Origin of the sequence: Bacillus sp. BML-BC051 (genome assembly GCF_019656175.1) — a bacterium.
In the GTDB taxonomy this organism is placed as follows: domain Bacteria; phylum Bacillota; class Bacilli; order Bacillales; family Bacillaceae_G; genus Bacillus_A; species Bacillus_A mobilis.
Window position 1 is genome coordinate 1 of the sequence record NZ_BPLI01000044.1, and the last position, 115,343, is coordinate 115,343.

Here is a 115,343-nt window from a genome sequence, read left to right on the forward strand (position 1 = left end):
ACTATTCGGGGTTCAGTTCACACAATGAAAACGTCTCTTTTCATTTTATATTTTTTTAAAATGTTAATTCATAATGGAAATAACGATTATCTCTCAAATAACCATTTTCAGCGTATAATCGCTGTGCTGATAAATTATCAATCTCTGTTTGTAATTTTACACCTTTTGCACCATTTTCTAAGGCAAATTCTTTAGCAGCTTCTAGTAATTTTTTACCTGTTCCTGCTCCGCGCTTAGTGGCCTGTACAAACAGATCATTTAATATCCATAATTCTTTCATCGAAATGGAAGAAAATGATGGATATAATTGTGTGAATCCAATATATTCACCGTCTTCAACTGCCACGAAAATAATGGATTCTTTTCTCTCGATTCGATTTCGTAAAAATACTTTTGCTCCTTCTATATCGGAATCTTGTCTATAAAACATACGATAATTATTAAAAATTGATGCTAGTCCATCTAAATCTGCAATTGTTGCCTCATATATTCTCATTTTACTCCATTCCCCTTCCAATACTGTCTCATTATATCCGTTGCCCATTTAGGCTGTACAATTTCTTCTTTCGGCATAAACTCTTTCATTATCGGCTTTATATCCAATATAGGGGTGCCATCAATAGCATCTAACCCCTCAACCATAATTGATTTACCTTCTCTTTTGATCACCTTTACAATTGTGGCTCCTATGCGATTCGGACGATTTTTCCCGCGCTGTGCAAAAATGCCTACTTTAGGATAATCTTGATTATTTCTAGGATGTCTAGCAAAATATTGAATTTGTTCATCAGTTACTTTATGAAAATAAAAAACAACTTCAATATGAGAAAAATTTTCAATCCCTTGTATACTTTCTTCTGTATACATTTCAGTTAAAGTAATATAGGATCTTACTTCTCCCCACTCATCGTCTTTTATTTCCTTTCTTTCATTATGTACAAATGCGATTGGCTGAACTGAAAACATACGCATTCCCCCTTGAATGTAACCACTTACATTATAAAGTATTTTCAGAATGTTTTCCACAAACACGAACTAGGTTACATAATATAATTATACTCTATTTTGTAAAGCAAAATTAACTGCTTCAACTGCATGTATATGAGTTGTGTCGAATATCGGAACTGATACGTCTTCCTGCTTTATTAATAATCCTATTTCTGTACAACCTAATATGATTCCTTGTGCCCCCTCTTGTACTAGCTCTTCTATAACTCTTTTATAATACTCCCTAGATGGAGATGTTATCTTTCCTAAACATAATTCTGTATATATTACTTCGTTTACCTTATCTCTATCCTTTTTTGATGGAACCATTACTTTTATATGATTTTCCTCTATGCGTAATTTATAAAAGTCTTGCTCCATTGTATATTTAGTTCCAAGTAAACCAACCTTTTGAATATCTTTCTTTTTAATTTCTTTTGCAGTTGCATCAGCGATATGTAAGACTGGAATATGAATATTCTCCTTTATTTTCTCAATTACTTTATGCATTGTATTTGTGCAAATAATTATAAAATCGGCTCCTCCCTTTTGTAACGAATATGCTGCATTTCCTAATAATTCTCCTGCTCCATTCCAATCTCCGTTAGACTGGAATCGTTCAATCTCTTCAAAGTCCACACTATTAATCATACATTTTGCTGAATGTAACCCTCCTAATCTCTCTTTTATTTCTCCATTTATGATTCGATAATATTCAGAAGTTGATTCCCAACTCATACCACCAATTAAACCTATTGTTTTCATTACTAACACCTACCTTTGACTATTTTCTTTAGCTAATCATAACATTTTATTATGTATATTATACACAATAAAACAAGACTTTACGTTTATAATATAAAGTCTTGTTTTAACTATTTCCAAGGAAATTTTATAAGAATATTCTGAAATTATTTTTCTAATGTTTTTATAGAATCTTCATATTGATAATGGAAACACTCTCGATACAACTGTTTAATTTCATCATATGATGGCACACGTGGATTATTTGCTGGACTTCCACTTTCAATTGCATCTGATGCCATTTTAGAAATAGCCTTTTCAAATTCAACTTCACCAATTCCGTATTCTTTTAAGTTTGGAATTCGGAGATCAAAACAAAGTTTTTTTATTTCCCTCAGCGTGTAGTCTGCTACTTCTTCATCACGATAGGAATACAAATCTTTATTTAAACAACGTCCAATTTTCGCTAGTCTTTTTACTGCACTAACTTTTGTATATTCTAAAACTGTAGGTAATAGTATTGCATTTGATATACCATGTGGTACATGAAATAACGCCCCTACTGGTCTGGACATTCCATGAACTAGCGTAACAGATGCATTTGAAAATGCGATTCCAGCTTGTAAGGACGCAATCATCATCGCTTCTCTTGCCTCCATATTCTCTCCATCTTCATATGCAATACGTAAATATTTCATAATACTTTCAATTGCGGAAAGTGCAAGTACATCGGTAAGTGATTGTGAAACTTTAGAAATATATGCTTCGACTGCATGACATAATGCATCTATCCCTGTTGCTGCTGTAATATGCGGTGGTACCGAACGTGTTAGAATTGGGTCAATAATCGCTACTTGCGGGGTGAAATTTGGATGCTTCATCATCATTTTTACATCTGTTCGTTTATTCGTAATTACTGCTACACTTGTTACTTCCGATCCAGTACCAGAAGTTGTTGGGATTGCAATTAGTGGTAGCGGATCATTGTCTATTTCCATATCTTTTTGGACATAATCTTCCACTTCTCCACCATTTGTATATAACACCGCAACTGCTTTCGCTGCATCTATACAACTTCCACCACCAATACCGATAATAAAATCACACTTTCCTTCTTTACAAAGTGTTAACGCTTCTAACACGTGTATATTTGTAGGCTCAGCATTTACTTTATTATATGTAATAACAGTTATACCTTTCGTATTTAGTTGTTGTATACACCTCTCAACATATCCTAAATCCTCCATAATTGTATCCGTAACTATAAACGCTCTTTTCCCCAACTTCTTAGATTGTTCCCCCAGCTTTTCAAGCGAATTTCTTCCATATAATACAGACTTCGGCATACGGAACTCAGTAACTTCTTGCAAGTACTCCACCCCTTCTTACCCTAATTAATGTTTTAGTTTATAAAATATCGGCTTAATAAATTCCTGTTACAGTATAGAATGCAATAACTAAAAACACAGCAACCGTTTTCAAAACTGTAATAGCAAAAATATCTTTATATGACTGTTTATGTGTTAAACCTGTCACTGTAAGAATAGTAATAATAGCCCCGTTATGCGGTAATGTATCCATTCCTCCTGATGCCATTGACACAATACGATGCATCACTTCTAATGGAATATCAAATTGATTGGCCGCTGCAATAAACTTATCTCCCATCGCACTTAAAACAATTCCCATTCCTCCTGATGCAGAGCCTGTAATACCTGCTAAAATATTCGTCGTGACCGCTCCATTCACTAGAGGATTTGTGAATGTGGCAGAAATACCATCTCTCATAATTGCGAAGCCTGGAAGTGCCGCGATGACACCACCGAATCCAAACTCAGCTCCTGTATTCATCGTTGCAAGTAGCGCTCCACCAATACTTGTATTCAATCCAGCTTGAAATCCTGTTACTACTCGTTTCCAATATAATAATAACGTAGTTACTATACCTATAATAAGTGCCAATTCTACTGACCAAATTCCAACTACTGCACTTAATTCTACTTTTCCAAATGTTTTCATACCAATTGTAGAAAAATCAAAACCATTTGGGTACCACTTCGGTATCATAATAGTAAACACCTTATTCATTACACCTACTAAAATAAGTGGTATAAAAGCAATCACTTGCTGAATTCTTGTAATTTCAATACTTTTAAGTAACGGCATATCTTTTTGTTCTACTTGCAAAGAAGCTGCCGTTTCAGTATCCCCATCGTTAAAACCAAAATACCCTTCTCCTGCTGACTTCGCCTTCTTACGTCTACTCTCTAAGTATAGTAAACCTAACGTAAGTACAAAAATTGCCCCTACAATACCAAGTATCGGCGCAGCATAAATGTCCGTTTTAAAAAATGTTGTAGGTATTACGTTTTGAATTTGTGGTGATCCAGGTAGCGCATCCATTGTAAACGTGACTGCTCCAAGTACAATCGTTCCAGGGATTAAACGCTTCGGGATATTCGCTTGTCGAAACAGCTTAGCTGCGAACGGATATACAGCAAACACTACTACGTACACACTAACACCACTATACGTTAAGATCGCACCCATTAATACAATCGCTAAAATCGTACGTTTTTCACCAACTAACTCTATAATTGTCTTTGCAATCGAGTCTGCAATTCCTGACATTTCAACTACTTTCCCAAATATTGCCCCAAGTAAAAATACAGGGAAATATAGTTTAATAAAACCTACCATTTTCTCCATAAAGATATTCGAAAAGAAAGGTAATACAAAACTAGGCTCTGTCAAAAATACCGCAAATAATGCAAATATCGGTGCAAATAAAATAACAGAAAACCCTCTATATGCTACAAACATTAGTAAACTAAGTGCTAATAATATAATAACTAGCTCCAATTATACCCCTCCTTTAGACTGAAAATTCTAACTTTTGTAGATAAACTTCTACTAATCTTTTGATTCTGACACCCCTCCTCTTATTCATACAAATTTTTCATGCTAAAAATGTCTAATTATAAGTATTCGATTACATATGAAAAATCCCTTTAAACATAAACGATTTCATCGTCATACGTTATAAAGGGATTTTTAGTCTCTATATTTACTACTTTACCAAACTATTTTCTAAACAAAAATGATGTAGTTCTTTTACATCCTTTACTATATAAGTCGCACCAACTTCAGTCAATTCTGTTTTACTACCATAACCATATAAAACGCCAATTGAAGCAATTCCATTATGATTTGCACCTATTATATCGTGCTTTCTATCTCCAATCATAACAATGTCTTCTTTACTAAATTCTTCATTTGTTTGTAAAATATGAGCAATGATCTCTTCTTTCGTTATTCTTGTACCATCTAAATTACTTCCAATGATACCTTCAAAATAATCCGTTAATTGAAAATGATCTAGTACTTGTTTTGCAAATACAGTAGGTTTTGAAGTTGCTATTAATAAACGATTGCCCGAACTTTTTAATTGTTGTAAAAGATCCGGAATACCTTCATATACATTGTTTTCAAACAATCCACTCTGCTTTAAATACTCACGAAAATAAAAAACCGCTCGTTCAACTTCTCCTTCCCCCATATTATATCTCTCTATGAATGATTGCTGAATCGGCGGTCCAATAAATGAATCTAACTCTCTTTTATGTAATTCTTCAATTCCAACCTTTTTTAATGCATACAGTACTGAATTAATAATTCCTTCTTTCGGATCAGTCAATGTTCCATCTAGATCAAATAGAAATGTTGTATACAAATTTAATCCCCCGCTCCTTTTTACTTTCCATATTATATGGAAGACTTTTTCATGCCCATCTTTTACTATACTATCATTATTTATCTTTTCAAAAAATTATTTCTTCTATGTCATATACTTTCAGTTACAAAGTGTAATACATATGATAAAGTAAAAAAGTTACAATTATTTTAATAGAATCTGATGAATTAGTCCTCTATAAAAATAGTAGGTGGGATAACAAATGACTATACAAACAGAGCAAGATATAATTCGCTTAATAGAAAACGACGAATGGATGATGAACGTATTACAATTAGCAAAATCACTAGAGCTACCAGATTGGTGGATTTGCGCCGGATTTGTTCGCTCTAAAATTTGGGATACTTTACATAACTATGAAGCTAAAACAGCTATGCCTGATGTTGATGTGATTTATTATGATAGTCTACATAAAGATGAGATATACGAACAATCATTAGAAACGAAATTAAAGAATATTGATGCTACGATCCCTTGGTCGGTAAAAAATCAAGCTCGTATGCATGTAGTGAATAATATGCCACCGTATTCTTCTTCTGTTGATGCTATTTCTAAATTTCCTGAAACAGCAACCGCTTTAGGAGTTACACTTGATGAATTAAACAACGTCATATTAACGGCTCCATGCGGTATTGAAGATGTTCTTTCCTTACAAGTGAGACCAACAGATCATTTTCTTGAATCAAAAGAACGACTGCATATGTACAATACTAGAGTTACTAAAAAGAATTGGCAAAACAAATGGCCTAATATTACAATCACATATCCAGAAATTTAGAAAGGGTGCTTCCCATTTATAGAAGCACCCTTTTCTTTATTTCAAAAAATGTATGACTGTTTCTGCAAATCTATCTGCTTCCTCATAATGTGGTGAATGACCACTCTCTTCAAAAGCGATGTACTTGCCGTTTCGAGCATCTTTATTAAATATTTCAATTTGTTTTTCACACGTTACTGCATCGTATTTTCCTACAATTAATAACATTGGATTTTGTATTTCTTTTATTTTTTGTAATAATGAAGTATGAAATGCTCCTTCTAATTTTAATCTATCAAAATGAATTTTGGAGCGATTTGAAAATACTTCCCACTCTTCATCACTATATAAACTCTCTTCTGTCACATCTTCCTTATAATTGTAAATCTCCATTCTTTTTTCTTCTAGTTCATCACTTAGTCTTATATACGCTTCTAACAACTCTTCTGAAGTAGCATTGCTAGATGAATAAGCAAAGGACTCTTCTGCTACTTCTTCTTTTCCATATTTTTTTAATAGATTCCCTGTCTTTTGTAACAAGGCTCTACTTGTTAATGCAAAATCGAAAGTTGGCCCCTCAAATATTATTTTCTCTATTGAACTTGGATATATCGACGCATATAACAATGCTACATATCCACCGAAAGAATGTCCAATTACAGACCACTTCTCAATTTGTAATACTTTTTTTAGTTCCTCACAGTCTTCAATCAAATCATTTAATCCAAAAGCTTCGTCCTCAGTAATTTCTTCTGAGCGACAAACACCTCTTTGATCTATCATAATTACATATAAAGAATCTTTTAAACATTCCGCTTGATGAAATGAAAAATCATAGCAACTTTCTCCTGGCCCACCATGCAAGTATAAGACCGGTTTATTTTTAGGATTTCCATGCGTTTCAACGTATAGCTTTTTCCCTCTAATGTTCATGTATTTCCCTGCTTCTATTAAATCCGCCATAAAAACCGCCACCTTTTTACTGAATATTATAACATTTAACCTTAAATAATCCCTATTACATTTAAAAAGACGATGATGATTGCTAGCGGTGCTACAAATCGAAGTAAGAAAGCCCAACAAATAAATACTTTCTTCCCATAATTTCCACCTACAAAAAACTCTGCTTCTAGCACCTTCTTTTCCATTTTGAATGAAACGAAAATACTAATGAATAGTGCTCCAAGTGGCATTAATATATTACTAGATAAGAAGTCTACTGCATCAAAAATATTCTTTCCGAAAATCGTAATATCACTCCATACTCCAAATGATAACGCTGATGGTATACCTACTAAGAAAATGCCGAAACCGATCATCCATGATAATTTCGTTCTCTTTTCTTGTTCACCATTTGCTAATGCTGACACAACTGTCTCTAGTAGCGAAAATGCCGATGTTAATGTCGCAAATGTAAAGAGTGCAAGAAATACTGTTAAGAAAAATCCACCGAATGGAATTTGACTAAATACAGATGGTAATACGATAAATAGTAATCCAGGCCCTTCTGTTGGTTCCATTCCTAATGAAAATACGGCTGGAAAAATAGCAAGACCCGCAAATAATGAAACAAATAAATTCAATCCAACAATTGTTATTGCTGATTTTGGTAAACTTTCTTTTTTATTTAAATAGGAACTATACGTTACCATAATCGAAATCCCAATACTAATCGCAAAAAATGATTGTCCCATCGCGAACAAAATACTTTCTGAAGTAATCTTTGAGAAGTCTGGTTGTAAGAAAAATTTCACACCTTGTATTGCATTATCAAGTGTTAATGAACGCATAATAAGAGCAACAAATAAAACGAACAATGCTGGCAACATATATTTACTTGCTTTTTCAATTCCATTTTGTACCCCCTTTGATACAACCCAAATCGTAATAAACATAAAAGCGAAATGTCCCATAATCGCCCAAGCGGGATTTCCAATTGTTTCAGTAAATAATGCTCCATAATTTTGTCCCGGAGTAATAAGTTGTCCCGTTACTCCTCTAAATAAATAAATTAACACCCATCCACCTACAACACTATAAAACGAAAGTAGTATAAAACATGTTCCAACGCCAAGGCGTCCAATCCAGTGCCATCCTGTATTAGGTGCGATACTTTTAAATGCGCCAACTGCTTGTTTCTGCGTACTGCGTCCAATCATAAATTCAGCTATAAGTAGTGGTAGTCCAATTAATACAGTAAATAAAATAAAGATTAAAAAGAATGCTCCTCCCCCACTCTTCCCAGCGATATAAGGAAACTTCCATATTGCGCCTAGTCCAATTGCAGATCCTGCTGCAGCCATTATAAACCCTAATTTCGAAGTCCATTGCTCCGTCTGTTTCATCTTATTTTCCTCCTAATTACATCTTTTTATATAAATAATTAAATTCTATAAACCAATCCGAATAAACCCTCCATTTCTATTTCCATAAAATAAAAAAATGGCCTAGCGTCTCTATATAAAGAGACGCTAAGCCATTTACTTAACGCGGTACCACCCTTATTGATTCCATTATGAATCCACCTTAGTAGTAATCGTTTGATTACAAACCTAATATCGAAGGTTAACCGTTAAGATTTACTAAGAATGTGATTCCGTTCCACCTTACTGCTCCTAGGCGAGTTCAGGATGTCATTTGGCTATGTCACACCAACCCATAGCTCTCTGTACAAATATACGACCTTACTACTCCTATTCAACACAATTAAATATTTAGAATATATTTTCTTTTGAAATTAATATGAAGTATATCGGTTATATTAGTAACTGTCAAGGGGTATATTAAAATTTGTTGAGAAACCTTTTTTATTTTTCGCTATCCATCATCATCATCACCGTGATCATCAGTACCTTTTTCTGGATTATCTTCATCTTGTTGTTGTGATGACTCTTTTTGTTGAATAGCGTTATTTACCGCTGTAGTAGACATGACTCCACCTGTTATTGGATGTACTCCATCTACACTATATTTTATTTCAGTGTACGTTTCGATTTCATCAAAATCACTAAAGCATCCTAACCATAAAGAAACATCGTTTTTCATTTTTTATCTCCTCAAACCTTCTGGTAAATACATAATGCCATTTTTTATTCTATTTTCAGCCCACTCATTAAGCCCTTTAAAAAACTTTCATAGTCAGAAGTAGAATCAATAATCTTTAACATTTAATTATGTATTTTTGTCGAGCCTCTTCTTCCATGACGACCAGGTGGATTTACAAATTCAACATCTTTAGTCAGAGACCTCATTTCTTTAATATCATCCCTACTAATTCCCCACCGCTTAAATTTAGGAGTTCTTGCTACAAGATGCCACTCATGGTATCCTCCTGAGCGTCTAATCCTATCTTCTATTTTACTTCTCAACTGAGGATTATTCTACATTTCCTCAAATTCTTTTACTGTTAGATTATCAAACCATTTATTAAACTCATTGTTTCTTACTGATGGAATTTTCACATCACTTAAACGCTTACTATTCCCACTAGTACTCTTACTACCTTCACCCGTACCCTTATTTAAAAACAAAAGCGATAATTGGGTTACCAATTATCGCTTACTAATTCAAATCATTTGATGTACTATAAAGTAACAATTATTTTATTATCTATGATAGTTCTAAAATTGGTGTAATTTCTCATCATGTTATTACCATATGCACTAACTGCTTCATTACTACACACCATACTTTCATAGTTATCTTTAAATTCTTTTTTTATTGACTCTTCCAAACTGGCATAGTATCTTTTGATAGCTTCCTCTGCCAATTCACGCGACCCGTGCGTTAATATAAAATTAATATCTATCATATAACCCTTTTGAGGATAAAAACCCTTTTCAACAACCTCTTTTACAAAGTTATTTAAATCATTTGTGCACTTTTCTAAAATTAGCATAAATACACTATTTAACCAATTAGTGAATTCATTAACTGTCCGCTCCCACTCTTCCTCATTTGCTATGTTCCAATATAACTGATCGCTTGGTACATTGCACTGACGTGTATTAATATGAAATATTTTATCTTTAGATTTTAAAGGAAGAATTGCACATTCACCATAAAATACTACATTTTTATCAGATATATTATTCCAACTTGTATAAAGGAGTACCTTATAAATGAAATTTTTATCTTTTTTACTCATCCAATGACCTGACTTAGAATATTTCCAACCATTATCTAAATACTTTTCAGATATTAGATTACATATATATTCAAATGCTTTATTCACTTTCATATTACATCTCCAATTCAAACTACCTAAGATTCATATATTTTAAACTCAATCCTTAAATCTTGAGTATTCTCCCTAAAATTCTCCAATAATTTGCAACAACGTACAAATTTGATTTCTGTAATATCTCATAAAAACGAACTCTTTTTTCTTCATTCTGTAAAACTTCCACTAACGTCTCATCTAATGGACAAATTTCTAGTAAACTCATTGAACTACACTCTTTATTTAAAATAACTTCGCCACCTTACTTAAAGTAAGATGGCGAATGTTAAATCCGTTATTTTTGAATATTGATAACTGGTACTTCATTTGTATTATTAGTTCTATTTACTAGATTTAGGTAGAAATGTGATACTGTAGTAGTATAATATGGCGTAATCCAAAGATATGGAAGATTTAGTGTAAATATTCCCACCAATGAACCTAAAATAAACCACCCAATGAAACTTAACCAAGTGATAAATAAATCTAACTTATGTCCTTTCATCATCATTTTACTTTTTTTAATTGCTTCACTTGCTGTACATTCTGGATTCTCTAACATAATGTAGTAAGCCATAGAATAAGAGAAAAATTTAATAATACCTGGAACAATGAACAAAAGACTCCATAAGCTAATAAATATTGTTTGTAAGATACCTAATTTCATAGCTCTAAATATATTATTTGAATTGAAACCAGCAAATAAATCACCTATTGTGGTAGATTCATTTTTCGCTAAACGTAATGTGATTGTATAATAGCCGTAACTCATAACACTTTGTACAACAATATAAAGAATAAAAATAATAGCCCATACAATAATTTGAGATTAAATCAATCCAAAATTAATTTGAGGTTCGCCATATGAATAATATACAAAGTTCTCAGGTCCTATAATATCTATAAACAAACCCAAAATTAGAAATACTACTATACCAATGATATACATACTTGCTACGGGGATGAGATAATTAAGAAACGTTGAACCTACCCCTAATCCCCATCGGCCTTTCAATGAGGCTAATGCTTCCCTTTTTAAATTGCTAATCATCTTTTTTCCACCTTTCAAATTCTGTATTATGCATAGTGTGGCTTTAATGAATAATTAATGAGTTTAGTAAAATTCAAATTTCTACTAAACTCATTAATATTTACTCCTTATGCGAAATAATTTCGCCATCTTACGCAAAGTAAGATGGCGAATGTTAAATCCAATTATTTTTTAACGTTCATAGCTTTAATTTTTTCTACATTCTCTTTTGCTTGTTTCGTTATTTCTCCATTAATAGCTTTTTCATATTTATCACGAGTTAAAAATTCAAAACATTTATACGCATTATTCGTATCAGTTGCAGACATATATCCTGCACCTTTATTAAACATTTTTAGAGCTACCGTATTCATCCACTCTTTTGCATCTGCTTCTGGATATCCTAGTTCCATAGAGTGGTAAGTTAATTCAATTGCTGAAGCTAAATCTTCAATCGTATCTTTATTCCCGCTTACCTTTGCAGCTTCAAATGTACTCAAATACTCAATTGCCGCTTTTACCCCATCTTTAATTCCTAATTCTTCAATACCTGGTGTTTTATATAAAATTTGATAGTTGTTTAACGCTGATTTATATTGCGTTGTTTCTAACTGTTTTGCTTCTTTAATTACAAGACTAGCAACATTAGAAAATCCTGTTTTGTCAACCACACCTCGAGAAGCTGCTTGACCATAATAATGTAAAGCATTATAAAGGTTCGTTTGTCCTTCTTTATTTGCTTCATCACCTGCTAACTGAATAAGTTGAATTCCCTCCATTTTTTTGGATGCGTTATCAATCATATTCATACCACTAATTTGGCCAATCGTTTTATCAATATCCTTTAACTGTGCAAGTAATGTGTATGATGGTAATAATGTTTTACTTACTTCACTTTGCCATCCTGTCGTTCCATTTATTTTATTCCATTCATTTTCTGTATCTGTCCATAATTTATTCGCATAATTAACCATTTCTTCTCTTGAACGTTCCAATGGGTGCTTTGTACGAATTGCATTTGCAATATTTAATACCGCTGTATAATATTCTCCATTATTTGCAGCATCGTTTGCTTTTCTTTCAAACATTAGCGGCATTAATAACTTATGAGATTCATCTTGAACAGATTTTTCTACTCTTGCCGTATTGGCTAATAAATTTGCTTTATTTATAGCATCTTCCACTGTAAAATTAGGATCTTTTATTTGTCCACGAAGTCCCTCTACAGCCGCACTAAATTGCTGTTCTAATTTTTCTTTTTGTTCTCCTGTTGCCCCGTCAACATACTGATTTGCTAATAGCAAAGCATTTTCATAATGTGGATTTGCTGGATTTAAATATGTTTCTATTTGATCGATTTCTTGACTAAATGGTTCAGATTTTACTTGTGCTTTTTGAGTACTTGAATCGATATTATTTGTTTTCTCGTTATTTTTGGCACCTTCAGTCTTAGCATCTTTTTGGATTTTCTCAGTTGTTGTACTTGTTGCCTCATTTTCTTCTGTAACTGCTTTTCCTTCATTACTGCTAGTATTTTCTTTTACAGGGCTTGCTTTTTCTTTTGTTTCAGTTGCAGACTGCACTACTGATGTTTGGATATTAAGGTTCTGTAATTCTTCTTGTAATAGCTGGTTGAAAATATCTTCTACACCTTGATTCGCTTTTTCTACTAATGTAGGATCTACACTTTCAAATACTGATGTAACTAAATAAAATTTACTTAATGCTTGTTCTAAAGATGCTACATCCCCTGTATTTGACCACTCTCTTTTTTCTTCTGTTGCTGTTTGATAAACTTTTTCTGCTACAGATTTAATATAATCTTTCTTATTTTCACTCAAGTATCTTTGTAATTCTTCTTGTGTAGTAACCGATTCATTTAATACATTCATTTGGTTACGTAAATAGAATAATGCTCTCTCATTTGAATATTCACCACTTGTAAGAATTTGTTCTACATTATCTAATGCTAACTTATGTTCAGCTATCGATTTTGATTTTGATGGTGTATTCAATTGGCTAACGAGCGTCCAGTCTTCTTTTTTGCTATAGTAGTTTGTTAAATTATTTAATGCATTTTCATCCAGTTCTTTTTGACTCGTATAAAAATCATTAAAGAAAACAGATGAATAGTATTTTCCATTTCCAGCGTACCACTCAACTAAAATATCACCCGTTTTTGGTGATACTGTAATTGTTGGGTGTGTTGGTTCTGGATCCGGTTTTGGTTTTGGATTTGGGTTTGGCTCTGGATTTGGGCCCGGGTTCGGGTTCGGGTTCGGGTTCGGACTCGGATTTGGCTCTGGATTTGGACCCGGGTTCGGACTCGGATTCGGTTCTGGGTTTGGACCCGGGTTTGGGTTTGGCTCTGGATTTGTATCTGGTTTTTTCCCATCTCCTTCTAGCCCATTAAGTTGTTGTTTATTATCATTCACTTTTCCCTGTTCAGGTAAATTCCCCGTCGGTTCTGCCACAGGTCCAACCATATTAGTTGGTAAATCTAGTTTTTGTGGAGTTGGTGCATCTGATAATTTGATTTGTGGATCTTTCTTTTCCACCGATACTTCATCAGGTTTATACGTTACTGGCGTAATTGGTGATTTATTATTTCCAATTAAGTCTGCTAAATTAATAGTTGGTTTTTCGCCGGGTTTTTCATCTTTTTTTGCAGGATCAGCGACTAAATTCGGGAACATAGACTGTAAATCGCCCCCTGTAATACGATCATCTTTTTTCTCTTCTGTATTACTTGCTAGTTTTACTTGTTCTTTTCCTGCTGTCTTAAAGCCTTTGTCATACACAAGATATCCTGACGTCCCAAATAAAGCTACTGACATTACTGATATAGCGACTTTTTTCCCTAAGTTATTATTGTTTTCCTCCATGTCCTTTTCCCCTTTTCCTATCTTTATTGAATCCAACCGTTTGTTTTCATTTCTGTTAGTTTTTCTTGCGCAGCTTTCACTTCGGATTCATTTTCATTTGCTTGCACTGTTTTTCTTAAGAAACGACTTGCTTCCTCGTATTTTTTCTGTTTAATTTTAAACATCCCGAATGCAAAATTCACATGTGGATTTTCATCGTTTTGTGAGTATGCTTCTGTGAAAAGCTTCTCTGCTTCATTCCCTTGTCCCACTTTATCGTATAAAATCCCGATATTTACAAGCGTATTTATGTCGCGTGTTCCACTGCTGACAACTCTATTGTAAGCTTCTAACGCTTGCTGATATGCAGCAGTACTCTTTGCACCATCTCGCGTTTCATAAAATTGACCCGCTTCGTAATACACAATTCCTAGTTGATTTAACAACTCAATATTTTTCATATCTTTTTGAATCGCTACTTGTAAAATGTGAGATGCTTGTTGATAATTCATTTCTTTCTTTGCACTATCAATTAGATTTGTTTTATTCCAAAGCACATATAAATTTGAAAGTTCAATTGTATATATGGCATTCTTTGAATCTTGCATAATAGCTTGTTTAAAGAAAGATTCTGCTTTGTCTAACTGTACCGTTGCGGTTGATAATTGACCTTTTAAATAAGAAACAATTGCCTTATCCTCATTTGTCTTCGTGCTCATTTTGACAATAACATCTTCCGCTTTTTCAAATTCTTTCATTTTCATATGACTTACAGCTAAATCTCGCATCGCATCTTTTTTGTATGGTTCAATTCCTTTTGCATTATTCGCTAACGCTTGTTCAAAATTTTGCACTGCTTCTTGATATTTTCCAATTCGGAAATTAGCTGAAGCTAATAGATAAGCAGCTTCATTATTTTCTTTATCGATTTCTCTATCTTTTATTAGTTTTGTAATATAATCGATTGCAATTTTATTTTTTCCTTCAGCAACGTAAATCGTTGCTAATTGGAGATAAGCCTCGTCTTTCCCCTTCACAGCAATTGCATGTCCAACAGCTTCTTCAGCTTTTGTATATTTTTTATCATCATAAGCTTGTCGTGCTTGTTCCATAAACTTTTGATATTTAGCGTTTGTTGTGTAGAAATAAAATAACGTTGAACCACCTATAACAACCACTACAGTTGAACCAATAATCAAAATTCGCTTTTTATTCTTTTTCCACCATGTAGAAAAAGCCGACGGTTCGCTTTGTTCATGCGTTATTGTGAGTGGTTGATTTGATGCTTTTGCATTTAAAATTTCATCATCCACATCATATTCCACTTGTTTTTTCGTTTGTTTTCGGCTCTGTAGAATGCTATTTGGCACTGTAATTGTAGCTGCTACTTCTTGCTGCGACTGTGTTCCTTGCTCTTCTTTTATCTCTTCAATAATGCTTTCAATTTCCTGTTTTAACGCATGATCAATGTTTGGAAATTGTACGATTCGTGAATAGACGAAACAAGCAAATGCTGCATTGTTTTCTCGTTCCAATTCAGTAGCTAGTTCCAAATAATTTTGTAGTACCATTTTTTGATTTATTTCAGGCTCTTGACTCTCCATAGTTTGAATGATATATGCGAGTTCTTTTTGTAGAGCTGTTGATGGATTGAGTGAATTGAAAATTATTTTATATTCATATAATGCCGCTTGTTTAAATCCTCTCTCTTCTAATAATCTTGCAATTTCCAAACATTTCGATACAAAAAGAGAGTGTTCTTCTGCTGACTGCCTTTCCGCATCAATTTTTATTATTTCTCTTGCACCCTTAAATACATCGTACCATTGCGCAAAGCTTGGACATTCTGCGAAAGAGTTACTACTCCATGCCCGCTGAAATAGTTTTGCAATTTCCCCGTTCCATTGATTATGTAATACTTGTTGAAGTAAAGCATATCTTTCACATTCTGTCTGCATTTCTTCCGTTTTAAAGTAACTTGCATCCGTCCATTTTTCATTTCGAACTTCTTCACTACACCAACTTAATATTTCTCCTAATAAAATGGCACCTGCAAATCGATCGGCTTCTTTTTGCCATACCCCGCTTTTTAAATACATTGGTGCATAGCCCGCTGAACCTGCTGGCAATAGCATAGGCCTTTTCGTTTTTGGTCCATACATTTGCTCAACATCAACAAGTTCGATATAGTGTTGTCCTTCAATTGGATTTTCACTCAAGAAAGGTATGAGTACGTTGCTAGACGATAAATCATTATGAGCAACTTCATTTTCTTCCATCATTTTAAGTGTTGTAAGAAATGCTTCTGCAATAAAGAAACATTGTTCTTTTGATAACATTCGTTGCTCTTGTAAAATATCAGCCCAAGTTGGACCTTCAATCCAAGGCATTACAATACTGTTAGCAAGATCTTCTGATTTTTCGATTGCAGATATATGTTCTTCTTTAGTAACGATATAGCGTGAACATACTTTAAGACCCGCAATAGAAGAAAGTGGTTTCAAAAATGCTAGTTGATGTTTTTCCTCACGATAGCGTTCCTTAAAAACTTTTAATGCAATTCGTTCCATACCATTTTCATGTTGTAGTTGATAGACTGTTCCTTGTCTACCTTCTTGCCCATATGGCATTTCAATCCCAACTACTGCTGGATGTTTCTCAAACCGATAAACATCTTTATTAAGACTAATTTCTTCTCCTACTTCCGGTCGGAATCCCATTTTATCCCCTTACTCTCATATGACAATTTTTCATACAAAAGACCAGGAACAATAGCTCCCGGTCTTTTGCAATTGTTCTATTCTTAGTATGTGTTATCTGTACTACGGAATTTCTCAGCAATACGTTTTAGGTCTCTCGAAATTCCTTCTAAAATAGGAATGTATTGTTGCATTTTTTGTTTAGAATTTTCAAATTCCCCTCTGAATTTCGCTTGTGTTGACCCAGCCCATTGTCCATCTAAGCTTTTAATATCGCCTTCAAGTCTATTAACTTGACTTTGTGCTTCCGCAGCTGCGTTATTAAAGTTATTAGAAATTCTTTCAAGGTCTTCTGGTCTAATTTTAATTTCTGTCATTTTATTAATTTCCCCTTTCAAATCATAAATGATACAACAATTAGATTATAAACTATATTCATACAATTTTAAAAGAGTTAAATTGCAAAAAAATTCTATTTTATAGTAATTTAACCCTATTTTAATATTATTTCACTTTTAATTCAGACCATTTCACACTAATTTTGTCTGTCATCGTGCGAAGTAAATGTAATGGTGTATATGCACATTTTATTTTTATTGGCTTTCTACGTATGCAATATCCATCCCCACTTAATAATTCTTGATCGATTTCAGCATGTGGAAGTTTCATATTAAAGAAATACACATCGTTATTGTGAGTCGTTCCTAATAAATAACCAATACTTCTCTTTCTAATTTCCGCAAACCATTTTTCATGTGAAAAGTTATTTACACTAGATGTTGTAGCCGCCGTTAAAAAATGAATCCCTTTATTTTTACAATTTTGAACTATTAGTTCCATTTTATTTTTCGCCTCATAATCATTAGATAATACAGTTAACATTTGATCAATATCATCAATTGCAATGATTATTTTCTTATATGGAAACTCCACTGTTACCTTTGGATCTATAGAAGGTACTACTGCTTCTCTATTATTTATTAGCTCTAACAATTCATCTAACATTTCTTTTAATTGCATATCATCTGTAACTTTCTTCTTCACATGAGGTAAATCTCCAAGAGCTAATATGCCAGTAGGTCTTTCACCAAGGTCTACTAAGTATAGCTCAACCTTTTCTGGAGAGTATTGGTATGTAGTAGTGAAAAGAAGTGTTTGTAATAATGATGTTTTCCCACCTTCTATTCTTCCACCGATAAATATATGATTCATTTCGTCCAATGAAAAATTTTGCAAACGGATATCGTCTGTTTCAACTCCTGCAGAAATTTGAGTTGGTTCTAATTGCTCAACTAAATCTTCTACAAATATTTCTTTAGGAACCATTGGAATCTCTTTTGCTTTTTCACCATTCCATTCACTGCCCATTTTTTGAATAATCGTTTTTAATTGCTGTGAGTATTCTAATTCACTTTCACCTATAAACGGCAGTGCTGCTTGGAACAATTCAGGTGGTTGTCCTTTCATTAACCCACGGCCAGTAGGAACTTCAATTAACGGGAAATTCGGTCTACCAACTAAACTAGGATATTCAGCTCTATCTTGCAATTCAAATGTAATTGCCATCGGTATATTATTACGAACACGATCAAACATATCAATTGTTTGATTAAGCGAGAAATAGAAGTACACGCCATATGTGCTTGATTCGCGTAATAACATTTCTAATACTTCATTCTCTTTTTCGAATTCATTTTTAAATCTTATATAACCATCTACCATTACAACGATAGCAGGAATTCTCTTTCCAACCATTCGATTATACATAGAGAATGACTTTGCACCGATATTAGAAAAACTCTCTTTTCTATCCGTGATTTCCTTCTTCAAAAATCCGAATAGACGTTTCATTTTTTCATTTTCGCCTTCTTGTACAATCCCACCTATATGAGGTAAATCTCTAAAATCTAAGAACATACGACCAAAATCAATAACATAAAAATTCACTTCTTCTGGTGTATGAGATACAGCTAAGGACATAATAATGGTTTGCAACATCGTCGTTTTCCCTGTACCTGGCATACCATATATATTTAAATGCCCTTCTTGTAAATCTAACTTCAGAGGAAATTGTGCTTGATTTGCAACATCATCAATTAATCCTACCGTTACTTGTAAATATTCTTTCGGTTTATTCCACTCACCAATTGTCCAATCTTCCATAGCATAAAATTCTTTTAACAATAATTTTTCCGGTAATGGATCCAGCCAAGGTCCTGATAATGCTTTAATATTTTCTTTTTCTGATACGCTCTGTACATATTGAATAAAAGCTTGTAATTGCTTTGGACTATTTGTCATTGGTTTTGGACGCTTTTTCACTTTTATTCTTTCACCCGAAAGCTTAACTTCTGTAAAGTCAACAATATCAAGAACTTTCTCTTCATCTGGATTATAAGGTGCTCCGCTCCATGCAGATTGGAATAATTCCAATACTTCATTGCTACCAACTTGGAGATACCCTCGTCCTGGTACATTGATTTTAGATGCATCTGGAATCTTTAGCATTTCACGACTATCCGCATCATCTTGTACACGTAAACAAATTCGAAAACGCGAGTTACTCCAAATCTTGTCATTTACAACCCCTGAAGGTTTTTGAGTTGCCAATAATAAGTGCACCCCTAAAGTTCTTCCTATTGCAGCGACACTAATTAGCTCGTCCATAAATTCTGGTTGTTCCTTTTTCATTTGAGCAAACTCATCAATAACAATAAATAAATGTGGTAAAGGTTCTTTTTCACGCCAGCTTGTTTCATAATATTCATCTAGATGCTGGACATTTCCAGCCTGAATGAATAACTTTTGTCTACGCTCTAATTCTGCCTTTAATGAAATTCTGGCACGCTCAATTAAGTTTGGATCTTCTAGGTTCGTAATAGATGCAATAATATGCGGTAATCCCGCAAATGTGTTTGACATTCCGCCACCCTTATAATCGATAAGCATAAATGCCATCTCATGAGGATGATAGGTTGCTGCTAACGCTGCTATTATAGACTGAATAACTTCACTTTTTCCTGATCCAGTTGTACCAGCCATTAGACCGTGCGGACCATGCCCTTTTTTCTCTATTTTATCGTGAATATTTAGAAAAACAGGTTTACTTCCCTCTCTTACACCAATTGGAACCGGTAATGAAGTCGGATATCGATTTTCTTTCCATCTCTCGAGCACTTGTAACTCTTCCATGTTTTTAGCTTGAAACAAGTCTAAAAATGTTAATACTTTCGGAATGTTGGCTGCTGTAGAACTTTTCATTCGAATTGGAGCAATGCTTCGCGCTCCTAGTTCACATCGTTCGAATGAAAGTCGATCTACTTTAAAACTTGCACGCGTTGTCCCACTGTTTTCAGCTGAACTTGAAAAAGTTTCTACTAACTCACCATTTTCTCCATTTAAACTTATAATAAGATCACATTCCATAGGTAAGCGTTCCCTTTGTTCCGCAAAAATAAATGTAGAAGCTCCTACACTTTCACCTTCTCTAAGTAACATTGGAGTTAAAGGATCATCCTCTAAAAATTCTCTCGCCGATAAGAAAAAGACATACATTGGAATTAAAGGAACTTTTGCATCCGCTTGCGCAGAAGAATTATAGATTCTGCGCATGTTAAGTGGGGTAAAGAGTACTTCAGCTAGCTTCTGCGCATCTTGTTGATTTTCAGATAAAAAACGCATACTTCTCTGTTCATCCCATACGTGAGGAAGCCACCTCATCCAATCCCACTGTTTTTTCTCCTTCTCATGATAAAAGGCTGCTATTTTCACTTCATTTGGTGCATGATGTGTCATAATTTGCGTCGTTACAATTCGAATAAAGTTTAGTCTATCTTCTTTATTTCCGACTACACCAATTACATCGTTTTTTTTCAAAGAAATTGAAATGTGTCCATTAGGTATCGTATTGAAATCCCTTTTCACATTTTGTGCTTCTGTAACTAATGGATTTTCTTCATAACCTTTCTGTTCAGGTACCTTCAATTCTACAAGAAATGGTCTTTCTCCTGTTCCAATACGAATATCTAAAAAGTCCGGACTTTCAGGTGTACGCTCCCATAAATTACTTTCTCGGTTTTCAATTCTTTGTACACTTTTTAATGGGCTTGGATTTTGTGTAATTAAATATTTTGCTTGTTCAACCTTTAACGTATCTAATTCCACTCGATGCTTTTGAATTTGCTCTAAGTATCTTGTTTGTAATTGTTCAACCATTTGACGATGTTCTTTCTTTTTACGGAAATGCCCCATCGTTGTAATTACATATGATCCCAACATTGGAATACTTGAAACCATCATTAATGGCATATAACTTGAATTCATCTTCATAAATTTCATCATTACAAAATATAATATCAATGTTAAAATCGTCATCATTGCTGGCAGTAACATTGTTTCAATTGAAAACTTCGGCTCCTCCGGTATATTCGGCGGATCATGAATAATAACATCCCCTGTTGGTATATCTACTTTCACACGCGGAGAGCGTTGAAAATACGGTGATTTTTGCACAAAACATTTCTCCTTCCCCACTTAAAAACTATTACTCAATGATTTTCCATACATAATCTTCTTCATTAGAAGGTATATCTGATTTAATAGGTTCGGTATGAGCTTCTTCTGCAGGTAGCATTTCAAAAGAAGAAATAATTGCTCCTTTTTTATGCAACATTACATATTGCCCATCCCAAACATCACTATCTCTCAAAGTTTCATCATCCCGAATAGAATGCCATTCTTCTTTATCTTTTGTCACTCTAATTTCATAGATATCGCTTAACGCTTCATCTATTTTTTCATGATGTAAAATCGCTTCAATAATTTGTACTACTTTTACATCATTAGGAATCGCAATATCTATTTCTTCATTTGATTGCTTTATGTACGTCACAATAATCTCTTCCACGTTTATTCACCTTTTCCTATCGTGTTGTTACCAAGAAATATCTAAGTATGAAATATCATCGCTTGTCGGCGAGCACTGCGCCCTCTCAATTTCTGTTAAGACTTCCTCAAAGTTATATTGCATAAGCGACATAAGTCCGTCTGAATGAATAACTATCCGGTTTACTTCTTCTTTGGATAATATCTTTGAAAAAACCTCCAATTCGCCACCAATAATGCCACGCTGTGTAGACCATCTTTTCTCTATATTTCTCTCAAACTTCATTACATTCAAACAATCCTTCTTCTCTTGAAACAATTGTACAAATGAATCACCATGTGTAACCATCGTTACTTGTACTTTGTCTTGATTTGGAATGAGTTCTATTTTTCCACCAATAAACATAGCTTCACTACCTTGTTTTCGCTTTTCTTCCAATACATCGCGAAGTAACCACGGTGTTTCTTCTGGCAATCGAAATGCCCTTATTTCCTCTGACGCTTCTTCTTTCCACTTTTCCAACTCTTCATTTAATAGAATAGAAATATCCTGTTCCGTTTCCGGAAATGTTTCAAATAAGTTTAATAATTTCATACCAAGAAATTTCGCAGCGATTTCACCATGAAAAGACATCCCTACACCATCACATAACACAAATGTGAAATTAGTTCCATTATCTTGAAATACTAAAAAATCTTGTCCACTTTCATTTAAATCCTGTGTTTCTTTAGCTCTTACATAGCTATATTGATAAGTAAAATGTTTGCTTTTCTTTTCTTGCAATACCGTTTCTTTCTCTTGCGACAGGATATATTTCACTATACTTCTCCCTCCTATCGAACCGGCGTCGCAGCGGACATTTGAAATCCAAGTGACACTAAATCGGCATTTGTACCAGGAAACATCATCACCGCACCATCTGCAATATGAAAACCATGTTCAGTCATCATCTCACGATAGCTTTGAGGGATAGGCGATGAAAGTCTTTGCAACTTTGCGCCATACTCATCTGTAATCTCTGTATTTGGCATAATCCCTTGCCACTTCTTTATGTTAGTAATTTCGTCCTGCATAATTTCATCTGAAATAAAAATATTTTCAATTAGCACATTTCCATCAGGTACAGACATATCCATAATTCTTCGCACAATTAATTCTGGATCTTCACCAGTTGAAGCGCCGTCTGTCATATGACAGACCACAGGAGCTGGTCCATCTTGTAAATTTGGTAATTCCTTTTGCAATAACTTCTCCACTACAGAGAAAGCTTTTGCTGTATCAGTTAAGCGATGCGTTTGGATTTTTTCTAGTGGGCGCAGTCTTGCTACTTCGTCTATTGTTTTCACCCCACCCAATAGATCAAAAACATGATCGCTATAGGCTAAAATAGATAACTTATACCTTGGAAGCAAGCGACTACCTTTTGTTGAACGAAATACCATTTGGCGAATCGCTAAAGATAGAGCATCCGTTACAATATCAATTCTTCTTTTTTCTTCTCCGCCTGCATCCATCATTTGATTCATTGATGCGCTTACATCCAGAAGATAGATTATATAAGCTGGTGTTTGTTGTGTTGCTTGAGTTTGATATAACATGTTTCATACCCTTCCATACATTATTATATGAACTATTTTTATATTCATATTTTATTATAACTTATGAATTTTCTATTTCTCAATTCATTATAAAATTTTCTTGATATAATTTACATATTTTCACACAAAAAAACCATTATTCTTCCCTTTAAGTTATGTTGAAATGCACAAAACCCTTCTATTATTATAGAAGGGTTTTAATATTATGGTATAAGACGTGTACAATCTCTCGGAAAAGCACTTGCCTCTCGTATGTTTGTTAATTCTAAAAGCTTATACACAATCCTTTCTAATCCTATCCCAAAACCACCATGCGGGGGGCAACCGTATCGAAATGTATTTAAATAAGATTGAAATTTATCTGGATGTAATCCTTTTTCTTTAAAAGAAGCAAGTAACATTTCATAATCATGAATTCGCTGTGCCCCTGATGTTATTTCTAATCCCTTATATAATAAGTCGAACGAATCAGTAATAGATGAATTCTCTTTATTCGGCATCGTATACATCGGCCTAGCTCCTTTCGGATAATGTGTAATGAAAACTAACTCACTCTTATATGTTTCCTTCACATATTTTCCTAGTAACTTTTCACCTTCTGTATCTAAATCCCCAATTGGCGATTCTTTCAGGTACTTATTTTTCAAAACTTCTTGCGCCTCTAACAATGTAATTTTCGGTATTTCTGTAATTGCAGGTACTTCTATTTGTAATAGTTGTAGTTCTTTTTCACAGTTTTTTGCTACTTGTTGAAACATATATCGTAAAACATCCGTTTCTAATTGCATCACTTCATAAAAATCATGAATAAATCCAAGTTCTACGTCTAACGATATATATTCATTCAAATGACGGGAAGAATTATGATGTTCCGCTCTGTAAACAGGGGCAACTTCAAAAACACGTTCTAACCCTCCAGCTACCATCATTTGTTTATAAAACTGTGGTGATTGTGCTAAATAAGCTTCTTTTTGAAAGTATGGAAGTTTAAAAACATTTGCTCCTCCCTCTGCCCCTTGCGAAACAATTTTCGGAGTAAATATACGTGTGAAATCGTTCTCTACAAGAAATTCACTAAAGCTCTGAACGAGTGTAGATTTCACTTTAAATATCGCCTCGGTTCGCTCATGTCTTAATGATAATACCCGCTCATTTAGTAGTTGATCTAAGCCAACTTGCAATTTCTTTTTATTTATTTCAAATGGAAGTGGTTCTGCGCCATTTAATATTTTCACTTCGTGAGCAAGCACTTCAATTCCTAATTCTGTTTTCGAAGTCTCTACTATTTGACCAACTACTTGAACGACACTTTCCACATCTACCTTATATCCAGCTAACTCATTTTCTAATACACATTGCATAACTCCTGAGCGATCCCTTATTAATAAAAAACTAACATTACCTAGATGACGAATCTTTTTTACCCATCCTTGAAGTAATACAACCTTTCCACTTTGCTTTTTACATTCTTTTGTGAGTGAACGCTTCATTATTGACTCCATTATTTTTCCCTCCAGTAATTTTATATTTATTTACGTTATTGTTGTTGTCATCGTCATCATCCACGATCACTCACCTCCTTTCAAAGAATACAAAAATCCGCCCCTATAAATAGGGACGGATTTTTCCGCGGTACCACCCAAATTGTCATAATGACCATCTTAGCCCTGATAACGGTAGGTACCGTTTGCTTTTACTAATTATCACGTTCAAAGCAACACTCACAGGTGTCTTTCCATCATGCGGTATCGCAATCTTCTCAGCAACCGATTGCTCTCTGTAGACCTTTGCATCATGTACTTTTCCTGATCATCACTTTTTATATTTACAGAGTATTCTATCTCTTTGTTTTATAAAATGCAAGTCTTTTTAAATATATTTTCATTTTTTCGTATCCAATTTCGTACAATCTCCTCTAAAGCTATTCCACGTGAGCCTTTTAATAATACGATGTCCTTTTTCGTTATAACTTTTAATACTTCCTCTGCTATCTTGGCTTTACTATTAAATGACTGTACTTTTCCTGAATCATATTTCTTTCTCGCTTCTTCCGCTACAATTTCAGCTAACTCTCCATAAGTGAATACATATTGAATGCTCTCTTGATTTAACATTTTACCAATTTCTCTATGATATGTTTCAGCATTCTTCCCTAACTCCAACATATCCCCAATTACTATGATTTTTTTCTTATAAGCATTTAATGTCTGAAACGTTTCAATTGCAGCCTTCATTGAAGAGGGACTAGCATTCCACGCATCGTTAATAATTGTAAAACCTGTTTTAGCAGTTAAAAATTGAAAGCGCATATGAGTAATATTTACTTGCCGCAATGCTTTTTGTATTTTTTCTACAGGAACATTATAATATTGACCTATAGCGATCCCGACAATCGTATTTAAAATGTTATGTTTTCCATGTAAGGGAACATCGTACTGGATATTTGAATCATTTAATTTAAAATGAATACCATATTCATCTAATTGCACGTTTGTTGGAAAGAAGTCATTTGTATACTTTTCACCAAATGCCTTACAATTTATACTCGATAGATTCTTATTTTTCAAAAGCAATGGTTCATCACCATTATACAAACATAATCCTTCATCTTTTAATCCATCAATAATTTCTAATTTAGCCTTCGCAATCTCTTCTCTTGATCCAAGCGTTTCTAAATGTGATTGTCCAATCATGGTAATGATCGCTACATCTGGCTGTGCTATTTTTGATAAGTTTCTAATTTGTCCTTTTTCACTCATCCCCATTTCAAGTATTAAAAACTCTGTATCTCGTTTCATCTCTAAAATTGTTAATGGTAAACCGATTTGACTATTAAAATTGCCCTTTGTTTTATGCACACGATACGTTGTACTTAAAATTGTGTTTATTATATCTTTTACTGTTGTCTTGCCATTACTACCAGTGATTCCGATTACGTTTACATTTAGCTCTTTTCGATAAAACTGTGCCAATTGTTGCAAAGCAAACAAAGTATCATCTACAAATATAATGGGAATCCCTTTTGGCGGAGTACCGTAAGACTTTTTCCATAAGGAAGCGACAGCTCCATTATCCATTGCCTCTTTCACATAATCATGTCCATCTTTCATTCTAATAATTGGGACAAACAAATTCCCTTTCTTAATTTTCTTGGAGTCAATGCAGATACCTTGTATCTCTATATTGTGAAATGATTCTTGTAACCCTTCACCATCTACTACCTCTTCCAATTTATTTAATTGTATTTGAATCAAATTATCACCTCTTTCCATTTTATTACATAAAAATTGTATTTTTTTCGCATATTAATTAACAAATTTAAAGCGAGGTGTGTATATGAAAAAAACAATAAGTTTCTTTCTCCTTTTGTTATGCCTAATCGTAGTAAATGAAACGTACGCCTATTCTCCAAAAGCTTTACCAATCTCACAAAACTCTGATCAATGGCAAGTGAATATTGATGAACCGAAAAAAATAAGCAAAAAGACGCTTCAAGCTAAAAAAGATGAATTTCAAACATATCAATTTTCAGTAAAAAATGTTGGAAACAGTGAAGTATATAACGTACAAGTCGAAGTATTCCGCAATGAGCCAAAAACGAAAACGAAATATGAACTATTCTCCCTAAAGGAAAGTCGTTTAGCAAGTGGAAAAACTGGATTTAGACATGCGAATTTTCCAGTTGCTACAAAAGCAGATGTAGTTGATGTAATCATTACTTGGCAAGAACACCCTTTCCGTTCCATGAGAAACGGTCAAAAAGTTGAGTCAAGAAAATTTAAAGAGCATTTTGTTTTTAAAGATGAAAAAAATAACTAAAATACGGATAAATTCACACTACCACTCATTTAGCTACCTTTACTAGTACCAGTTCATAAGCAAATTAAAAAGTCGTGGCTTATAAATGCCACGACTTTTTATATTAATTCGTACTAATTCCTCTTGCTGCCCAAATACGATCGATATCAGCAGCATGTTGTCCGCCATATAAAAGAGCATCCGCTTGCTTAATTGCTTTTGCTCCATCACTGAATTTAGAGTTTGGTGTTAATGACCAGTGTGATTGTAAAATAATTTTTGTTGCTACATCACGTCCAAAGGCTTGTGCCATCTCATATTGACCTTGCGCCCAAATTTCACCATCATCGTGTACTTCATTCTTTATATCTTTTGGATACACTTTATTATTATCTAAACGGCGTAAGCACGTTGGATCTGAACTAGAATAAGCAGTCGCATCCCATTCTCCAACACATGCTTTTCCGTATCCTGTAGTTGATACTGCATCTTCATACGTAGCACCTAAAAAGTCGCCAAACCCTTCTCCCATCGCTCCGCCTTCTGCTGAGCTACCAAAACCAGGAACTTGGTTATCTTGAATCGAATGCCCATATTCATGTGCGATAATACCAGCATCTTCTGCATCATCTACTCCGCCAGTACCAAAAGTTAAAGCTTTCGTTGTCGGAGAATAAAATGAGTTATCCGCCGTCGTTCCATTCACATTCACTTTAATAGAGCGATTATTAATATTTTTAAATCCTAACCCTTGAATGTAACGCTGTAATGTATCGATATGATAATACGACATAACATCTTCAAAGCTATCATTTGCGCGTGTATAGTTAAATTGTAAATTTGTAGATTTTGTTTTTGCTTTTGAAGAAATCGTTACATACTCTCCAATTAAAAATCCTGTTCCATCTAAACCTTTTAACGTAACAGTCTTCAATTGGTTCGTTAGCGCTGTTGAATCCGCATCGTTATTATCTTTTAATCCCACTTTACTGCCGCTAGATACGACTGGGTTAGGTAAAAATACTTTTCCTGACCCTTCTGCTTTTCGGTTTATATCAACCTTTTTAATTAACTTTCCATTTTCGGCATCAATAAATGTTTCCCATGCACCAAATGGATTATTAGAATGGACTACAACTTTATATACTGGACGAGCAATTCCCTCTTCAACAATATATCCGAATTCTTTCTCTGTAGGAGCCCATAAGTTTTGTTCACTTGCTTCTCCAACATACGCCATTGATTTTTGTATTGCATCTTTTTCACTAATTTTTGTCGTTACTTCCTTCACACCTTTGACGGATTGATAATCAGAAACAGCAAGTACGCCCTTTCCCTCTCCGTTAAGAGTAACTGTAATTTGTTTTGAAAATACAGGTGCACCATTAACGACTTGCTGGAACCTAACATATGAAGCTACTGACGTTTCTGTTGTAGAAATATATTGCAAGTCTGAAAGGTCTGCTTTTAATCCATATTGCGCAGCATTTTCTTTTAAATATTCAGTTGCTTTTTTCTGCGGCGAATAAGCTTCTAGCTTTACTTGCTGCTGTTTTTCCAATGCCGAAACCGTAGAAATCGTCCCCATTACTAACGGCACAGTCATTGCCATTGCTACCATTTTTTTATTAAACATAGAACCACTCCCCCTAATAAAGTAGCTCAACCTTATCCCATTACCACTAGGCAATCATTCCCCACAAAATGGGGGGATAAAAATTGAATCTACGAGTAATTCTCTATAAACAATTCTATTACCTTTCCATTTAAGGTGAGTGAAATTTTCTCAATATTTATGTGTAAAATGAGAAAAATACTGTAGAAATATATTTCTACAGTATTTTATTTAGTCTGCTATAAAGAAAGACATTTGCTAGAGGTCCTATCGCATGGATTATGAGGAAATTCTAATCATACAAAAAGGAAGTTGGAATGATTCCAACTTCCTTTTTTCTTTAATGAGCCGCGCTTAATTTAATTCGAACTTTTGCTTCACCTAAAGATAGTTCATCGTCTTCCTTTGTTAAATGATCAAATGTAAATTGCTTAACGAGTAAGTTTTCTTCCAACAACTCTTTATGATTCGTTAACGTTCGCTTTAGTTCTTCCTCTGTATCAAGAATAACATCGACTCGTAAATTAACCGGTAAATTCAACTGCTTACGATATTCTTGAACTGCTCGAATGAATTCACGCGCTACTCCTTCTTGTAACAATTCTTCCGTTACATTCGTATCTAACATAACTGTATATTTTCCGTTAGTCGTATTAGAGAATCCTGATTTTGCAACTTTCTCTACTAATACATCTTCAGCTGTTACCACTACTTCTTCTCCTGGTGCAGCTTCGTAAACTGCTCTTTCTGTAGATACAAAGTGTTGTACTTCTTCTTTTGATAATTGTTTTAGCCAGCCATTTAATGCATTCACATTTTTACCAAACTTCGGCCCAGCTGTTTTAAAGTTCAGCTTTAATTGATAGGACGTATATTTCGTTTCATCGAGTTCAACATGGAACGCTTTGACATTTAGTTCATCCATGACGATATCACGATACGATTCCCAATCCATATCATTCTCATTATGTGCTAGTAATACAAGTTCCGCTAATGGCTGTTTTACTTTTAAAGAATGCTGATTACGATTACTTCTTCCAAGTTCAACAACTTGTAAAACTGCATCCATTTCTGCTTCTAATTTCGGCTGAAGTAGTGATTCATTCACAACTGGATAATCCTCTAAATGAACGCTACTTCCAGTTAAATTTAAATGAATATCTTCAGCGACAAACGGTGTAAATGGTGCGATTAATTTACTAATTGTCACAAGCACTTCATGAAGTGTCTCATACGCAGCTGCTTTTTCGGCATTCATACCAGATTCCCAGAAACGATTACGTGATCGTCTTACGTACCAGTTACTTACTTCATCTACAAGTGCCGCGATTTCACGAGCTGCATTCGTAAATTGATACTCATCAAGTGCTGTTCTCACTTTTTTCGTCGTGCTATGCAATCTTGATAATACCCATTCATCCAATTTCGTCCACTTTACATCATACGTTTCTTTCGGATTATACTCATCTAAATTTGCATATAAAACGTAGAAGCTATACACATTGACTAATGTATCCACAAATTTAGATTTTGCTTCTAGTACTGTTCTTTCAGAAAAACGCTTCGCATTCCACGGAGCACTGTCAACGAGTAGCGCCCATCTTAAAGCATCTGCACCAAACTGATTTACTAAGTCAACTGGATCTAGTGCATTTCCTTTACTTTTAGACATTTTCTGTCCTTCTTCATCTAATACATGCCCTAGTGATAGCACTCGTTTATACGGTACTTTTCCTGTATATAGTGCTGATACTGCTAATAAACTATAAAACCAGCCGCGCGTTTGATCAATACCTTCTGCAATTACATCTGCTGGAAACTGTTCTTCAAATAACTCTTTATTTTCAAATGGATAATGATATTGCGCAAATGGCATGGAACCACTATCAAACCAAACATCAATTACTTCTGGTGTACGATTCATTGTACTTCCGCATTTTTCGCAGCAAACTTGCACTTCATCTACATACGGCTTATGCAATTCTAAATCTTCTGGTGTTTCTTTCGTACTATGCTTTCTTAAATCAGCAATGCTTTTCGGTGCGAATTGATGATCGCAACTTTCACATTCCCATACATTTAATGGTGTTCCCCAATATCTATTTCGGCTAATATTCCAGTCCACCATATTTTCTAAAAACTTACCAAAACGTCCATGTTTCATATGGTCTGGATACCAAGTAACAGAATCGTTATTTTGTAAAAATGTATCTTTAATTGCAGTTGTTCGGATTAACCAACTCTCTCCTGCATAATAAAGAAGTGGTGAATCACAGCGCCAGCAATGCGGATAGCTATGTTCATACTTTTCTTTATGATATAGTAAGCCTTCCTTCGCTAAATAACGAACGATATCCACGTCACAATCTTTTACAAATTTCCCTTTCAAAAATGGTACAGCTTCTGTATACTCACCTTTCTCATCTACAACATGCAAGAATGACAATCCTTCACTTTGAACGACTCTATAATCGTCCTCCCCATATGCTGGAGCGATATGAACAAGTCCTGTACCACTATCTGCCGTGACAAAATCTGCTTCAATAACATGGTAGCCATTCGTAACTTCTTTCATTGGAAATGGTGCTGTATAAGATGTGTTTACTAATTCATCACCTTTATGAACAGATAATACTTCATAGTCTTCTTTTAATACATCTTGTACACGTTCTTTCGCAACAATGTATACATGACCTTCTTGTTTCGCTTTCACGTATTCCATATTTGGATTTACAGCGAGCGCAACATTTGCTGGAAGTGTCCAAGGTGTCGTTGTCCACCCTAAGAAATATTCATTTTCACTATCTTTCACTTTAAACTTAACTGTTGCACTTAAATCTTTTACTGTTTTATACCCTTGTGCAACCTCATGTGAACTTAGTGAAGTTTGACAACTTGGGCAATATGGTGAAACTCTATGCCCCTTATACAATAAGCCTTTTTCATGAATCGTTCCTAAAATATGCCATACACTTTCGATATATGGATTCTCTAACGTAACGTATGGATCATCCATATCTACCCAATAACCGATGCTTTCAGTGAATTCACGCCACTGCTTCTCATATGTGAATACACTTTCTTTACACTTCTGAATAAATGGCTCAATTCCATACTCTTCAATTTCATGTTTACCAGAAATACCAAGTTGCTTCTCAACACCTAATTCTACAGGTAAACCGTGTGTATCCCATCCCGCTTTTCTTAACACTTTATAACCAGCCATCGTTTTATATCTTGCTACTACATCTTTAATTGTTCGTCCAAGTGCATGACCTACATGCGGTAATCCATTCGCCGTTGGTGGTCCTTCATAAAACACAAAAGATTGTGCGCCTTCTCGATTCTGAATTGATTGCTCGAAAATACTTTGCTCGTTCCACTGCTTACGAATACGTGTTTCTCTCCCAACAGCTGACTCTTTTACATCTACTTTCTTCATCTACAATCACTCCTTTTGAATGTTTTAAAGCACACAAAAAACCCGTCCCTATGAAGTAGGGACGGGTTTAACCGCGTTACCACCCTAATTCTATTAGCTCTTCGCTAATAGCACTTAGCAACGTACTATCATACGTGTTCTTTGTAACGGTAGACATCCGTCCGGGCTTACTTATTTTCAGCCTCGGCTCCTCGGAGATGATTTTCAAATAACGTCTGAACACCGGCTTTCAGCAACATACCGGCTCTCTGGGGAACAGTACACTATTTTACTCTTTCTCGTCTTCAGATTTGTATACTTTGTTAAAAGCTATTTTATGCCATTGGGCAACAAATTGTCAACTAATTCGAAATATATTTTTATTTATACCCTTTTTCGCGATTCTTATACAATTACTTTTCAAATTCTCGCAATGCTGCTAAATTTTCATCATCCTCGATAAGTTCAGCAAAGAATCCGGATTCATCCTCACGAAGAACAATTTCAAGCTCTTCCTTCGCCTCTTCAATTCTGTTTAACTGCGCTAAATAACAAGCACGATCGTATCTTGCTAACTAATCACTCGCATCAATTGTTAATACTTCATTTGCTATTTTTTCTGCCTTTATCGTTTGTCCGGCACCATGATATGAAGATGCTAAAGAAAGAAGAATCGCTGTTTCATTTGGATGATGTATAGAAGCATTTTCTAATATATGAATCGCCTCTTCAAACCTTTCTTGACTTTGATACATTTCTCCTAAAGCAAGAAACGCTCTACTTACAAAAGGTGTTTGCTCCGTTAATTGTAAGGTAATCTTTTCTGCTTTTCTTTCTTCCCCTATTTTAAAGAATACTTGTGCTTGTAAAAGAAGCGTATCATAATCATCTGGTAACTCTCGAACCATTTGCTTCGTTACTTCCGAAGCATCCCGTAACATATCTTCTTCCTCACACTCTATGAATAGATTTACAAGTTGCTTTGCTACATCGTAATCCCATCTATTTTCTAACGATGTTTGCAATACATCTATCGCCTCTTTATACATCGCCACATTCTCGTAAAATAGTGCAAATCGCTGCGCTGCCATACTATTTTTCGGATTTAACTTTAACGAAATTTCATATAAATCAATGATTGTAGTAATAATTGAAATTTCTTTCGCACGGTTTTTCATACGATAAAAAGCTCTCGTAATTATGGATTTCTTCGGCTGTTCATTTTGTTGACGTTCAATCCATCTTTCCGTCACCGCAGATGCAGCATACATAAATACCATACTTCTTTCTGCCTTTTTCACCTTTAATGTATGAAGAAAATCTCGTATGTTAGACAATTTTTTATGTTGTTCTATCGATTTTACATATACATCAAATATACGTTCATTATTTGCATCTTTTTGTATCACTTTCATTGCAATCTCAATTGCTTTTTCATTTCTATTTTTCACTAACACTTTTGCATAATGATATAGAACTTCTGTATGCTCACCGTCTAATTGTAGCGCTTCTTCAATCCATGCCTGTTCTTTATCTATTTCATCCATCGCTCCATACACATATGCAATCGCATCTAATCGCCATATTTCAGGTACTTCGTCCGCTAATTGTTCTAGTTCAGTCAGCAATTCTTCCTGAAGATTCATTTCTACTGAAAGCTGTGCCAAATACTCCATGTTAATATGCAACGGCTCTTCTTTCATCGCCTGAACCATATGACTTTGTTCTTTAGAACGGTTTTCTTCTTTCTCGTATATTTCCGCAAGCTGTAAATGTACACCTACGAAATTCTCATCAAGCTCTAAACATGTTTCATACGCTTGTTTTGCTTCCGTCAATTGCCCTAATGCCATGAGTGTTTCACCAATTCGGTAATAAGGTAATGCCGTTTCCTTTTGTTCTATCGACTTATTATACCTTTTCATCGCTTGGCCGTACTGCCCAATAGATTCATATAAAATACCTGTATAACAACCGTATTCGCTTATTTCATTTCTTTCTTTTTGTAACGTTCTTAAGAATGCTATACCTCTTTGTACAAATACTGTTCCTTTAATTCTATTCACATATTCATCTAACGCACTTGCCACATTATATTCGCTCTGCTTTATACCACTCTCTAACTTAGACAAAGCTACTTTAAACCCTTCTTCATTTCCACCAAGTTCAACCTCAGCATCCCATAGAACCATTCCCGCATTCATAAGAAAATCTTGGCTCTTTTCAATTTGTTTTTCAATACCGAGAATATATTGTTTCGCTTCCTTGTACTGTTCTTTCGCCATATAAACTTGCGTAAGTCCAAAGTGAGAATAAACATCATCATGATTTTCTTCTAAAGCACGATTATACAATGTTTCTGCTTCTTCCAGACTATCATTTTGAAAATGATAGTCACCGAGTTTTACGTATAGAGGTGCCTTATCGTCACAATTCTCAATACCTTTTAATAAAATTTCTTTCGTACTTTCCTCATCCTTCAAATCAGACTCGTATATTTCCGAAAGTTTTGTATAGATGTAAGGTGCATTACTATCCAAATGAATCGCTATTTTAAGCCCTTTTATCGCTAAATGTAATTTCCCTAAATGATGCGCACATCTCGCGCGCTCATACCATACATGTGCCTCACTTTTATTCTCTCTTAATAGGTCATTAAAAATTTCATACGCTTCTTCATATCTTTCTAAATCTATTAATATTAACCCATGATTCGTTAAAGTGAATCTTTCTGGACTACGCTCTAAAGCAACTTGAGAAAACTGCAACGCCTTTTCAGATTGATCGATATACATGTATGATAAAGCGAGAAAACTCCAAGCAATCGGCTGATCTGCGTCTAATTGTAATGATGAACGAAAACTTGAAATCGCTTCTATATAACTTTCCTGTTCAAAAGCATATCTTCCGTTTATTAAATGATATAAAGCACGATTATTTTTCTTCTCAACACTTGTCAGCATTTGCCCGGCTTTTTCTAATTCTTGAAGGCGAATAAAGCACTGCGCACCATGCAATTTAACAAAATCCGAGTTCGGAAACTTCTCCATTAACTTTTCAATACAAGATATAATAAACTCATTATCTACTTCAACATCTAAATGCTTAACCGTATATAACCACGTATTCGGATTATCACTCGTCTCTTTTAAAAATTGTACTAAGTTATGAATCCCCTCTTGATCATGTTCATCTAAATGATCCGTAAGAGAAAAAACAGATTTAAAATAATGATTTTCTTCTTCATTTAAAAATGCTAGTTGCTCCTTCTTTTCTTTCGGAACAAACGTAATCGCTAAACAACCTGTGTAACGATATTTTTCTTGTAACTTACTATATTCCACAATAACTGGTTCTATAAAGTTCGGATCTTGAACATAAAAAACTTGTAACGTATCATCATATCCAGATAGCACTTGCACATGTGAAGCATGCTCAATATCTATACTTAATAAAACAGGAATCCCTTCATCCAGTAGTCTCTTATAATTTTCCTCATTCCCTTTAAAATAACGATATTCATAACCTAATTCTTCTAAATAAGAAACAGTATCTGAAAACTTCGAGCCTGTCATATCAAAAATAAATTCTGCTATTTCATCTTGTGTACGTTTTTCTCCCCATAATTGCAACATCATTTCTAAACTTGTCGGAACACAATAATTATCCTTTTGGACAATGGGAACTATCGGTAAGTGCACCTTTTTTCCATCTGGATTTTTTTCTAAATTATGATATAAAGATTCTTTTAAACTTTTTTCTTCTTTTAATAACTGTTGTAAATCTACAAGTTTATTCATTTTGTAAAGCGCTTCTGCACGTAAATGTACAAAGTAAGCTTTATACGCATGATAAGGAAGTTGATTATTTAAGTTATCTATTACCGCTAACATTTCTTCATACTTCCTTAAATCTAATAAATATTTTACCTTTTCAAAATGAAAATATGGTACTTGCGGGAACTTTACAATCGCATCATCAATTAGCTGTAATGCACGTTTTTGTTCTCCTTGATTCGCATATAACTGTGATAATAAATAGGTAGATAACTCTTCACAATCTTTATGCTGCATGCCAGCTATAAATTGCTCTTCTGCTTTCTCCCATTCACCTGTATGCATATAGACGTAGCCCCATTTATCAAAAACGGCACGTGCACTGTACTCCTCTGCCTTTCGCATATAGATTAGGGCTTCTTCATTTCGTTTCATTTCCAACAGACATCGTACTAACGTAAAATATGTTTTCGCTAAAAGATCAGCTTCTATTTCTTCTTTGTTTACTTCTTCTAATGATTCTTTTAACAACTGTTCTACTTCAAGTATTTTCCGCTCATCAATTAACTCATCACAATATAAAGAGAGCGTTCTCATATTTGGGAATTTTTTGTAGGCGTAGCGAATGAGGAATGAACTGTATTGGTGCATAAGTCCTTCATCAGTAAGACGTATTAATGTATCAAACTCCTTATGTGAAGGAACACTAGCAATCCAATTCTTCAAATAAGATAAAGTATTCTTTTCTTTTATATATGAAATTTCATTATTTATTTCCTGTAACCCATCTATAAATCTCTTGTCTTTCAAACAAGCATCTAACTGCTTAAAATCTAGCATGTATTCACCTCGAATATTTATTTGCACTGCTACTTGCTTAGATTTTACACATCATATTGTAGGTATTCAACTAAAATCTCCTATAATGGATAGTATTATTTAATATTATTCGAATTTATAACAAAATATAGTAAAAATGATTGTTTTTCTCTGTATTTTGTTTGATTATATGGAATAACGTAACATGAGGATCTTATCTATTGGAAGCTGGAATCCATACATGAAATTATATCGGCGATTTTCAAAATTTATCAGCGATTATACGGTGGATATCGACTTACCGACAAAAATGACAATCCTCAATAAATCGCTATCTTTCAACATTCTATGTCACCAAATGTAATTTTCATATTCGGAGCATATACTAAAGAAGAGTGCATTTGAAACACTTTAAAAAAGCGGAGCTCAGCTTCATATTGAGCTAGCGCATCATTATATGTTAATCCTCTAGTCATTAAACGCTCTATAAATTGCTGCCTATCACCTGGATTCCCTGCAATCCCCTCTTCTTTTAATGATTGATACAAACTTTGTTTATCATTATGCTGCATATTAGAATCTAAAAAATTCACTTTATCACTTACTCTGCATTGAATATTTTTCACACCTAGTTCACTTAAAAACATCGGTATTTTCATACCAATATTTCCATCTTTTCCGCTTCTCTGCATGTCACTTTCAAATAACTGCTGCAAAGTACCTAGTCTAATAATTTCCGATTGATTCTCTCCATTTAAAGAGTATGAAGACATATTTGATATCCAGTGTGGTTCAAAACAGATTATTTTTCCGCCCCTTTTAACTGAATGCATCATTTTTTGTAGCATCATTTTTGGTGAACTCATATGTAATAAGAAAGCATGACAAATTGCTATATCGTATGTATCGTTCAATCCAATCTCTGTAGCATCTCCCTCAAGAAATTCTGACTCAAACGGAAGTAAACAAAACAGATCTCTCGCTTCAGCTAGTAATGTTTCTCCACTGTCAATGCCTGTATACTTTGATCCTTCTGGAAGTAAAGGCATTAATACTAAGCCTAAATAACCATATCCACAACCATAATCAACGATATGTACTGGCTTAGTAATCCTCCAAACTGTATTTACTAAAAAGCTTACATAATCGTCGTTGTAATATAAATCTCTTGTATTTTTTAAGTATGTTAGTTTACTGTTCCAATCGTACGTTTCCAAGTTTAATGCCCCCTTTATATATATGACATTACAATTCTCCATTTAATAAGGACATTCCTACACTTGAAACAATTCTAGAAAAGTTTAAATTTAATAAAATTAAACTTCTGCTTTCACATTTTCTATAAAAATAAATAGGCATACATTATCTACTATGATACGTATACCTAATTATTTTACATCTCCTCAGGAGCATCCACCCCAAGTAAACGTAATCCCTCTTTTAATACAACTGTCACAGCATACACTAATGCCAGTCTGCTGTCTTTCTCTTCGCTCTCTTCTAATATACGAACATTACCGTAGTATTTATTAAACGATTGTGCTACATCTAATACGTATTTTGAAATGATTGATGGCTCATTTTTGTTGAAGGCTGCTTCGATTACTTGTGGGAATTTATTAAGTAATTTTACGACGCTCCAGCTATGATCATCTTTTAATGCAAACGTACACGTTTCAAATTCTACACTTTCTTTTCTTAAAATAGAGCAAGCACGTGCATGTGTGTACTGTACGTACGGACCTGTTTCCCCTTCAAATTTCAGCATATTTTCTAATGAGAATTCGATATTATGCATACGCTCGTTTTTTAAATCGTGGAAGATAACTGCACCAGCGCCGACTTGCTTTGCTACTTCTTCTTTCTGTTTTAAGTTTGGATTTTTCTCTTCAATATTTCGTTTTGCAAGGTCTATTGCTTCCTCAAGTACTTCTTCAAGTAAAATAACTCTTCCTTTACGTGTCGACATTTTCTTACCGTCTTTTAAAATGAACCCAAACGGTACATGTTCCATGCCATCAACCCAATTGTAGCCAATCTTTTTTAATACAGTGAAAAATTGATTGAAGTGTAAACTTTGTTCCGGGCCAACTACATAAAGTGCTTTATCAAATGCATATGTGTTTTGACGATATAACGCTGCCGTTAAGTCACGTGTTGCGTAAATCGTTGCACCATCGGATTTTCTAATTAAGCAAGGCGGCATTCCCTCTTCTTCTAAATTAACGACTAACGCGCCTTCTGACTCTTCAAGCAAATCATGTTCTTCTAAAATACCAATAAAATCTTCCATTAAGTTATTATAAAAAGCTTCTCCTTGAAAATTAGTAAATTCAACACCTAGAAGTTCATAAATACGAGAAAATTCTTTTAAGGATTCATGACGGAACCAATTCCAAAGCTCAACAGCTTCTTCATCACCTTCTTCTAATTTCTTAAACCAAGCACGCCCTTCTTCTTCTAGTTCTTCGTCGTCTTTTACCTCTTCATGGAATTGAACGTATAACTTAAATAATTCACGTATTGGATCCTCTTTAACTACTGCTTCATTTCCCCATTTTTTATAGGCGGTAATTAACTTTCCAAACTGTGTTCCCCAATCCCCAATATAATTAATTCCTACAACTTCATAACCACATTTTTCAGCAATATGTTTCAGTGAATTTCCAATCATTGTAGAACGTAAATGCCCCATTGAAAAAGGTTTCGCGATATTAGGAGAGGAATAATCGATAACTACCGTTTTTTCACAGCCAAAGTAATTTTGACCGTACTCTTCTTTCTCCGCTAAAACCGTTTTTAATACTGCATCACTTACAATTTCACGATTAAAAAAGACATTTACATAAGGACCAACGGCCTCTACTTTCGTAAAAAATGGATTACTTAACTTCTTCGCAACTTCCTTTGCGATAATAGCTGGTGATTTTTTATATTGCTTCGCAAGTGAAAAACATGGAAATGCTACATCTCCAAAATCATCTTGTTTCGGCGTTTCGATTAAATCTAAAATTTGGTTTTGCGTTAATTCATTCGTGAAAATATTAGATAAACTTTCCGCAAACTGCGTTTTATAATCCATACTACAACCTCCTTATTTTTTAAAACACAAAAAACTCGTCTCTAAAAAAGAGACGAGTTTAAACCCGTGGTACCACCCTTGTTGTTCATTACGAACCACTTTCCCGTTTATAACGAGGACAGGGTGCCTCGGCTTTCTCTACTATTCGTTCAAGAAGCATCTCCGAAGTGCGCTTCGTCTTTTTCTTCCGCACTAGGCTCACACCATCCCTAGCTCGCTTTCCTTCCAAAAAAGACTACTCTCTTCATCACAGACAGTATATTTAATTAATTATTGCTTATTATACATCTTTTCAAACAATTAGCAAGGCTCAATTACACCAAAGTGAAACTTAGCACTTTTTCTTTTGTATACGTGAAAATTATGTTTTTCAAATCTAGAACTACGGAAATGATCTTTCAGAACGACACGCTTTCTCGCCACACGCCTCGCTTCCGCAATTGTTTCATCAGTAATATCATGATACAAAGCGAAGTGTTTTAATCCTTTTATTCCATCTGATTCTATAACAGTTTCTTCAAACATTGGATCAAGGTAAACGACATCATAACTATTATCTTCACATTGTTTTAAAAATGCGTAATGCTCCGTTTGCTTCACATCGATTCGTTGCATTGCTTCATCGATTTCAGAAACGGATGAAGACCATGTTTTTAAACCATTTTCCATAATATAAGCCATATATTCATTGCCTTCAAGTCCCGTTACTTTTCCGCTTTCACCAACAATATAACTAGCTACAATACTATCTGATGCCATACCGAGCGTACAATCTAGCACTGTCATTCCACTCTCTAATTGCGTGGCTTGTACAAACGGATCGTGTTCTCCGCGCATTAACCTTTTCACACGAAACATCGCTGAGTTTGGATGAAAGAAAAACGACTCTTCCGTTCCTCTTGGATAAATTGCTAATCGGTTTTTCCCTACAACAAGTACATCTTGTTCATACTGCTCATGTAGTTTATATACTGGTATGTCATTACGTTTAACGAAAGAAACATTTAATTCTGCTGCTACCTTGTTTGCATAATCTGTCATTTCTTTGTTCGTTCTTCCTGCTGTTGTTACGATCATTTTTTCACCTCTATATAAAGAAAAGAGGGAGATTTACTCTCCCCCTTCTTTAGCAATTCTTTTCGAAAGCTTGTTCTAAGTTTGTAATAATTTCGTCCATAGTTGCACCTTCAATTTCATGACGGTGAATGAAGTGAACAACTTCTTTTCCTTTTAACAATGCCATAGATGGTGAAGATGGAGGAATTTCTCCGAAGTATTCACGCATTTTTGCAGTAGCATCTTTATCTTGGCCTGCGAATACAGTTACAAGATGATCAGGTTGTTTTTCAGCACGAACAACTGCTTGACCTGCTGATGGACGTGCTAAACCAGCTGCACAACCACAAACTGAGTTTACAACTACTAAAGTTGTACCTGCCGTGTTTTCCATAAATTCAGTTACAGCTTCTTCTGTAGTTAACTCTTCAAACCCAGAACGTACTAATTCTTGACGCATTGGGATTACCATTTGGCGCATGTATTCTTCATAAGCATTTGACATCTTGTAATCTCTCCTTCAACTTTCATTCCAAATTCATCATATCACGCTCTATTAATAGGTGCAAAAGAAAGATAACGATGATTTCATTTTTTTGTAGGGATTTCACAAACCCCTTCACGACAGTGTCCAACTGGAACAAGTTTTCTATTGTTAGCAATATAATCGTATACTTTACTTCCAAATCCGAGTACGATAGACAGTTTTATAAAAGGAACGGCAAACCAGTAAGATGGAACGGCCTTTGCTAATACATGTATGCTATGAATTCCGTCATACCACTTATTATTTTTTAAAATATACAATCTTTGTTCCATCTTACTTTGTAGTTCTTGAGAAAGTTCATACTTCTCAACTACATCTTCATCTCGAAATGAAACAAATTTCATCTTACCCTTTTTATCTAATTTTTTCGTACGTTCTGCAACCGCCGTACACATCGGACACCAGCTATCATAGAAAACAATCATATATTATTCCCCTTTACGAGACTCCGTCATTTGTTTCCATACAGAACCTTTTGCTTCTTCTCCGCCTTCAATACGCTCTAATGCTAGACGCGCTTGCATCGCTACTTCAAACTCTGAATCATCTTGCGCTGCTTTTAATGCCGGAATTGCACTTTCATCTCCAAGTTCAAATAAGAACATAGCTGCACGCCAGCGTACTAATTTACTTGGATCTTTCAGAGATTTAATCATAACGAACATCGCTGCTGGATCACCTACGTCAGATAAGCAATCGCCCGCTGTACGGCGAACACTTACTGAACGATCTAATAACGCTTTATATAATAACGGCAATACTCCATCACCTTTTACCATACCTAAATACGCTGTTGCTAAACGGCGGATTGAAACTTTTTCATCGTCTAACGCCATCTTCAGCACTGAAATATCTTCTTCCGTCGGATCCATTTGTTCTAATGCTGCAAAACGGTTTTTCCAGTCAGCATCTTTCATCATCTCTTCTGTTACTTTATATGGCTCACGCTTTTGAATCGTTACTTCAACAGCACCTGCTTGGTTTAATAATTCTTTAACTGTTTCATTTACACGTTCTTCTGAATAAGCAGCAACAATCTCTTCTACTACTTCTTTTCCGATTTCTTCAAAGTTACCGTAACGTGTACTTTGTTCCACCCATTTACGTTCTTTTACAACGTTTGGTGCAGACATTTGAACTTTCATAATTGATTCTTTAAAACGATCTGGTAAGCCAACACGTTCTTCCGATGTTCCATCTGTTAACTTTACTTGCATTGGAATTGTAAAGAACATTTGAACAAACACTTTCACTTCTCCAAAATGAGCAAGTTGTTGTTCTTCACTTTCTTCTACTACCTCTTCGCCGAAAACAGCACGAACTTGTTGTAATAAAACTTTCCAGTCATACTTCGCATTTCGCTCCACTGCTAAAAAGTCGGCTACATGATATACACCCTTAATGCCTTCAATTTTCAAAATTTCTTGCACTTGCATTGGTGCTTGTTCTTTATTTTCATTTGTATAATTATTACGCGCTCCTGATGGTAATACTTCATTCAAAATAACTTTCATTGTATTTGGACTTGGCGTAGGTTCAATTGCTTTAATCTTCACGTAAAAAACTCTCCTTTATTGCGTGTTCTTACATGTATTGTAACATGTTACCACTCTATCCTCCTACTCGGATGCTTTATTTTGCTGATTTCTTTCCACCATCATACTTTAATTTCCTCAAGTCCCATCTTATTATGATGCACCCTCCCGCCTTCTCTCCAAAAATGTAATGCTCTCAATCAGAACTTCCGTTATATATATTCTCTTTCCTTGATCATCCTCGTAATTCCTTGTATGAATACGTCCAGTAATTCCAACAAGAGACCCTTTCGTACAATATTCAGTTACATTCTCAGCCGATTTTCTCCAAACGACACAATTAATAAAGTCCACTTGTTGTTCACCTAAACTATTTCGAAAACCTCTATTCACCGCAACACATACTCGTGCATAAGCCACACTTTGCTTTGTGTAGTATAATTCTGGCTCCTTTGTCAATCTACCGATTAATACAACTCGATTCATCATAAGTTATACCACCTCACATATTTTTCTTCATTGTAAAGAAAAATGTTTGAAGGGTAAAAAGCGTAAAATAATATATTTTATAGTAAAAAATATTATTTTTATATCTTATATAAACAAAAAAGAAACCTTACATATTTAAAACATGTAAGGTTTCAAAATTTATACTTCACTGCAGGATATGTAATATCCACCGCGAGCCATCTTTATTTCAACGCTGTAAAATACACTTCCTAAATAAAAAGTAATCGGTTTAACTTTACTCTCAAATTTTAGTCTTTCATTACATTCAGCCGCATAGCCTTCTATTGCTGAAGTAATAACTTCTGATGATGGATACGTTAAAGCATTTTCTAGTTCTATGAAAAAACTTTTAGAAAATAGTTTTTTCATAATTCCTTTCTTCTCTTTCATCATATTCCATCCCCCTTCAATTTGAATCACCAACAACCATATTATACCATTACCAAAATTAACCTGCATTAACAGGCAGTATAATCCTCACTGATTAAAATTTCACTCTATCTTTGAAAATAAAAAAATCCTGCATTTTTCATGCAGGATTTTTTATTAGTCATTTTTCGTAAAGTAAGAAACGAAACGAAGAATTTCTAAGTATAACCAAACTAATGTAAGCATTAGTCCCATTGCAGTGTACCACTCCATATATTTCGGAGCTTGACTACGTACACCATTTTCGATTAAATCGAAATCTAGTAATAAGTTTAATGCAGCAACTACGATAACAACTGCACTAATAATAATGCCGATTGTACCACCTTGGTGAATGTACGGAACCGTTACACCAAACATGTTTAGTAGAAATACGACTAAGTACATAACCATAATTCCAAGTGTCGCTGCCATCACGCCTGTACGGAATTTATCCGTTACTTTTACTACGCGCGTTGCATATAACACTAACATTGCAAATAGAATTGAGATTGTTAGTAATACAGCATTTAAAACGATAGAATCGCCAAATTTCATTGTATAAACCGCTGAAATACTACCCAATACTACCCCTTCTACCGCCGCATAGATTGGTGCACCAAAAGGTGAAATACGCGGGAAGAACATAGACGCAAATGCGATGATTGCCGCAACGATTAAAGCACCAATTAATACTGGCATCTTCATCGTCCCCTGCATCATCTGTATGTATGAATAGACAGACGTTGCAAGTAGCAAGATAAGCATAATAAACGTTTTGCCTACTGTTCCGCCAATCGTCATCGCAGAAGCGCTTGCTCCCTCTTTACGGAATGCCTCTTTTTTCAACATTGGATTAGATGTTCTCATTTTTCCCCTCCTAAAATAGGTTCTACCAATAGTGTAAAGTTTTTCTCTTTACTTTTCAATATATGCAGCTTGTTTTTATTTTAATCCTTCAACGATGTCTGATAGTTCACTCCATCTTTCCATCGTTTTTTCTAGCTCTTCTTCTGTTTTCTGCTGTGCTTCAGATAATTCTTGTGCCTTTGTGAAGTCAGATCCAACTTTCGCAAGTTCTTCCCCAATTGACTCAATTTTCTCTTCTAGTTCGGCAATTGTATCTTCAATTGTTTCCCATTCACGCTGCTCATTGTATGAAAGTTTACGTTTACGTTGTTGTTTCGGAGCTTCTTCTACCACTTTTTTCTCTTTTTGAACTTCCGCCTTCTCAATAAGTTCTTTCGTCTTTTCCATTTCTAAAAAGTCCGTATAACTACCTAGGAATTCACGCACTTCGCCTCCGCCACTAAAGATGAACAATTCATCTACTACTTTATCTAAGAAGTAACGGTCATGCGATACAGTTAAAACGACACCTGGGAAATCTTCTAAATAATCTTCCAGTACTGTTAATGTTTGTGTATCTAGATCATTCGTAGGTTCATCAAGTAAAAGTACGTTTGGTTCTCCCATTAAAATACGTAATAAATATAAACGTCTTCTTTCACCACCAGATAGTTTACCAAGCGGTGTACCATGTGAATGCGTCGGGAATAAGAAACGTTCTAGCATTTGAGATGCACCAATTACTTTTCCATCTGTCGTATGAATAACTTCTGCAATCTCTTTAATGTATTCAATCATACGCTGATTTAAATTCATCTCTTCATTCTCTTGCGTATAGTAAGCAACTTTTACAGTTTGTCCTACTTCAACTTCACCACTATCAGGAGCTAACTTACCTGCAAGCATATTTAATAGAGAAGATTTTCCGCTTCCATTCGCTCCAATGATTCCGATACGATCTCCTGGTTTCACAATATGATTAAAGTTGTGTAATACCGTTTTATCACCGAATTTTTTCGTTACATCTTTTAACTCAAGTACTTTTTTGCCAAGGCGACTTCCGCTAAGCGCAATATCAACTGACTGTTTTGCAGCTGGTCCTTCTTGACCTTTTAACTCATCAAATCGTTGAATACGTGCTTTTTGCTTTGTCGAACGAGCTTTTGCACCGCGGCGGATCCATGCTAGTTCACGGCGATATAAGTTTTGACGTTTTGATTCTTGCGCAATTTCTTGTTCTTCACGAAGTGCTTTCGCTTCTAAAAACGTACTGTAATTCCCTTCATAACTATACAGTTTTCCATTATCTAATTCGAAAATACGATTCGTCACACGATCTAAGAAATAACGATCATGGGTTACAAGTAATACCGCACCTGTATATCTTGCTAAATATTCTTCTAACCATTCCACTGTTTCATGGTCAAGATGGTTCGTAGGCTCATCCAAAATTAATAAATCAGGTGTTTCAATAAAACATTGCGCCATTGCAATACGCTTTTTTTGTCCACCAGATAGGTTTCCAACAGTTGCTGTAAAATCAGTAATTCCTAATTTCGTTAATAACGATTTTGCATTCGCATTTGCTTCCCACGCACTCATTGCATCCATACGTTGCTGCACTGCAAATAATTGTTCCTGTACTTTTTCATTACTTGGATCTTTTTCGATATTTAATAACGATTGTTCATAATCACGAAGAAGACGAATTAAAGGTGTATCACCATGGAACACTTGCTCTAATACTGTTAGTTTTTCATCAAACTCTGGTTGCTGTGATAAATAACTAATTGTATACCCACGTGAATGCGTCATATCACCTGTATCAGGAGTTTCTAACCCTGCAATAATTTTTAATAATGTCGATTTACCAGTACCGTTTACACCAATAATTCCGACACGTTGTCCTTCTGTAATACTACATGATAATCCATCAAATAACGGTTTTTCTCCGTATGATTTCGATAAGTTTTCCACAGTTAACATTTTCATATTTGTGCATTCCACTCTTTCATAAATTGTTCAATAAACTGTTCCATATAACGATGACGAACTTCAGCCTCTTGTTTTGCTGCGTTCGTGTTCATTAAGTCTTTTAGTTTCAAAAGTTTTTCATAAAAATGATTTAAAGACGGATCGTTATTTTTTCTATATTCATCTTTCGTCATCACTTCACGCGGAGGAATAGTTGGATCATACATTAATCTCCCTTTCGCTCCACCATACGCAAATGTGCGAGCTATTCCAATTGCTCCAAGTGCGTCTAAGCGATCCGCATCTTGAACAAGCTTCCCTTCAAGTGACTCCACTTTACCGCCATAACCACCTTTATAAGACATATTGGCAATGATATGAAGAACATGTTTACTTTCCTCTTCTCCCACATGTAATTCTTCTAACCAATCAGAAACTTTTTTCATTCCTGCTTCTTCGCTTTCATTTAACTTCTCATCTGCCACATCGTGAAGTAATGCTGCCATTTCAATTATAAAACGATTTCCTCCTTCTTGCTCGGATAAAGAAATCGCCAGTTTATGTACGCGTTCAATATGATACCAATCATGCCCACTCGCATCTTTTTCTAAAATATGTTTTACAAAAGTAATTGTTTTTTGAATCTTTTCTTGTTTTGTCATTTTATCTTCACCCAGTTACTTATTGTAACACGCCCGCATTTTTTCATCACATATTTTCTTGTCCGCCCATACACTGAGTGGTAAGCATCATCATGAAGGAGGAATAAATATGTTCTATAATAATCAACCGCCTTATCCACAACAACCATTTTACCCTCAGCAACAGGACCAAAGATACACAGAGCAATATGAAGAACAAGAGCAACAATATGAACAAAATCCATACGAAACACCGCAAAATCAAGAGCAACAATATCAGCAAAATCCATATGTAGCACCACAAAATCAAGAACAACAATATCAGCAAAATCCATATGTAGCACCACAAAATCAAGAGCAACAATATCAACAAAATCCATATGCAGCACCACAAAATCAAGAGCAACAATATCAACAAAATTCATACGCAACTCAGCCGCAACAACCGCAATACCAACAACAAATGTACCAACCAAACTACGACGCGCGTGTCTCACCACCTAAACCACCAACAATTGATCCAACGCAACCACAAATCTTACCACCAGGACCAACATTTGATATTACACAGCCGCAAATCTTACCGCCTGGACCGATTACAGAACCAACACAACAACAAATTCAACAAGTTGTCGGTACACAGTTTTTACCTTTAAAGAAACCTGTACTAGATTTCGTAAAACCTTGGGTAGATTACGGTTTAAATGAAGCAAAACATACATCGCACAAACATGCTTTAACTGAAGTTGCTGCGATTATGTTTTTAGTTGGAAAAGGATTCAATCCGACGATTGCACATTATATTGTTGAATCTTGGGAGAAGAATGAGCAGTTTTAGGATTGTTTATTTGATAAAATATAAAAAACACAAAAGTGCCAAACCCCTTATACCACAAGGGTTTTGGCACTTTTTAATATCTAAAACAAATTTTATTGAAATAATTATTTTTATAGATTTTCATACTTTTTTATATAGTACGTGAACAAAATGTGAGCAAATATGTGAACATATACAGTACAAAATCACACCTTTGTATACACATTTTTAGAAACATCTTACGTTTATCAAACAATAACCGAAAGACGTACCCGCAACCTCATCATATAAATAATAGATATTAAAAAGAGGACACTATAAGCGCCCTCTTCCTTAGGTTTTAAATATGTTCTCCATGATCCATAAACACTTCAATTGCTTCGTTTTGTGGTATGTCTTTTACATTAGTAAGACCAAAAGTAAAAACAGCGGATAACATCATCATTAATACGATTGCTTTTTTCATTTTAGCGCCCTTCTTTCTATGCTCTTTTTGTCTGCATCTAAAGCTATGTGCAAATACTTGCTTGCTTTTCTGTGATTTTCTGAACCATAGAATATTTCACCTAAAAGAGAAGCATATTCTTTTACCCAATCATATAATTCTTCTTTTTCAAAATACGAAATACCTTCTATGACCACATTTTCTAATTCTTCTTGCCGTACATAGTTATGTACTGCTTTTAAAATTCGGAAATGATGACGATAACATAAGTCGCTAATCTTATAGCCATTCTCAATATATTCATTAGCGATATGACTATAACCTAACTTAAAATGTTCTCTTGCTAAAAGAAACATAGTTTTAGCGTTATTTTCTAATGAATCCTCTAAGTGTTTAATTGCTAACTCTGGCATGTTTTGACTTGCGTATAAAAGTCCTAAATTATGCTTAACTCGTTTAATAAGAAGTTCATCATTAGATTTTTGGAAGGTACCTAGTGCTGAAAGTAAATATTCCTCTGCACTTTCGAATTCATTTAGTCGTATGTGTGCCATCCCTAAAGTATTTAAGCATGCTGCAGTTTTTAATTCATACCCTGGACTAATTGAAAATACTTCATTCGCCTTTGTAGCAAATTGAACTGCTAGGATCGGTTTTAATACGTGATAGTAATGGACTGCAAGCCAATAATTAAATTCAGCTTTTTCAATTTCATCATGCATATACTCTAAAAACGTTTCAGCTTTTTCAAATTGCATTCTTGCTTCACTATGATTTGCTGTATTAATAGCGTAAATTGCTTTAAATAAATGATGATAGTACTCTAAAAATGTTTCTGTAGACTCTGGTAAAGGCTCGATTTTGTCCAGAATATCTTTTGTACTATCCATATCCCGAATTAGCAGGTTATACCGTGCATTCAATAAAGCGTAGTAGACTAATATTGTTTGGTCTTCCTTAATATTATTGATTTTATTTGCAATATCTTCTTTTATTTTCTGAGACTGTAATACACGTTGTGAAATCATAGCTTGATACCAGTCGTTTAATAATTTTGTGATTTCTTCTTTAGAAATAATGTCAACACTCATCTACTTCTACCCCCTTTTGTTAAATGTTACCATGACATACTTGTTTGCATAAACAAGTTTTTGAATATTCTAACTTGAAAAACTTATTTTTGAATATTCATGTTAACAAAATGGTCCCTTTTTAAACCTCAAAAAGAACACATATTCGTTTATAGTGAAGTTAAAAAAAACAAAAGTGAGGTATTACATCATGGAATATAACGGCTTTCCTGCAGTACGTGGAAGAGGTATGGTGAAATGGAATCCTTGTATTATCAAGACCTAAATTGTAAAAACCATAAAAAATATGGGTTTCTACATATTATATATGACTAATATGTAGAAACCTTTTTACTTCTTGCTAAACAAAAATCACCTTTTTTGGAATCAGTAAACACATTGAACTAAAAAAATGAGGGTTTATCTGTATTTTTTATACATTTATAAAAATTCCATACCTGTCTTATTATAAACAGACCGTTTTTTATGATAATGATGAGTTACTATTTACTGAAAATATTTTCTATTAGTCCATTTAATAAATGAACCGAATGAAAGGGTTACCATAACTTATAGGGAAATTGTTGACACACTTCTACATAGACTAATGTAGAGGTGCAAGCTGTTTCCTCATCCAAGGAATGAGTGTATTTTGTTTGGAGGTAATAATATGTTCGATAAACCAAATGAGCAAAAAAAATGGGAGGGAATTCAGGCTGCGGCCTTTAATCCTAATCTAGTGGGGCCAACACTTCCAGCTATTCCTCCCTTTACTTTCCCAACAGGTCCTGTAGGACCCACAGGTACTACGGTTTTAACAGGAGTTGGTGCTCCAACATGCGCCATTGGAGATTTAGGGGATATTTACATTGACCTATCCACAGGTATCACGTATTATAAGCTCTCTCAGCCAGTTCCTCCGATGGTCAGAGCTATTCCAGCTCCTACCGGAAACACAATCAACGCAAACCTATACGACAATTGATGCAGCTTTAGCTGTGGCTAATAACGGTGACAGACTATTGCTTGATGCTGAGACTTTTATAATTACATCCACTGTCACTGTTAATAAATCAGTAACAATTGAGGGGCAAGGAATAGGGGCAACTACCGTTATTACTACATTGAATACTGTAATCTCTATGTTTAATGTTACAGTATCCAATGTTATTTTCCGAAACATGTCTATCATCCAAAATTTCCCCTCTGTTTTAGGAGTTGAGTCTGTTATTTCAGTTAATAATTTGTCAGCAACAGGGATATATATCAATAGTTGTGAAATTTCAGTATGTGAACTCGGTATCGCTATTGTAGCAACTGAGTTTCAAATAACAAATTGCAACTTTACCTATGCACCTGCTGCTTCACCTAACAATGGGTATTTCTATATCATTATTTCCTCTACTTCAGGGCAAAGTATTATTGACAGTAATACCTTTGTCTCTGATTCAGGTAACACATGATGCAGATTTATTATCATCACTAATATAACTGTTAATTCTGGGACATTACAAGGGAATTTAATAGTAAGCAATAATAATCAAGATAATTCTTCTCCTTTTACATTGAGACATCTATTAGTAATTGAAGAATTTGTTGGTACAAATTTCGGGTTATTTCTTCTAAGCAATACAACAGTTAATGAAGGAAATGTACCTGTCTTACTGTTTAATGCTAATTTTAATATTTTTAAGTTTATTGAAGTTATTGGAAACAGTGTTCAAAATACCGCCGGAAAGGGAATTATCGGAATTGACTCGAGTTCTACCGGTCAAACACCTATTTTCAGTTCGAGTAATACAATTGCAAACCAATTTTTCACTGCAGGGTGGGCTTCTGCAACTGTACCAGCTAGTTTTATTGTGGGATATAATACAACAGTAATCTCAGAGGCACCTAATCTTCCATTAACTAATTGTTATTGGCTTATGTTGATCTGATAACGTATAGATATAATTTAGAAATGTAATATGTTACTATGACCCAAACGAGACCTCTCAAATATTTGAATAGCATTGTAGAACAAGAGTAACACTTTATTAAGAAACGTGTACATTCTATGTTAAGACTAAGGTCTTTTCGCATATATATCCATTCTTGGAGAAGTAAAAAGCACATATATGATAAAAAAGAACAGATTGATTTACGTGATTAGTTTGTTCAAAATCAAAAAGAATTAATTTATCAAATATTTAGGTTAACAGCATAACATACAATTTTACTAGAAATATATGTTCTATATTTTCTCTTTTCTTTGTACAGAGTTGGTATAAACTAGCTGATTCAATTGATCATCCTTCTGACCAGAAAAGCTAATATGATCAAAGGTATAGGGGAACTTGTGTGAAGTTTCCTATACCTTTAATTAAAAGAGTGATAAATGTTAAGTGTGTACGATAAAATTACATCTTTCTATTTACTTATATCCGTTGGTATACATCTGCGTATGCTACTTTTAATTGATTCCGTAATTGTTTGTTTTCTTCTTCTACTTTCCTAATTCTTCGCTTTAACGATTCTATAATTATATCTTTATTATTGTCAGTCTACTTTACATACACATAGGCTTCATTTGCAGTTACATAGTATGTTGTGCCTTTACTGTTGTGTACTTTGTATTGTGGTGAACCATTAACAGATACTTTAGCATCAATAGTAAATCCAAGTCCTTCATCTACCGTTCCTGCTACATCTTTATCAGACCAAGAAGCAGAGTCATAGAAACGAAGGTCGTCCACTTTAGAAACAACACGTTTTCCGACTACAGAACTTGAAGTATTAGTTTGTTCCCCTTCATATCGAATGTAAGAAGGGGTGTTATAAATCCATTTGTTTTTGAGACACTAGTTTTCGGACAAACGCAGTTGCAATCCACTTAAAATACCATTAATTAGTTCAGTTTCTTTTTCATTGGATTGAGTTAGCAATTTATCGATAACTTTCTAATCAGAATAAGCTAACAAAAATGAAGATATATAAGCTAATGCATTTACATATTCTGTAGCATCTTTACTATCATTATTTGCATGAGCAGTATATTGTACATTTGACAATACCATCACCCCTTACAATATTTGGGTTGTGTTGAGTTTGTTTCGTTTAATTGGGAGCATTCAAACCATACTCTAAATCTCTCATTATCTAAAATCCACGTATTGCCGACCTTTTTGGATTCAATAGCACCTGCTGCACATAGATTCTTTATATGACCAGGAGAAAGGCCGTTAATAAGATGAGCATCATTAACACCAATAACATTATCTAGCGCTGCATATGGTTTCAAATTAACATCTTCCCATTTAACACCATACATCCCTATACCCATTTCATTCATTTTTGTTTTATCTGTCATTCTCTCTAAATGATCCAATACAATAACATTAATTCCCATGTAACTGCATCAGATAAAACTCGTGTCTTTAACTCTGCTGTTAAATCATTTAATAATTCTAATTCCATATGTATCACCTCATAATAAATGCAACACGTTTGCGCTTATCTTTCCTTAACAACAAACAAGACGCCACCCAGATCACGGCAGCGCCTGCTCTAATTGCTATACACATGTTTGTTCTAAAAATAAAACATCCCTAATGGACACATCATAAGATTAGTAATCGTATTTTCTGTTCGTTAATTATTATGTTTATAGGCCTAGATTGTGCACATCTATATTCAGTGAGCGCATACCCTATTACATGAATACTACTTCAGGAGTGATTATATTATGAATCCTTTACCGATGAGGATTGTTGTAGCTCCAGCTTCTGCTTGGCAACATTTACCTCAATATCCTTCATATGATCAATATGGTATGCAACCTGGGCATATCCCCTTTACTCCTACAATTGCGCCTTCTCCTGTAATATACCAATATCATTATATTTTTCCAGCATTGTATTTCCAAGAGTTTCACGGTACATTTAACATCTAATCTAAATAGAAAAATATCCGTTATCTGTACCATTGATGAGTCAATTCATGTTATACCTAAAACAGTATTTAAATACGTTTAATGTGTAATTTCTATATAACAAAGAAAAAAGCACCCGTTTTGGATGCTACTCTTTAATTAATACTACTCTTGGTTTATTTCCTTCATATGGACCAATAACTCTAGTCTCTTCAAGACGATCAATAATCTTTTCTGCACTAATATAATCAACTCTAAATCTACATTGAATCCGAGTTACTTATGCAGCTTGTTAGCTTCTTCTATAATGTTTCCCTGCAATTTCATCACTTAAATGTGTTTCCGTCATATAAATTCTACCCCCCACACAAATAATAAAAAGCGCACGAATGGACGCTTTGATATAAATTATTAATTTGTACTTCAATTACGGTAAATGAAGTTTTATCCTTCTTCCAATCACCTAATATTGCTGCATCAATTTGTTTGCACTTTATTAAGTAACTGGAAGAAGAGCAAAAGCTCTCCTTAATAACGGTATCATTCAACCACTACCATCTGCTGGTTTCGGATTTTATGTGTCGTCATTACGAACCGTTTAGAATTTTAAAAACAACATAGCGAGTTGTGTTTTCCGCCACTTCCCACAATACAAATATAACACGTTAATTCCAAAATAACCGACACATTTCCTGCCAAAAAGCGGTCATAACTCTGCCAATAATATTAAATTCCCCATCACTACTGGAAATAAGTTGCGATGAAGAACTTCTCTATAATTCAGTGTTTCTTATGTTACAACTGCCTGTACACCTTTTGTTTAATGTTAATAAGATATACAGAAAGTACTTTTAATAGGAGATGATTTTATGTCCAGTTATAAATCAACATGTTATTAAAGAAAAAATACGATTACTACAGGACCTTTTCTAGTTCCAGTGAATGCTGCGGTTGGACAACCAAATAATAGGCTTGTAATTATCCTTAAGAATCCAACAAGACAATCGCTAGAAGCTGATGTGGTAATCGAGTTTTGTCCTCCTGTACAAATCTCAGTTGAAGGTACACCACTCCCCTTTATAACTACTGAGAATGAAAGACCTTTTCTCGAAGGGCTTGGTCTAACAATTATACCTCCAATGAGTTGTACTCGATTAGAATTTGATATTAGTTCTTTTGTAAACGGAATCCTTTATGTTAAATCTACAGGTGATTATTTAGTAGGAGAACGTCCATTACGTGGAAAACTTGAAATTGAAGTTGTTGGTGGATCAGGCCTTTCTAATCCTACAAATCCTGGTCTTTCCGTTGCAGATCCTTCTATGGTATTCCATTTTGCTGATTTCATAGTTTAAAAAATAGTAATAATTTAATCTATAAGTATCAGTTACACTGTCTAAGACACAAGTACAGTCCCCTACTAAATTTCATATCAATTACATTTCTCACATCGTTATTCTAAGTTTTGTAGCATCTATACTTTTCACTTTGAATATAAGATTAATGTTGGGACATCGTCATGAGAATATAATTCACTTGGTAAATCTAAATTCTCCTAACGATGTCCCAATTATTAATTAACCTCATAAAATTTGCTCTACTGACTTACCCATATCTTATATTGTGTGTAACTGCCCCCTTCTCTGAATCCCTTGGTATCATTGAATTTATAATACTTTCTTTTTTGAGTTACATAGTACACAATTTATGAGTAACTGTAAGGGTTACCACCACATTGCTATTAAGATATGAATATAAATTTTATCAATCCATGTTTTTCTTTTGCATATTGGCTAGTATAGAACAAAAAGGTTATCAAATGCTGAGTAAACTCTCAGCGGATGATAACCCTTTGAACTAACGTATCAATGATTTAATTAGATAACCTCACAAATATATTATTGAACCACTCCAAATACATTAATTTCAGCGGCACTTGTCCATGGATTGTTGTTTACCTCGCTTAATGCACGTAGTTTAATATAACGACCTGTCTTATTTGCAAAGCTGACCTCTTTCAAATTAGTATTGTTTGCAAAAGCACCTACGGATACAGCTGTTCCCCAATTCACTCCATCACCACTGACGTAAAACTCATAGTCCTTAATCGTTCCGTTTATTTGTCCGTCTTGTCTTGGCAGGTAGCTGAATTTGGAAAGGTCATAGGTCGCACCTAAATCAATTTGAATCTCGTGTGGCATTGGAGCTACAGGACTCCAATTGGTATGCCAAAATGTATCTTTGTTTCCATCAAAGGCATACGTACCTAAATTGTACCAATTATAGCTGTCTACATATTTTAAAGTCCAATTTGTTTGCGGAATCCAATTAGCTTCTTTTTTTGTGACTGCTACATTCATAGCAGAATTACTTGTACTTGTAGTTGTAATCGTTACTCCTGATTTTTCTCCCGTGTAGGTATTACTATTCGGATTAGTGTCTGGACCAAAGGTAGCAGCATGATTTTGATTCGTGTAATAAAATGGGTCTTGGTATTCACTGATTGATTGCTCTATATCAATGAAAGGATGCGGATCACTGGAATTATTATTCATAGATTCATCAATATGCCAAACCGCAATACCACCAGAATTTGTTGGTAAGCTCGCATCATACCCAACCTTTGCGCGATTCTCAACTAAAAAATACGTATTATCCTTTAAAGGAATCTTTAACACATTATAGTTATTTGGGATTGCATTTAGAGTAAAGTTATTAGTGGTATTTACTACAGTTGGTGTTACAAATCCCAGTTTTACCTTTGACCAAGCATCCATATGATCTGGGGTAGTTCCATACTCTTCCCCTTGAAGACTATTCCAAGCTCCATTCCCCATTATACTTAGACTACCTACACGGTTATTGTCACCATATAGATCTGGAAGACCAAAAGAATGCCCTAACTCATGAGCAGGTATACCAATTGTCGCCATATGACCATATTGTTTTTCACCCTGCGCTGTATACATGCCTGATACTGTAACACCATCGTGAATTGTATTAGGAGCATATGACTGATGCGCCCAAATGTTTGGAAGTGGCCCCCCACTAGCCTGTTCATTACCAGCAAGAAAACTTACAATGTAGAAGCCATCTTTAGAGTCAACGACTTGATCATTATTAGTATCAAGACTAGCAAAATTCACTTGAGAATCAGCTTTAGCCAGTGCATCTGTTATAACCGTACCCATACTTTTTCCCGATGTACTCGGATGAGCGTAATCTAATTTCACTTTAACCACTCCATCATTTTGAGTACCATATGTTTCAGGAGCTGGAGTTATCTGTACTTTTCCGTTACTTACTTCATTATAGTAATTCTTAACTGACTTTTGATTTGTAGAAAAGAATTTGTTACTCCAATCGTTATCGTTATATGCAATATCAACATCTGTAAACCCAATTAACAAAACAAGTAATTTTTTGTTTCCTAAAACTGGAGTGACAGTTCCATCAATATTTTTTGGTGATTCTTTTTGTAATTTATTCATGTGCTCCTGTTTTTTCTTTGCTTGAGGGTTGTAATTCTTTATCCATTTGTTCAAATTGTTCTCATTTACCGCCATCGAAGGCTTCTTATCAATTTTATATTTTTTCCCCGTCGATTTCAGTTCATCTGATGTAAGCTCCGCGTAATTCCAATACCCCTTCTGATCTTGTAAAAGTACGTCGCCATCCTTTGTACTTACCCAATGGAACCATTCATCTCCATGTAACGTGCCCTCAAAAGATTCGCCTGAAGGCTGCTTCATTTTGACAACTCCCTCGTATGCTGGTGCGGCAAAAGCATTCGTTTGAACATACAAAACACAAATCAAAGAAAAAACGGACATGAACAGGAATTTTAAAATTCTTTGCATAAACTTTCCCCCTTTTTCAATTGTGTGTGGAATATTCTGTTGATTGCCAGACTAGATTCATACATGGAATAGATCGACAGATACATTTGTATAACACTAACAGAATACCTTTAATTATAATTACAGGAAATTGAAAAAATGTTAATTTTTATTCAGATAAATATTTTCTCAAGATTATCGAACAGGAGTGATGATGATAGTTCTTCAGAGAACTAATATTTTTCTGCCTAAAATGGATCTTAACGTAACCTGCAAATCTTTTGCTGTGGTGATCCCGTCCCAATCAGACTAAGAATTTAAACTATCCTAAAAGAAAAAGCAATGATTAAATTTTAAACCTAGTCATTGCCTTATCCATTGCATCTTGATTTACACCTATATAACGTAACGTGACCTTCTCTGACGAGTGATTAAATATCTCCATGAGCAATGCTATGTTTTTTGTTTGCATATACATATGATACCCATATGTCTTTCTCAACGTATGTGTCCCTATTTCATCTAACCCAAACTCTGCCGCTGCTCCACTTAATATCTTATATGCCATGCTACGACCGATTGGACGATTCCTGCCTTGCCTACTTTGTAATAAATATTCATTGTCTTCTCTGTCTTCAATAAACCATTTAAGTTCTCTTTTTAACGCTGCAGTAATTTGTATTCGTTTCTGTTTCCCTGTTTTCTTTTCTCTCATAGATATAAATGCGAAATGATTTTGTTCACGCTGGAAAAGAAGTTGATTTTTTAAATGTATTTGAAACTGATAATAATACTAATCACTACTTTATACTTAGACAAACAATTGCTAAGTTACTAATAAACTTTAATCACTTTGATTCATTATTAAGTGAAGATGATAAAGATACGAACAGACAAAAGAAATGGCAAAAATATTTAGATAACCTTTTTGACAATGTGATTACTGGGAAACCTACTGATTCTACTTTTTAACCAAAAAATATAATACTAATAATTCGTTAAAAATGTAAACTCTTCAAGTTTACATTTTTATTTTTTTATTATAATTTCTCATCATTCTTAATTCATAATACAAAAATTAAAAGAAAAATGTACAAACTCCCAAAATTAATAAAGATTTTCCATCTATTAAATCGCCATTCATTTTTTGGGTTCTGATCTAGAAAAACAATATATTCTTGCTTATTTTTTCACATTCTCCCCCCTACCAATTGATTCATTTTTATTATATCATATCCAAAGAACGTATGTTCTTATTATATGAATGGAGTGAAATATTTTGTTTCAAGCACATCCCTATTACACAACACAACTCGAAGACTATATCCAGCACTTGTACCAATCCTTATCTATTATTGTTCCCGAGCAAATTGATATGATAGAGATTGCGAAAAAGTTAAACATTTGGCTGTACTTTGCTCCGTTTGGGAGTCATGCAATGGAAAGAAATCAAATAACTAACCTAGTTATTGATAATCGTATCTCTCAGCAAGAACAATGGGAGGATTTTGGCCATGAGACCTGTCACATCCTATTTCATTCTGGTAATCAATTATTAATGCATCAAATGTTTCTAGATTATCAAGAAGCAAAGGCTAAAAACTTCGCACAACAATTTTGTGTACCTACTTTTATGTTACGAAAGCTTCCTCCCCTACAGTTAAAAGCATATATAATCTCAGAAAAATTCAATGTAACAACACAGTTTGCTGAAAAAAGGCTTTTACATTATGAAAATCAATTATTAGCAAGTAAATTACAGAATCAAATATCATAATACTGTAATTTACAAAAATAACGATACAGGAGGTATTGAATATGAAAGGAAGTTTCCGTAAACGTGGAAATGCGTGGTCTTTTACGATAGATATCGGTATAGATCCAACCACAGGAAAACGACAGCAAAAAAGTAAGAGTGGATTTAGAACAAAAAAAGAAGCCCAAAATGCTGCTGCAACGATGATTACAGAGATAGAGAAAGGAATATATTTTGATGACAAACAATTAACTGTTTTAGATGTATGGGAAAAGTTAAAGCCTCTTCGTAAAGCTGAATTAAAAATTACATCTTATGAAAAAGACATGAGCTTAGTTAAGCTCTATATCCTTCCCCCATTTAGTTATAAAAAAATTAAAAGTATTAAGCCCGTAATGATTCAAAGCTACTATGCTGAACTTAAAGAAAAAGGACTATCAAATGGTACAATTAGCAATATCCACCGCTGCCTAAGATGCATTTTCAAACACGCTGTAGAATGGGAAATCATACATGATAATATAATGAATAAGGTTAAAAAACCACGTGAAGAACAAGGTGAGATGAAAACATGGTCCAGCGAAGAATGTAACCGATTCCTCCAGTATCTAAAAGAAAAAAATATTAAGTACCATATGTTCTTCTTACTTGCAATCTATACAGGTATGAGACGCGGAGAATTACTTGCACTAACATGGAAAGATATTGACTTTGATAATAAACGTATCCTGGTTAATAAATCACTTGTAAAAACAGAAAAAGGACTTTTTAAAGCTGCTATAAAAACTAAATCTTCAAATAGAAGCATTAGTATCTCTTCTTTTGTTATAGGGAAGTTACAATCCTACTACTCCTATAAAAAGAAAGAATTTTTCCGCTGGGGTATACACTTGAATGAAGAGGCCTATATTTTCACTGGCAATACGATACATTCGCCCTTACATATAGATGCTCCCCATCGCTTTTTGAATGATCATTATAAAAAAGCTGGTGTTCCCCGAATTCGTATACACGACTTACGACATACTCACGCTACACTCATGCTTCAGGCTGGAGAACACCCTAAAATCGTACAAGATCGCTTAGGACATTCATCTATTCAAATGACTTTAGACAAGTATAGCCACATCACACAGAACATGCAGCAACAAGCAGCGGAAAACTTCGAGAGCATAATAAAATCTAATGAAAACACCTGATAACAAATAAAAAGATTTAATGTGAGCAAAATGTGAGCATCGAGGAAATCCAACACTTATAAACCTTGATATAATAAGGTTTCCCATACTATATCGTTGAATCTTGGGAGAAGAATGAGCAGTTTTAAGGTTTTTCATTTCATTTTTAATAAAACATAAAAAGTGTCACAAATGCCTGTTTTACAAGCATTTGTGACACTTTTTGTTTGTTATGTTAAATATCATTTCAATACTGAGTTACTGCAGTTACCTTCTCTTTCTAGGACCAATAATTAATTTAATCGCCGTTCTTTCTTGATCATTAATAGTAACCTCTTGAAATGCTGGAACAAAGGCTAAGTCAATACCACTTGGTGCGACAAATCCTCTTGCAATCGCAATTGCTTTTATTGCTTGATTTAAAGAACCCGCCCCAATCGCTTGAATTTCTACATTTCCACTTGTTCTTAGTACACCTGCAATTGCACCTGCCACTGAATTTGGTTTTGATTTTGAAGATACTTTTAATATATTTTCCATGTAAGTTGCTCCCTCTATTATTTAATCGCTCTTTTGTTACCGTTTAAAATATTTCAACGTATCTTTTACTACTATTCACACCAAAAGCAAACAATGCTACATATGTACATTCATTCGATACTTTTCGTCTTCTTCCTGCCCCGCTACGTAAATAAAGGCAAACAACCATAAACTCTAATATACAAACGTTTTAAAAGATAGACATTTGCTTTAACGATCACATCATTGCAACTGAGACTACTGGTTTTATTTTTACATGTGAAAGCGAAATATGCGTTTCCGCTCCACTTCAATATCCTAAGATATTCCGCTTGTATTTTTATCAAATCATTAACCTTTTTTCTTCAAGAATTGTTACAGCTACTTTTATATTACTATATTTCATTATATTAGCACTTTATAATCCAAATCTATCACCTTTTATATAAGACAGGCATAAAATACTATGAGTATACACTTCATTCATAATAGGAGGTAATATATTGGGTTCGTACTATCATTCTTCAAGCTCCAATAAAAAATGTTCATGTAAATCTTCTTCTAGCTCATATAAAAAATGCTCATGCAATTCCTCTTCTAGTTCCTGTAAAAAAAACTCTCCGGCATACGGCACTTTTTGGCAAACAGAGTTTATAACTGTTCCTTTCGGAGATCCTTTTCCATTTAATCACGTTGGCCCTATAGCAGGAGGAGTTTCCTTACTAAATCCTACTACTATACAATTTAGTCAAGCTGGTGATTATAGAGTTTCTTTCATTTCAACGATTAACACTACTTTAAATCCTGTATTTCCACATATACCAGTCATGACTATATTTTTAAATAATAATCCACTTGCTAATAGTCAAGGTGACTTTGCTTTTCAAATGAATACTTCATCAAATAACGAATGCCTTCAACTTGCAGGCGAAACGATTGTTACAGTACCAGCTAATGCAACCCTTCAACTGAAAAATAATAGTGGTTTTAATCATCAAAGTATTATAACTTGTGATAATGGTATCAATGCAGTTGAATTAACAGTTATAAAACTAAGTTAATAATCATCTTCTCATTCAGATGCTATTTCAGCATCTTTTTTTATTGAAAAATGTTCTTTTGATTCCCATTATGCTTTTCTGTTCATCTAATAAACATGAAAAAAGTACCGAACTCTTCTACTACAAATGTTCGGTACTTTTTTATTAAAAATCTCTCATTCTTTCTTACTTCTCCACATAAACCGACTTAACGATTGTACGATTATATGGTTGTCCTTCTGTATTCATTCCTTTTATATCCATCGTAACGTTGTATACTCCTGGTTGCTTTATGTCCTTCAAAGCACCAGTAAATGTAGTATTATTAACATTTTGTAATTCATTATATTCAGAGACTAGTTTTCCTTCTTTATTAACTACTCTTACTGTTATGGAAAGATCCCCTTTCATTTCAGGTGCTACAGGTGATTTTTTCAGTTTATACTCAGATTTATTTGCTTTAACTTTTGTAGGCATTTGAAGAACAAATGGTGCGTCATTATTGTAATCGCTTACAACTAAAAATGCATCTTTCGACTGCTTCGCCATCATTTTCATTTTCCATTCTCCTACATCCATTATATCAAATTTAAATGTTCTAATAGTCGCACCACCAAAGAAAGATTCACCTTCACCAGTAGTTATAACACTATCCTTATTTGTATATATTTTTCCTTTTGGTGATATCATTTGTACTTCTACATCAGAAGAAGCAGTTAATATAGAAACGATACCTTCTGCCTTTTTATCAACGGCAACAGTTTGCTCTATCCACTGATTTTGTGGCAATTCTCCGCCTAAAATATTTTGATTTGAAGTTGTATTTAATTGTTCTATATTTTTAGTGCTGGATGCTACTAAAGCTGGTACAGCTACATTTGAAGTACGTAAATATGGTTCAATTCGCGCGAAAACAGCTGATCCTTTTCGTATATTATCATGATCGAATCTGGAATCTGTAAATAAATGCGTTCCATACGGTAACTTAGCACTCCACTCATTTACTAATCCATCATTTGAACCGTATGATGACAAATAGAACCCGCCCATAGATAAAGCAGAAAATACTGGTCCCGGTAGCCGTATAGTAACGGTTTAATTTAGCTGCTGGATTATTATCAATCGTTGAACGAAATTTTGCCATTTCCCCCATTTGTAATGAATACGTACCATCATCTTTTTGACCTAATATAGAGGCAAGCCATCCTGCCCACCAACTATATGATAAATCCGCCAAGTTTGATCCATGATGTGGCGTCGCAAGCGTAATAACATTTCCGACAAATCGATTTGCACCATATCCTACTAACGCAGCCTGTGTATCGATACCGCCTTTACTATGTGCTACAATATTAACTTTTTTACCGAAATGATTATATATTTCTTCTAATTTTTGTGCTAACAATTTTCCGTTGTCCCACTGACTAGCTGATCCTTTTCCAGCAGCATCATATAATTGTATAAATACTGTTTGATAGCCTGCTTTCAAAGCATAATCATACATATCATTTATATCGTGATACACTGTCTTTCCATACCAACTATCAGCATTCCCATTCCTTCCTTGTACAAAAAGAATTGGAGGTTTATTCTCATCATAATTTGCAGGTTTTTGACCTAAAAACCATTCTCCTGGTGTAAATACTTCTTTATCTGGAAATCCCGCTTTAATTTCTTTTACTTCCGCCGCTACCTTCGTACTAACAGCAATCGGAGTCATAATAAAAAATGCGAGAAGTAATAACATACACCTTTTCAAAATCCTCATTAACATTCCCCCTTTTTTGAAAGGCAGCACTATTTTTACTCTAGTTATTTCTTACTTATTTTATAGTTGAAAAAATAGTAACTGCCCTTTCTTATGAAACGTTATTCTCTCAACATGTATTCATTCCTTTTCCTATTAAGCTCATTAAAAATTTCTCAACATATTTCTAGCTAAAAAAGCTGCGTATAAAAGGTCTATATCCTAACCTTTTATACGCAGCTTCTTTTTTATAAATCAATGATATACTCATCATCATATTTATCGAATTGGAGCCCTGACCCTATTTTCGATTCCGTAACTTGATCTCTTAAAAACGGTGCAGCTTCCATTTTGCTAGTTGCAATTTCAATTCCATATTTTTTCGTTAAATGGGCTAATTCTATTAAAAACCACTCTCTTCGCAATGTAACTGGAATATCAAATGTTCTTCTTTTCATATATAATAGCACCTCTTTAATTTCATAACTTAATGAACATCATTACATGCACGTGTGAAAACTACCTTTCATCACTAACATCCAATGAAACATTATAGTATATGCATGTCCATTTTAAACGTGCTATTACAAAACAATATTTTAGTTTACATAATAATATTATGTAAGAGTAGAAGAGAAAGGTATATCCCTTCCCTTCTACTCTAGAAATTTAAATTAAGAACATCTTGGTACACCTAAAGCTAAGAATAAACCTGCTACTCCCGCAGTAATCGGTACTTTTAACGTAATAACATCGTCTACTTTCGTTACTAAAAAGAAAGCATTACTTTCTTGTAATATACAAGTTACCAATAATTGAAATTCCATTTAAACCCCCTCCTTCCAATCGATATATTATACTTTATGAATTCTCTTTAAAAATGTAATAGGAAATACATCTATTTTTCCTTATATATTAAATAAATGTTTATAAGTCTATTAAAAGTACTAATTTTCTAAATTTATATAAATCGTGTAATATCCAATAAGTTCCTATATAATCAATAGTGAAAATCTTACAAATGGAGGTATAAAAATGGCGATTTTGAGTAATATTGGTGCAGCTTTATTTTTTATTGCTTTTATTCTTTTAATTCTATGTATCATTTCATTCTTTAAGAAAAATGGAAAAGCAAAACAATACGGTCGTCCTGCCGTTATTCTTTTTATGATTTCAATTCTCTTAACAGGAATGGGCACTACAAAATCTGAACACCCAGTCATCGATTTTTTTGCTACTTTAAGTTTAATTTTATTTATTTTTTTCCTTGTTCTAGCAATCTTATCCGTAATTAAAAAGACAGGTGTAGCAAAAAAACAATTTATTATCACTGCTATTTTATTTGTCATTTTTGTTGCATTATCAAGTATTTCAGCTCCTTCTTCTGAAAAGACGACAGCAACAAATAAACAAGTCGCTTCTAATAATGCAGAGAAAAAAGATGATAAAAAGAAAGAAGCGGACGAGAAAACTCAAAAGCAAGAAGATGAGAAGCGTCTAGCCGATGAACAAGCTCGTAAGCAAGAGGATGAAAAAAGCCAAGCCGAAGAACAAGCTCGTAAACAACAAGAAGAGCAAAAACGTCTCGCTGATGAAGAGGCCCGTAAACAACAAGAAGAGCAAAAACGTCTCGCTGATGAACAGGCTCGTAAACAACAAGAAGAGCAAAAACGTCTCGCTGATGAACAAGCTCGTAAGCAACAAGAAGAGCAAAAACGCATAGCTGATGAGCAAGCTCGTAAACAACAAGAGGAACAGAAAAAAGCACAGCAAGCTCAAACACAACCTGCTTCCGGAACTACTAGTAATGCATACTACAAAAATTGTGCTGCAGTTAGAGCTGCTGGGAAAGCTCCATTATATAGAGACCAACCAGGTTATAGCTCTCACCTTGATCGTGATGGTGACGGGGTCGCATGTGAAAAATAGTAATAAAAAAGAAGCTTCTAGTAAGCTTCTTTTTTACTGTTACGTATAAAACTAAATTACTCCTCCATTCTTGTAAGCCATATAGCAATTCAAAATAGAATCTTATTTTTTAAAAACTTGTAATATTAGCCATTAACTGGAGCAATACTCCAATTTATAATTTCAAGATTTTTCACCTCCACTTTCCCTTTGACAAGAACATGTGGAATTAGGTGAAACATCCCGAATCTTCTACCCTTTTCATATTCCTCTCTGTAATATTCTTTGGTACAGGTATTTAATTGCTTTAATTCTCTATAGTCATTAAAGTTGATGATTTCTATTTCGCATTCTTTTAATTCTCTATTTGGTCCACCCAAATTATGCTTTGAGTACTTGTATATTGCCATACACTGACCCTTCAATGCGCTAATAGGAACTTTGTAAAACAGTTTATTTGTATGAAGGTTTATTCCTATTTCCAGTAATACTTTATAAATATCATAAGGATGCAATGGTAAAAAATGAACAACATCATTCCATAAACATTCTAGTTTTGGTATTTTACGTGTTAATAAGTTCTCCCTTTGAGGATGATCTTTATATTTTTGGATATACTCACCGTATAAATTTGGATATACACTTTTCAATTCATTTAATGGGATTAAATATTCTCCTTGTAGTTCTTCTGGTACCATATGATAAACATATTCCATAAAAACCTCCTATAAAGTGAAAGTTTAATCAGTGGGGGTTTTGTTCCCCCCACTGATTATTAGCCCTCACCAATCGGACGTTTACGGACAGCCCGACTCCCACCTAACTTCTTTGCTTCAACTGAATTTTGAGGTGGGAGTTTTACTGTCCGTTAACGCGGGATAATAGATATACTTCCTACCCAAAAACAATCTTAGATTGATAGAAAATACATTTGTAAACCATCTATATCATAATAATGCCCTTTTAATAATTTCCTAACTCAAAAAATCTTCGCTATCGGTTCTGTAATGTCCTCTGTTGAATAACAATCCTATTATTCTCAAAACTGACACACTAAAAGTGATTTCAATCACCACATTGTTTTTTATTTATCGCTATTCTTAATTTAGATATTACATTTAAACTTTATGGAGGCATTCATATGAAACATACATTTACTGAAACTTCAATTGTTGGTGAGATTGTTACACAATTTCCGAAAGCTAGTGATCTTTTTAAATCATATAGAATAGATTTTTGTTGTGGTGGTAATAAGCCGCTTATTGATGCAATTCATGAAAGAAATTTATCGGCTTCTGAAGTAATTACAGAGTTAAATACGCTTTATCATAATACGAAACGATTAAATGAATCTGAAATTGATTGGAAAAGTGCTTCTTATCGTGAATTGATTGATTATGTAATTCATAAGCATCATCGTTATTTACATGAAGAGTTACCGCAGTTAAGTCCATATGTGACGAAAGTATTACGCGTTCATGGAGCAAATCAGCCTCATTTAGCTCAAATTCATAAGCTATTTCATGAACTTAAAATGGAATTAGAACAGCATTTAATTAAAGAAGAAACGGAAGACTTCCCATTAATTTTAGAATTTGAACAAAATCCAAATGATGAAAATTATACAAAGTTACGTAAAGTAGTAGATGAACTAGAAAATGAGCACAATCATGCTGGAAATATTATAAAAGAACTTCGTAAAGTGACAAATGACTTTACTCCTCCAGAAGGCGCTTGCGGTACTTATCGACTTGTCTACCAACGTCTTGAAGCTCTAGAGTCTGATTTATTTGAGCATATTCATTTAGAAAATAATATTTTATTTCCACGTGCCATTACGAGAGCATAAAGTGAAACTTTAATGAGTGACGTTTTTGTTCATCCCACACTTAACTTCTTTGCTCCAGTCGAGTTTTGAGATGAAAGTTTTACTCCCCGGCAAATAGATTAATAAATAAGTCGCAGGACATGGGTAGCAATGCTCATGTCCCTCTTTTTCATTGTGTGAAAAATATTTATACTTCTCAACTCTCTACCCATATAAATATATAACCAAACTTCCTATTCTCTTTTCACATAAAACGAGAAATCATTATTTACCATATTGCCCTTAGTTACGGAAACAATTATACTAGATGTAATCGCGATAAATAATCTGAATATTCTCAGAATTAAAGATAGAATCTTTACTGCCCGCAATTAGACGGATACATTCTATTTTCCACTAAATAGATTAGAAAACGATAATAACATTAGGAGGATTACGATGCACCAGCTTGATTCATTACATCCCATTATAGAAAAAATAATCAACAATATTGAAAAGTTAATGGTCGGAAAACGAAAAGAAATGATCTTAGCTTTAACAGCTCTCTTAGCTGAAGGTCATGTACTATTAGAAGATGTTCCTGGCGTTGGGAAAACAATGTTAGTACGGGCTCTTTCTAAATCTATTGATGCTGATTACAAGCGGATTCAATTCACACCTGATTTACTGCCGTCAGATGTAACAGGTGTTTCTATTTATAATCCGAAAGAGCTCCAATTTGAGTTCAAGCCTGGACCAATCATGGGGAATTTTATACTGGCTGATGAAATTAATCGTACATCTCCAAAAACACAGTCTGCCTTACTTGAAAGTATGGAAGAAGGCAATATTACAATAGATGGCATAACAAGACCGTTACCAAAACCGTTCTTTGTAATGGCTACACAAAATCCGGTCGAATATGAGGGAACATATCCTTTACCAGAAGCACAGCTCGATCGTTTCTTGTTGAAACTAAAAATGGGATATCCTACACCAGAAGAAGAATTTGAAATTTTAAACCGGATGGAAAAAACGAATCCCCTCTCCCATTTACAAGCTATTACTACAATAGAAGAATTACTTTATTTACAACAAAGCGTACGGGAAGTAAGTATGGACAAGGCAATCAAGCATTACATTGTAAAGCTTGTTAGTCAAACTCGTTCTTATAGTTCTATACAACTTGGTGCAAGTCCGCGTGGCTCGATTGCTTTAATGAAAGCTTCACAAGCTTATGCTTTTATCCATGGAAGAAATTATGTTATTCCAGACGATATTAAATTTTTAGCTCCTTACGTATTGGCTCACAGACTCATTCTAAAAATGGAAGCAAAATTTGAAGGAATTACAGGAGAACAAGTTATCGCAAAAATCGTTGCACGAACTACCGTACCGACTCAAAGGAAGATAAACCTTTGATGGAACGAATACTACGATCACTCTATCATTTTACTAAGTTATCACTCATTCCGTTATGCCTAGTCTTAACATTTGTATACGCTATGCTTCAAGGAGGATTTGTAAGTTGGTTTTTGTTTTACAGTATGATTCCTATTGGCCTTTATTCACTATTACTCCCCTTCTATGCTTTACGGAACGCCGATGTAAAACGAATAACAAATCAAGACGAATATGTAGCAGGAGAACCATTTTTAAGTACGATTACAATAAAAAGAAGTTTCCCTTTTCCCTTAATTTATTTAATTATAGAAGATGAACTGCCATCACAATTTACAAATTGTAAACAAACGAATATGAATAAAGTAATACTCTTTCCAGGATTGAAACGAAATATTTCGTTTCAATATGCAATTGACACAATCCCTAGAGGAGAGCACTCTTTTTCAAGCGTACGTGTCAAAACTGGCGATTTATTCGGTATGATAGAGAAAGAAATAACTTTTTCAGTTCCAGATACATTTTTAGTCTATCCTCAGTATGTAGATATAACATATCGACAAATGGAAAATCATTTCGAACAAGGAGCACTTTCAGCAAATATAAATTTAGTAAAAGACTCTACCATTTCTGTCGGTGTGAGAGACTATAAACCTGGTGACCGCTTTTCATGGATTGATTGGAAAGCAACTGCACGAACAAACAACATTATGACGAAAGAGTTTGAACAACAGCGCAGCCATAATATTATGATATTCATGGACAGAACCCCATCCCCTCTATTTGAACCAATCGTCACATTTACTGCCTCTATTGTCAGGTCTGTCTTGAAGCAAAATTCACCAGCGTCATTCGTCTCTGTCGGAAAAGAACGAACTTTTTTCCCTTTAGACAATGGAGATAGTCAGTTACATCAAATCTTTTGTCATTTAGCGAAAGTACAAGCAGATAGTGTATTCCCGCTCTCCCGGAGTGTAGAAATGGAATTAAGAAAAATTTATGAGCCCGTCACGATTATACTCGTGACAAGTGATCTTTCTCCCGATATTCAAAAGGCGGCTGACTTTGCTGCTATAAAAAATAGAAAATTAATGGTGTTTGTCGTGAAAGAAAAAGCAAACCAACTCTCACATCGAGAACTCAGTATTCTAGAAACTCTACAAAAACGAAAAATATTTGTAAATGTGGTTTATGGAAACCAGTATACAACCGTATTTTTTGAGGTGAGCAAATGATAACATTACAGGCAAAAAAACAATTGGATATGACTAGATTTTTCATGCATGCATGCGCATTTCTACTTTTACTAGAATGGCTAAGGCCCCTTATAGGTATTACAAACGTAGGTAGATTAGATATTTTTGTAATATTTATAGGTATTTGCTTCACTCTCTCTTTTTTTCAAACAAGGTGGCAGATTCCAATAAAGATCGTCACAATTTTATTCATCATTCATTTCCTATATTATAAAAACACTTTTATAAATCCATCTTGGCTAATGAAATTTTTTACTGATATTTCTCGAAATTCCTCCTTGTTATTTCAGGGGAATTTACTAGATATCTCTCCAGTTTTTCCAACACTTTTATTTTTTTTATCCTTTTGGTTTTTGAGTGCTTTCATCTCTTTTTGGACGATTCATAAAAAACGTGGGTTGTTATTTCTTATATTGACTATTATTTATATCACCGTTTTTCATAACTTACATTTATACAATGCAAACTACGCTATTATTCGTACTGTTGTCATCGGCTTTTTTATGCTTAGTCTTCTTCGCATAGAACGAATAAAAGAGATGGAACACTTACAAAATTATGCTAGAGAAATCTCAAAATTACTTAGACCTCTTACAATATTTATTGTATTGTCAGCAACCATCGCATACTTTGCTCCAAAATTTGGCCCTCAATGGCCAAACCCAATGAATTTTTTAAAATTCAACACATACGAATCAAGTCAAAAGCAAGAAGTTTCTAAAATTGGGTATGGTTTAGATGATTCGAGATTAGGTGGTCCGTTTAAGGCGGATCCTACAATTGTATTCACAGCACAAACGCAAAACAAACAATATTGGAGAGTCGAAACGAAAGATTTTTATACCGGAAAAGGCTGGGAAGTTTCTGAAAATCAAAAAAAGATTTCTTTTAAAAATAAAAACGACATCGTGAGCTGGTACGAACAAAATACAAAAACGGAGACAACAAAGGCAACAATCAACATGCAAAAAAGTTATCCTCACCTTACCTATCCAGCAGGGTTAATATCTGTTGAGGCTTCTTCTAATATAGAATACAGCATTGACCCATTTACAGAAAAAATCTATACGATGGACGGAGACTCCTCTACTACTTTAAATTCATATAAAGTAACGTATGAGATCCCCGAGTTTTCCATAGAAAAATTGAAAGCTGTAAAGACAAATGAAGGCCAAGAAACAAATCCTTATTTCATGACAAAATACACGCAACTTCCCGAATCATTACCGCAGCGAGTAAAAGACTTAGCTGCTAATCTAACAAATGATAAAGACAACCGATATGATAAAGTATTAGCTATTGAAAATTACTTCACCGACCATTCTTTCGTATATGAAACAATGAATGTGTTGTTCCCTGCCAAAAACCAAGATTATGTTGATCAATTTCTTTTCGATACAAAAAGTGGCTACTGTAATAATTTCTCGACCTCTATGATCGTGTTACTTCGTTCTGCCGGGATTCCTGCTCGCTGGGTAAAAGGTTATACAGAAGGAACACTTGATAATACGCTTGTGGGTGCTGAAGGTGAGGATGTTTATAAAATCGCGAACGATAACGCACACTCTTGGGTCGAAGTATATTTCCCTGGATACGGATGGATTCCATTCGAACCAACAAAAGGATTTACGAATCCCTATAATTTTACAAATAATACGCCTGCTTCTACGATACAAAATAGCGAAGAAACTAATTCTCAAAATGCGCAAATACACCAAAGAAACAATGAAGCAAAGCTCAAAAGTTTAATAGAAGATACAGAAGAAGCTCCTACTAAAAAGATTTCAAATGCTAAAAATAGATTTTCTTGGTGGTACGTATTCCTCTCTTCGATACTAATTAGTATTATAGGATACACTCTCTTCGCTACTAGAATGAAATGGATTACATTTTTTATCATTCTTTTCTATAAATACCGAAAAGGTGATGCTGTTTATAGCAAAGCTTATGGCGCACTTTTGAAACAATTTGCTAGAATTGGCATGCCACGAGGGGAAAGTCAAACATTCCGAGAATACGCTCTCCATATCGATACACTTTACAACTCGGCTCATATGCAACAACTTACTTTCAGTTATGAGAACGCTATGTATCAAAAGGGACAGGCCGCAGCAGAATGGGAAAAATCCGTACACTTATGGGAAATCCTTATGAAAAAAGCAGCTTCTCCGCCTAAATCAAATGACTTCTATTCAGCGATTTAATCTTGATAATATGAGTTGAACGAAAACGCCTCAAAGAACTACATTGTTCTTTGAGGCGTTTTTTAATAATGTGAAACTCCTATTTTATTCTCCAAGTACCTTCTCAATCTCAACCTCTAAATCTCCCGGCTTTGTCTGCGGCGCAAAACGCCCTACTACTTTCCCGTCTTTTCCGATTAGAAACTTCGTAAAGTTCCATTTCACTGCTTTCATACCGAGTAAACCTGGTGCTTGTTCTGTCATATATGTATACAGAGGATGAGCTTTATCACCTTTCACATCAATCTTTGCAAACATCGGGAAATTCACACCATAGTTTAATTCACAAAAACTAGTAATATCCGCTTCTGTACCTGGTTCTTGTCCTCCGAATTGGTTACAAGGGAAACCGAGTATTTCAAGTCCTTGGTCTTTATATTTATCATATACTTCTTGTAATCCTTTATATTGTGGTGTAAAACCACACTTGCTAGCTACATTTACAATAAGAAGCGCTTTTCCTTCGTAATCTTTTAATGATTTATCTTCTCCTGTTATCGTTTTAGCTGAAAAATCATAAACTGTCATTGTCCTTACCCCTCTCTTCACTATCATTCTATGTTTATACTATACTACATTCATGAATATACAGCTCTTATTACGTACTTACACTCCAAAATGATAGCGCTTTATTTCCGTTTGAAAATTCGACACAAACTACTAGACTTTTATGTTGGAAAGTTTTACAATTAAATTGTGAACAAAATGTGACAGTTTATATTCCATTATAAAAGAAAAGGATGGTGTTCATTATGAAAACTGCACAACATGAAACGATTTCAAATCGCGAGTTTTATTTCGTACTATATATGATGTTATTGTATGTGATTGGCTGGGTAATCGATGTAAATGGTTTATTTTTAAGCTCCTACTTTAATTTAGCAGGAGAGATTATGCTTCCAATCGTAGGTGGCATAGTTGGACTGTTCGTTATGTCTATCAATAAAGAACAAGCAAAATAACAACACTTTAAAAAGGCAGAAGACGAAACTTTCGTTTTCTGCCTTTTTTCTATTTTAGCGTATAATAGAAACATGCAGTAAATAAGGAGTGGTAATGATGAAAAAAGTAGAGCAATTATCTTCTCACCTATATCTGATTGATGATTTCGATTTACAACATAATGAACGAACTGGTACGTACGTTTTATTAGGTGACGATATTACTTTAATTGAAACTTGTGCAGCCCCTTCTCTTCCGTATATTTTAGATGGCTTACAACAATTACATATTGATTTAAACGATGTAAAAAACATTATCGTTACACATGTTCATTTAGATCACGCCGGGGCTGCTGGTTTAATGATGGAAAAGTGCCCAAATGCTACTTTATATGTGCATTCTCGCGGTGCTCGTCATATGATTGATCCAACAAAACTTATTTTAGGCGCAAAAGCTGTATACAAAGAAGATTTCGATAAACTGTTTGATCCAATTCTTCCTATAGAAGAAGAACGTGTTCGTATTGTACAACATGGTGATACGTTAAAAATTGCCGCAGACCGTACACTTACATTTTACGATACACCGGGGCATGCTAAACACCATATTAGCATTCACGATTCATTAACAAACGGCATTTTTACTGGCGATACAATTGGAATTTATTATAGAGAACTTGCAGACCTTGGTGTAGAACTATATTTACCATCAACATCCCCTTCACAATTCCAACCAGATGCGATGATTGCTTCTAAAAATCATATTCAAAGTATGAATGTAGATACTATTTATTTCGGTCATTACGGTGCATCATCCAATGTTACAGAAGTATATAACCAACTTGAACATTGGTTACCTATTTTCGTTCATACTGGAAAAGAGGTCTTTGAACAATATAATGATTTTGACGAAGCGACTAAAGTCTTACAAACTGTATTAATGGATAAAATCTCTTCTCACCTTACAAAATCAAACGTCCCATCAGATCATTCCGTTTATAACATTTTACATCTAGATATAGAAATTAGCGCGATGGGCATTATAGATTATTTCACGAAGCAAGAAAAAGCAAACTCCACTATTAACTAACCGTAAAAGAAGAGATATACAACAGTGATTATTGTATATCTCTTCTTTTTTTGAATATATTTTGAGTAAAGGATGGTGGAATGCAATGCAAAAAGTAATGCTATACCTCTGCTTTACATTATTTATCGTCTTATTATTATTCGTCGGTGTGAAAATTCAATTTTATTTAGATACAGATGCGCAGGCAAACTTTAACGTGTATCCAAGATTATTCTACTTTACACTCTTCCCTCTTATAGTCGGCATTTTATTACGATTCCTTCAATCGATTAATCGCGAAACGAGTAAACAAAACTGGCGCTTTCAACCGGATAAATTTATCGCTATTACTGTGCCTACGCTATTCATTTCCTTTTCTCCAGCTCTACTCTTTTCACCAGTTGGTGCATACCTACCCTATTTAACTAATATTATTCTTATAAATACAACTTTTGTTACGATAATAAGTTTAATAGCTGGCTATTCTCTTTTAGATTGTTTTATACAAAAAGACAAAGAGAATAGTAAGGAATATAACTAAGGGATTTCCCACTTTCACTTTATTAAGCAAATCAAGATAATTCTGCCCTGACTTGTATGCAAAAGAACCTAATGTTCAATTTTTAAGTTTCGTTGGTTACGGTCGTTTATTTATAAGTGTGATATTACTTGTAAGAGTCGCTATTCATGCGGTAAGGAAATTTAAATAATAATAAAACGAGTATACAATCACATAGATTATATACTCGTTTTTTATTTTTTACATATTCAATATATACTAGGAAATTTATGCTAAACTAAAGAAAATCGTGTACTAAGTTAAGTGACACTTCAACTAAGGGAGAATTATTATGTATAGACTTTTTGGATTCTCATGTCTAATGTTTCTCGCAAGTATATGTTCTTTCTTTATCCTCAGAGGACCTAATGCAAATTTAACCTTAATTATTACGATTCTAGCTATACTTTCATTACTCGGTATTATTTTTGCAATCACATCAAAGAATTGGTTATTCGGAATAGTTGGTACGGCATTAAATGGCGTAATATTAGTAGTTGTATACTTCCTATTGCTAGCAAAAGGAATAGGTGGTTAATATATTTATATTTCAATAAGAAAAGCTCACAGCTTGGGCTATGAGCTTTTTTACTTATCTCACCTTTTCATCTACATACTCCATAAACTGCTCCGCATTAATAAATCTTTCTTTGTACGCCTCAGGTACTTCTTCTACTTTCATCCCACCAGTTGATTTTGTCTTTACTTGTACGATTTCATATGTCATTAAAGCTTCCACATAACGGTCAAACTCTTCTTGTTTTAATACCTCTTTACTAGATTTATGACCATTTAATTTATCAAAGTATGGTTGAAGCCCCATACTTACCTTCTTCATCTCTTCTCTTTTTCCTGGTGATAATTGATCATAATCAATATTACCGTTCGAATCCCCGTACGCAAGCTTTGCATTTGTTAATTTTTTTAGTTCTTTTGTAAATTCTTCATATTCCTTCGCACCCATTTCATCTTTCGCTTCTAATAATTTTGCATTAAAACGCATATATGCTTCTAACGTCATCGCTCCAGCATGTTTTTTTAAATTCTCAAACGATCCGTATATACCATCCGCCATAATAGATTGATACGCAAAACCAGTCGTTGGGAGTAAAAATGCTGCCGCAAGCACTCCTGCAATAAGACGCTTCTTCCTTTTGTTCCCCCCGCGCTTCATTTTAATCTGAACAATTACTTTCTCTTTTAAATCCGGCGGGGCGATAATCCCCTTCGCTTCTTCTTGTATAGATTCTCTAACTCTACAATCTAAACTCATTTCATATTCCCTACCTCTCCTAAAAAGATTTCTTCTACGTGCTCTTTTTGACGTAGTTTTTTTAATGCCGCGTGAATTCTAGATTTCACAGTACCAATTGGAATATGTAGTATTTGCGCTACTTCTTCTTGTGAATAATCGTGTAAGTATCTTAAGATAATAACTTGTTTCAATTTATACGGTAATTTATGTATGAGTTCGATTAGTTTTTGGTTTGATATTTTACTTACAACATCGTTAGAAAAATCAATTTGTACTGGTTTTCTTTGCTCTTCTGCTTTTTTTACAATACGTAGTCGCATCCACCTCTTTCTTCTGTAAGAATGAATTTGTTTAATCGCAAGTCCGATTAGCCAAGGATGAAATGGCTTCTCATTATCATATTTACGAAGCGATTCATATAGCTGTATATATATTTCTTGAACGACATCATCTACATCCGTTTTATCGCCTATTAAAAAATGTGCTGTTTTATATACTTCTTGAATTGTTTTATCATACAATTTGCCATACGCTTCTTTATTGCCTGATAAAATTAATTGGATTAAATTTGTATACAATGTTTCATCCTTCATGTACCTTCCCTCCTTTGTCTTACACTATATATTGGCAAGTAATTGATATTTCGTTCGATTTTTCAAAAGTTTTTTTATATAAATTAATATAATGTTTCAATCAGTTCATAAGCTTCACTTATAATCACACATAACTATTATATAATTTTCCAATTTCTAATGACGATTTAAAATGATTTATATAATCAAATTTAGGAGGAAATATGATGAAAGCTATCATTGTAACGTCGTTCGGTGGTCCTGAAGTGATGAAATATACAGATGTGGATGTGCCGACTATTTCAGAAGATCAAGTTTTGATTCGCGTTGTTGCTACTAGTGTAAATTTCGCCGATATTAAATCCCGTTATGGTAAACAAGGAAATGAAGCACTACCTTTTATACCAGGGATAGATGCCGCTGGTATTGTAGAACGTGTCGGTTCTCAAGTGAAAAATATTTATCCTGGACAACGTGTCATTGCTTTTCCTCAAAATGGATCTTACGCAGAATACGTTGTCGCAAACGAAAACCTTACTTTCGTTTTACCTGATAAAGTCGATTTTCAAACTGCAGCTGCTTGTCCGATTGTATCTTTTACAAGCTATAATTTACTCGCAAATGTTGCAAGGCTTGAACAAGGTGAGTCTGTACTCATTCATGCAGCGGCTGGTGGAATTGGTACGACAGCAATTCAACTTGCAAAACGATTAGGGGCTGGAACCATTATTGGTACTGTCGGGAGTGAAGTAAAAAGAAAAATGGCTTTAGATGCTGGAGCTGATTATGTTATTTGTCATCAAGATGAGAATTTTGTAGAGAAAGTCAATGAGCTGACAAATGGCGAAGGGGTCGATGTAATTTTAGATTCTATTTCTGGAACAGTTTCGGAAAGAAGTTTAAAATGTCTTGCTTATTACGGTCGCCTCGTTCATTTCGGTAATGCAAGCGGTGAAATTGGTAACTTTCAAACGAAAGATTTACACGCAAGTTGCCGCTCTATACTCGGTTTTAGCTTTGGTACTACACGAAAAACACGTCCTGAACTACTCCAAGAAACTGCAAATGAAGTTTTCCGTTATTTACGTGACGGCCGTCTGAAAATGAAAGCTGCGAAATCTTTTCCACTTCAAGATGCAGGGAAAGCACATGAATGGGTCGAAAGTAGAAAAAGTACAGGGAAAGTAATACTAACTGTTCAGTCCCCATCCTGAAATGAATACTTGAAACCGAGGTGTCATTCATGGGATCACGAATTATGCATGCTATTATCGCTAACAGGATTGCCGAAAAACTAAATATTCAAGATAAAACTTCTTTCATACTTGGAGGTGTAGCCCCCGATGCGGTTCATTCAGCAGAAGAAAAAGGCGCTTCACACTTTTACGCTGGCACAACGAAAAACTATACGCGAAGGATAGATTTCAATTCTTTTTTTCAAAAATATAAAGTTCATATGGATTCCCCTTTTCTTTTAGGTTATTACACCCATCTCATTGCCGATGACAATTGGCTAAGTGGCTTTTTTCTACCGTGGCTAAAAAATAGAATAGAAAATGACGCAACGATCGCACCTATGTATTATAACGATTTTAAATTGTTAAATGCAAAGTTACTTCATCATTACGATAACGAACAACGGCTCTTCTCTCTTCTCAATCAAGAGGCTCACATTGTGGATATTGAAGAGGTTTCTAAAGAAAACGTATTAGCTTTTCGGAAGTATCTTTTTGAAGATATGTTGTATCCGGAGCAACATTTGCATGAAGACTTACAAGTATTTACGTTTAATCAAATCATTGGTTATATTGAGACAGCTATTGAAAAAGGCGTATTTTATATTAATCAACTCTCTAATGAAAAATCCACTTCAAACATGTAATCCCCCTCAATATATTTGAGGGGGATTTTCACATAGCAATATTATTATTTGTTCTTTTCCATAACCGCAAAATAATTGCCTTCACTATCACCAAAGTTAAACACTTTACCAGAAGGCATAGTTACCATTTCCCCAACAGTAACATTTTTATTTTTTAAATCTGTATATAATTGATCAAGATTTTCTGAGAAGAACATTAAAGATGGTGTACCAAGATTCAATTCTGGGCTCATTTTAGAAATCACTTCTTTATTATGTAATATAATGCTCGTTTCTGCACCGCTTTTCGGAGCGATTTCAATCCATCTCATTCCTTGCTTATTATCTTCCTCTGCAACTACATGAAACCCTACCTTTTCTGTCCAAAAATTAACTGCCTCATCTTGATTGTTTACATATAACATAATTTGTCCGACTTTATGAATCATTGTTTTTCCCCCTAATGGTTTTTATGTTCTATGTAGGTTTCTACAGGTGCTATCGTTATTCCTTTTGAATTTATATGTACTTCTTTGCAAAATTTATCGACTGACTCATCCCATCCAATTCGTCAAAATAATCATTTCTTTCAATCATGTTATATCCGTCGAATCTAATTTCATCTAATACCTTGAAGAATATATCGAAATCCACTTCACCATTTCCTGCTGCTACTTCTATATACTTACTTGAACGATCACTTTTTACTTCTTTACAATCTTTAATATGAGTTTGTACTATATAATCTTTTAATAGTAATAAACCTTCTACTGGATTTTCATTTACATCACTTATTAAATTTGCTGGGTCAAAGTTAACCGCTAGTCCTTTTGAGTTTATCGTTTCTAAAAAACGTTTTAACACTATCGCTTTTTCAGATCCCGTCTCAATGGCGAAGACTCCTCCAAATTTGAAAGCTAAATCCCCTAGTTCAAAACAAATCCGTTCCATTTCACCATAAATCTTACCTTTTTCATCATCTGGAATTTTTCCAATATGAGCTGTTATTACTCCTGCTCCAAGCTCTAACCCTCTTTCAGTTACGTATTTAAATCGCTCTATTGTACTGTCAGCTTCTGTTCCTATAATTCCATTTTCTCCAAAGCTAATTGCTAATGACGGAATCTTTATTCCATTAAAGGATAAGCTTCTCTTTAAAGCACTCCACTCTACCATTGGAATATTAGCTAAGTTGAAGTTTGTATTCATAGCATATAATTGAATATATTCTAAACCCCATTCCCTTGCTTTTTGTAATCCTTTGTTTACTTTAATATATTTCGTATTCAAAAACATTCCTAATTTCCTGTCCATATATGTACCTTCTTTTTATTATTTCGCATCAGTTTAATATTCGCCCCTCTTTATATTACTTCCTTGTACATATGTTGATTGAAAAATTGATAACAGCTACATTTTAATAACCATTAATAAAACTCCTTGTATTATTCAATTGCAAATAAAAAAGACGTAACTACAAATAGTTACGCCTTCCCTATTATTTATCTAGGCTTTTTCTTCCCAGTAAATGCTGGTTTCTTTTTCTTTGGTGCTTTCGGTTTCGTTTCTACAAACGATCCGTTGAACATTTCTTGCTTCGTAAATACGATGCCTAGTTTTTTTGCAAATTGAAGTAATTTACGCTCTTCTTGTTGTGTTACAAGAGAAACGACAGTTCCTTCTTTACCCATACGTCCTGTACGTCCTGAGCGGTGAATATATTGGTCTACTGTGTCTGGTAACTCCAAGTGGATTACATGTGTTAAATCATCAATATCGATACCGCGTGCTGCAATATCAGTAGCAAGTAGAATTTCTAATTTCCCGCTGCGGAAAGCACGCATCGTTGCTTCACGCTCTTGCTTACTTGCCTCTGAATGAAGAGCTGCTGCTTTCATTTTACGGAATTGCAATTTCTGAGTAATTTCATCTAAACGGAATGGGTCATTTAAGAAAGCAACTGCTTTTACATCGCCCATATGCATAATTCTTCTTACGTAATCATTTTTTTCACGTCGCTCACAAATGATATACGTATGCTCAACTAAGCTTTTTGACTCTGCACGTGTTATACGTACTAATTGTGGTTCAACTGCTAAATCACGTGCAGCATCTTCTGCAGCTTTTGTAATTGTCGCCGAGAAGAATACTAATTGACGATCTCGCATTGTAGATTTAATTACATCTTGTACAGCGCCCATCATCTTTTGTTTTACTATTTGATCAAACTCATCAAATACAATCGTTTTCACTTCATGCATCTTTAGCTTTTTCATTCGAATTAATTCTAAAATACGTCCTGGTGAACCGACAATTACTCTCGGGTGTTTCTTTAATTTTTCAACTTGGCGCTTAATATCTGCACCACCAATTAAAGATGCCCCTGAAATTTCAGTCCCTGCTGTAAACTTTTGAACCTCTTCGTGAATTTGCATGACAAGCTCACGTGTTGGCGCTAAAACAACAACTTGTGGTTGTTTTACTTCAGGATTAATTTTATGTAAAAGGGGTAATAAGTACGCTAATGTTTTTCCTGTTCCAGTTGGAGATTCAGCTATAACGTCTTGTCCTTCTAAAATAGTTGGAATCGCTTGTTTTTGAATTTCAGTTAATTCTTTAAAACCAGCCTTCTCCCAAGCTTGTTGTAAAAATGGTTGCATATCTTTTATCATTTGTTTTTCTCCTTTATCTCTATTTTTGAAGAAAATGTTGTATTGTTCGCACCGTTTCTATCATGTGTGAAATAACAGCTATTAAATCATCAACATGGTCTTCTGTAATCGCTTTTTGAAATAGAACCTCTACCTTATTATGATATGAAATCGCTTGCTTATTATATTCGTATGAAAGTTTTTGCGTAATCATTCTTTCTTTTCCCCATATAGAATGCATGAAAGTTTCAATTTCTTCGCACACTACCTCTGGCTTTTCTATCGGGAATGAAAATGCTAACTTCATTTCACAACCTGGTATAAATTGTGGTACTTCCAATATTTCACCAGATAAGTTCTTTGCATCTACAGATAGTGAAAATGTTGCTTCTACTAACTGTTCGAACGGCTCTGTTAATTGAAATGAAATATTGTATATACGACTTAATGAGGCAAGGTCCATCATATCTTTTCGATCTGTTACAAGAATATCTCCATGTAAATCAAAATCATAAACAGCACCTTCTACGATTACTTTTAAATTATCAAAAGCAGTTGGATCAAACATAATTTCCTCCAAAAAACAGGCGCCTTTCGATGGAAAGGCGCCACTTGATGTATATATAGTTTACAGATAAACGAGATGAATTACAACCTTTTAGAATAAACCTACTGCTTTTCCATCTTCATTTACATCCATTTGTAGTGCTGCTGGCTGTTTTGGAAGGCCTGGCATTGTTAACATTGTTCCTGTTAACGCAACGATAAACCCTGCACCAATAGATGGTTTTAGCTCACGAATTGTAACGATAAAGTCAGATGGACGACCTAATTTTGTTGCATCGTCAGAAAGAGAGTATTGTGTTTTCGCCATACAAATTGGTAGGTTACTCCAACCTTCTCCTTCATATTGAGCTAATTGCTTACGTGCTTTCGGAGCAAATTCAATATCTTTTGCGCCGTACACTTTTTGAGCAATTGTACGGATTTTTTCTTCTAATGGTAATTCTAATTCATAAAGTGGTGCGTAGTTGTTTTCACCTTTTTCAATTTCTTTTAACACTTTTTCAGCAAGGTCAACTCCGCCTTGGCCACCTTTCTCCCAAACTTCTGTTAAGGATACTGCATAGCCACGCTCATTGCACCACTCTTGTAAGTATGCAACTTCTGCATCTGTATCTGTAATAAATTTATTAATTGCAATTACGAAAGGCACACCGAAGCTTTGAATTGTTTCAACATGCTTCTGTAAGTTTTCCATACCTTTTGCTAATGCGTCTACATTTTCTTCTTTTAATTGATCTTTTGCTACGCCACCATGCATTTTAAGCGCACGAATAGTCGCAACAATAACAACTGCTTCTGGTTTAATGCCAGCTGCACGAGCTTTAATATCTAAAAACTTCTCTGCACCTAAATCAGCCCCGAATCCAGCTTCTGTAATAACATAATCACCTAATTTTGCTGCCATTGTTGTAGCGATAACACTGTTACAACCGTGAGCGATATTCGCAAATGGTCCGCCGTGAATGATAGCTGGTGTATTTTCTAACGTTTGCACTAAGTTAGGTTTTAATGCGTCTTTTAATAATAATGTTAACGCACCTTCTACACCTAAATCTTTAACCGTTACAGGTTGATTTGCAAAGTTATAAGCAACTACGATGCGAGATAGACGCGCTTTTAAATCTTGAATATCTGTTGCAAGGCAGAATACGGCCATAATTTCAGATGCCACTGTAATATCGAAACCATCTTCACGTGGTACACCTTGAACTGGTCCACCAAGACCAATTACTACGTTACGTAGGGCACGATCATTTAAGTCAACACAACGTTTCCAAACGATTTTACGCGTATCAATCCCAAGTGTGTTTCCTTGTTGGATATGATTATCAATAAACGCCGCTAACGCGTTATTAGCAGTTGTGATCGCATGAATATCTCCAGTAAAGTGAAGGTTAATGTCTTCCATAGGTACAACCTGTGAAAAACCACCACCTGCTGCTCCACCTTTTAGCCCCATCGTTGGTCCAAGAGATGGTTCGCGAAGTGCAATTACTGTTTTCTTACCAATTTTATTAAAAGCTTGACCTAAACCAACTGTTACTGTTGATTTACCTTCTCCAGCTGGAGTTGGGTTAATCGCTGTTACTAAAACAACTTTACCGTCTTTCTCGTTCTGTAAGCGCTTAAAAATGTCAAGAGATAACTTACCTTTATAATGCCCGTATGGCTCTAATTCATCTTCTAAAATATTTAATTCAGCTGCAATTTCTTGAATCTTCTTCATACTCGCTTCTTGTGCGATTTCAATGTCGGATTTAACTGTTGTAGTAGTTGTCATATACCCTAGTCCCCCTTTAATTGGTTCTGATGATATTGTATCAGTTTTTTGTATTTTCTGCACTTATTTACCTCCTAAAAATTCTTTCATTTCTTTATGCATTTTTTAACATAAATACCCATAAGAATGTTAACGATTGTTGTAACTCGATAGGTAGTTGACCTAGCATCTTCTCATTTACTCCGCGCTTATATACACCGATGCCATCTATAACTTCAAAACCTTGTTCTTTCGCTAACTGTTCAAATTCCCACGGCATCATCGTATTACAAACAACGTCTTTGCCGTATAAACGAGGATAACTGTTCTCTCGTGGTTTTGCTGTCGGCCCTAGAATTGCAATACATGCATACCCATCGCTTTTTAAAACGCGCTTTATCTCATTTAATGCCCGTAATGGCTCCTCGGTCCATTCTAAAGAATTTATTGCAATAATTGATTCAAATTGCTCATTTTCAAATGGCAAGGAAGAAAGATCCCCTTTTATAAAAGATAAATTCGGTCCTTCGCCGCGCCCCTTCCCTTTTTGAATCATCACTTCTGATAAATCTACTCCAACTGCTTTATAGCCCGCGCAACTTAATTTATATGTACCGTATCCATCACCACAACCAACATCGAGCACTTGAGCTTCTTTTTTCACATATTGTTCAAAAAATGGAATGATTGTACTCCTACTCCCGCTGTCCCACATCTCTTGACTATTTTGAGTCCAAAATTCTGCACTACTATCCCATTTTTTCTCTGCTGATTCATGCCAATTAAATTTCGTCATACATTCCCCTGCCTTCACGTTTTATCACTCATTTCATTCTACATCATTTTCCAAAATTCCTGTTTATCTTCATTAGGAGATGTACCAGCTAATAATGGAATCTTTATTCTCCAATTTTTGCTTTACCTGGGTTTAACTCATACTCATGTTCTTCTCTTTATGTAGGATACTATAGGTACACCCAATTGAAAGAGAGGGATGTACATGCGAAGAAAGAGAAATCATCATTTTAAAAGTGGTGAAAAAAACGAAGAGTATGCAGCTGAAATATCACCAGCTGGCATTCCGATTAGACATAACCGGAAAGAAATTGCAAATGAAATAGAAGGTACAAATACCGGTGCAATGGTAGGCTATGTCGCTTTATTTCTTTCGCTTTTCTCAATTGCATTTTATCCGGTTACACTCGGCTCTCTTGCGATTTTAGTCGGCTTATTAGCTGTCAATTTCGGAGCAAGAACACTTGGATATACAGCAATTGGTTTTGGTAGTTTTTCTGTTTTATTTACTTTACTCTATCCGCTTGCTTTGTCAGCGTTTTAAAAAAAACACACCAAGTTATACTTGGTGTGTTCATTCGTGATACAACATAATATGACCGCATCCACAGCAATGTTTCGCTGTAATTTCTTGAAACACTGGATAATTCTCTTCGTCCCGATGCTCAATAAACACCTTTTCAAATCGATACATATTTTGTGCATATGCCCAATCTTGTTTCGTACGTGCATACAAAGTTGAGGAAAAAAACTCCTCACCACCGCAAACGATACATGTATTCTTCATTACTACCCCTCCTATGCTTGTCTTACTTCATCTATATGAACATAAGCATAAGAAAAAGACCTTCTATTACTAGAAAGTCTTCTCTGAAACAAAAAGAAATGTACCAAACATTCCTACTCCGCTATATTCTTTCGTAACACCAGCTTCTGTTTTAAATGTTTGCTTTACAGTCATAAAGAATACACTATTTCGTGCATCTGTACTTTCAAATTGTAGTTTTTCTTTTTTACCATCTACATTTTGTGTGCATTCAAAACTACTCTCGTCACATTTCAATGCATACTTGTCCTCTACATACACTTTAAAATCTGATTCTTTCGGACAAGTAATAAGTAAAATCGTCACAAGAATAATACTTATCACACCCACAATTGTATAATATTTCTTCATTTGTACTCCTTTCAAATGACAAGAAAACTTGACTTCATGCGCCAAGTTTTCTTAGTCCACAACCCATTGCCATTCCTGTTCTTTCTTATCAAAAATGAGCCAACCTGTCTCTGTTGCTTCTTCTTTCAATTCATCGATATTATCTAGTACCTCATCCGTACTTTCATACGAACCAACTACATATACCGGAATTTCAAGACCTCTTCTTGACTCTATTTTCCCTGCTAGATCAATATAAAGACCATCTTCCATTAATGGAATAAGCCCCATAATCACTTCTTTCGAAATTGCTGGGAAAATTTTTGATTTTTGGAACAAAGAAAAACGTTTCTTACCGAAAGCACCGAGTTTATAAGGAATGACTTTACTTAACATTCCTACAAAATCAGCAATTCTACGATAATACACTTTGTTGTACCATCCATCATCATGTGAAAAATAAACAAATCTATTTTTCAATAGCGGAAAGAATGTTCTTGCAAGTGGTTCTTTTTTGTGAGCCAAATATAAAAGCTCCGCAATTTCTTTTGGCTCTAATTCATCTAAATCGCTTGCATCATCAAAATCTACCCAACAAAATTCATCAAATTCATCAATCTCTGCTTGAATTAGCTTATGTATATTTTCTTCCTCAACATATTCAAATAAAGTATGATAATGAAAATCTGTCCATTCAAAGTTATGCTTCAAAAGCAACACTTGATGAAGCGGTGAAGGGATGTTACTTGCAAACTCTTTAAACGTAATTCCTGATGTAATAAAACAATGACCCCGACGATTACCATTAATATATATCATATTCTTTACTTGGTCAGATCCTCCAGACAAAGCACCTAGCCACCTTCGTTTTATATGTTTCAATTCTATAGCATATTTTAACATGAAAAATTTTAGAAACATAGAAAAAAATTCAAAAACTATTTACAATTTCATGTGTTTTATTACATAGTGATTACAAGAAAAAACGCCTGCTCGTAAGCAGGCGTTTTTAAAGGATTTCATCTGGGTTTTGAGGATGATGATTTCCCTCTTTCTTTTCATCTTTTTGGAACATCGATTGAATTTTATCAATTGTTTGTGGAGCTAATTCAATCATTTTTTCTGCTAAATGTGTCGCATTTTGTAGATGCAGAATATTTACTCCATCTTTATTCACTACAAGAAATGCTACTGGTGTAATAGAAACACCACCCGCGCTACCGCCACCAAATGCAGGGTTACCGTTCGCTCTTTGTCCATCATTCGTTTGGAAATCAGAACCTCCTGCTCCAAACCCGAACGCTACTTTAGAAACCGTTAACACCACACCACCGTCAGCCGTTTGAACAGGCTCTCCAACAATCGTATTTACATCGACCATTTCTTTTAAATTTTCCATTGCCGCTTTCATTAACCCTTGAATTGGATGATCCACCGTTCATAACCTCCTTTGTCATATCTTTCCTAGTTTTTCCGAAAGTTGGTGAACTAAACATAAAATTTTATATTGATTTCAAAAAACTTAAGTTGTAATATTTAGAAAAATAAAAAAGAGGTCGATTCTTTATGATGAGAAAATTAACAAAGAAAGATCATGAACAAGTATTCGCTTACCTAAAAGAAGAAGCAGCCCTTAACTTGTTTATTATTGGGGATTTAGAAGCTTTCGGTTATGAAACAGACTTTCAAGAATTATGGGGCGTATTTAAAGAGAATGGAACATTAAAATCGATTTTACTCCGCTTCCATGATGCATTTATACCGTATAGTAAAGAAGAATTTGTTACCATTGATTATGAGGCACTTATTTCCGCCTATAGGCCGCTTAAAATCTCTGGCAAATCAACTATTGTAGAAAAATTTGAAACCGCTCCGAGTATACAACTAGGTGTCAAAAATGAAATGTATTTTTGTGAATGTCTAAATGACAACAACTTACCTATTACGCCTGTCCAAGAAACAATTAAACTTGCCACACTAGATGATGTAGAGAGAATTATGTATATGAACTACCCAAACGGATGGCTTATTTTATTTTTTACCTATCTTCCAATTATCATAATTAGGTGTTCTATATCCTCTATTTTAATAACTGTTCCAATTGGAACGGTTTCATAGTTATTTATTCTCTTTTTTTATTGATTTTTCCCATGAGATTTTGAACAACTATATTCCACAATAAAGAAAGTGCAGTGACAAACAGTACTGCTAAAGAAAAATAGATTCTATCCTTCCACGTATCATATACAATCATACCTAGCATAATCATTATTAACGCACCAATACATATCATTATTTTCGAAAACTTTCGCATTTTATAATCACTCTTCTTTCTCACATTCAAACGAAAAACCTCCACCATAACCATAAGAGACTATTCCCTACTTACTAATTATAGTAAGACTCTCTCCAACTCTTATGGGAAATTTATTGTTAAAATTTCCTAATCAATAAGAAATTTCTAGGTGTTTATTCACTTCTATTTGTAATTTTTTTAGCTAAACGATTAAATAATACTGAACTTCCATACGCCAACATCCCAATACCAATCATACCAATACTGAAAAATAGTTTCTGCCATAAATTAAATGGGAAAAACCACCCTGCAATAACAAGTACCATTGTGCCAATAATAATCATAAATTTTCTCCTCTCTTCCAAAGAAAAAATGAACCCTCCATTACACCATGGGAGTAACGTTAAAAGAGGTCACCAGTAGGTCACCTCCCAAGTAAAACGATTAATAATACATGTTACATATTTTCAGCTGTTATTCCATACAGTCTATCTCTATTTTTCCCTCTTCTTTTTTCGATTTTTAAATATAATCTCTAACGCTACTACTGCGATGAATCCAACAGTTAGTTGTATACCTGTAAACAATAGTTTATCATTTAGAGGAGTATCCGGAACACTCCACAGTAGTATCGGCGGGATAAGTATGCCAATGATTACAAGGATTCTCATTATTTTCCCCATTTTATTTTCCCCTATCGTATTTTCCAACTAATCTATAATTCTAATAATTTCTCGCGTAGAACTATTTCACTCTCAGTCATATACCCTCTATGCATTTCCTCTACAATCTTATCGTGATTAAAACATAATACTTTTTCATCCCCTAGATAGCCTATTGGGTAAGGAACACCCACATAATCAAAATCACGTTTATCTGCTGATATGACCATTCTTCCAATAATCATTACAATTTGTTCTATATCTTCTATTTTAACGACTGTTCCAATTGGTAATAGTTTCATTTGTTTTTTTCTCCTTTTTTAAGCATCTGTAATAGTTCTAATCCATTTTCATTAAAAATTTGAAAATGGATTCTAAAACAACATTTGAAGTAAATCCTATGAATAATTAAATTGCTGAAAAAATTTTTTTCTTGCAAAAAAACTTCAAGTGAATTCCGTATTATTATTGGATTACTTCTACCTTATACCAAACTTTATTTTTGTTTGAATTTTTTATATATTCGTCCTACTACTTTATTCGCTCCCAAGGAAATGGCTCCTAAAATTAAAACAAAAATAATAAGAGCAATCTTTTTAGGTAGGCTATATGGCAATAACATAGAAAATATAAGAAGTATCACAACTGCAACATATGTAATATATTTCCCCGCTTTAATTGGATCCATCTCAACTTTCCTCCTTTGTTTTTTCGACTTTTATAAATCCTCCAAGTCCAAATGCTTCTCCAAAGTACGCACCTGTCTCTGCACCTAATTGCACTTTAAAACCAGCTGTACCTAGTCCTACTTCTCCCTTTGCTATCACATCATGGTCTCCTATAAATGGAATGAAATCTGGAATATGTAAAATATTCACTTCAGCTTCATACTTGTTAGTCGTAACTTCTGTTGCAAGTTTGGCTGAATACTCTTCCACACCTACTGCGAAGTTTCCTTCACCCAATTTCTGAGTAATAGTTACTTCACGCTCAGATATACCCCAAGGAAAAAGTATTGGAACTTTCGTTTGAAAAGAGTTCTCTAAAGCCGTTCCTTCTATTTTTGCTCCTATAATATTCCCGGCCATCAAGTCCTCTTTGACAGTATCAAGTGAATATGGTAAATTCAAATCTATTTTTCCAGATAATGCTTTCATTCTCCATTCACCATCATTAATAATAGGTTTCTTTCCATCAACCACAGAACCTTCTACAGATCCACCAAGACGTTTTCCTTCTTTTAAAGATGCATCACCTGTAAGGATATCAACTTTGTCTTTGTTGTTTTCCAGAACCTTCGTTTGAGCCCTGCGATAATCTAATTCATCAACTTCACGGAATTTCTTAGCAGAATGTTTGAGTTCTTCTGAAATTTTATCCAATAGATTATTAACTTCAAAAATTTTTGGTTTCGCTTCATTAAACATTTGATAAAAATTTTGACTTGTCGCACCTGTCCATTGGGACGCTATGTACTCTGTTTGATTATAAAGATCTTTGTGCATATTGTCTAAAGTTTGTTTTATATCTTGCACCAACTTAGCTGACTGCTCCAAACGTTCTGGAGTAATTTTTATTAAACCCATAAACCCTTCCCCTTTTTTAATATTTATATAGAATATTTTACCACAGGAAATTAATTTTATAGAATAATATTTTTTATACTCTTAAAAATCCAAAAACTATCCCTCTTCACGAGAAACAATTTTAATCGATATTAATACATGCACAGATAGCTGATAAAGAGAATAAGGGGAATTATGATTAACCCTAGGTTATTTGTACTAAAAGAGCAACTGGTGTGGGTTAATCCTCCTAAAATTACTCTTAATAGGTACTATTATCATCATGATTTCCCCTATTGTATTAACTTTATTTATGTTGAAATTTACTATACATCCGTTCGTAAAACTTATTAGTAACCAGTGCACATGCTCCTAAAATAAGAACACCTGTAATAAAGCCAATCTTTTTAGGCAATTCATAATGAGACATAATAGCGACTACAAGCAAAATAGCAATTGCAACATATGTAATATATTTTCCATCCTTTAATGGTTGCATATTAATACGCTCCTCTCTTAATCCTCCAATTTAACGGGACACCCTATCCCATAACCATCTCTAACGTATAATCCCGTTTCATTCCCTAATTTAAACACTTAATAAATCTAGTTAATTTTCTATTTCCTGAAGTTCTGTCGTTTGTTCACTTAATAGTTTAACTAGTGGAAAGTTAGAAAGGCGATTCCATACAGAATGAAAAATCATCTTCAAAAAAATCGCTCATTTCACCAAATTTCTCTTATATAAGAGTTATATCCCATATACAAAATGCTTATATAGTCGTTGGCATATGTGCATACCCAGATTATCGCGGAGCAGATATACTTCGTTTACATTACATAAAATGATTCGGAACTTTACAACTGAAGGCCGAACACTTTGCTTATTTTATAACAACCAAGCTGCTGGACGAATTTATAAAAGACTAGGGTTTAAAGACATTGGGATGCGGACGATGTATCAATAATAAAAAGCCGATTTAAAATCGGCTTTTATACATATTGTGCTATTCCAGCTTCAAAAGCTTTCTTATCATTATTTAGTACGCCAAATAATGCTTCTTGAAGCGCAAATGTACTCTTATAAAAATACATTCGCTCCTTTACTGCTTCTAAATTAGGATAATAGGCTTCAAATAGTTGTAAAAACTCTTCTCCATAACTAGCTAATATGCCAGCAAAATCATAAGCTGGATCTCCAATGCTCGCCCCACCAAAATCTATGACCCCTGAAATATTCTTTTTTGTTGCACTATATAAAATGTTTGTCATGCCAAAGTCCCCATGAACAAGACTAGGAGTAAAGTTAAAATGACTACTTTCATTTAAATATAACTCAAACGATGTTGAGACCTCTTTTCTCGCCACATTTCTCATGAATGGATAAACATGTTCTTTTAATTGGCTATATAAACTATTTATTTCTGAATACATATCAGTACTATCACATTGCATAATATCTTCGAATGTAGATAACGGAATTTCATGCAACTCTTTTAAAAATCTCGCCAATGTGCACGCAAGTTTCTGTAATTGCTTTTCATCATTTATTTCCGTAAAAACATTTTTCCAAAACGGGTCTCCTTCAATCATCTCATAACCTGCAAATACTTTCCCTGGTACTTCATTTTGAAACCCTTGATAACTTGGATTGGGAATTTGAAGCGTAATGAAGGGTCTTATTTTCTCTAGTAACTGTGTTTCTATTCGAAGTTTCTGAATACCTTTTTCATATTTTGGGAAACGGAATACTACATTATCATTTACAATTAATACATCATTATTTTGGCCTATTTCATTTATATACGCGGATCTTATTTGTAATTCAGGACAAACCCTTTGTAAATACGAAACATACTCATTTTCTTTCTCATTCTTTCCCCTCTCCCGTTCAAGCCTATTGTTCTCACTTCAAAGTCATAATTACCTGTCTTTCAACAAACCCAAACTCTTCGTACATCTCTTTCGCAAAATTTCCAGCAAATACATTTAAACGAATTTCTGAATAATTCTTTTGTAATCCCTTAATACCAGCCTCCATTAACTTTCTTGACAATCCTTTCCCGCGGTACTCTGGAAAAACATACAATTCGTATATAAACCCTAGTTTTTCATGAGAAAAATAGTCCGTATTTTCCCCTATTAATATCCACCCCATTACAACGTTTTCTTCTTTAACGACTAAATAATACGCTCCCTTTTCTACAATCGGCCTTGTAATTTCAATCGCTTTCTCTGTATTTAAACGACAATTTCCCCTCGTACCTTCAAAAAGCGATTGAGCTGCATATTGTATTATTTCGTCCGTTTCTTCCCGATTTGCCTTTTCTATCATTTTTCACAACTCTCCTCTTTAATAGGCATTAATATCGCTCGTTCAAGATCCTCCGCTTCCATAACAATTGCCATTAATCCATGCTCTGTACTTGTCTCATGAAGCTCCCCCTTTTCCCAAAACACAGCTTGTCCCGCTTCCACCTTCACTTTTTCTTTATCTGCTCCACATACATATCCTTCTCCGTCCACAATAAGAAGCAGTTGCGATACAACTGCTTCATGATATCCAATTATTCCATTCTCTTGTAAATGCATAGCACCGATATGTACATTTCCTCTATGATTTAATATTTTCGACATTATGAAATTAGATTGAAATGCTGATATGTGTTTTCCTACTTTTTCACTAAAATCAAATATCTTCATTCCTAGTCCTCCTTATACGTATAAAACCATTCTTACTGTCTGCATCATATGTCCTTCAAAATCTTCTTCAAATTCCTCTAATTGTGCAAAACCTTTCGCTTCATAAAAATGTTTTCCTTTTTCATTCGCTGCTTCTACATGAATATATAATTTCCGAATTCCTTTTAATGCCGTTAACCCTTTTTGTAATAAAGCACTTCCTATCCCTTTCCCTTGCTGATCTGGTAACAAATAAATCGCACCTAATTCTGCTTCATTTTGCAGTCTAACAGGTGAAAAATTCGCAAAGCCAATTACTTCTCCCTCTTCTTCCGCAACGAATAAATGTGTATTTTCGAGACGATATTTCATTTTTTCATCAGAATAAGCCTCGTCTAAGAAACTGTCTTGAATCTCTCTCGGAATAATACCTTCGTACGTATCATGCCAAGCTATTTTCGCTACTGATTGTACAGCGTGAATATCTTCTTGCTTCATTTCTCTAATTACATATGTCATCTCGATGTCTCCATTCTCTTAAAATTATATTCTGCTAATATACTAGAAGAAATGGCAGAACCATTTTCATAATTCACCTTAATTAATTTTAATTTTTCAATTGAAGCTATTGCGTAATCAAATTTTTCATATATATATTCCATTACACTTAAAAACTGATTTGCATGTAACTTAATTGCAATTGTACAATGCGGAACCCATTTTCCAGGCACATAATATGAATTTAAATTATCATGAAAAGTTTTAAAATAATCATGATAAGAATGATGAATTCTTAACAATTCATCGGTAATAGTCGGTGCTAGAAAGATTGTTCCGTTAGTAGGAAAAGTTCCAACAGAAGGAAAAGTTACCTCAGCCATATTCTCTTGAACTGCTACAAACTCCTCTATTTTCTCCTTATATAAATGAACGTCTAACTCATGGTAATCAGCTAATGTAATATGAGGTTCTACTCCTGCTAATTGATTTGTGCCAATGATATTTGTTATTTCATTTTGCAATTCTATAATTGTATTAGTAAACACACGATCAAATGTAGCAATAATAGCGTACATACTTCCTCACCCCTCCGTTACATATAGCGCTTCCCATTCTTCACGAATCATACCCATTCGAATAGAATCATAGTATGTTCCGTTGTAATAACGGCATTTGCGCATTCTACCTTCTAAAGTCATTCCTATTTTCTCCGCTACTTTCATCATTCGTTCATTACCAGACCAAGTCGTGATTCCTACCCTACCAATTTCCATCTTTTCAAATAGTAAATCTCGATATAACATTAACGCTTCTGTACCGTAGCCACCATTCCAGTAATTTGGATTATAAATAACAAGCCCCATCTCCAACCAACGCGTCGGTTTATGCTCCCAATAAAACCCGATTGTTCCTATAATTTGGCCGTTATGTTCTATAATTAATTTAGATAGAGGTTCTTCTTTTAAACGTGTTTGCATCCCCTCTTTATAAGATGAGTATTCTTGCATTGGAAACGGAAAATACGGTGCATCCCATTTTTTCCATTCTGGATTTTTTTCTTTAAATACGAGATTCCATAATGGGTTTATATCTGATTCTTCAATTGTACGAATTGTAACTTTATCCCCTTTTACTATTACGTTTTGCATAATTTTCCTCCTACAACTCTCTTTATTTCATATATAATTATAATATTTTTTCAGAAAAATCAAAACAAATATCATTTATTATATTGTATAATTTTGTTATAAGATACCAATTATTCATGTAGAAAGCTGGTGATTCAATGAATAATCGATTTAGTATTGCTTTATTCCTCACTATTATTACGACAAATAGTATTCTCTATTTTTTCTTACCTTCAAGTATTGTTACGAAATGGGACTTCAATGGAACGCCTACATCAACAATGGATAAAAGCACTTTTGTTATCGTAAATATAATTATATGTTCCTTCTTATTCTTTTTATTTTTAGCTTTATCTAAAGCAGCCAGTAACCAGAAATCTCACCTTTGGATAGGCAACACAATTTTACTTTTTTTATTTTTTGTCGATATTGTCATCGCCCTCATCGCTCTTGGCTATGCACTCCCTCTTGATCATTTCATATTTATAGCATTAGGGATTTTATTTATATTGATAGGCTATTTCAGTTCCAAAATTGATACGACTAAATCTACAGTTTCATTGGAATGGAATGATAAGCACCTTGAAAAAAGAGCTTCAAATATTTGTAGTATTTCAATGATAATAGCAGGTATTTTCCTAGCTGGACTTCCATTTATCGTTTCTGCTCCGTATAGAGGTTATGCTATACTCACAATTATTTTAGGGATGACGATTGTCATTTTACCGAGTACGATTTATTTACTTATGAAAGACAGCAAGCAATCTACTCATATAAAAAGATAATAAAAAAATAGGAGGCTCCATACCTCCTATTTCATCTTTTCTATCTCAACTAAAATACCTTTCTCTATCCAGCCTTCTATTCCATCTCTTTTAACTAAATCATATCCTGAACAACTGCCATCAATGAGAGAAACAATGTCCCCTTTTCTTACGCTTATTTGTGCACAAGAAATATCGGTTTTCACTGTGTATTCACCTGAATTAAGTTGCCTAATATATTCATTTTTCACAAAGAGTAATTTATTCGTTTTTCTTTGCTTACATATCCTATAATCTTTCAACTTCTCCAGAGGCTCTATGTAATAATACGGATATGTCACCCCGCCCTGCATGTCTGAATTCGCATTAAAATCTGCTATCACTTCATACTCTGGAAAATAGTCTACATATGTATAAGAAAACATATCACCTGCTCTTGTCCTCTGAATGATAAATGCGTTTAATTGCCCTGCCTCTTTAATCGCATTTCCACCGTCAATCGCAATAACCTTTTTCTCCTTATCAATAACTGGATTGTTAGACGGTGCGTTGTCTGAATAGTTTACAACAGGCCAATGACCGACAACTACGTACTTATTTGCTCTATGTGATTTATTGAAAAACTCCGGCATTGCTATCGCATTTTTTCGTTCCGTTTCTTTCCAATCTTCTCTATCTTCAAGGCCAGCATGTACAAAGATATAATCTTCTGTTTCAATCGCTGTTGGTAATTCTGTTAGCCACTTTATTTCTTTTGAAAAATGGCTCATTAATACTTCCCTTACTTTTTGAATAGACGTATCTTCATGAATAGAGAAATGCACACATTCTAACCATTCCTTAAAAATCGAATGCTTTCTCGTACATAAATAATTGATAAGACCAGGATTTTCATTTAAAAGCGCATCAACTAAAACTTCACAATTCCCTTCAACAACGTGAACATTTGAATTATTCTTTACAAGATTCATTACGTAGTTTACTACACCGATGCTATCTTTTCCTTTCTCACAAAGATCACCATTAATAATTAAATAATCTTTATCTTTAAAATTAACTTTATGTAGTAATTCTTTTAAAAGTGGTAATTCTCCATGAATATCAGATATTACGATTACTCTAACATCATTAGGGATTGATAGTTTCTTTATTTTTTCCAAGTATAAGCGCTCCAATCATTCTCTGTATTATTTATATAAAAAATAATTCAACAACATAAATTATAAACCTTTCTAAAAGAAATAGGTTCTATATATTATGTCATATAGAACCTACCCTTCTTTATAATTCTTTATGAAAAGAATAGCTTACCTTATCATAGCCTTCTCTTTCATAAAAGCGGTGAGCGTCTAATCTAGGAAACGCTGATGTAAGAGCGATGGACTCACATTCATTTTCTTTTCCCCAGTTCTCTATATACGAGAGTAATACTTTCCCATACCCTTTTGAACGATGTGCTTCCGCAGTTACAAGGTCATACACAAAAACATGTTTCTCATTATAAAAATTCGTACAAATCGCTACACCAGCTAGACTAACAACTTCACCCTCTTCATTACGTAGCGAAAATAGTTTATAATTTTCTTCTTTCATTTTTTGAAATAAAGAACTTGCTTCTTCTTTTGAAAGTTTCGTTCGTAATTGCTGTAATACCGGGAATACATCATGTAAGTCTGCCTCTGTTACTACCGCTCTAATATTCATTATGAATCTCTCCTTACTATTTATAAAATTTTCTAAATGTTATATCATCATTATAAGAAACAACTGCCCTTAACTTAAGTGACAGTTCTATTCTTTTTTATAAGGCCAGTATAAAGAGGAGCGTCTACGAATGGATCTTACTATCCCCTTACAATTACAAAGTAAAACACCCATTTACATACAGATTTACGAATATATAAAACGAGAAATTTCTCATGGATCACTATGTGCCGGTACACGCCTTCCTTCTCATAGAAATTTAGCTATGCAACTTAATGTGAGCCGTATTACAGTTGAATCTGCTTATCAACAATTACTAGCTGAAGGTTATGTAGAAAGTAAACCGAAGCGTGGGATTTTTGTTGCAGAAGTTGATATCGATGTCATTCAAAAGAAACAGCAAATTGCATCAAACAGTGCTAACAATATAGAAAACGAACAATATGATTATGATTGTAGTCAAGGACTTATTGATCAAAAAGCTTTTCCGATAACAAACTGGAAAAAAGCAATAAATGAAACTTTATTTCAGTATGAAAATGAATTGTTTGCTAAAGAAGATCCACAAGGTGAGCTCGTTCTACGAGAACATATTTCAAAGTATTTATATCATGCTCGCGGGGTACACTCTTCACCTGATAAAATTATTATCGGTGCAGGCACGCAGCCTCTTCTTTGGCTACTACTCCAGTTACTTGGTTCAAAAAAGGAATATGGAATCGAAAATCCTGGATTTCACCGTATACCTGCTATGATTCAAAGTTCTGGCCTCCGCGTTCACCCTATCCCTTTAGATGATAAAGGGATTCATATTCCCGCTTTACGTGAATCAGGTTCCAATGTAGCGTATGTCACTCCATCTCACCAATTTCCACTTGGAATCATTATGCCGCTATCTAGAAGACTCGAGTTATTAAAATGGGCGAATGATTGTAAAGGCTATATTATTGAAGATGATTACGACGGGGAATTTCGCTATATAGGAAAACCTATTCCTTCTTTACAAGGGCTAGATTCAAATGAACGTGTTATTTATATGGGAACTTTCTCAAAATCTTTTTTACCTTCTTTACGAATGGGATATATCGTTTTACCACCTCATCTATTAGGAGCTTATCAAGAACTTGGTGGTATGTTTAAACAAACAGTTTCTACGCTGCAACAACTTACCTTTGCTACCTTTATTCAAAATGGTGATTGGGAACGCCATATTAACCGAAGCCGCACGTTATATAAAAGAAAACATATTTCTTTAATTAAATCTATTACAAACGAAATGGGAAATAACGTTCATGTACTTGGTGAACAATCTGGACTTCATATCGTACTTCACGTTCATAACGGGATGAATGAACAAGAACTTATTCATGCGGCTGCGAAACAACGTATTAAGTTATACCCTCTCTCCACATACGATTCTGTTCATAATATAAGGGAGGAGTCGTATGTATTGCTCGGTTTTGGCAGTATTCCAGAGAATCGTATCGAAACTGTTGTCCAATTACTGAAAAAAGCCTGGTTCCCTAAATAAGAATAGCTCCACGCAAGTTATACTTACGTGGAGCTATCTTCATTCACTATTTTTCTGATTTCGCTGTTCTTCCTGGTCGTTTAACACCTGTTGTTTCTGTTGAATAGGAAGCTTCAATGATAGCAGTTGGATCTACAGAGAGAACGAGATCTTTCATTTTCGGATAAATGAAACGGTTTGTAATACAATAAATAATTCTCTTTTCTTCTCCTAAAAAACCACCTTCTCCATGTAGATACGTAACAGATAATTGCAATTCTTTCATAAGTAGATCGCCTATTTCTTTATTTTTACCAGAAATAATCATAACGCTCTTTCCTTGATTTATACCATCTAATATGAAATCAATCATCTTCGTAACAATATAGAAAATTGCTAATGAGAACATCGCTTGTTCGATTGAAAATAAAATCGCTACAAATGTGAAAATAACTGCATTTACAGCAAGTAAGAATGTACTAATTGGTACTTTAAAGTGTTTGTTCATCCAAACTGCTAACATTTCTGATCCATCTATTGCTCCGCCCATTTTCACTACAATACCAACACCAATTCCAAATAGTACTCCACCATAAAGTACAATTAATAATTCAGAAGTTGTAATCGCCGGAAATGGTTTTAAATAAATTAATCCGAGTGTTGTAACTACATTTGCATAAGATGTACGGATGAAGAACTTCTTCCCCATTACTTTTGCGGTAAATAGCAGGATAGGAATATTAAGTCCTAAAAACACTCCGTACAATGGTAATCCAGCAACTTTATTTGCCATAATAGCAATGGCCGTTACCCCACCATCTACTAATCCATTAGGTGCTAAAATAAGCTCTAATGAACCCGCTACAATAATCGATCCAATTGTTAATAAAACGTATTCAAATACTCTTTTCATTCATTACCCCCAAAACTTATGTATTTTCTTAGTATTATTTTAACGTAATTTTACTACTAATTCAAAGATATGAGTTTATATACACAAAAGTTTCACCTTTGCATTGATTTTTTATGTAATTTATTTATAGAAACACACTTACATATTACAGTAAGTGTGCTCCAAACATTTATTTAAGTTTTGAGTATGAATTCATTTTCATTTTTAATATTTCATCAACTGCCCTATTATACCCACCAGCATTTCGAAGTGACTCTCCAACTTTACGACTATTTTCCTTAAACGTTACATCATCCATTACTTTTTCTACAGCTTCACGTAACGATTCAGAAGTTAATTCTTTACGATTAAGCCTTATTCCAGCTCTTACTTCACTCACTCGTTTCGCAACTAAAGGCTGATCTCCTGTTACTGGAATTACAACTAACGGGACACCGTAATATAGTGCTTCACTCGAACTATTCATACCACCGTGTGTCACGAATACATCAGCATGCTGTAATATTTCTAATTGCGGCACGTAATTATACAACATAAAGTTATTCGGAATGTTTTCAAATTGACTTATATTTATCTTCTTACCAACAACTATTATGACTGTCGCTTCTACATCTTTAAACGCTTCAAAACATTTTTCATATAGCTCAGGTTGTTCATTAAAAACTGTTCCCATAGAAATGAAAATCAATTTTTTATCTTTTAAATCTACCATAGGAAAGCTGCCTACTTCTTTACGCGTAGCAATTGATGGGCCGACGAACTTATACGATTCATCGAATACATCTGAACGCGGCTGGTATTCTTTTGAAGTATATACGATAGTAATATCTCCAGGATGATTCATAATATCATACATACTATTACATTTCATTCCATACTGCCTATTCCATTTTTCCATTCCCGCTAAACAAGATAGATATAATGGATTCGTTTCGTCTACTTGTCTTGTTTCTTGTTCATCATTAAAAGTAATGTACTGATTAAAAGCAAATGTTGTACAAGAAGAAATGCTAGGTAATTTTAAAACATTGGCTATAATACGTCCTACGGGAAAATGATTATCGTATATCAAGTAATCGTACTTTTCCCCTTTTGTTTCTTCTACAATTTGAGTCACAATACGCTCTGATGCTTCAATCATATGAGATAGCATCGTCAAAGGACTCCCGCCTTCATTTACTCGTTCCATAATATTAATTTGAGAGAGGAAATTCTCAAACACTCGGAATTCTGCACCTGTTACTTCAATCTTCTTTCTATAATCTTCAATACAATACGAAACAACTGTCTCCCCTTGCTGAATTAACTCACTTACAATAGCTAAAGTCGGATTTATATGACCTTCTCCAGGGAAATTTATTACGAGTACATTTGCCATCATATTCTCTCCTATCTAATATAATTAATAATTAATTATATTAATCAATTTAAAACTATTATATAGGAATCTATTCTACTTCTTCATATTCTTCTCTTCATTTTATTATTGAGAAATATTTTTCATAACCTACATTATAACTCTCATAAAAACACGATTAACTCTTCATTTACTGAAAAATACGAGATTTACATTCGGGTATTTTTATAGATTTATCACCGGAATATTATTTTGATAATTCATACAAAACTAGAAAAATAATATTTTCATACTGATTTCTCACTATAAATTTATTTAAGTTCTATGTTGTCCTCATCATTATCCACTTGGAACATATTCTGTTATATAATAAATTTATAGAATTTACAGAAAAAGGAGTAACTTCATGCTACAACAACTATTTACTTCACCTATTTTATCTGTTCAAACTTTAGACCCAGGCTATGAAGACCATGCAAGCGATGTTTTTCTCGTCCGAACAGAAGATGCAGAAGTCATCGTTCGTTCTTCTAAAATGAATGAAGAGCCAAATAATGATTTTTGGTGGGGATGTAAAAACCTATTTGGAATTGACCCAAGGAATGTCCATCATTTAGAAACTGTTCATACATTGCTGCAAGCACATACTCATCTTCCTATCCCAGCAATATTAGAAAAACATATTTTAAATGGTCGTGAATTCGTTGTAGCCGAAAAGTTAGTAGGTAACACAGTTCAATCTTTTATCGGGCAACCTGATTCTATTTTATTCAGTCTAGGAAAAGGGCTTGCAGAAATACATACATTTAAAGCCGATTACATAGGAAATGTGTCAGGTTCCTTCCAAATTACACTAGATGAATTCCAATCACACATTTTGAATGTGAGTAAAGAGCTTGTGACTATGTTTTATTCCGATAATGAAAGCATACAAAGCGCATTTCCTACTTTTGAATCACAACTTTCTTCCTTACCAGCACCAAAGAAATCAACGCTCGTTTTAATTGATATGGATCCTACTCAGTTTTTATCAAATGGTACATCTATTACAGGCTTAGTGGATACAGAAGCCTATGCAGTTGCTCCAAGGGAGTTTGATTTTATCGGCTTAGAATATATATTTACTGAAAAAGAGGCTCATGCTTTTAAACTAGGTTACGAAACCATCATGCCCATTCCTGAACTTGCAGAATGTAGATCTCCCTATCGATATTTGTACCGATTATTATCTGTTCAGGGCAGCGTGGAGTTAGAAAAGTGGCTAAGTCATCCATCCTATTTTTAAATACGAATGCGAGGGATTATGAAATGACTATTGAACAAAAGAAATCTTTAACAGCGAACGAAATTCAGCAAATGCAAGATTTAGCTCACATTTGTGGGCAACACGATAAAATTGATTACTCTTCAGATTTACATGTAAACTTTTTAACTGCTCGTAATAATGGAGAGATATATGATTTCCTATGTTATGATAATACTCAATTAATCGGTGCATTAAGTATGTATGACTTTGAAAGACCGACAAAACTGGAGTTAATAGGATTTGTTCATCCGAACTATAGGAAACAACATATAGGCACTACTCTTTTACAAACCGCAATGAAAGAAATACGAATAAAAGGGGCAGATGAAGCTCTTATTATTATAAATGGGGCGTCTGCTTCTGGGAAAGAATTTGTAAAACATATGAAGTTACCTTATTTATATAGTGAATATAGTATGGAGTTCAAAGCAAAAGAAGTGCAAAAAACAGCAAAGAATACTATACAGCTCACTCTTGCATCTTCAGAATCACTTCTTGATCTTATTGAACTTTCCAGTAAAGCTTTTGGAGATTCAGTAGAAAATACCTCTATATGGTTACAAAAAATGATGAATTCACCTTCTCATCAAGTTTACAGTGCTCTTATCGACGAAAAAGTGATAGGAACGATTACAGTTTCTGAGCAAGAACAATCTACTACACTATCAGGCTTCGCCGTTCATCCTTCTTATCAAGGTAAAGGATACGGAAAAGATATTCTTAGTTATATGGTACATACCCTTATTCCAAAAGGAATATCAGCAATTGAATTAGACGTCGAAACGAAAAATAACCACGCTTTAAAACTATATACACAATGTGGTTTTGAAATAAAAACGAAGCATGATTATTATAATGTAATGAATTTTGAGGAGAATACATATGTCTAAAAAACTAATTTATTCTGATTATGATATTTTCGCATCCATTTATAATAAACATTGGGGGCATTATGCTGAACACTCCTATCTACTTTTGGAAAAACTCGTTTTACAATATGCACCACCACATTCTCATATTTTAGATCTTTGCTGCGGGACTGGTCACCTTTCTAAGAAATTAATTGATAATACTTTTGTAGTAACTGGTATAGATGGTTCTGCTCAAATGATTGAATACGCACGTCAAAACGCGCCAGACGCAACCTTTATCGTCGATGATGCTCGTTATTTCAATATAAATGAGCTATTTCACTATGTTATCTCTACTGGCGATAGCTTAAACCATATTTTAAAATTAGATGAATTAAAAAATGTTTTTCGTAATGTTTACTCCGTATTACATAGCGAAGGTACATTCATATTTGATATGAATATGGAGAAAGGTTTTCTTGAAAATTGGGTTTCTTCATTTCATATTTCAGCGGAAGAATATGTTTGTACGATTGATTCTACCTATGATAATAAAAATAAAAAAGCAGTAATGAACTTTATACTATTTAAACATGACATAAATAATACTTGGACAAGAAGTGACTTTTCTTTTGAGGAAGCTTGTTATTCCATTGAAGAAATAATTTCTTCGTTGGAATCTGTAGGTTTTAAGAACATTCAAATACACGGTACAAATAGAGCATTTTTCATATGTCAAAAATAAAAAAACTGAATCATATTGATTCAGTTTTTTCTTAGTATATTTACGACAGCAGTCGTTTCATTATTTTCTTTGTAAACACGTGGAATTCTTCTGTCTAACATACATGTAACTTCATAGTTAATTGTACCTAACATATCCGCGATTTCTTCTACTGCAATGTTTTCTTCGCCTTGTTTACCGTAGAATACTACTTCGTCCCCAACTTGTACTGGCATTGCTTTTGAAACGTCTAACATGAGCTGATCCATACAAACACGGCCAATAACAGGTACTCGAACTCCATTGATTAATGCATGCCCTTTATTAGATAACTGACGATTATATCCATCAGCATAGCCAATCGGTACAGTTGCAATCCATTCTTCACCAGTCGTTACATACGTATTCCCATAACTTACACCACGATTCTTCTTCGCATGTTTAATGTGAGCTATTTTTGATTTTAACGACAAAGCAGGCTGTAAAGAAACGACTGCATGATCTACCTCTTTTGAAGGATACATTCCATAAATTCCAATACCTACACGAACCATATTTTGAAATGTATTGCTAAGTTCCATTGATCCAGCACTATTTGAACTATGAATATATGGGATATGAATTCCTAATTCTTTTGCTGCATTGACAGCTTTTTCAAATAAACTTGTTTGCATATTCGTATATGATTTATCAATTTCATCTGCCGTAGAGTAATGCGTAAACATTCCTACTACCTCTATATACTCCATACGGTTTAATTCTTCTAAAAATGGTTTAACCTCTTCTTCTTGTAAACCGATACGACTCATTCCTGTATCAATTTTCACCTGAATTTGCGCTTTCTTTTGAAGACGGTTTGCAATTTCATTTATACCTTGTAAATCCTCACTTCTATAAACAGTCATCATAACGTCATATTGAATTGCCTCTTCCGCAGCTGCTACTGATGTATAACCTAAAATTAAAATCGGCACGTTAATTCCTGCTTCTCTTAACTCTATCGCTTCATCTACAAATGCAACTGCAAGCTGATTTATTCCTGCTTCAATAGCAGCTTTCGCAACTTCAACTGCCCCGTGACCATACCCATTTGCTTTTACAGCAGCCATCATTGCAATATTTTCATCATTCACTCGTTTTTTAAATTCTTTTACATTATGTTTTACTGCATTTAAGTCAACTTCAATAATTGTATCTCTTCCATATTTCAAACTCATTGGTCTAACTCCTAACTCAATAATTGCATTCCATTCTATTTCACGTTTCATATGACCTTTTACAATATAATACTTTTCAATATGCTAGTCAAACTACTAGAATTTTCGGAATTTTGAGTATGATATAATACCCTTAAGAAACTATTATATACGGAGATGAGGAGAATTACAATGTTTGTAGAATCTGCCTTGCATCAACTTAAAATTGCTGTTGATACTTCTATTCAAATGCTTAACCAATATAATGAAGCTGATTTAAAAATACAGCCCATTCACGCAAAGCGATCTGTATTTGAAATGTGTGCACATCTTTCTCTTATTTGCCATGCAGATCTATTGATTTTAAATGGTATTACAGAAAAACAACTAAACACTTTTTATAAAGAACAAACACCCGAAACAATTACGCAAATGCAACAAACGATGGTACAGGGCTACGATTTACTTTCTAAAACTTTTTTATCCTATTCCAATGAAGAATTAGCGGAAATTAAGACTGCTTATTGGGGTATTTCTTATTCCCGTTTTGAATGGTTGCTTGAAATTGTTGCACACTTTTATCATCATCGTGGGCAAATTCATATTTTATTGTGCGAGCACATTAAAGATCCTAACATACCTTTATTCCAATAAAGGTATGTTAGACGACATGAAGCTTCTCTAAAGCAAATAAAATACCACCTTCACTCGCCTTCTTTGTAACGAAATCAGCTTTTGTTTTTAGTACTTCTCCGCCATTCCCCATCGCAATACCTAATCCTACATACTGCAACATCTCAATATCGTTTCCACCGTCACCAAAAGCAATTGCTTCTGATTTACAAATGTTTAAGTGATCCAATACTTTTTGAATTGCGGTGAGCTTCGATACTTTATTATCTTCCAATACATTTATGACATAACCATGAAAACGGTCGAATGTAAGCATTGGGTATTTTTCAATAAATTTTTGAGATTCTATTTCATCCGCATACAAACATAAACAATAGATCTCTTCAGACAAATCCTTGCTTTTTTCAGGGTACTCCCCTAAATTTAACGTCTCGCTAAGCGCTTGCATTACACGCTCATTATCTGAGGCTATTCCGTTCATTGTAAAACCCTCAGTAAAATAAGAAACGCCGTGACCATGTAATTCTGCAAACTCTGAGATATCATGAACGATTTCACTTGAAAGTACCGATTTATGTAGAACTGTTTCCCCACATTTAATATGTGCACCATTTGCAGAAATAATTGTATGTATGCCCAGCTCTTTAAATTGCGAACATAAACTATATGGTCTCCCTGTTGTAACAACTACGTGAATTCCTTTATCTATTAATCTTTGTATCGCTTCTTTTGTACTTTCGTGCATACCTCTATCAATCTCACTTAAAAGCGTACCGTCAACATCAAAAAACACTACTTTGTACACGGTTCTTTACATCCCGTCCAAATGATTCGTATCATTTATGAAATGCACCGTTTTTTGTTCGCCATCAATTTCAATTAAGCTTATTCCCGTATCTCCCATTTTAAAATAATAGTCCATTGAAATGGGCATTTTGAAAAACGCACGTAATAGACTATTTATTACACCACCGTGTGCAACGATTGCTATCCGTTCATAAGTATTCTCTGTCACGATTTTAGAAAAGATTCCTTCTATTCTCATTCTAAATTCAATAAATGATTCCCCATTTTCAAAACGGTCATGAAGAAACTTTGGCTCTGGATATTTCTTTGCTTCTTCAAAAGATAAGCCTGCTTGCACTCCATTATTAAACTCCATTAATTCCTCTTCTAGTTGAATTGGGCATCCAATTCCTTCAGCTAACGTTTCACCAGTTTCACGAGCACGCTTTAATGTACTTGCCCAAATGAAATCTGGTGGAAAATCTGCTTTCACTTTCTGTACAAGCCTTTGCACTTGCTGTCTTCCTTTTTCTGTTAATTCAAAGTCAGCTCGTCCTTCATGTACGTTTAAGATATCAGCTTCTGATTCTCCGTGGCGTATTAATAATATTTGCACTTGTTTCCCACTCCCTTGTTTAATATCCACAAAATCCCATTATATCATATTTTAAATTTTATTTAACAAAAATATATTACTTTGACAGTTTTTTAACCGTCTAGTAAACGTGTTATTCCACTTAACAATTCCAAACACTCTAAACTTATAATTCTTTGAAAAGTGACAAACAAAAAAGTCCTATATATAAGTATAGGACTTTTTTGTCTATTAAAATTCAGCTTGAGCTGTCTTTATCAATTGGGCTTTGTAAGATACAATTCCTTTTCCTTCTGTCACACTTTCACGTTCACTTTTGAGGTCGATTGTTGCATTTTCACCGTTAATAACTAATGTCCCAGTTCCTTTTGTACCAGTGTCATCTGTCCAATCAAATATCCAGGTTGTTTCATTTTGTTTTGTAGCCTTTGTTTCGAACATACCGGTAAATTTATTATTTAGGCGCTGTTCTACATTCAGCGTAGCTTTATCTATATTCGGATTAGATTCAGTAGTTCCCCATGTTTGAATGAATACACTTACCTGATTCTCACTATTACTATCAACAGGGTCGAAGAACGCCTTTAGCGGTTTTGATTGTTCCGTATTGTTAATTGGTCCATCATTTGGGTTATTGCCATTAGGCTGATTTGTTCCTGCGTTGCTATCAGACTTTGGCGTTGCTTGCTTTGCTCTTTCTTCCTCCATTGCTTTTTCTGACGATCTTGTTAGGACAATTGGATAATCCCCTTGAGTAATGCGTATTTTATCCTTATTAAGTATTTCTAACTTAAATTCTAAAGCTGGTTCTTGATGCGTACCAGGATACATAAATGTATATTCCGGTTTTCCTGAAAGAACATTTTTTTGTATATTTTTAAAATTCACTACTGCAGTGTAGTCCGTTTCATATAAAGCCATTGCAGAAACTTCAATTATATTTTGACCTTTTTCAACTATCTTATAAAAATAAGTTTTATCCTTTTCGCTCTGCCACATTCCTTTTAGCCCTTTTGTTGCATCTAAAGCATAATCCTTAATTGTGATAGTTATCTTTCTTGTTAATTCTCCATTATACTTTTTATTTTTATAACTAACTTCAATTTCCACACTTTTTTTTGAAGGCGACTCGTTTACAATGATGTTCACTTGCCCACTATCGGTTATTTTTGCCTTAACAACATTTTCGTCTTTTGATTTAACAGATAGAAATTCCTTTTCATCTACTCCTAAGTTTATCGTATTTTCTTTCGCTGTTCCTTCATCGTATAATCTTACGGATAAATCAATATTTTTTTCTTCACCAGTCTTCAGCAATACTTCATTAGGATTTGTAATAAGTTCCTTGGCTATTATATTTGCATCCGATTTTTCCACATTCACATTTGTTTTTTGTTCTTCTTTCTTCGGTTCTGTTTGCTTCTTCTCAGTTTGCTGTCGCTCTGTATTCGTTTTTGCCCCCTGTGATTGATACACAAAAATTGCAGCCATACACACAATAATAATCCCTATTAAAATAATAATTCCCTTTTTCACAAATTCCCCTCAATTCTACTTTTGATAACTATTTATATATAAAATTGACTAAGACATTTAAAATATATTACAAATCACAAACATTTAAAATGTTTATTTTGAATATTTTTTACTTTCCCTCAAAAAGCAGGTATAAAATAAATAACGAATTGCAAGACTAAGAAATTGATAGCTATATTGTTATACACAATATAAATCAAACACCATCTTAAGATGGTGTTTTTTCTTATCAATTGCATTTACAATATCGATCGGGTTGACCGCAGCTACTACAACATTCACATGGGTACGCATCACATCTACGACAACAACGACAATTTGCTTCTCCGCACTCATTACAACACTCACAAGGATATCTATCACACCTTCTGCAACATCTACAATAACTTTGCGGTTGACCACATTCATCACAACATTCACATGGATATGAATCGCACCGTCTACAACAACGGCAGCTTGCCTCTCCACATGTATCGCAGCATTCACATGGATATAAATCACATCTACGACAACAACGGCATGGATACTGGTTACAAGTGTCGCAGCATCTACAATGGCTTTCAGGCTCATTACAACTGTTACAACGAACTTCATACTTATCATCTTCATAGTCTCTTTCTCGTTGGCTACGTCCTAAAACATCATCAGCTTCCTCCACCTTATGTCTATAACCACTATGTCTTCTATAAAAGTATGCATCGTCCTCTGCTTGTTTCTTTCGGTATTCCTCATCTGATATCCCACTCTGTTTTTTTCCACTTGTATAAGTAAATTCAGAATTATTTCGGTCGTATTGTACTTCATCGTTATCGTCATGTCCATAAGTACTATCATACCCTGTATTAGCAACTCTTCTTTTAGATCCCCTAATTCGTTCGCTACCAAAACCTCTATCATTATTTCTTTCATCAGCTGTTTCTTCAGAGCTCGATGTATCAAACAATATTCCAGCTGCAAATAATACAACAAAGAATGCTAAAGCGGCATAAAGAATCGAATTAGATAACGCAACAAAGAATAGGATAACTGTACCTAAAAAAAACAACACACTTTTTACATTTCTTTTTACAATTGTAGAAAGCACAATAGTTAAACCACAGACCAATACTACAGTTGTAGCATTTGGCAGCGCAAAAAAATACCAAATACATGCTACTATTGTCGCTAATATTACTAACATAAAATTCCCCCTTATTTTCCTCTCTTAGAAATCATATGAAATATATTACAAAAAATAAATATACATTTTTGTTTTTTATCAATATCCTACAATTTAATACAAATGTGTTAGAAACCTATCACTTTATCACTCTATTCGTAATTTTATAAAGGTAAAAAGCATTACTTGAGCAATATGTACTATCATAATATTCACTTAGAACTATCTCCTTAACTCTTTTCTAAACAATAAATCAACATCAACTTAAATCACCTTTTGATTGTGTTGATATACCTAAATTGTATGTAAAAAAATAACTGGTTTTAAAATAATAATTGTTTTTTGCGGTATGATACTTCCGATGTGTGGATTTTTGTTTTCTAGAAATAATAACAAAAACCCTTGCTTATATCCGCAAGAGTTTTTGAGACTTCCATTCTCTTACCTTTTCATTATTTCTTACCGAAGGAAGGTATAGAAACTCTAGTTAACTCTAACATTGGTTCAAGTTCATAAGTATATGCACTATAAAAATGTAATTCATCACCAGATACTGTGAACGTAGCAAGGTTTGGATTCTTTACAGGGACGGTAAATTTCTGTGTTAATGGGTCTAAGTTCTTATCGTATGCAGCGATCGTTACATTGTCTTTTTCCTCCATTAAGAAAATGTTACCGTTCTTACCGCCTAGAATTTTAACACTTGGTGTAGACATAATATATTTCACCTTACCATCTTTGAACAATGGTTTCCCAGTTTTAACATCTATTTGAGAAATGTAACTTCTATCCGCTTTTGAATCCGCAAAATATAACTTTTGATTTTTCACATCAAAATAGTAGGAAAACTCTTCAGGGCGATCATTGTTATTCTCAGAAAAAGTATCTTTCTGTTCCTTGAATTCTCCAACTACCTTGTCATCTACATATATTTTGACTGTATAAGATTTGAAATCTTTAATGATTACTCCAACCCCTTGGGATGTCTTTATCGGAGTGATAGCTTCTTGCTCAGGAATCTGAATTCCATTAGGTGTTTTATTTTCTCCTGTTTCATCGTGGAAAGAATATTCCCTTATTGTTAAAGTCTCATCTTTACGTGAGAACGTCTTGTTTCCTTTTAGGTCATTACTGTAATCAGAATAGTTTAAAGTTAAATCTTTCTTCCATTTTTTCTTGTCACCGATAATATATTTATAGTCGTTTATATTGTTAACAGTTAGAAAGATCCCGTCTTTTAGTTCTGTAACGTCAATCGCGCCAACGTCGTCTTTGGTGTTATCAATATTGAAAGTTCCTCCGCCAAACTTTTTTTGTTGTTCAATAACGTTGAATCCTGATTTGTTGCTGGATGTTTCTTTTGCTTCTTTTTTACTTTTCCCCTTTTTTACTTCATCCACATTGATTAAAGGTTGTGTTTTTTCATCACTACATGCTGATAATGCTAGAATTGCAGCAACCCCAATTACAAATAACGCTTTTTTACTCAATTGCATTCCACCTCTCCTGATTTTTCCCTTTGTAATTTTCTCTATTTCTTATCCTAAGAGAAAACATTTCATTATATAACCATTAATATGAACTAAAACGAAGATTTTTTAGAACAATTGGTTTAATTTCACTCTAAACAACAATTAAAAATCCACTTAGAACTACGTCTTTTCGTATTAAAAGTGGAGTTAACAGATTTTAGTTTATGGATATCATGAAGGAACTGAAAGTGCCAATACCACCTGCTTCAAGGTGGTTACCCTCACATAGATTGCTAGTTATTTTTACAGGAATACCCCTCCTTACAACGAAAAAAGCTGTGCATAAACTACACAGCTTTTTCTGTAATACGCATATTTGATTGCGCCATTATTAAAATATATGACAAAGCTTCAGCTATTTCTTCACATAACTTTTCTAACTGGCACATCACCTTATAATATTCCGCTAAATCTTTTGAATAATCTTGTACAGGATATTCTTTAAGCGGGAGTTTATTTGTTTCTAAGATGTTCCAAAGTTTCGATAACGTATCTTGTGATAAATACTCATTCGACTTTTGAACATGATGATAAATCTGAGAGATACGAATAATTGCCAAATCTGTTTGATTTTCAATCATAATCTTATCATTCGCTATAACAATGAGTGGACTAAGCTTTATAAAAGGAGCGTCTTCACTGTACAATTGTCTCCATTGTTCACGAATCATTTTTTCCATAAGTAGAACATGACGGTTATGCTGCGCTGTCACATCCGATTTCATCGGCATAACGGAACCATCACTCTCTACACGTTGCCATTGTCCATCTTTAGTAATTCTCAATCCGTATTTTCCGTTCTCGGAAAAGTTTTTCACTTCAAATAGAAAAATTCCTTTTGTACTAAATAAAACATTGTCCGTTTCTATCGACTGACCATTTACTTCTAAACGAAGATTAGACATATATCTGCTAAAACCATCAAATTGATCAAGCTCGTCATTCACTCGCTTCTCACCACGGTTACCGGCTCCAATTATGTTTATTTTTTCTTTATAACTCTCTCTAATGCTCTTTAATTGAGAAGGAAGACGCTTGTGCATACCTTGATATACATCTAATACATCTATATCTATATTAAGATCGTTCAAAAGATTGTAAAATTCTCGTTTAAGGTAAGGTATATTCGTATTTTCAATATCTGAAAGTTGACTCTCTACTTTCTCTAGGGCATTCGTACTCAACGCGGCGAACACATCCAACTCTTTCAATTTGCTTTGAAAAAATACTTCTTGTCTCTCAGTTACCATCCAATGGCTCTCCGCTTGAATCTTTCGATTTCTCCAAGAAAAACACCTAGTATTGTATAGCGCTTGAATAGAAGAACCATAGTCCAATCTAACTTTTTTCATAAGTGCTATTATTTGTTCTCGTTTTTGAGTATCAAATCGTTCTTCACGTTTATACCTCATATATGAAATAAAAACAGAACCTGTTAAAACCTCCGCCATAATTCCTTTTATCATTTTGTTCTTTTTTTCTCGTTGTATCATACAATATTCCTGCTGCAAATAATGCAAGCAAGATGGCAAAAGCACCAAAAAGAATCGAAATAGATACAGCCACCAAGAATAACAAAACAGTACCTAAAAAAAACAATACACTTTTTACATTTTTGTATACAATTGTAGAAATCACAATAATTAAAATACAACTATATTCTATGATTGCAGCGCTTGGTAGATCAAAGTAATACCAAATGATCGGTATAATTGTTGCTAATATTACCCACATAAATTCTTCCCCCTTGTTTTCCTCTCTTACATATCATAAGAAATATATTACAAAAAATAAATGTATATTATTATTTTTCTTAGAAAAAAAGACACATATAAGAAAAACGATAGAAATATATATCATTTTTTTCTATCAATAAAACGTGTAGACACAATAAACAGCGGAATTATAATTCCACTGTTTGCTGTTTTACTTAATATTAATTCCGAATTCATCTCCAAATTTCAAATCAGCATTAGGAGCAATAGTAATTACGGCCTGACCTTTCTTAATAGCATGTAATGTATATTCCTCAACAGGTATTGCAACTCTGCCTTCATGAGGAACTTCATCCATACTTAACGTATCCGCACTTACTAAGATTTTAAGCGGCTGATCTGGGTCCATATTCTTATGGTGGAGTTTTAACGTCTGCCCTACTGACATTTGTAAAAGTCCATCCGCCCCTGGAATATGCCAAATCACTTTATTAGTCCCTTTTTCTATTTCAAAATCTATAATGTACTCTCCATTCTCCCCAATCCTGACTTGATTATCATCATCTGCTGTTTTACCTGCTGATTCAGTTTGTGCTTTAGTTTTACTCTCTTTTTCAACCTGTTTAACACCACTAGAATCTGTAGGCTTACTTTCTTCTGTATTTTGTTTTACATTACCTGCAACAGTCTGCTCCTTAGGTTTATTCTGTTCAGCTTGTTGTTTCTCACTACTTGATGTAGCTTGCTCCTTCGGTTTACTTTCTTCAGTTTGTGACTTTTCACTACTCGATTCAGTTTGTTGTTCCTCACTACTTGATACCGATTGCTCCTTCGGTTTTCTCTCCTCGATGGTTTGTTGTTTTTCACCGCATCCTGATAATGAAATCAGTATTACAATAAGTAAAAACCAGCCTTTGCTCATATAACCAATCTCCTTCCCCTTGTATACATGTACTTTCTAATATTCCTCCATCTAGCATGTTGATTTGTATTCTTTTATTCAACAAATCTCTCCCCAAAAGCGCACCGCATACGGAATCTCCATTAAATGATTTTCTTAAAAAATAATTAAATCAAACTTTGATCCACCTCATTATGGTAAATAATTCTATGTACTTACTTTTTCCAAACACCCTAAACCTACAATTATTCCAAAAGAATCAAATAAGAAAACTCCTATCTATACGTATAAGATTGGACTTTCCTCGTCTTTTAGAATTCTTGGCTGTGCTGTTTTTTACTAGTCCTTTTTAAGTTTTACGTTTTGAGCTATGATTCCTCTTCCTTCAATGCTATTTCGATTTCCTTTTAAGTCTAACGTTACGTTGCCTTCTTGGAATGTAATAGTACCTGTTCCTTTGGTTTCAAAGTTATCAACCCATGTGAATGACCATGTGGAATCATTTTGCTTTATAGCATTCGATGTAAATATCCCCATCATTGAAGTTGTTATTCCGTTACTATTATTAGACCGCTGTTCTACTTGGATTGTTGCATTTTCATCATCAATCATGGTAAACAAAGCACTGACAAGAAGTTTATCTTCACTTTGGATATTATAATACTCTCCATTTGGTTTGTTATTTTGACTTGTTTTTGCATTATTATCTTGTTTTGGTTGTGTATTGGTGCCTTGATCCCCTCCAACAGGAACTAACTGCTGTGCTTGTTCGAATTCTTGTTTAGACGATTTCATCAAATTCAATATATCTTTCCCTTTGTGCACAATAATTTTGTTTACACTAACTTTCACTAGTGTGAATTCTTCATCTGGTGGTATATCTCCATCTTGTGCGTACACCTGTGTATACTTCATTTTTCCGGATAATTCTTTTTGCTTATATGCATTAAATTGAACATCACCTGTATACCAGATTTCATACAGATCAAACGCTTGAAACTCTATATTTTTTGAGTTTTTCTTATTTATTTTCACAAACAATTTTTTATTATTTTCATCGCGCCAATAACCTTCTAATCCTTGTATTACATTTGTTTGCTGGGTGTTAATTGTAATAGGTATCTTTACTGTTGATTCTCTATTTTTCTTTTTATTTCTATAAGCGATCTCAATTTCCGTACTTTTTTGTGATGGAGACTCATTTGCAATAATTTTCACTTGTCCATTTTTCATTATATTCGCCTCTGCAACATCATCGTTTCTAGATTTAACGGATAGAAATTCTACTTCATCTACTCCTAGGTTAAACGTATTTTCTTTCGTTGTATTTTCATCATATAATTTTAAAGATAAAGTGACGCTCTTTTCTTCACCAGGTTTCAACGATACTTCTTTAGGATTTGGAATAAGTTCCTTAGCTATTGTATTTGCAACCGATTCCTCCACATCCACAGTTGTTTTTTGTTCATCTTTTTTCAGTTCTGTTTTCTTCGGCTCAGTTCGCTTTTGTTCTGTATTCGTTTTTCCCCCCTGTGATTGATACAGAAAAAATGCAGCCATACACACAATCATAATCCCTATCAAAATAATAATTCCCTTTTTCACAAATTCCCCTCAATTCTATACTACTTAA

107 protein-coding genes, 11 pseudogenes and 4 other annotated features are annotated in these 115,343 nt (G+C 34.1%); of the genes and pseudogenes, 30 read left to right on the plus strand and 88 right to left on the minus strand.

What is annotated here, in order from left to right:
- Positions 1–55: 55 nt before the first annotated feature.
- The 6 genes from K5S59_RS17915 to K5S59_RS17940 all read right to left on the minus strand — a co-directional run bounded on the left by K5S59_RS17915 (position 56) and on the right by K5S59_RS17940 (position 5,464).
- Positions 56–496: a GNAT family N-acetyltransferase gene (locus tag K5S59_RS17915; RefSeq protein WP_097844607.1), complete on the minus strand. Its 441-nt coding sequence runs from the start codon at positions 494–496 to the stop codon at positions 56–58.
- Positions 493–966 (minus strand): tRNA (N6-threonylcarbamoyladenosine(37)-N6)-methyltransferase TrmO, encoded by a 474-nt coding sequence (gene tsaA / locus K5S59_RS17920; RefSeq protein ID WP_000493265.1) that lies wholly within the window; start codon positions 964–966, stop codon positions 493–495. The genes K5S59_RS17915 and tsaA overlap by 4 nt, the downstream gene beginning before the upstream one ends.
- 87 nt (positions 967–1,053) lie before the next feature.
- On the minus strand, positions 1,054–1,752 hold the full coding sequence (locus tag K5S59_RS17925; RefSeq protein WP_000848584.1) for an aspartate/glutamate racemase family protein: 699 nt from the start codon (positions 1,750–1,752) through the stop codon (positions 1,054–1,056).
- Between the two features lie 146 nt (positions 1,753–1,898).
- Entirely contained in the window at positions 1,899–3,101 is a 1,203-nt protein-coding gene (gene eutG, locus K5S59_RS17930) for an alcohol dehydrogenase EutG (protein ID WP_220784075.1), read from the minus strand.
- A 52-nt stretch (positions 3,102–3,153) separates the two neighbouring features.
- Positions 3,154–4,593: a GntP family permease gene (locus K5S59_RS17935; RefSeq protein WP_098259058.1), complete on the minus strand. Its 1,440-nt coding sequence runs from the start codon at positions 4,591–4,593 to the stop codon at positions 3,154–3,156.
- Positions 4,594–4,801: 208 nt separating this feature from the next.
- Positions 4,802–5,464, minus strand: a complete 663-nt coding sequence (locus K5S59_RS17940; protein ID WP_120449938.1) for an HAD family hydrolase — start codon at positions 5,462–5,464, stop codon at positions 4,802–4,804.
- Positions 5,465–5,687: 223 nt separating this feature from the next.
- Here K5S59_RS17940 and K5S59_RS17945 point away from each other — a divergent pair, with 223 nt between their 5' ends.
- Complete coding sequence (locus K5S59_RS17945; RefSeq protein WP_000155284.1) at positions 5,688–6,263, plus strand: nucleotidyltransferase family protein; 576 nt, start codon at positions 5,688–5,690, stop codon at positions 6,261–6,263.
- Between the two features lie 36 nt (positions 6,264–6,299).
- On the opposite strand, the gene K5S59_RS17950 is transcribed toward K5S59_RS17945, so the two are convergent.
- The 15 genes and pseudogenes from K5S59_RS17950 to K5S59_RS18020 form a co-directional block, all read right to left on the minus strand.
- Positions 6,300–7,205, minus strand: coding sequence for an alpha/beta fold hydrolase (locus tag K5S59_RS17950; protein ID WP_000774250.1), 906 nt, complete (start codon positions 7,203–7,205; stop codon positions 6,300–6,302).
- A gap of 41 nt (positions 7,206–7,246) precedes the next feature.
- Positions 7,247–8,587, minus strand: a complete 1,341-nt coding sequence (locus K5S59_RS17955) for a sodium-dependent transporter (RefSeq protein ID WP_098068631.1) — start codon at positions 8,585–8,587, stop codon at positions 7,247–7,249.
- Positions 8,588–8,703: 116 nt separating this feature from the next.
- Positions 8,704–8,952 (minus strand) — a binding site (T-box leader).
- A 107-nt stretch (positions 8,953–9,059) separates the two neighbouring features.
- Positions 9,060–9,197 (minus strand): annotated as a pseudogene (locus tag K5S59_RS30735) (PepSY domain-containing protein); the annotation flags it as partial.
- A 628-nt stretch (positions 9,198–9,825) separates the two neighbouring features.
- Entirely contained in the window at positions 9,826–10,482 is a 657-nt protein-coding gene (locus tag K5S59_RS17965) for a hypothetical protein (protein WP_000867355.1), read from the minus strand.
- Between the two features lie 88 nt (positions 10,483–10,570).
- Positions 10,571–10,690: pseudogene (locus K5S59_RS17970) on the minus strand (SseB family protein); the annotation flags it as partial.
- A 69-nt stretch (positions 10,691–10,759) separates the two neighbouring features.
- A pseudogene (locus tag K5S59_RS17975) lies at positions 10,760–11,515 on the minus strand (DUF975 family protein).
- A gap of 164 nt (positions 11,516–11,679) precedes the next feature.
- Entirely contained in the window at positions 11,680–14,379 is a 2,700-nt protein-coding gene (locus K5S59_RS17980) for a hypothetical protein (protein WP_220784076.1), read from the minus strand.
- Between the two features lie 23 nt (positions 14,380–14,402).
- Positions 14,403–17,078: a tetratricopeptide repeat protein gene (locus K5S59_RS17985; RefSeq protein ID WP_000506908.1), complete on the minus strand. Its 2,676-nt coding sequence runs from the start codon at positions 17,076–17,078 to the stop codon at positions 14,403–14,405.
- 83 nt (positions 17,079–17,161) lie between these two features.
- Entirely contained in the window at positions 17,162–17,434 is a 273-nt protein-coding gene (locus tag K5S59_RS17990; protein WP_000136048.1) for a WXG100 family type VII secretion target, read from the minus strand.
- Between the two features lie 127 nt (positions 17,435–17,561).
- Positions 17,562–21,569 carry a type VII secretion protein EssC gene (essC, locus tag K5S59_RS17995; protein WP_001172755.1) on the minus strand — a complete coding sequence of 1,336 codons (4,008 nt, stop codon included), beginning with the start codon at positions 21,567–21,569 and terminating at the stop codon, positions 17,562–17,564.
- Between the two features lie 31 nt (positions 21,570–21,600).
- The gene (locus K5S59_RS18000; protein WP_000391137.1) at positions 21,601–21,963 is read right to left on the minus strand and encodes an EsaB/YukD family protein; all 363 of its coding nucleotides are present in this window, start codon (positions 21,961–21,963) and stop codon (positions 21,601–21,603) included.
- A gap of 27 nt (positions 21,964–21,990) precedes the next feature.
- Positions 21,991–22,764 (minus strand): hypothetical protein, encoded by a 774-nt coding sequence (locus K5S59_RS18005; protein WP_033656038.1) that lies wholly within the window; start codon positions 22,762–22,764, stop codon positions 21,991–21,993.
- Between the two features lie 11 nt (positions 22,765–22,775).
- Positions 22,776–23,540, minus strand: coding sequence for a vWA domain-containing protein (locus K5S59_RS18010; RefSeq protein WP_088058533.1), 765 nt, complete (start codon positions 23,538–23,540; stop codon positions 22,776–22,778).
- Positions 23,541–23,743: 203 nt separating this feature from the next.
- The gene (gene aspS, locus K5S59_RS18015) at positions 23,744–25,042 is read right to left on the minus strand and encodes an aspartate--tRNA(Asn) ligase (RefSeq protein WP_098259060.1); all 1,299 of its coding nucleotides are present in this window, start codon (positions 25,040–25,042) and stop codon (positions 23,744–23,746) included.
- A gap of 108 nt (positions 25,043–25,150) precedes the next feature.
- Positions 25,151–25,362, minus strand: a binding site (T-box leader).
- A gap of 28 nt (positions 25,363–25,390) precedes the next feature.
- On the minus strand, positions 25,391–26,812 hold the full coding sequence (locus tag K5S59_RS18020; RefSeq protein WP_120449934.1) for a UDP-N-acetylmuramoyl-tripeptide--D-alanyl-D-alanine ligase: 1,422 nt from the start codon (positions 26,810–26,812) through the stop codon (positions 25,391–25,393).
- A gap of 64 nt (positions 26,813–26,876) precedes the next feature.
- Between K5S59_RS18020 and K5S59_RS18025 the strand changes: the two genes are divergently transcribed.
- Entirely contained in the window at positions 26,877–27,359 is a 483-nt protein-coding gene (locus K5S59_RS18025) for a hypothetical protein (protein ID WP_000751333.1), read from the plus strand.
- Positions 27,360–27,462: 103 nt separating this feature from the next.
- Here K5S59_RS18025 and K5S59_RS18030 read toward each other — a convergent pair whose 3' ends face one another.
- The 14 genes and pseudogenes from K5S59_RS18030 to K5S59_RS18095 form a co-directional block, all read right to left on the minus strand.
- Positions 27,463–28,974 (minus strand): M36 family metallopeptidase, encoded by a 1,512-nt coding sequence (locus K5S59_RS18030; RefSeq protein WP_098259062.1) that lies wholly within the window; start codon positions 28,972–28,974, stop codon positions 27,463–27,465.
- Positions 28,975–29,293: 319 nt separating this feature from the next.
- Positions 29,294–32,395: an isoleucine--tRNA ligase gene (gene ileS, locus K5S59_RS18035; protein ID WP_098259063.1), complete on the minus strand. Its 3,102-nt coding sequence runs from the start codon at positions 32,393–32,395 to the stop codon at positions 29,294–29,296.
- A 54-nt stretch (positions 32,396–32,449) separates the two neighbouring features.
- Positions 32,450–32,689, minus strand: a binding site (T-box leader).
- A 98-nt stretch (positions 32,690–32,787) separates the two neighbouring features.
- Positions 32,788–36,990 (minus strand): annotated as a pseudogene (locus K5S59_RS18040) (tetratricopeptide repeat protein).
- A gap of 317 nt (positions 36,991–37,307) precedes the next feature.
- Entirely contained in the window at positions 37,308–38,228 is a 921-nt protein-coding gene (locus K5S59_RS18045; RefSeq protein WP_120449930.1) for a class I SAM-dependent methyltransferase, read from the minus strand.
- A 134-nt stretch (positions 38,229–38,362) separates the two neighbouring features.
- Complete coding sequence (gene argS, locus K5S59_RS18050) at positions 38,363–40,051, minus strand: arginine--tRNA ligase (protein WP_000385005.1); 1,689 nt, start codon at positions 40,049–40,051, stop codon at positions 38,363–38,365.
- 45 nt (positions 40,052–40,096) lie between these two features.
- Positions 40,097–40,311 (minus strand) — a binding site (T-box leader).
- Positions 40,312–40,351: 40 nt separating this feature from the next.
- Positions 40,352–41,128 (minus strand): class I SAM-dependent methyltransferase, encoded by a 777-nt coding sequence (locus K5S59_RS18055; protein ID WP_120449928.1) that lies wholly within the window; start codon positions 41,126–41,128, stop codon positions 40,352–40,354.
- A gap of 49 nt (positions 41,129–41,177) precedes the next feature.
- The gene (locus K5S59_RS18060) at positions 41,178–41,612 is read right to left on the minus strand and encodes a BrxA/BrxB family bacilliredoxin (protein ID WP_000063705.1); all 435 of its coding nucleotides are present in this window, start codon (positions 41,610–41,612) and stop codon (positions 41,178–41,180) included.
- 83 nt (positions 41,613–41,695) lie between these two features.
- On the minus strand, positions 41,696–42,079 hold the full coding sequence (locus K5S59_RS18065; RefSeq protein ID WP_000634876.1) for a thiol-disulfide oxidoreductase DCC family protein: 384 nt from the start codon (positions 42,077–42,079) through the stop codon (positions 41,696–41,698).
- A gap of 3 nt (positions 42,080–42,082) precedes the next feature.
- Positions 42,083–43,210, minus strand: a complete 1,128-nt coding sequence (locus tag K5S59_RS18070) for a conserved virulence factor C family protein (protein ID WP_000692567.1) — start codon at positions 43,208–43,210, stop codon at positions 42,083–42,085.
- A 132-nt stretch (positions 43,211–43,342) separates the two neighbouring features.
- Positions 43,343–43,678 carry a single-stranded DNA-binding protein gene (locus K5S59_RS18075; RefSeq protein ID WP_000982034.1) on the minus strand — a complete coding sequence of 112 codons (336 nt, stop codon included), beginning with the start codon at positions 43,676–43,678 and terminating at the stop codon, positions 43,343–43,345.
- Positions 43,679–43,837: 159 nt separating this feature from the next.
- Positions 43,838–44,092, minus strand: coding sequence for a DUF4318 domain-containing protein (locus K5S59_RS18080; RefSeq protein ID WP_000975144.1), 255 nt, complete (start codon positions 44,090–44,092; stop codon positions 43,838–43,840).
- 153 nt (positions 44,093–44,245) lie between these two features.
- The gene (locus K5S59_RS18085) at positions 44,246–44,977 is read right to left on the minus strand and encodes a Bax inhibitor-1/YccA family protein (RefSeq protein ID WP_001260655.1); all 732 of its coding nucleotides are present in this window, start codon (positions 44,975–44,977) and stop codon (positions 44,246–44,248) included.
- Between the two features lie 75 nt (positions 44,978–45,052).
- Entirely contained in the window at positions 45,053–46,948 is a 1,896-nt protein-coding gene (locus tag K5S59_RS18090; RefSeq protein ID WP_000783185.1) for an ABC-F family ATP-binding cassette domain-containing protein, read from the minus strand.
- Entirely contained in the window at positions 46,945–47,592 is a 648-nt protein-coding gene (locus K5S59_RS18095) for an HD domain-containing protein (protein ID WP_000165960.1), read from the minus strand. Before K5S59_RS18095 ends, K5S59_RS18090 begins: the two co-directional genes overlap by 4 nt.
- A 109-nt stretch (positions 47,593–47,701) precedes the next feature.
- Between K5S59_RS18095 and K5S59_RS18100 the strand changes: the two genes are divergently transcribed.
- Positions 47,702–48,409, plus strand: a complete 708-nt coding sequence (locus tag K5S59_RS18100; protein WP_220784077.1) for a hypothetical protein — start codon at positions 47,702–47,704, stop codon at positions 48,407–48,409.
- A 319-nt stretch (positions 48,410–48,728) separates the two neighbouring features.
- Here K5S59_RS18100 and K5S59_RS18105 read toward each other — a convergent pair whose 3' ends face one another.
- Entirely contained in the window at positions 48,729–48,854 is a 126-nt protein-coding gene (locus tag K5S59_RS18105; RefSeq protein WP_000709342.1) for a hypothetical protein, read from the minus strand.
- Entirely contained in the window at positions 48,851–49,924 is a 1,074-nt protein-coding gene (locus K5S59_RS18110; RefSeq protein WP_000109859.1) for a response regulator aspartate phosphatase, read from the minus strand. Before K5S59_RS18110 ends, K5S59_RS18105 begins: the two co-directional genes overlap by 4 nt.
- A gap of 649 nt (positions 49,925–50,573) precedes the next feature.
- Here K5S59_RS18110 and K5S59_RS30465 point away from each other — a divergent pair.
- Both K5S59_RS30465 and K5S59_RS30215 read left to right on the plus strand, forming a co-directional pair.
- Complete coding sequence (locus K5S59_RS30465; RefSeq protein WP_268914546.1) at positions 50,574–50,888, plus strand: exosporium leader peptide-containing protein; 315 nt, start codon at positions 50,574–50,576, stop codon at positions 50,886–50,888.
- A gap of 13 nt (positions 50,889–50,901) precedes the next feature.
- A complete protein-coding gene (locus K5S59_RS30215; RefSeq protein WP_232289206.1) occupies positions 50,902–51,366 on the plus strand; it encodes a hypothetical protein in 465 nt (154 codons plus the stop codon).
- Between the two features lie 957 nt (positions 51,367–52,323).
- Here K5S59_RS30215 and K5S59_RS30220 read toward each other — a convergent pair.
- From K5S59_RS30220 to K5S59_RS18130, 3 pseudogenes are all read right to left on the minus strand, one after another.
- A pseudogene (locus tag K5S59_RS30220) lies at positions 52,324–52,449 on the minus strand (DUF6262 family protein); the annotation flags it as partial.
- Positions 52,450–52,737: pseudogene (locus K5S59_RS18120) on the minus strand (N-acetylmuramoyl-L-alanine amidase); the annotation flags it as partial. It abuts the pseudogene before it with no gap.
- 224 nt (positions 52,738–52,961) lie between these two features.
- Positions 52,962–53,362, minus strand: a pseudogene (locus K5S59_RS18130) (DNA-binding protein).
- 268 nt (positions 53,363–53,630) lie between these two features.
- Between K5S59_RS18130 and K5S59_RS18135 the strand changes: the two are divergent.
- On the plus strand, positions 53,631–53,837 hold the full coding sequence (locus K5S59_RS18135) for a hypothetical protein (protein WP_001068926.1): 207 nt from the start codon (positions 53,631–53,633) through the stop codon (positions 53,835–53,837).
- Between the two features lie 127 nt (positions 53,838–53,964).
- Here K5S59_RS18135 and K5S59_RS30225 read toward each other — a convergent pair whose 3' ends face one another.
- On the minus strand, positions 53,965–54,087 hold the full coding sequence (locus tag K5S59_RS30225) for a DNA translocase FtsK (RefSeq protein WP_259653018.1): 123 nt from the start codon (positions 54,085–54,087) through the stop codon (positions 53,965–53,967).
- A gap of 667 nt (positions 54,088–54,754) precedes the next feature.
- Between K5S59_RS30225 and K5S59_RS18145 the strand changes: the two genes are divergently transcribed.
- Positions 54,755–55,171, plus strand: coding sequence for a hypothetical protein (locus tag K5S59_RS18145; RefSeq protein WP_000990557.1), 417 nt, complete (start codon positions 54,755–54,757; stop codon positions 55,169–55,171).
- Between the two features lie 543 nt (positions 55,172–55,714).
- On the opposite strand, the gene K5S59_RS18150 is transcribed toward K5S59_RS18145, so the two are convergent.
- Positions 55,715–57,676: a M6 family metalloprotease domain-containing protein gene (locus tag K5S59_RS18150; protein ID WP_001188940.1), complete on the minus strand. Its 1,962-nt coding sequence runs from the start codon at positions 57,674–57,676 to the stop codon at positions 55,715–55,717.
- A 325-nt stretch (positions 57,677–58,001) separates the two neighbouring features.
- A pseudogene (locus tag K5S59_RS18155) lies at positions 58,002–58,376 on the minus strand (tyrosine-type recombinase/integrase); the annotation flags it as partial.
- A 558-nt stretch (positions 58,377–58,934) separates the two neighbouring features.
- Here K5S59_RS18155 and K5S59_RS18160 point away from each other — a divergent pair.
- A complete protein-coding gene (locus tag K5S59_RS18160) occupies positions 58,935–59,432 on the plus strand; it encodes an ImmA/IrrE family metallo-endopeptidase (RefSeq protein WP_000484665.1) in 498 nt (165 codons plus the stop codon).
- 41 nt (positions 59,433–59,473) lie between these two features.
- Complete coding sequence (locus tag K5S59_RS18165) at positions 59,474–60,610, plus strand: site-specific integrase (protein WP_120449926.1); 1,137 nt, start codon at positions 59,474–59,476, stop codon at positions 60,608–60,610.
- Between the two features lie 246 nt (positions 60,611–60,856).
- Here the strand turns inward: K5S59_RS18165 and spoVS are convergent, their stop codons facing one another.
- Positions 60,857–61,129 carry a stage V sporulation protein SpoVS gene (gene spoVS, locus K5S59_RS18170; protein WP_000427792.1) on the minus strand — a complete coding sequence of 91 codons (273 nt, stop codon included), beginning with the start codon at positions 61,127–61,129 and terminating at the stop codon, positions 60,857–60,859.
- A gap of 482 nt (positions 61,130–61,611) precedes the next feature.
- Between spoVS and K5S59_RS18175 the strand changes: the two genes are divergently transcribed.
- Complete coding sequence (locus K5S59_RS18175) at positions 61,612–62,169, plus strand: preprotein translocase (RefSeq protein WP_120449924.1); 558 nt, start codon at positions 61,612–61,614, stop codon at positions 62,167–62,169.
- Positions 62,170–62,334: 165 nt separating this feature from the next.
- On the opposite strand, the pseudogene K5S59_RS18180 reads toward K5S59_RS18175, so the two are convergent.
- The 3 genes and pseudogenes from K5S59_RS18180 to exsG all read right to left on the minus strand — a co-directional run bounded on the left by K5S59_RS18180 (position 62,335) and on the right by exsG (position 64,722).
- Positions 62,335–63,916, minus strand: a pseudogene (locus K5S59_RS18180) (esterase/lipase family protein).
- 227 nt (positions 63,917–64,143) lie between these two features.
- Positions 64,144–64,353 (minus strand): hypothetical protein, encoded by a 210-nt coding sequence (locus tag K5S59_RS18185; RefSeq protein ID WP_000830252.1) that lies wholly within the window; start codon positions 64,351–64,353, stop codon positions 64,144–64,146.
- A gap of 216 nt (positions 64,354–64,569) precedes the next feature.
- A complete protein-coding gene (exsG, locus tag K5S59_RS18190) occupies positions 64,570–64,722 on the minus strand; it encodes an exosporium protein ExsG (RefSeq protein ID WP_088063171.1) in 153 nt (50 codons plus the stop codon).
- Positions 64,723–64,930: 208 nt separating this feature from the next.
- On the opposite strand from exsG, the gene K5S59_RS18195 reads away from it, so the two are divergent.
- Positions 64,931–65,824: an excalibur calcium-binding domain-containing protein gene (locus K5S59_RS18195; protein WP_120449922.1), complete on the plus strand. Its 894-nt coding sequence runs from the start codon at positions 64,931–64,933 to the stop codon at positions 65,822–65,824.
- Between the two features lie 125 nt (positions 65,825–65,949).
- Here the strand turns inward: K5S59_RS18195 and K5S59_RS18200 are convergent, their stop codons facing one another.
- Positions 65,950–66,519 carry a group-specific protein gene (locus tag K5S59_RS18200; protein WP_120449920.1) on the minus strand — a complete coding sequence of 190 codons (570 nt, stop codon included), beginning with the start codon at positions 66,517–66,519 and terminating at the stop codon, positions 65,950–65,952.
- A 425-nt stretch (positions 66,520–66,944) separates the two neighbouring features.
- Here K5S59_RS18200 and ric point away from each other — a divergent pair, with 425 nt between their 5' ends.
- From ric to K5S59_RS18220, 4 genes are all read left to right on the plus strand, one after another.
- Positions 66,945–67,652, plus strand: a complete 708-nt coding sequence (gene ric / locus K5S59_RS18205) for an iron-sulfur cluster repair di-iron protein (protein WP_000683168.1) — start codon at positions 66,945–66,947, stop codon at positions 67,650–67,652.
- 417 nt (positions 67,653–68,069) lie between these two features.
- Positions 68,070–69,032, plus strand: coding sequence for an AAA family ATPase (locus K5S59_RS18210; protein WP_120449918.1), 963 nt, complete (start codon positions 68,070–68,072; stop codon positions 69,030–69,032).
- A complete protein-coding gene (locus tag K5S59_RS18215; RefSeq protein WP_120449916.1) occupies positions 69,032–70,246 on the plus strand; it encodes a DUF58 domain-containing protein in 1,215 nt (404 codons plus the stop codon). Before K5S59_RS18210 ends, K5S59_RS18215 begins: the two co-directional genes overlap by 1 nt.
- On the plus strand, positions 70,243–72,471 hold the full coding sequence (locus K5S59_RS18220; protein WP_120449914.1) for a transglutaminase TgpA family protein: 2,229 nt from the start codon (positions 70,243–70,245) through the stop codon (positions 72,469–72,471). The genes K5S59_RS18215 and K5S59_RS18220 overlap by 4 nt, the downstream gene beginning before the upstream one ends.
- A gap of 84 nt (positions 72,472–72,555) precedes the next feature.
- On the opposite strand, the gene bsaA is transcribed toward K5S59_RS18220, so the two are convergent.
- Positions 72,556–73,038, minus strand: a complete 483-nt coding sequence (gene bsaA, locus K5S59_RS18225; RefSeq protein ID WP_000219423.1) for a glutathione peroxidase — start codon at positions 73,036–73,038, stop codon at positions 72,556–72,558.
- Positions 73,039–73,262: 224 nt separating this feature from the next.
- Here bsaA and K5S59_RS18230 point away from each other — a divergent pair, with 224 nt between their 5' ends.
- The 4 genes from K5S59_RS18230 to K5S59_RS18245 all read left to right on the plus strand — a co-directional run bounded on the left by K5S59_RS18230 (position 73,263) and on the right by K5S59_RS18245 (position 75,617).
- A complete protein-coding gene (locus tag K5S59_RS18230) occupies positions 73,263–73,472 on the plus strand; it encodes a DUF3925 family protein (RefSeq protein ID WP_000844973.1) in 210 nt (69 codons plus the stop codon).
- 97 nt (positions 73,473–73,569) lie between these two features.
- Entirely contained in the window at positions 73,570–74,541 is a 972-nt protein-coding gene (locus tag K5S59_RS18235; RefSeq protein ID WP_120449912.1) for an MBL fold metallo-hydrolase, read from the plus strand.
- An 85-nt stretch (positions 74,542–74,626) separates the two neighbouring features.
- Positions 74,627–75,061: a hypothetical protein gene (locus K5S59_RS18240; RefSeq protein WP_001174526.1), complete on the plus strand. Its 435-nt coding sequence runs from the start codon at positions 74,627–74,629 to the stop codon at positions 75,059–75,061.
- A 310-nt stretch (positions 75,062–75,371) separates the two neighbouring features.
- Positions 75,372–75,617 carry a hypothetical protein gene (locus K5S59_RS18245; RefSeq protein ID WP_000285969.1) on the plus strand — a complete coding sequence of 82 codons (246 nt, stop codon included), beginning with the start codon at positions 75,372–75,374 and terminating at the stop codon, positions 75,615–75,617.
- 54 nt (positions 75,618–75,671) lie between these two features.
- Here the strand turns inward: K5S59_RS18245 and K5S59_RS18250 are convergent, their stop codons facing one another.
- Positions 75,672–76,352: a DUF3600 domain-containing protein gene (locus K5S59_RS18250; protein WP_120449910.1), complete on the minus strand. Its 681-nt coding sequence runs from the start codon at positions 76,350–76,352 to the stop codon at positions 75,672–75,674.
- Complete coding sequence (locus K5S59_RS18255; protein WP_120449908.1) at positions 76,349–76,927, minus strand: sigma-70 family RNA polymerase sigma factor; 579 nt, start codon at positions 76,925–76,927, stop codon at positions 76,349–76,351. Before K5S59_RS18255 ends, K5S59_RS18250 begins: the two co-directional genes overlap by 4 nt.
- Positions 76,928–77,133: 206 nt before the next feature.
- On the opposite strand from K5S59_RS18255, the gene K5S59_RS18260 reads away from it, so the two are divergent.
- Together K5S59_RS18260 and K5S59_RS18265 are read left to right on the plus strand one after the other, a co-directional pair.
- Positions 77,134–78,120, plus strand: coding sequence for a quinone oxidoreductase family protein (locus K5S59_RS18260; protein WP_120449906.1), 987 nt, complete (start codon positions 77,134–77,136; stop codon positions 78,118–78,120).
- A gap of 29 nt (positions 78,121–78,149) precedes the next feature.
- Positions 78,150–78,788 (plus strand): zinc dependent phospholipase C family protein, encoded by a 639-nt coding sequence (locus K5S59_RS18265; RefSeq protein ID WP_120449904.1) that lies wholly within the window; start codon positions 78,150–78,152, stop codon positions 78,786–78,788.
- 44 nt (positions 78,789–78,832) lie between these two features.
- Here the strand turns inward: K5S59_RS18265 and K5S59_RS18270 are convergent, their stop codons facing one another.
- The 6 genes from K5S59_RS18270 to K5S59_RS18295 form a co-directional block, all read right to left on the minus strand.
- A complete protein-coding gene (locus tag K5S59_RS18270) occupies positions 78,833–79,216 on the minus strand; it encodes a VOC family protein (protein ID WP_120449902.1) in 384 nt (127 codons plus the stop codon).
- A gap of 70 nt (positions 79,217–79,286) precedes the next feature.
- Complete coding sequence (locus K5S59_RS18275; protein WP_120449900.1) at positions 79,287–80,081, minus strand: sugar phosphate isomerase/epimerase family protein; 795 nt, start codon at positions 80,079–80,081, stop codon at positions 79,287–79,289.
- 188 nt (positions 80,082–80,269) lie between these two features.
- Positions 80,270–81,439 carry a DEAD/DEAH box helicase gene (locus K5S59_RS18280; RefSeq protein ID WP_000588609.1) on the minus strand — a complete coding sequence of 390 codons (1,170 nt, stop codon included), beginning with the start codon at positions 81,437–81,439 and terminating at the stop codon, positions 80,270–80,272.
- A gap of 19 nt (positions 81,440–81,458) precedes the next feature.
- Positions 81,459–81,986, minus strand: a complete 528-nt coding sequence (locus K5S59_RS18285) for a hypothetical protein (protein WP_000460229.1) — start codon at positions 81,984–81,986, stop codon at positions 81,459–81,461.
- Positions 81,987–82,076: 90 nt separating this feature from the next.
- On the minus strand, positions 82,077–83,765 hold the full coding sequence (locus tag K5S59_RS18290; protein ID WP_012644371.1) for a formate--tetrahydrofolate ligase: 1,689 nt from the start codon (positions 83,763–83,765) through the stop codon (positions 82,077–82,079).
- Positions 83,766–83,859: 94 nt separating this feature from the next.
- Positions 83,860–84,540, minus strand: coding sequence for a class I SAM-dependent methyltransferase (locus K5S59_RS18295; protein WP_098258623.1), 681 nt, complete (start codon positions 84,538–84,540; stop codon positions 83,860–83,862).
- A gap of 204 nt (positions 84,541–84,744) precedes the next feature.
- Here K5S59_RS18295 and K5S59_RS18300 point away from each other — a divergent pair, with 204 nt between their 5' ends.
- Positions 84,745–85,083: a hypothetical protein gene (locus K5S59_RS18300; RefSeq protein ID WP_001253205.1), complete on the plus strand. Its 339-nt coding sequence runs from the start codon at positions 84,745–84,747 to the stop codon at positions 85,081–85,083.
- Between the two features lie 30 nt (positions 85,084–85,113).
- On the opposite strand, the gene K5S59_RS18305 is transcribed toward K5S59_RS18300, so the two are convergent.
- The 4 genes from K5S59_RS18305 to ytfJ form a co-directional block, all read right to left on the minus strand.
- Positions 85,114–85,326 carry a hypothetical protein gene (locus K5S59_RS18305; protein ID WP_000798748.1) on the minus strand — a complete coding sequence of 71 codons (213 nt, stop codon included), beginning with the start codon at positions 85,324–85,326 and terminating at the stop codon, positions 85,114–85,116.
- Between the two features lie 69 nt (positions 85,327–85,395).
- Positions 85,396–85,716: a hypothetical protein gene (locus tag K5S59_RS18310; RefSeq protein WP_000761192.1), complete on the minus strand. Its 321-nt coding sequence runs from the start codon at positions 85,714–85,716 to the stop codon at positions 85,396–85,398.
- Between the two features lie 51 nt (positions 85,717–85,767).
- The gene (locus K5S59_RS18315) at positions 85,768–86,544 is read right to left on the minus strand and encodes a hypothetical protein (protein ID WP_000014093.1); all 777 of its coding nucleotides are present in this window, start codon (positions 86,542–86,544) and stop codon (positions 85,768–85,770) included.
- A 160-nt stretch (positions 86,545–86,704) separates the two neighbouring features.
- Positions 86,705–87,130: a GerW family sporulation protein gene (gene ytfJ / locus K5S59_RS18320; RefSeq protein WP_000349987.1), complete on the minus strand. Its 426-nt coding sequence runs from the start codon at positions 87,128–87,130 to the stop codon at positions 86,705–86,707.
- 131 nt (positions 87,131–87,261) lie between these two features.
- Between ytfJ and K5S59_RS18325 the strand changes: the two are divergent.
- Positions 87,262–87,696 (plus strand): annotated as a pseudogene (locus K5S59_RS18325) (GCN5 family acetyltransferase); the annotation flags it as partial.
- Between the two features lie 121 nt (positions 87,697–87,817).
- Here the strand turns inward: K5S59_RS18325 and K5S59_RS18330 are convergent.
- The 7 genes from K5S59_RS18330 to K5S59_RS18360 all read right to left on the minus strand — a co-directional run bounded on the left by K5S59_RS18330 (position 87,818) and on the right by K5S59_RS18360 (position 90,717).
- On the minus strand, positions 87,818–88,033 hold the full coding sequence (locus K5S59_RS18330; protein ID WP_080000266.1) for a hypothetical protein: 216 nt from the start codon (positions 88,031–88,033) through the stop codon (positions 87,818–87,820).
- A gap of 131 nt (positions 88,034–88,164) precedes the next feature.
- Positions 88,165–88,335, minus strand: a complete 171-nt coding sequence (locus K5S59_RS18335; protein ID WP_418656653.1) for a hypothetical protein — start codon at positions 88,333–88,335, stop codon at positions 88,165–88,167.
- Between the two features lie 150 nt (positions 88,336–88,485).
- A complete protein-coding gene (locus K5S59_RS18340) occupies positions 88,486–88,674 on the minus strand; it encodes a hypothetical protein (RefSeq protein WP_000516414.1) in 189 nt (62 codons plus the stop codon).
- 32 nt (positions 88,675–88,706) lie between these two features.
- The gene (locus K5S59_RS18345) at positions 88,707–88,955 is read right to left on the minus strand and encodes a DUF4176 domain-containing protein (protein ID WP_000771614.1); all 249 of its coding nucleotides are present in this window, start codon (positions 88,953–88,955) and stop codon (positions 88,707–88,709) included.
- A 194-nt stretch (positions 88,956–89,149) separates the two neighbouring features.
- Complete coding sequence (locus K5S59_RS18350; RefSeq protein ID WP_016512960.1) at positions 89,150–89,341, minus strand: hypothetical protein; 192 nt, start codon at positions 89,339–89,341, stop codon at positions 89,150–89,152.
- A 1-nt stretch (position 89,342) separates the two neighbouring features.
- Positions 89,343–90,239: a WXG100 family type VII secretion target gene (locus tag K5S59_RS18355; RefSeq protein ID WP_098258622.1), complete on the minus strand. Its 897-nt coding sequence runs from the start codon at positions 90,237–90,239 to the stop codon at positions 89,343–89,345.
- Positions 90,240–90,525: 286 nt separating this feature from the next.
- Positions 90,526–90,717: a hypothetical protein gene (locus tag K5S59_RS18360; protein WP_120449898.1), complete on the minus strand. Its 192-nt coding sequence runs from the start codon at positions 90,715–90,717 to the stop codon at positions 90,526–90,528.
- A 278-nt stretch (positions 90,718–90,995) separates the two neighbouring features.
- Between K5S59_RS18360 and K5S59_RS18365 the strand changes: the two are divergent.
- Positions 90,996–91,186, plus strand: a pseudogene (locus K5S59_RS18365) (GNAT family N-acetyltransferase); the annotation flags it as partial.
- Between the two features lie 25 nt (positions 91,187–91,211).
- On the opposite strand, the gene K5S59_RS18370 reads toward K5S59_RS18365, so the two are convergent.
- The 6 genes from K5S59_RS18370 to K5S59_RS18395 all read right to left on the minus strand — a co-directional run bounded on the left by K5S59_RS18370 (position 91,212) and on the right by K5S59_RS18395 (position 94,549).
- The gene (locus K5S59_RS18370; protein ID WP_120449896.1) at positions 91,212–92,036 is read right to left on the minus strand and encodes a phosphotransferase family protein; all 825 of its coding nucleotides are present in this window, start codon (positions 92,034–92,036) and stop codon (positions 91,212–91,214) included.
- An 88-nt stretch (positions 92,037–92,124) separates the two neighbouring features.
- Positions 92,125–92,553, minus strand: coding sequence for a GNAT family N-acetyltransferase (locus K5S59_RS18375; RefSeq protein WP_098258619.1), 429 nt, complete (start codon positions 92,551–92,553; stop codon positions 92,125–92,127).
- Complete coding sequence (locus tag K5S59_RS18380) at positions 92,550–92,921, minus strand: cupin domain-containing protein (protein WP_098258618.1); 372 nt, start codon at positions 92,919–92,921, stop codon at positions 92,550–92,552. The genes K5S59_RS18375 and K5S59_RS18380 overlap by 4 nt, the downstream gene beginning before the upstream one ends.
- Before the next feature lie 12 nt (positions 92,922–92,933).
- Positions 92,934–93,419 (minus strand): GNAT family N-acetyltransferase, encoded by a 486-nt coding sequence (locus K5S59_RS18385; RefSeq protein ID WP_073518551.1) that lies wholly within the window; start codon positions 93,417–93,419, stop codon positions 92,934–92,936.
- Positions 93,416–93,976, minus strand: a complete 561-nt coding sequence (locus K5S59_RS18390; protein ID WP_120449895.1) for a 2'-5' RNA ligase family protein — start codon at positions 93,974–93,976, stop codon at positions 93,416–93,418. Before K5S59_RS18390 ends, K5S59_RS18385 begins: the two co-directional genes overlap by 4 nt.
- 6 nt (positions 93,977–93,982) lie before the next feature.
- On the minus strand, positions 93,983–94,549 hold the full coding sequence (locus K5S59_RS18395) for a GNAT family N-acetyltransferase (protein ID WP_001181788.1): 567 nt from the start codon (positions 94,547–94,549) through the stop codon (positions 93,983–93,985).
- A gap of 137 nt (positions 94,550–94,686) precedes the next feature.
- Here K5S59_RS18395 and K5S59_RS18400 point away from each other — a divergent pair, with 137 nt between their 5' ends.
- Positions 94,687–95,313, plus strand: coding sequence for a DUF1648 domain-containing protein (locus tag K5S59_RS18400; protein WP_001065173.1), 627 nt, complete (start codon positions 94,687–94,689; stop codon positions 95,311–95,313).
- A gap of 26 nt (positions 95,314–95,339) precedes the next feature.
- Here K5S59_RS18400 and K5S59_RS18405 read toward each other — a convergent pair whose 3' ends face one another.
- A complete protein-coding gene (locus tag K5S59_RS18405; protein WP_120449893.1) occupies positions 95,340–96,452 on the minus strand; it encodes a metallophosphoesterase in 1,113 nt (370 codons plus the stop codon).
- A 121-nt stretch (positions 96,453–96,573) separates the two neighbouring features.
- Positions 96,574–96,996, minus strand: coding sequence for a GNAT family N-acetyltransferase (locus tag K5S59_RS18410; protein WP_001025905.1), 423 nt, complete (start codon positions 96,994–96,996; stop codon positions 96,574–96,576).
- 130 nt (positions 96,997–97,126) lie between these two features.
- On the opposite strand from K5S59_RS18410, the gene pdxR reads away from it, so the two are divergent.
- Positions 97,127–98,527 carry a MocR-like pyridoxine biosynthesis transcription factor PdxR gene (pdxR, locus tag K5S59_RS18415; protein WP_098872357.1) on the plus strand — a complete coding sequence of 467 codons (1,401 nt, stop codon included), beginning with the start codon at positions 97,127–97,129 and terminating at the stop codon, positions 98,525–98,527.
- Positions 98,528–98,573: 46 nt separating this feature from the next.
- On the opposite strand, the gene K5S59_RS18420 is transcribed toward pdxR, so the two are convergent.
- Both K5S59_RS18420 and K5S59_RS18425 read right to left on the minus strand, forming a co-directional pair.
- A complete protein-coding gene (locus tag K5S59_RS18420) occupies positions 98,574–99,419 on the minus strand; it encodes a YitT family protein (RefSeq protein ID WP_000831974.1) in 846 nt (281 codons plus the stop codon).
- Between the two features lie 169 nt (positions 99,420–99,588).
- The gene (locus K5S59_RS18425; protein WP_098872358.1) at positions 99,589–100,797 is read right to left on the minus strand and encodes a macrolide family glycosyltransferase; all 1,209 of its coding nucleotides are present in this window, start codon (positions 100,795–100,797) and stop codon (positions 99,589–99,591) included.
- Between the two features lie 385 nt (positions 100,798–101,182).
- Between K5S59_RS18425 and K5S59_RS18430 the strand changes: the two genes are divergently transcribed.
- Genes K5S59_RS18430 through K5S59_RS18440 form a run of 3 tightly spaced genes read left to right on the plus strand, consistent with a single transcriptional unit; the run spans position 101,183 to position 103,678 of the window.
- Positions 101,183–102,061, plus strand: a complete 879-nt coding sequence (locus K5S59_RS18430) for a nitrate reductase (protein WP_120449891.1) — start codon at positions 101,183–101,185, stop codon at positions 102,059–102,061.
- A 23-nt stretch (positions 102,062–102,084) separates the two neighbouring features.
- A complete protein-coding gene (locus K5S59_RS18435) occupies positions 102,085–102,972 on the plus strand; it encodes a GNAT family N-acetyltransferase (RefSeq protein WP_120451090.1) in 888 nt (295 codons plus the stop codon).
- Positions 102,965–103,678, plus strand: coding sequence for a class I SAM-dependent DNA methyltransferase (locus tag K5S59_RS18440; RefSeq protein WP_000038491.1), 714 nt, complete (start codon positions 102,965–102,967; stop codon positions 103,676–103,678). The genes K5S59_RS18435 and K5S59_RS18440 overlap by 8 nt, the downstream gene beginning before the upstream one ends.
- 20 nt (positions 103,679–103,698) lie before the next feature.
- On the opposite strand, the gene alr is transcribed toward K5S59_RS18440, so the two are convergent.
- Positions 103,699–104,874 (minus strand): alanine racemase, encoded by a 1,176-nt coding sequence (alr, locus tag K5S59_RS18445; RefSeq protein WP_033656323.1) that lies wholly within the window; start codon positions 104,872–104,874, stop codon positions 103,699–103,701.
- Positions 104,875–105,045: 171 nt separating this feature from the next.
- Here alr and K5S59_RS18450 point away from each other — a divergent pair, with 171 nt between their 5' ends.
- On the plus strand, positions 105,046–105,507 hold the full coding sequence (locus tag K5S59_RS18450) for a DinB family protein (RefSeq protein ID WP_120449889.1): 462 nt from the start codon (positions 105,046–105,048) through the stop codon (positions 105,505–105,507).
- A 7-nt stretch (positions 105,508–105,514) separates the two neighbouring features.
- Here the strand turns inward: K5S59_RS18450 and K5S59_RS18455 are convergent, their stop codons facing one another.
- From K5S59_RS18455 to K5S59_RS18495, 9 genes are all read right to left on the minus strand, one after another.
- On the minus strand, positions 105,515–106,291 hold the full coding sequence (locus K5S59_RS18455; protein ID WP_000278940.1) for a Cof-type HAD-IIB family hydrolase: 777 nt from the start codon (positions 106,289–106,291) through the stop codon (positions 105,515–105,517).
- A gap of 6 nt (positions 106,292–106,297) precedes the next feature.
- The gene (locus K5S59_RS18460; RefSeq protein WP_033656322.1) at positions 106,298–106,888 is read right to left on the minus strand and encodes a histidine phosphatase family protein; all 591 of its coding nucleotides are present in this window, start codon (positions 106,886–106,888) and stop codon (positions 106,298–106,300) included.
- A gap of 210 nt (positions 106,889–107,098) precedes the next feature.
- A complete protein-coding gene (locus K5S59_RS18465; RefSeq protein ID WP_000715297.1) occupies positions 107,099–108,403 on the minus strand; it encodes a hypothetical protein in 1,305 nt (434 codons plus the stop codon).
- Positions 108,404–108,583: 180 nt separating this feature from the next.
- The gene (locus K5S59_RS18470) at positions 108,584–109,012 is read right to left on the minus strand and encodes a hypothetical protein (RefSeq protein WP_157639287.1); all 429 of its coding nucleotides are present in this window, start codon (positions 109,010–109,012) and stop codon (positions 108,584–108,586) included.
- Positions 109,013–110,014: 1,002 nt separating this feature from the next.
- The gene (locus tag K5S59_RS18475; protein WP_001177199.1) at positions 110,015–111,058 is read right to left on the minus strand and encodes a hypothetical protein; all 1,044 of its coding nucleotides are present in this window, start codon (positions 111,056–111,058) and stop codon (positions 110,015–110,017) included.
- Between the two features lie 323 nt (positions 111,059–111,381).
- A complete protein-coding gene (locus K5S59_RS18480; protein WP_120449887.1) occupies positions 111,382–112,587 on the minus strand; it encodes a nuclease-related domain-containing protein in 1,206 nt (401 codons plus the stop codon).
- Positions 112,496–112,828 (minus strand): hypothetical protein, encoded by a 333-nt coding sequence (locus K5S59_RS18485; protein ID WP_174718025.1) that lies wholly within the window; start codon positions 112,826–112,828, stop codon positions 112,496–112,498. Before K5S59_RS18485 ends, K5S59_RS18480 begins: the two co-directional genes overlap by 92 nt.
- A 192-nt stretch (positions 112,829–113,020) precedes the next feature.
- Positions 113,021–113,731, minus strand: coding sequence for a hypothetical protein (locus K5S59_RS18490; protein ID WP_098872360.1), 711 nt, complete (start codon positions 113,729–113,731; stop codon positions 113,021–113,023).
- 318 nt (positions 113,732–114,049) lie between these two features.
- The gene (locus K5S59_RS18495) at positions 114,050–115,315 is read right to left on the minus strand and encodes a hypothetical protein (protein WP_000715298.1); all 1,266 of its coding nucleotides are present in this window, start codon (positions 115,313–115,315) and stop codon (positions 114,050–114,052) included.
- Positions 115,316–115,343: the final 28 nt, after the last annotated feature.

Coding starts and splice junctions, on each gene's coding strand:
- K5S59_RS18475 (WP_001177199.1), bottom strand. CDS start 111,058: ATGCAATTGAGTAAAAAAGCGTTATTTGTAATTGGGGTTGCTGCAATT.
- K5S59_RS17980 (WP_220784076.1), bottom strand. CDS start 14,379: ATGGAGGAAAACAATAATAACTTAGGGAAAAAAGTCGCTATATCAGTA.
- K5S59_RS18150 (WP_001188940.1), bottom strand. CDS start 57,676: ATGCAAAGAATTTTAAAATTCCTGTTCATGTCCGTTTTTTCTTTGATT.
- K5S59_RS30465 (WP_268914546.1), top strand. CDS start 50,574: ATGTTCGATAAACCAAATGAGCAAAAAAAATGGGAGGGAATTCAGGCT.
- K5S59_RS18305 (WP_000798748.1), bottom strand. CDS start 85,326: ATGAAGAATACATGTATCGTTTGCGGTGGTGAGGAGTTTTTTTCCTCA.
- K5S59_RS18165 (WP_120449926.1), top strand. CDS start 59,474: ATGAAAGGAAGTTTCCGTAAACGTGGAAATGCGTGGTCTTTTACGATA.
- K5S59_RS18375 (WP_098258619.1), bottom strand. CDS start 92,553: ATGATAGAAAAGGCAAATCGGGAAGAAACGGACGAAATAATACAATAT.
- exsG (WP_088063171.1), bottom strand. CDS start 64,722: ATGGAATTTCAATTATTGGTAACTTGTATATTACAAGAAAGTAATGCT.
- K5S59_RS18235 (WP_120449912.1), top strand. CDS start 73,570: ATGAAAAAAGTAGAGCAATTATCTTCTCACCTATATCTGATTGATGAT.
- K5S59_RS18425 (WP_098872358.1), bottom strand. CDS start 100,797: ATGGCAAATGTACTCGTAATAAATTTCCCTGGAGAAGGTCATATAAAT.
- K5S59_RS17965 (WP_000867355.1), bottom strand. CDS start 10,482: ATGAAAGTGAATAAAGCATTTGAATATATATGTAATCTAATATCTGAA.
- tsaA (WP_000493265.1), bottom strand. CDS start 966: ATGTTTTCAGTTCAGCCAATCGCATTTGTACATAATGAAAGAAAGGAA.
- K5S59_RS18250 (WP_120449910.1), bottom strand. CDS start 76,352: ATGAGTTTAGATTGTAGAGTTAGAGAATCTATACAAGAAGAAGCGAAG.
- K5S59_RS18340 (WP_000516414.1), bottom strand. CDS start 88,674: ATGGGGAAAATAATGAGAATCCTTGTAATCATTGGCATACTTATCCCG.
- K5S59_RS18490 (WP_098872360.1), bottom strand. CDS start 113,731: ATGAGCAAAGGCTGGTTTTTACTTATTGTAATACTGATTTCATTATCA.
- K5S59_RS18345 (WP_000771614.1), bottom strand. CDS start 88,955: ATGAAACTATTACCAATTGGAACAGTCGTTAAAATAGAAGATATAGAA.
- K5S59_RS18085 (WP_001260655.1), bottom strand. CDS start 44,977: ATGAGAACATCTAATCCAATGTTGAAAAAAGAGGCATTCCGTAAAGAG.
- K5S59_RS18290 (WP_012644371.1), bottom strand. CDS start 83,765: ATGACAACTACTACAACAGTTAAATCCGACATTGAAATCGCACAAGAA.
- K5S59_RS18010 (WP_088058533.1), bottom strand. CDS start 23,540: ATGTTATATCAAACTCAAGCAACACAACAAACACCAGCTTATATAATC.
- K5S59_RS18030 (WP_098259062.1), bottom strand. CDS start 28,974: ATGTTTAATAAAAAAATGGTAGCAATGGCAATGACTGTGCCGTTAGTA.
- bsaA (WP_000219423.1), bottom strand. CDS start 73,038: ATGACAGTTTATGATTTTTCAGCTAAAACGATAACAGGAGAAGATAAA.
- K5S59_RS18255 (WP_120449908.1), bottom strand. CDS start 76,927: ATGAAGGATGAAACATTGTATACAAATTTAATCCAATTAATTTTATCA.
- K5S59_RS17945 (WP_000155284.1), top strand. CDS start 5,688: ATGACTATACAAACAGAGCAAGATATAATTCGCTTAATAGAAAACGAC.
- K5S59_RS18135 (WP_001068926.1), top strand. CDS start 53,631: ATGAATCCTTTACCGATGAGGATTGTTGTAGCTCCAGCTTCTGCTTGG.
- K5S59_RS18110 (WP_000109859.1), bottom strand. CDS start 49,924: ATGAGTGTTGACATTATTTCTAAAGAAGAAATCACAAAATTATTAAAC.
- K5S59_RS18280 (WP_000588609.1), bottom strand. CDS start 81,439: ATGATAAAAGATATGCAACCATTTTTACAACAAGCTTGGGAGAAGGCT.
- K5S59_RS18095 (WP_000165960.1), bottom strand. CDS start 47,592: ATGACAAAACAAGAAAAGATTCAAAAAACAATTACTTTTGTAAAACAT.
- K5S59_RS18265 (WP_120449904.1), top strand. CDS start 78,150: ATGGGATCACGAATTATGCATGCTATTATCGCTAACAGGATTGCCGAA.
- K5S59_RS18210 (WP_120449918.1), top strand. CDS start 68,070: ATGCACCAGCTTGATTCATTACATCCCATTATAGAAAAAATAATCAAC.
- K5S59_RS17925 (WP_000848584.1), bottom strand. CDS start 1,752: ATGAAAACAATAGGTTTAATTGGTGGTATGAGTTGGGAATCAACTTCT.
- K5S59_RS18470 (WP_157639287.1), bottom strand. CDS start 109,012: ATGAAGATGATAAGTATGAAGTTCGTTGTAACAGTTGTAATGAGCCTG.
- K5S59_RS18400 (WP_001065173.1), top strand. CDS start 94,687: ATGAATAATCGATTTAGTATTGCTTTATTCCTCACTATTATTACGACA.
- K5S59_RS18025 (WP_000751333.1), top strand. CDS start 26,877: ATGAAAAAAACAATAAGTTTCTTTCTCCTTTTGTTATGCCTAATCGTA.
- K5S59_RS18080 (WP_000975144.1), bottom strand. CDS start 44,092: ATGATGAAAGAGAAGAAAGGAATTATGAAAAAACTATTTTCTAAAAGT.
- ric (WP_000683168.1), top strand. CDS start 66,945: ATGAAACATACATTTACTGAAACTTCAATTGTTGGTGAGATTGTTACA.
- argS (WP_000385005.1), bottom strand. CDS start 40,051: ATGGATTATAAAACGCAGTTTGCGGAAAGTTTATCTAATATTTTCACG.
- K5S59_RS18350 (WP_016512960.1), bottom strand. CDS start 89,341: ATGGATCCAATTAAAGCGGGGAAATATATTACATATGTTGCAGTTGTG.
- K5S59_RS17985 (WP_000506908.1), bottom strand. CDS start 17,078: ATGGGATTCCGACCGGAAGTAGGAGAAGAAATTAGTCTTAATAAAGAT.
- K5S59_RS18100 (WP_220784077.1), top strand. CDS start 47,702: ATGTTCTATAATAATCAACCGCCTTATCCACAACAACCATTTTACCCT.
- K5S59_RS18295 (WP_098258623.1), bottom strand. CDS start 84,540: ATGACGAAATTTAATTGGCATGAATCAGCAGAGAAAAAATGGGATAGT.
- alr (WP_033656323.1), bottom strand. CDS start 104,874: ATGAGTTTGAAATATGGAAGAGATACAATTATTGAAGTTGACTTAAAT.
- K5S59_RS18430 (WP_120449891.1), top strand. CDS start 101,183: ATGCTACAACAACTATTTACTTCACCTATTTTATCTGTTCAAACTTTA.
- K5S59_RS18480 (WP_120449887.1), bottom strand. CDS start 112,587: ATGATACAACGAGAAAAAAAGAACAAAATGATAAAAGGAATTATGGCG.
- K5S59_RS18385 (WP_073518551.1), bottom strand. CDS start 93,419: ATGACATATGTAATTAGAGAAATGAAGCAAGAAGATATTCACGCTGTA.
- K5S59_RS18220 (WP_120449914.1), top strand. CDS start 70,243: ATGATAACATTACAGGCAAAAAAACAATTGGATATGACTAGATTTTTC.
- K5S59_RS18335 (WP_418656653.1), bottom strand. CDS start 88,335: ATGATTATTATTGGCACAATGGTACTTGTTATTGCAGGGTGGTTTTTC.
- K5S59_RS18060 (WP_000063705.1), bottom strand. CDS start 41,612: ATGTCAAATGCTTATGAAGAATACATGCGCCAAATGGTAATCCCAATG.
- K5S59_RS18185 (WP_000830252.1), bottom strand. CDS start 64,353: ATGAAAAGAAGAACATTTGATATTCCAGTTACATTGCGAAGAGAGTGG.
- K5S59_RS18450 (WP_120449889.1), top strand. CDS start 105,046: ATGTTTGTAGAATCTGCCTTGCATCAACTTAAAATTGCTGTTGATACT.
- K5S59_RS18230 (WP_000844973.1), top strand. CDS start 73,263: ATGAAAACTGCACAACATGAAACGATTTCAAATCGCGAGTTTTATTTC.
- K5S59_RS18435 (WP_120451090.1), top strand. CDS start 102,085: ATGACTATTGAACAAAAGAAATCTTTAACAGCGAACGAAATTCAGCAA.
- K5S59_RS17955 (WP_098068631.1), bottom strand. CDS start 8,587: ATGAAACAGACGGAGCAATGGACTTCGAAATTAGGGTTTATAATGGCT.
- K5S59_RS18310 (WP_000761192.1), bottom strand. CDS start 85,716: ATGAAGAAATATTATACAATTGTGGGTGTGATAAGTATTATTCTTGTG.
- K5S59_RS18045 (WP_120449930.1), bottom strand. CDS start 38,228: ATGGAGAATTGTAATGTCATATATATAAAGGGGGCATTAAACTTGGAA.
- K5S59_RS17950 (WP_000774250.1), bottom strand. CDS start 7,205: ATGGCGGATTTAATAGAAGCAGGGAAATACATGAACATTAGAGGGAAA.
- K5S59_RS18065 (WP_000634876.1), bottom strand. CDS start 42,079: ATGATTGTTTTCTATGATAGCTGGTGTCCGATGTGTACGGCGGTTGCA.
- K5S59_RS18090 (WP_000783185.1), bottom strand. CDS start 46,948: ATGAAAATGTTAACTGTGGAAAACTTATCGAAATCATACGGAGAAAAA.
- K5S59_RS18285 (WP_000460229.1), bottom strand. CDS start 81,986: ATGTTTGATCCAACTGCTTTTGATAATTTAAAAGTAATCGTAGAAGGT.
- K5S59_RS18300 (WP_001253205.1), top strand. CDS start 84,745: ATGCGAAGAAAGAGAAATCATCATTTTAAAAGTGGTGAAAAAAACGAA.
- K5S59_RS18440 (WP_000038491.1), top strand. CDS start 102,965: ATGTCTAAAAAACTAATTTATTCTGATTATGATATTTTCGCATCCATT.
- K5S59_RS18360 (WP_120449898.1), bottom strand. CDS start 90,717: ATGCAACCATTAAAGGATGGAAAATATATTACATATGTTGCAATTGCT.
- aspS (WP_098259060.1), bottom strand. CDS start 25,042: ATGGAGTCAATAATGAAGCGTTCACTCACAAAAGAATGTAAAAAGCAA.
- K5S59_RS18380 (WP_098258618.1), bottom strand. CDS start 92,921: ATGAAGATATTTGATTTTAGTGAAAAAGTAGGAAAACACATATCAGCA.
- K5S59_RS17990 (WP_000136048.1), bottom strand. CDS start 17,434: ATGACAGAAATTAAAATTAGACCAGAAGACCTTGAAAGAATTTCTAAT.
- K5S59_RS18260 (WP_120449906.1), top strand. CDS start 77,134: ATGAAAGCTATCATTGTAACGTCGTTCGGTGGTCCTGAAGTGATGAAA.
- K5S59_RS18215 (WP_120449916.1), top strand. CDS start 69,032: ATGGAACGAATACTACGATCACTCTATCATTTTACTAAGTTATCACTC.
- K5S59_RS18105 (WP_000709342.1), bottom strand. CDS start 48,854: ATGAAAAAAGCAATCGTATTAATGATGATGTTATCCGCTGTTTTTACT.
- K5S59_RS18395 (WP_001181788.1), bottom strand. CDS start 94,549: ATGCAAAACGTAATAGTAAAAGGGGATAAAGTTACAATTCGTACAATT.
- K5S59_RS18390 (WP_120449895.1), bottom strand. CDS start 93,976: ATGTACGCTATTATTGCTACATTTGATCGTGTGTTTACTAATACAATT.
- K5S59_RS18420 (WP_000831974.1), bottom strand. CDS start 99,419: ATGAAAAGAGTATTTGAATACGTTTTATTAACAATTGGATCGATTATT.
- K5S59_RS18270 (WP_120449902.1), bottom strand. CDS start 79,216: ATGATTCATAAAGTCGGACAAATTATGTTATATGTAAACAATCAAGAT.
- K5S59_RS18195 (WP_120449922.1), top strand. CDS start 64,931: ATGGCGATTTTGAGTAATATTGGTGCAGCTTTATTTTTTATTGCTTTT.
- K5S59_RS18485 (WP_174718025.1), bottom strand. CDS start 112,828: ATGTGGGTAATATTAGCAACAATTATACCGATCATTTGGTATTACTTT.
- K5S59_RS18410 (WP_001025905.1), bottom strand. CDS start 96,996: ATGAATATTAGAGCGGTAGTAACAGAGGCAGACTTACATGATGTATTC.
- K5S59_RS17915 (WP_097844607.1), bottom strand. CDS start 496: ATGAGAATATATGAGGCAACAATTGCAGATTTAGATGGACTAGCATCA.
- K5S59_RS18075 (WP_000982034.1), bottom strand. CDS start 43,678: ATGATGAATCGAGTTGTATTAATCGGTAGATTGACAAAGGAGCCAGAA.
- ileS (WP_098259063.1), bottom strand. CDS start 32,395: ATGAAGAAAGTAGATGTAAAAGAGTCAGCTGTTGGGAGAGAAACACGT.
- K5S59_RS18200 (WP_120449920.1), bottom strand. CDS start 66,519: ATGGAATATGTTTATCATATGGTACCAGAAGAACTACAAGGAGAATAT.
- pdxR (WP_098872357.1), top strand. CDS start 97,127: ATGGATCTTACTATCCCCTTACAATTACAAAGTAAAACACCCATTTAC.
- K5S59_RS18020 (WP_120449934.1), bottom strand. CDS start 26,812: ATGGAAAGAGGTGATAATTTGATTCAAATACAATTAAATAAATTGGAA.
- K5S59_RS18240 (WP_001174526.1), top strand. CDS start 74,627: ATGCAAAAAGTAATGCTATACCTCTGCTTTACATTATTTATCGTCTTA.
- K5S59_RS18055 (WP_120449928.1), bottom strand. CDS start 41,128: ATGATCGTAACAACAGCAGGAAGAACGAACAAAGAAATGACAGATTAT.
- spoVS (WP_000427792.1), bottom strand. CDS start 61,129: ATGGAAAATATATTAAAAGTATCTTCAAAATCAAAACCAAATTCAGTG.
- K5S59_RS18275 (WP_120449900.1), bottom strand. CDS start 80,081: ATGGACAGGAAATTAGGAATGTTTTTGAATACGAAATATATTAAAGTA.
- K5S59_RS18245 (WP_000285969.1), top strand. CDS start 75,372: ATGTATAGACTTTTTGGATTCTCATGTCTAATGTTTCTCGCAAGTATA.
- K5S59_RS18355 (WP_098258622.1), bottom strand. CDS start 90,239: ATGGGTTTAATAAAAATTACTCCAGAACGTTTGGAGCAGTCAGCTAAG.